Annotated in this window: 108 protein-coding genes, 1 pseudogene and 2 riboswitches (2 of these 111 cut by a window edge); of the genes and pseudogenes, 59 read left to right on the top strand and 50 right to left on the bottom strand. The window is 66.9% G+C overall.

The window, feature by feature from the left end:
• The 3 genes and pseudogenes from L1080_RS19385 to L1080_RS19375 form a co-directional block, all read left to right on the top strand.
• On the top strand, positions 1–424 hold the end of the coding sequence (locus L1080_RS19385; RefSeq protein ID WP_250777220.1) for a LuxR C-terminal-related transcriptional regulator. It extends 1,406 nt beyond the left edge of the window; the window shows 424 of its 1,830 coding nt (coding positions 1,407–1,830); the start codon falls outside the window, past its left edge; its stop codon occupies positions 422–424.
• Positions 425–509: 85 nt separating this feature from the next.
• Positions 510–746: pseudogene (locus L1080_RS19380) on the top strand (cytochrome C oxidase subunit IV family protein); the annotation flags it as partial.
• 369 nt (positions 747–1,115) lie between these two features.
• Positions 1,116–1,808: a VOC family protein gene (locus tag L1080_RS19375; protein WP_236603481.1), complete on the top strand. Its 693-nt coding sequence runs from the start codon at positions 1,116–1,118 to the stop codon at positions 1,806–1,808.
• A gap of 133 nt (positions 1,809–1,941) precedes the next feature.
• Here L1080_RS19375 and L1080_RS19370 read toward each other — a convergent pair whose 3' ends face one another.
• Positions 1,942–2,541 (bottom strand): TetR/AcrR family transcriptional regulator, encoded by a 600-nt coding sequence (locus L1080_RS19370; protein ID WP_250777211.1) that lies wholly within the window; start codon positions 2,539–2,541, stop codon positions 1,942–1,944.
• 191 nt (positions 2,542–2,732) lie between these two features.
• On the opposite strand from L1080_RS19370, the gene L1080_RS19365 reads away from it, so the two are divergent.
• The 10 genes from L1080_RS19365 to L1080_RS19320 all read left to right on the top strand — a co-directional run bounded on the left by L1080_RS19365 (position 2,733) and on the right by L1080_RS19320 (position 11,517).
• On the top strand, positions 2,733–3,950 hold the full coding sequence (locus L1080_RS19365) for an acetyl-CoA C-acetyltransferase (protein WP_250777210.1): 1,218 nt from the start codon (positions 2,733–2,735) through the stop codon (positions 3,948–3,950).
• Between the two features lie 11 nt (positions 3,951–3,961).
• Positions 3,962–4,720, top strand: coding sequence for an SDR family oxidoreductase (locus L1080_RS19360; RefSeq protein WP_250777209.1), 759 nt, complete (start codon positions 3,962–3,964; stop codon positions 4,718–4,720).
• Complete coding sequence (locus L1080_RS19355) at positions 4,713–5,384, top strand: HAD family hydrolase (RefSeq protein WP_250777208.1); 672 nt, start codon at positions 4,713–4,715, stop codon at positions 5,382–5,384. Before L1080_RS19360 ends, L1080_RS19355 begins: the two co-directional genes overlap by 8 nt.
• Positions 5,381–6,145 carry a 3-oxoacyl-ACP reductase FabG gene (gene fabG, locus L1080_RS19350; protein WP_159919755.1) on the top strand — a complete coding sequence of 255 codons (765 nt, stop codon included), beginning with the start codon at positions 5,381–5,383 and terminating at the stop codon, positions 6,143–6,145. Before L1080_RS19355 ends, fabG begins: the two co-directional genes overlap by 4 nt.
• Positions 6,142–6,594 carry a MaoC family dehydratase gene (locus tag L1080_RS19345; protein WP_159919757.1) on the top strand — a complete coding sequence of 151 codons (453 nt, stop codon included), beginning with the start codon at positions 6,142–6,144 and terminating at the stop codon, positions 6,592–6,594. The genes fabG and L1080_RS19345 overlap by 4 nt, the downstream gene beginning before the upstream one ends.
• The gene (locus tag L1080_RS19340) at positions 6,594–7,622 is read left to right on the top strand and encodes a phosphotransferase family protein (protein WP_250777207.1); all 1,029 of its coding nucleotides are present in this window, start codon (positions 6,594–6,596) and stop codon (positions 7,620–7,622) included. The genes L1080_RS19345 and L1080_RS19340 overlap by 1 nt, the downstream gene beginning before the upstream one ends.
• Positions 7,622–7,777, top strand: a complete 156-nt coding sequence (locus tag L1080_RS19335) for an acyl-CoA dehydrogenase (protein WP_159919761.1) — start codon at positions 7,622–7,624, stop codon at positions 7,775–7,777. Before L1080_RS19340 ends, L1080_RS19335 begins: the two co-directional genes overlap by 1 nt.
• Entirely contained in the window at positions 7,774–9,294 is a 1,521-nt protein-coding gene (locus tag L1080_RS19330; protein ID WP_250777206.1) for a Re/Si-specific NAD(P)(+) transhydrogenase subunit alpha, read from the top strand. The genes L1080_RS19335 and L1080_RS19330 overlap by 4 nt, the downstream gene beginning before the upstream one ends.
• Before the next feature lie 5 nt (positions 9,295–9,299).
• On the top strand, positions 9,300–10,718 hold the full coding sequence (pntB, locus tag L1080_RS19325) for a Re/Si-specific NAD(P)(+) transhydrogenase subunit beta (RefSeq protein WP_159919765.1): 1,419 nt from the start codon (positions 9,300–9,302) through the stop codon (positions 10,716–10,718).
• A gap of 145 nt (positions 10,719–10,863) precedes the next feature.
• A complete protein-coding gene (locus tag L1080_RS19320) occupies positions 10,864–11,517 on the top strand; it encodes a TetR family transcriptional regulator (RefSeq protein WP_159919768.1) in 654 nt (217 codons plus the stop codon).
• Between the two features lie 60 nt (positions 11,518–11,577).
• Here L1080_RS19320 and L1080_RS19315 read toward each other — a convergent pair whose 3' ends face one another.
• Complete coding sequence (locus tag L1080_RS19315; RefSeq protein ID WP_250777205.1) at positions 11,578–12,360, bottom strand: SDR family NAD(P)-dependent oxidoreductase; 783 nt, start codon at positions 12,358–12,360, stop codon at positions 11,578–11,580.
• A 144-nt stretch (positions 12,361–12,504) separates the two neighbouring features.
• On the opposite strand from L1080_RS19315, the gene L1080_RS19310 reads away from it, so the two are divergent.
• The gene (locus L1080_RS19310; protein WP_250777204.1) at positions 12,505–13,233 is read left to right on the top strand and encodes a VIT1/CCC1 transporter family protein; all 729 of its coding nucleotides are present in this window, start codon (positions 12,505–12,507) and stop codon (positions 13,231–13,233) included.
• A gap of 13 nt (positions 13,234–13,246) precedes the next feature.
• Here the strand turns inward: L1080_RS19310 and L1080_RS19305 are convergent, their stop codons facing one another.
• On the bottom strand, positions 13,247–14,128 hold the full coding sequence (locus L1080_RS19305) for a universal stress protein (protein ID WP_250777203.1): 882 nt from the start codon (positions 14,126–14,128) through the stop codon (positions 13,247–13,249).
• 262 nt (positions 14,129–14,390) lie between these two features.
• Between L1080_RS19305 and L1080_RS19300 the strand changes: the two genes are divergently transcribed.
• Positions 14,391–15,044, top strand: coding sequence for a transglycosylase family protein (locus tag L1080_RS19300; protein ID WP_250777202.1), 654 nt, complete (start codon positions 14,391–14,393; stop codon positions 15,042–15,044).
• A gap of 22 nt (positions 15,045–15,066) precedes the next feature.
• Here L1080_RS19300 and L1080_RS19295 read toward each other — a convergent pair whose 3' ends face one another.
• Positions 15,067–16,041, bottom strand: a complete 975-nt coding sequence (locus L1080_RS19295; protein WP_284708973.1) for a pseudouridine synthase — start codon at positions 16,039–16,041, stop codon at positions 15,067–15,069.
• Positions 16,042–16,175: 134 nt separating this feature from the next.
• Between L1080_RS19295 and L1080_RS19290 the strand changes: the two genes are divergently transcribed.
• Together L1080_RS19290 and L1080_RS19285 are read left to right on the top strand one after the other, a co-directional pair.
• Positions 16,176–18,158: a CocE/NonD family hydrolase gene (locus tag L1080_RS19290; RefSeq protein ID WP_250777218.1), complete on the top strand. Its 1,983-nt coding sequence runs from the start codon at positions 16,176–16,178 to the stop codon at positions 18,156–18,158.
• Between the two features lie 40 nt (positions 18,159–18,198).
• Entirely contained in the window at positions 18,199–19,077 is an 879-nt protein-coding gene (locus L1080_RS19285; protein ID WP_250777201.1) for an oxidoreductase, read from the top strand.
• A gap of 19 nt (positions 19,078–19,096) precedes the next feature.
• Here L1080_RS19285 and L1080_RS19280 read toward each other — a convergent pair whose 3' ends face one another.
• Positions 19,097–19,519, bottom strand: a complete 423-nt coding sequence (locus tag L1080_RS19280; protein WP_159919782.1) for an organic hydroperoxide resistance protein — start codon at positions 19,517–19,519, stop codon at positions 19,097–19,099.
• 4 nt (positions 19,520–19,523) lie between these two features.
• Positions 19,524–19,982: a MarR family winged helix-turn-helix transcriptional regulator gene (locus L1080_RS19275; RefSeq protein WP_159919784.1), complete on the bottom strand. Its 459-nt coding sequence runs from the start codon at positions 19,980–19,982 to the stop codon at positions 19,524–19,526.
• Positions 19,983–20,064: 82 nt separating this feature from the next.
• Positions 20,065–20,168: riboswitch (TPP riboswitch) on the top strand.
• Between the two features lie 48 nt (positions 20,169–20,216).
• Between L1080_RS19275 and L1080_RS19270 the strand changes: the two genes are divergently transcribed.
• The 3 genes from L1080_RS19270 to L1080_RS19260 all read left to right on the top strand — a co-directional run bounded on the left by L1080_RS19270 (position 20,217) and on the right by L1080_RS19260 (position 23,791).
• Positions 20,217–20,981, top strand: coding sequence for a 3-oxoacyl-ACP reductase (locus L1080_RS19270; RefSeq protein WP_201453513.1), 765 nt, complete (start codon positions 20,217–20,219; stop codon positions 20,979–20,981).
• On the top strand, positions 20,981–22,279 hold the full coding sequence (locus tag L1080_RS19265; protein WP_250777200.1) for an LLM class flavin-dependent oxidoreductase: 1,299 nt from the start codon (positions 20,981–20,983) through the stop codon (positions 22,277–22,279). The genes L1080_RS19270 and L1080_RS19265 overlap by 1 nt, the downstream gene beginning before the upstream one ends.
• 108 nt (positions 22,280–22,387) lie before the next feature.
• Positions 22,388–23,791 carry a CitMHS family transporter gene (locus L1080_RS19260; RefSeq protein WP_250777199.1) on the top strand — a complete coding sequence of 468 codons (1,404 nt, stop codon included), beginning with the start codon at positions 22,388–22,390 and terminating at the stop codon, positions 23,789–23,791.
• A gap of 11 nt (positions 23,792–23,802) precedes the next feature.
• Here L1080_RS19260 and L1080_RS19255 read toward each other — a convergent pair whose 3' ends face one another.
• The gene (locus tag L1080_RS19255) at positions 23,803–23,994 is read right to left on the bottom strand and encodes a hypothetical protein (RefSeq protein ID WP_159919791.1); all 192 of its coding nucleotides are present in this window, start codon (positions 23,992–23,994) and stop codon (positions 23,803–23,805) included.
• A 119-nt stretch (positions 23,995–24,113) separates the two neighbouring features.
• Between L1080_RS19255 and L1080_RS19250 the strand changes: the two genes are divergently transcribed.
• Both L1080_RS19250 and L1080_RS19245 read left to right on the top strand, forming a co-directional pair.
• Complete coding sequence (locus tag L1080_RS19250; RefSeq protein ID WP_250777198.1) at positions 24,114–25,727, top strand: FAD-dependent monooxygenase; 1,614 nt, start codon at positions 24,114–24,116, stop codon at positions 25,725–25,727.
• A gap of 172 nt (positions 25,728–25,899) precedes the next feature.
• On the top strand, positions 25,900–28,320 hold the full coding sequence (locus L1080_RS19245) for an ATP-dependent Clp protease ATP-binding subunit (RefSeq protein WP_250777197.1): 2,421 nt from the start codon (positions 25,900–25,902) through the stop codon (positions 28,318–28,320).
• Between the two features lie 266 nt (positions 28,321–28,586).
• On the opposite strand, the gene L1080_RS19240 is transcribed toward L1080_RS19245, so the two are convergent.
• A complete protein-coding gene (locus L1080_RS19240; protein ID WP_250777196.1) occupies positions 28,587–29,054 on the bottom strand; it encodes a DIP1984 family protein in 468 nt (155 codons plus the stop codon).
• 261 nt (positions 29,055–29,315) lie between these two features.
• Between L1080_RS19240 and L1080_RS19235 the strand changes: the two genes are divergently transcribed.
• A complete protein-coding gene (locus L1080_RS19235) occupies positions 29,316–30,101 on the top strand; it encodes an IclR family transcriptional regulator (RefSeq protein ID WP_250777195.1) in 786 nt (261 codons plus the stop codon).
• On the opposite strand, the gene L1080_RS19230 is transcribed toward L1080_RS19235, so the two are convergent.
• Genes L1080_RS19230 through L1080_RS19210 form a run of 5 tightly spaced genes read right to left on the bottom strand, consistent with a single transcriptional unit; the run spans position 30,067 to position 35,713 of the window.
• On the bottom strand, positions 30,067–31,059 hold the full coding sequence (locus L1080_RS19230) for a glycerate kinase (RefSeq protein ID WP_250777194.1): 993 nt from the start codon (positions 31,057–31,059) through the stop codon (positions 30,067–30,069). The genes L1080_RS19235 and L1080_RS19230 overlap by 35 nt on opposite strands.
• Positions 31,056–32,051: a 2-hydroxyacid dehydrogenase gene (locus L1080_RS19225; protein ID WP_159919801.1), complete on the bottom strand. Its 996-nt coding sequence runs from the start codon at positions 32,049–32,051 to the stop codon at positions 31,056–31,058. Before L1080_RS19225 ends, L1080_RS19230 begins: the two co-directional genes overlap by 4 nt.
• Positions 32,048–32,986, bottom strand: coding sequence for a hydroxymethylglutaryl-CoA lyase (locus L1080_RS19220; protein WP_250777193.1), 939 nt, complete (start codon positions 32,984–32,986; stop codon positions 32,048–32,050). The genes L1080_RS19225 and L1080_RS19220 overlap by 4 nt, the downstream gene beginning before the upstream one ends.
• Positions 32,983–34,236 (bottom strand): CaiB/BaiF CoA transferase family protein, encoded by a 1,254-nt coding sequence (locus tag L1080_RS19215; RefSeq protein ID WP_250777217.1) that lies wholly within the window; start codon positions 34,234–34,236, stop codon positions 32,983–32,985. Before L1080_RS19215 ends, L1080_RS19220 begins: the two co-directional genes overlap by 4 nt.
• A 25-nt stretch (positions 34,237–34,261) precedes the next feature.
• The gene (locus L1080_RS19210) at positions 34,262–35,713 is read right to left on the bottom strand and encodes a GntP family permease (protein ID WP_250777192.1); all 1,452 of its coding nucleotides are present in this window, start codon (positions 35,711–35,713) and stop codon (positions 34,262–34,264) included.
• Positions 35,714–36,071: 358 nt separating this feature from the next.
• Here L1080_RS19210 and L1080_RS19205 point away from each other — a divergent pair, with 358 nt between their 5' ends.
• Entirely contained in the window at positions 36,072–37,160 is a 1,089-nt protein-coding gene (locus tag L1080_RS19205) for a 3-deoxy-7-phosphoheptulonate synthase (RefSeq protein WP_159919809.1), read from the top strand.
• A gap of 4 nt (positions 37,161–37,164) precedes the next feature.
• Here the strand turns inward: L1080_RS19205 and L1080_RS19200 are convergent, their stop codons facing one another.
• Positions 37,165–37,812, bottom strand: coding sequence for an alpha-ketoglutarate-dependent dioxygenase AlkB (locus tag L1080_RS19200; RefSeq protein ID WP_250777191.1), 648 nt, complete (start codon positions 37,810–37,812; stop codon positions 37,165–37,167).
• 220 nt (positions 37,813–38,032) lie between these two features.
• Between L1080_RS19200 and L1080_RS19195 the strand changes: the two genes are divergently transcribed.
• Together L1080_RS19195 and L1080_RS19190 are read left to right on the top strand one after the other, a co-directional pair.
• Positions 38,033–38,680 carry a LysE family translocator gene (locus L1080_RS19195; protein ID WP_250777190.1) on the top strand — a complete coding sequence of 216 codons (648 nt, stop codon included), beginning with the start codon at positions 38,033–38,035 and terminating at the stop codon, positions 38,678–38,680.
• Between the two features lie 70 nt (positions 38,681–38,750).
• A complete protein-coding gene (locus L1080_RS19190; protein ID WP_109327342.1) occupies positions 38,751–39,176 on the top strand; it encodes a VOC family protein in 426 nt (141 codons plus the stop codon).
• Between the two features lie 46 nt (positions 39,177–39,222).
• Here L1080_RS19190 and L1080_RS19185 read toward each other — a convergent pair whose 3' ends face one another.
• Both L1080_RS19185 and L1080_RS19180 read right to left on the bottom strand, forming a co-directional pair.
• Positions 39,223–40,254 carry an AraC family transcriptional regulator gene (locus L1080_RS19185; protein ID WP_159919817.1) on the bottom strand — a complete coding sequence of 344 codons (1,032 nt, stop codon included), beginning with the start codon at positions 40,252–40,254 and terminating at the stop codon, positions 39,223–39,225.
• Entirely contained in the window at positions 40,251–41,438 is a 1,188-nt protein-coding gene (locus L1080_RS19180) for a pyridoxal phosphate-dependent aminotransferase (protein ID WP_250777216.1), read from the bottom strand. The genes L1080_RS19185 and L1080_RS19180 overlap by 4 nt, the downstream gene beginning before the upstream one ends.
• A gap of 144 nt (positions 41,439–41,582) precedes the next feature.
• On the opposite strand from L1080_RS19180, the gene L1080_RS19175 reads away from it, so the two are divergent.
• Entirely contained in the window at positions 41,583–42,185 is a 603-nt protein-coding gene (locus tag L1080_RS19175) for a carboxymuconolactone decarboxylase family protein (RefSeq protein WP_159919819.1), read from the top strand.
• On the opposite strand, the gene L1080_RS19170 is transcribed toward L1080_RS19175, so the two are convergent.
• A complete protein-coding gene (locus tag L1080_RS19170; protein WP_250777189.1) occupies positions 42,160–43,080 on the bottom strand; it encodes a sigma-70 family RNA polymerase sigma factor in 921 nt (306 codons plus the stop codon). The genes L1080_RS19175 and L1080_RS19170 overlap by 26 nt on opposite strands.
• Positions 43,081–43,360: 280 nt before the next feature.
• Between L1080_RS19170 and L1080_RS19165 the strand changes: the two genes are divergently transcribed.
• Genes L1080_RS19165 through L1080_RS19145 form a run of 5 tightly spaced genes read left to right on the top strand, consistent with a single transcriptional unit; the run spans position 43,361 to position 48,820 of the window.
• On the top strand, positions 43,361–44,431 hold the full coding sequence (locus L1080_RS19165; protein WP_159919823.1) for an ABC transporter substrate-binding protein: 1,071 nt from the start codon (positions 43,361–43,363) through the stop codon (positions 44,429–44,431).
• A 43-nt stretch (positions 44,432–44,474) separates the two neighbouring features.
• Positions 44,475–45,311, top strand: a complete 837-nt coding sequence (locus tag L1080_RS19160) for an ABC transporter ATP-binding protein (RefSeq protein ID WP_159919825.1) — start codon at positions 44,475–44,477, stop codon at positions 45,309–45,311.
• The gene (locus L1080_RS19155) at positions 45,304–46,197 is read left to right on the top strand and encodes an ABC transporter permease (protein ID WP_159919827.1); all 894 of its coding nucleotides are present in this window, start codon (positions 45,304–45,306) and stop codon (positions 46,195–46,197) included. The genes L1080_RS19160 and L1080_RS19155 overlap by 8 nt, the downstream gene beginning before the upstream one ends.
• A gap of 35 nt (positions 46,198–46,232) precedes the next feature.
• Positions 46,233–47,597 (top strand): LLM class flavin-dependent oxidoreductase, encoded by a 1,365-nt coding sequence (locus L1080_RS19150; RefSeq protein WP_250777188.1) that lies wholly within the window; start codon positions 46,233–46,235, stop codon positions 47,595–47,597.
• Positions 47,594–48,820 (top strand): MFS transporter, encoded by a 1,227-nt coding sequence (locus L1080_RS19145; protein WP_250777187.1) that lies wholly within the window; start codon positions 47,594–47,596, stop codon positions 48,818–48,820. The genes L1080_RS19150 and L1080_RS19145 overlap by 4 nt, the downstream gene beginning before the upstream one ends.
• Before the next feature lie 35 nt (positions 48,821–48,855).
• On the opposite strand, the gene L1080_RS19140 is transcribed toward L1080_RS19145, so the two are convergent.
• The 4 genes from L1080_RS19140 to L1080_RS19125 form a co-directional block, all read right to left on the bottom strand.
• Positions 48,856–51,306: an ABC transporter permease gene (locus tag L1080_RS19140; protein WP_250777186.1), complete on the bottom strand. Its 2,451-nt coding sequence runs from the start codon at positions 51,304–51,306 to the stop codon at positions 48,856–48,858.
• The gene (locus L1080_RS19135; protein WP_250777215.1) at positions 51,303–52,052 is read right to left on the bottom strand and encodes an ABC transporter ATP-binding protein; all 750 of its coding nucleotides are present in this window, start codon (positions 52,050–52,052) and stop codon (positions 51,303–51,305) included. Before L1080_RS19135 ends, L1080_RS19140 begins: the two co-directional genes overlap by 4 nt.
• A 139-nt stretch (positions 52,053–52,191) precedes the next feature.
• The gene (locus tag L1080_RS19130) at positions 52,192–52,884 is read right to left on the bottom strand and encodes a response regulator (RefSeq protein ID WP_213573388.1); all 693 of its coding nucleotides are present in this window, start codon (positions 52,882–52,884) and stop codon (positions 52,192–52,194) included.
• Between the two features lie 9 nt (positions 52,885–52,893).
• Complete coding sequence (locus tag L1080_RS19125) at positions 52,894–54,072, bottom strand: sensor histidine kinase (RefSeq protein WP_159919837.1); 1,179 nt, start codon at positions 54,070–54,072, stop codon at positions 52,894–52,896.
• An 88-nt stretch (positions 54,073–54,160) separates the two neighbouring features.
• Here L1080_RS19125 and L1080_RS19120 point away from each other — a divergent pair, with 88 nt between their 5' ends.
• Both L1080_RS19120 and L1080_RS19115 read left to right on the top strand, forming a co-directional pair.
• Positions 54,161–55,147, top strand: a complete 987-nt coding sequence (locus L1080_RS19120; protein WP_109327367.1) for an LLM class F420-dependent oxidoreductase — start codon at positions 54,161–54,163, stop codon at positions 55,145–55,147.
• A gap of 29 nt (positions 55,148–55,176) precedes the next feature.
• Positions 55,177–55,740, top strand: coding sequence for a GNAT family N-acetyltransferase (locus tag L1080_RS19115; RefSeq protein WP_250777185.1), 564 nt, complete (start codon positions 55,177–55,179; stop codon positions 55,738–55,740).
• A gap of 1 nt (position 55,741) precedes the next feature.
• Here the strand turns inward: L1080_RS19115 and L1080_RS19110 are convergent, their stop codons facing one another.
• Positions 55,742–56,410 carry a DUF3239 domain-containing protein gene (locus L1080_RS19110; RefSeq protein ID WP_250777184.1) on the bottom strand — a complete coding sequence of 223 codons (669 nt, stop codon included), beginning with the start codon at positions 56,408–56,410 and terminating at the stop codon, positions 55,742–55,744.
• 38 nt (positions 56,411–56,448) lie between these two features.
• Positions 56,449–58,128 (bottom strand): DNA repair helicase XPB, encoded by a 1,680-nt coding sequence (locus L1080_RS19105; RefSeq protein ID WP_250777183.1) that lies wholly within the window; start codon positions 58,126–58,128, stop codon positions 56,449–56,451.
• Positions 58,129–58,296: 168 nt separating this feature from the next.
• On the opposite strand from L1080_RS19105, the gene L1080_RS19100 reads away from it, so the two are divergent.
• The 3 genes from L1080_RS19100 (at position 58,297) to L1080_RS19090 (ending at position 61,333) form a co-directional block, all read left to right on the top strand.
• Positions 58,297–59,049: an LppU/SCO3897 family protein gene (locus tag L1080_RS19100; RefSeq protein ID WP_250777182.1), complete on the top strand. Its 753-nt coding sequence runs from the start codon at positions 58,297–58,299 to the stop codon at positions 59,047–59,049.
• A 65-nt stretch (positions 59,050–59,114) separates the two neighbouring features.
• Positions 59,115–59,774: a class I SAM-dependent methyltransferase gene (locus tag L1080_RS19095; protein ID WP_250777181.1), complete on the top strand. Its 660-nt coding sequence runs from the start codon at positions 59,115–59,117 to the stop codon at positions 59,772–59,774.
• A gap of 359 nt (positions 59,775–60,133) precedes the next feature.
• The gene (locus tag L1080_RS19090) at positions 60,134–61,333 is read left to right on the top strand and encodes a DDE-type integrase/transposase/recombinase (RefSeq protein WP_459031323.1); all 1,200 of its coding nucleotides are present in this window, start codon (positions 60,134–60,136) and stop codon (positions 61,331–61,333) included.
• 89 nt (positions 61,334–61,422) lie between these two features.
• Here L1080_RS19090 and L1080_RS19085 read toward each other — a convergent pair whose 3' ends face one another.
• Together L1080_RS19085 and L1080_RS19080 are read right to left on the bottom strand one after the other, a co-directional pair.
• Entirely contained in the window at positions 61,423–62,403 is a 981-nt protein-coding gene (locus tag L1080_RS19085; protein ID WP_250777854.1) for an alpha/beta hydrolase, read from the bottom strand.
• Between the two features lie 109 nt (positions 62,404–62,512).
• A complete protein-coding gene (locus L1080_RS19080; RefSeq protein ID WP_159919847.1) occupies positions 62,513–64,828 on the bottom strand; it encodes a helicase-associated domain-containing protein in 2,316 nt (771 codons plus the stop codon).
• A 60-nt stretch (positions 64,829–64,888) separates the two neighbouring features.
• On the opposite strand from L1080_RS19080, the gene L1080_RS19075 reads away from it, so the two are divergent.
• The gene (locus L1080_RS19075) at positions 64,889–65,077 is read left to right on the top strand and encodes a hypothetical protein (RefSeq protein ID WP_109327376.1); all 189 of its coding nucleotides are present in this window, start codon (positions 64,889–64,891) and stop codon (positions 65,075–65,077) included.
• A 66-nt stretch (positions 65,078–65,143) separates the two neighbouring features.
• Here the strand turns inward: L1080_RS19075 and L1080_RS19070 are convergent, their stop codons facing one another.
• From L1080_RS19070 to L1080_RS19060, 3 genes are all read right to left on the bottom strand, one after another.
• Entirely contained in the window at positions 65,144–65,725 is a 582-nt protein-coding gene (locus L1080_RS19070; RefSeq protein WP_159919849.1) for a resuscitation-promoting factor Rpf1 domain-containing protein, read from the bottom strand.
• 9 nt (positions 65,726–65,734) lie between these two features.
• Positions 65,735–65,949, bottom strand: a riboswitch (cyclic di-AMP (ydaO/yuaA leader).
• Positions 65,950–66,184: 235 nt separating this feature from the next.
• On the bottom strand, positions 66,185–66,562 hold the full coding sequence (locus tag L1080_RS19065) for a YccF domain-containing protein (protein ID WP_159919851.1): 378 nt from the start codon (positions 66,560–66,562) through the stop codon (positions 66,185–66,187).
• 52 nt (positions 66,563–66,614) lie between these two features.
• Entirely contained in the window at positions 66,615–66,854 is a 240-nt protein-coding gene (locus L1080_RS19060) for a hypothetical protein (protein ID WP_213573378.1), read from the bottom strand.
• Positions 66,855–66,997: 143 nt separating this feature from the next.
• Here L1080_RS19060 and L1080_RS19055 point away from each other — a divergent pair, with 143 nt between their 5' ends.
• On the top strand, positions 66,998–67,408 hold the full coding sequence (locus L1080_RS19055; RefSeq protein ID WP_250777863.1) for a cold-shock protein: 411 nt from the start codon (positions 66,998–67,000) through the stop codon (positions 67,406–67,408).
• A 70-nt stretch (positions 67,409–67,478) separates the two neighbouring features.
• Here the strand turns inward: L1080_RS19055 and L1080_RS19050 are convergent, their stop codons facing one another.
• From L1080_RS19050 to L1080_RS19040, 3 genes are all read right to left on the bottom strand, one after another.
• Complete coding sequence (locus tag L1080_RS19050; protein ID WP_250777860.1) at positions 67,479–67,964, bottom strand: DUF2771 domain-containing protein; 486 nt, start codon at positions 67,962–67,964, stop codon at positions 67,479–67,481.
• A 6-nt stretch (positions 67,965–67,970) separates the two neighbouring features.
• Positions 67,971–69,641 carry an MFS transporter gene (locus tag L1080_RS19045; RefSeq protein WP_159919855.1) on the bottom strand — a complete coding sequence of 557 codons (1,671 nt, stop codon included), beginning with the start codon at positions 69,639–69,641 and terminating at the stop codon, positions 67,971–67,973.
• Between the two features lie 70 nt (positions 69,642–69,711).
• Positions 69,712–70,518, bottom strand: a complete 807-nt coding sequence (locus L1080_RS19040) for a glutaminyl-peptide cyclotransferase (RefSeq protein WP_250777851.1) — start codon at positions 70,516–70,518, stop codon at positions 69,712–69,714.
• Positions 70,519–70,556: 38 nt separating this feature from the next.
• On the opposite strand from L1080_RS19040, the gene L1080_RS19035 reads away from it, so the two are divergent.
• From L1080_RS19035 to L1080_RS19025, 3 genes are all read left to right on the top strand, one after another.
• Positions 70,557–71,432: a DUF3027 domain-containing protein gene (locus L1080_RS19035; RefSeq protein WP_250777849.1), complete on the top strand. Its 876-nt coding sequence runs from the start codon at positions 70,557–70,559 to the stop codon at positions 71,430–71,432.
• 176 nt (positions 71,433–71,608) lie between these two features.
• Complete coding sequence (locus L1080_RS19030; protein WP_250777856.1) at positions 71,609–74,176, top strand: ATP-binding protein; 2,568 nt, start codon at positions 71,609–71,611, stop codon at positions 74,174–74,176.
• Positions 74,166–74,711, top strand: a complete 546-nt coding sequence (locus tag L1080_RS19025) for a phosphatase PAP2 family protein (RefSeq protein ID WP_250777846.1) — start codon at positions 74,166–74,168, stop codon at positions 74,709–74,711. The genes L1080_RS19030 and L1080_RS19025 overlap by 11 nt, the downstream gene beginning before the upstream one ends.
• Here L1080_RS19025 and L1080_RS19020 read toward each other — a convergent pair.
• A complete protein-coding gene (locus tag L1080_RS19020; protein WP_159919863.1) occupies positions 74,708–74,956 on the bottom strand; it encodes a DUF2530 domain-containing protein in 249 nt (82 codons plus the stop codon). The genes L1080_RS19025 and L1080_RS19020 overlap by 4 nt on opposite strands.
• Positions 74,957–75,033: 77 nt before the next feature.
• Between L1080_RS19020 and L1080_RS19015 the strand changes: the two genes are divergently transcribed.
• From L1080_RS19015 to L1080_RS19005, 3 genes are all read left to right on the top strand, one after another.
• Positions 75,034–76,488 (top strand): NCS2 family permease, encoded by a 1,455-nt coding sequence (locus L1080_RS19015; RefSeq protein WP_250777843.1) that lies wholly within the window; start codon positions 75,034–75,036, stop codon positions 76,486–76,488.
• A gap of 33 nt (positions 76,489–76,521) precedes the next feature.
• Entirely contained in the window at positions 76,522–76,953 is a 432-nt protein-coding gene (locus L1080_RS19010; RefSeq protein ID WP_250777840.1) for an Rv0880 family HTH-type transcriptional regulator, read from the top strand.
• Between the two features lie 95 nt (positions 76,954–77,048).
• On the top strand, positions 77,049–78,380 hold the full coding sequence (locus L1080_RS19005) for an MFS transporter (RefSeq protein WP_159926939.1): 1,332 nt from the start codon (positions 77,049–77,051) through the stop codon (positions 78,378–78,380).
• Positions 78,381–78,396: 16 nt separating this feature from the next.
• Here L1080_RS19005 and L1080_RS19000 read toward each other — a convergent pair whose 3' ends face one another.
• The 6 genes from L1080_RS19000 to L1080_RS18975 all read right to left on the bottom strand — a co-directional run bounded on the left by L1080_RS19000 (position 78,397) and on the right by L1080_RS18975 (position 85,164).
• Positions 78,397–79,251, bottom strand: coding sequence for an FAD binding domain-containing protein (locus L1080_RS19000; protein ID WP_250777837.1), 855 nt, complete (start codon positions 79,249–79,251; stop codon positions 78,397–78,399).
• A complete protein-coding gene (locus tag L1080_RS18995) occupies positions 79,248–81,623 on the bottom strand; it encodes a xanthine dehydrogenase family protein molybdopterin-binding subunit (RefSeq protein ID WP_250777834.1) in 2,376 nt (791 codons plus the stop codon). The genes L1080_RS19000 and L1080_RS18995 overlap by 4 nt, the downstream gene beginning before the upstream one ends.
• Positions 81,620–82,153: a (2Fe-2S)-binding protein gene (locus tag L1080_RS18990; RefSeq protein WP_250777831.1), complete on the bottom strand. Its 534-nt coding sequence runs from the start codon at positions 82,151–82,153 to the stop codon at positions 81,620–81,622. Before L1080_RS18990 ends, L1080_RS18995 begins: the two co-directional genes overlap by 4 nt.
• Positions 82,154–82,249: 96 nt before the next feature.
• Positions 82,250–83,365 (bottom strand): vWA domain-containing protein, encoded by a 1,116-nt coding sequence (locus L1080_RS18985; protein WP_459031331.1) that lies wholly within the window; start codon positions 83,363–83,365, stop codon positions 82,250–82,252.
• 5 nt (positions 83,366–83,370) lie between these two features.
• Complete coding sequence (locus tag L1080_RS18980) at positions 83,371–84,264, bottom strand: AAA family ATPase (RefSeq protein ID WP_250778000.1); 894 nt, start codon at positions 84,262–84,264, stop codon at positions 83,371–83,373.
• 60 nt (positions 84,265–84,324) lie between these two features.
• On the bottom strand, positions 84,325–85,164 hold the full coding sequence (locus L1080_RS18975) for an SDR family NAD(P)-dependent oxidoreductase (RefSeq protein ID WP_250777998.1): 840 nt from the start codon (positions 85,162–85,164) through the stop codon (positions 84,325–84,327).
• Positions 85,165–85,234: 70 nt separating this feature from the next.
• Here L1080_RS18975 and L1080_RS18970 point away from each other — a divergent pair, with 70 nt between their 5' ends.
• Together L1080_RS18970 and L1080_RS18965 are read left to right on the top strand one after the other, a co-directional pair.
• Complete coding sequence (locus L1080_RS18970; protein WP_159919879.1) at positions 85,235–86,041, top strand: TrmH family RNA methyltransferase; 807 nt, start codon at positions 85,235–85,237, stop codon at positions 86,039–86,041.
• Positions 86,038–86,331 carry a DUF2537 domain-containing protein gene (locus tag L1080_RS18965; RefSeq protein ID WP_374436249.1) on the top strand — a complete coding sequence of 98 codons (294 nt, stop codon included), beginning with the start codon at positions 86,038–86,040 and terminating at the stop codon, positions 86,329–86,331. The genes L1080_RS18970 and L1080_RS18965 overlap by 4 nt, the downstream gene beginning before the upstream one ends.
• A 4-nt stretch (positions 86,332–86,335) precedes the next feature.
• On the opposite strand, the gene L1080_RS18960 is transcribed toward L1080_RS18965, so the two are convergent.
• Positions 86,336–87,127, bottom strand: a complete 792-nt coding sequence (locus L1080_RS18960; protein WP_250777996.1) for a DUF6928 family protein — start codon at positions 87,125–87,127, stop codon at positions 86,336–86,338.
• A 72-nt stretch (positions 87,128–87,199) separates the two neighbouring features.
• Positions 87,200–88,057 carry a septation protein SepH gene (gene sepH / locus L1080_RS18955; RefSeq protein WP_159919883.1) on the bottom strand — a complete coding sequence of 286 codons (858 nt, stop codon included), beginning with the start codon at positions 88,055–88,057 and terminating at the stop codon, positions 87,200–87,202.
• A 267-nt stretch (positions 88,058–88,324) separates the two neighbouring features.
• On the opposite strand from sepH, the gene L1080_RS18950 reads away from it, so the two are divergent.
• Positions 88,325–88,810, top strand: a complete 486-nt coding sequence (locus L1080_RS18950) for a nucleoside deaminase (RefSeq protein ID WP_159926943.1) — start codon at positions 88,325–88,327, stop codon at positions 88,808–88,810.
• A 70-nt stretch (positions 88,811–88,880) separates the two neighbouring features.
• Here the strand turns inward: L1080_RS18950 and serC are convergent, their stop codons facing one another.
• Positions 88,881–90,002 carry a phosphoserine transaminase gene (serC, locus tag L1080_RS18945; protein WP_159919885.1) on the bottom strand — a complete coding sequence of 374 codons (1,122 nt, stop codon included), beginning with the start codon at positions 90,000–90,002 and terminating at the stop codon, positions 88,881–88,883.
• A gap of 41 nt (positions 90,003–90,043) precedes the next feature.
• Complete coding sequence (locus L1080_RS18940) at positions 90,044–91,174, bottom strand: citrate synthase 2 (RefSeq protein WP_109327424.1); 1,131 nt, start codon at positions 91,172–91,174, stop codon at positions 90,044–90,046.
• 296 nt (positions 91,175–91,470) lie between these two features.
• On the opposite strand from L1080_RS18940, the gene pdxH reads away from it, so the two are divergent.
• The 5 genes from pdxH to L1080_RS18915 all read left to right on the top strand — a co-directional run bounded on the left by pdxH (position 91,471) and on the right by L1080_RS18915 (position 96,552).
• A complete protein-coding gene (gene pdxH, locus L1080_RS18935) occupies positions 91,471–92,121 on the top strand; it encodes a pyridoxamine 5'-phosphate oxidase (RefSeq protein WP_250778002.1) in 651 nt (216 codons plus the stop codon).
• Positions 92,118–93,407, top strand: coding sequence for an MFS transporter (locus L1080_RS18930; protein ID WP_159926947.1), 1,290 nt, complete (start codon positions 92,118–92,120; stop codon positions 93,405–93,407). Before pdxH ends, L1080_RS18930 begins: the two co-directional genes overlap by 4 nt.
• A 41-nt stretch (positions 93,408–93,448) precedes the next feature.
• Complete coding sequence (locus L1080_RS18925; RefSeq protein WP_250777994.1) at positions 93,449–94,411, top strand: aldose 1-epimerase family protein; 963 nt, start codon at positions 93,449–93,451, stop codon at positions 94,409–94,411.
• Positions 94,412–94,849: 438 nt separating this feature from the next.
• A complete protein-coding gene (locus tag L1080_RS18920) occupies positions 94,850–96,145 on the top strand; it encodes a citrate synthase (RefSeq protein ID WP_109327430.1) in 1,296 nt (431 codons plus the stop codon).
• Positions 96,146–96,189: 44 nt separating this feature from the next.
• Positions 96,190–96,552 carry an FKBP-type peptidyl-prolyl cis-trans isomerase gene (locus L1080_RS18915; protein ID WP_109327431.1) on the top strand — a complete coding sequence of 121 codons (363 nt, stop codon included), beginning with the start codon at positions 96,190–96,192 and terminating at the stop codon, positions 96,550–96,552.
• Positions 96,553–96,580: 28 nt separating this feature from the next.
• Here L1080_RS18915 and L1080_RS18910 read toward each other — a convergent pair whose 3' ends face one another.
• Positions 96,581–97,948 (bottom strand): sensor histidine kinase, encoded by a 1,368-nt coding sequence (locus L1080_RS18910; protein ID WP_250777992.1) that lies wholly within the window; start codon positions 97,946–97,948, stop codon positions 96,581–96,583.
• Positions 97,945–98,661: a response regulator transcription factor gene (locus L1080_RS18905; RefSeq protein WP_250777990.1), complete on the bottom strand. Its 717-nt coding sequence runs from the start codon at positions 98,659–98,661 to the stop codon at positions 97,945–97,947. Before L1080_RS18905 ends, L1080_RS18910 begins: the two co-directional genes overlap by 4 nt.
• 71 nt (positions 98,662–98,732) lie before the next feature.
• Between L1080_RS18905 and L1080_RS18900 the strand changes: the two genes are divergently transcribed.
• Together L1080_RS18900 and L1080_RS18895 are read left to right on the top strand one after the other, a co-directional pair.
• The gene (locus L1080_RS18900) at positions 98,733–99,650 is read left to right on the top strand and encodes a mechanosensitive ion channel family protein (RefSeq protein ID WP_213573358.1); all 918 of its coding nucleotides are present in this window, start codon (positions 98,733–98,735) and stop codon (positions 99,648–99,650) included.
• A 29-nt stretch (positions 99,651–99,679) separates the two neighbouring features.
• The gene (locus L1080_RS18895) at positions 99,680–101,020 is read left to right on the top strand and encodes a cryptochrome/photolyase family protein (protein WP_159919893.1); all 1,341 of its coding nucleotides are present in this window, start codon (positions 99,680–99,682) and stop codon (positions 101,018–101,020) included.
• 78 nt (positions 101,021–101,098) lie between these two features.
• Here L1080_RS18895 and L1080_RS18890 read toward each other — a convergent pair whose 3' ends face one another.
• Entirely contained in the window at positions 101,099–102,298 is a 1,200-nt protein-coding gene (locus L1080_RS18890) for a DDE-type integrase/transposase/recombinase (protein ID WP_459031323.1), read from the bottom strand.
• 115 nt (positions 102,299–102,413) lie between these two features.
• Complete coding sequence (locus L1080_RS18885; RefSeq protein WP_250774812.1) at positions 102,414–103,637, bottom strand: MFS transporter; 1,224 nt, start codon at positions 103,635–103,637, stop codon at positions 102,414–102,416.
• 91 nt (positions 103,638–103,728) lie between these two features.
• Here L1080_RS18885 and L1080_RS18880 point away from each other — a divergent pair, with 91 nt between their 5' ends.
• Entirely contained in the window at positions 103,729–104,313 is a 585-nt protein-coding gene (locus L1080_RS18880; protein WP_159919897.1) for a TetR/AcrR family transcriptional regulator, read from the top strand.
• A gap of 21 nt (positions 104,314–104,334) precedes the next feature.
• Here L1080_RS18880 and L1080_RS18875 read toward each other — a convergent pair whose 3' ends face one another.
• From L1080_RS18875 to L1080_RS18860, 4 genes are all read right to left on the bottom strand, one after another.
• Positions 104,335–106,254: a propionyl-CoA synthetase gene (locus L1080_RS18875; protein WP_250774814.1), complete on the bottom strand. Its 1,920-nt coding sequence runs from the start codon at positions 106,252–106,254 to the stop codon at positions 104,335–104,337.
• Positions 106,255–106,339: 85 nt separating this feature from the next.
• Positions 106,340–106,507 carry a hypothetical protein gene (locus L1080_RS18870; protein ID WP_250774816.1) on the bottom strand — a complete coding sequence of 56 codons (168 nt, stop codon included), beginning with the start codon at positions 106,505–106,507 and terminating at the stop codon, positions 106,340–106,342.
• A 78-nt stretch (positions 106,508–106,585) separates the two neighbouring features.
• Positions 106,586–107,617, bottom strand: a complete 1,032-nt coding sequence (locus tag L1080_RS18865; protein ID WP_250775048.1) for an alpha/beta hydrolase — start codon at positions 107,615–107,617, stop codon at positions 106,586–106,588.
• A gap of 213 nt (positions 107,618–107,830) precedes the next feature.
• Positions 107,831–109,330, bottom strand: a complete 1,500-nt coding sequence (locus L1080_RS18860) for an acetyl-coenzyme A carboxylase carboxyl transferase subunits beta/alpha (protein ID WP_159919901.1) — start codon at positions 109,328–109,330, stop codon at positions 107,831–107,833.
• Positions 109,331–109,507: 177 nt separating this feature from the next.
• Here L1080_RS18860 and L1080_RS18855 point away from each other — a divergent pair, with 177 nt between their 5' ends.
• The 3 genes in view from L1080_RS18855 to L1080_RS18845 are tightly spaced (at most 10 nt apart) and all read left to right on the top strand, a layout consistent with a single transcriptional unit that may run on beyond the window.
• Positions 109,508–110,335 (top strand): FAD binding domain-containing protein, encoded by an 828-nt coding sequence (locus L1080_RS18855; RefSeq protein ID WP_159919903.1) that lies wholly within the window; start codon positions 109,508–109,510, stop codon positions 110,333–110,335.
• Positions 110,332–113,055 (top strand): molybdopterin-dependent oxidoreductase, encoded by a 2,724-nt coding sequence (locus L1080_RS18850; protein WP_250774819.1) that lies wholly within the window; start codon positions 110,332–110,334, stop codon positions 113,053–113,055. The genes L1080_RS18855 and L1080_RS18850 overlap by 4 nt, the downstream gene beginning before the upstream one ends.
• Before the next feature lie 10 nt (positions 113,056–113,065).
• Positions 113,066–113,258, top strand: partial view of an antibiotic biosynthesis monooxygenase gene (locus L1080_RS18845; RefSeq protein WP_250774821.1) — the 5' end (the start) only. 779 nt of this gene lie beyond the right edge of the window; the window shows 193 of its 972 coding nt (coding positions 1–193); the start codon lies at positions 113,066–113,068; its stop codon lies beyond the right edge, outside the window.

The raw sequence follows: 113,258 nt of genomic DNA, 5'->3' as shown, positions 1-113,258 counted from the left end.
CGGTGCGCCGTTATTCGGATCGATCCAACTCCAGGCTCGGCGCCGACAATTCGAGGCTACCGCAAGAAAGGCCATCGGCGACGACGCGTTCGACAGTGCCTTCAAGCGCGGACACGGCCTAGACGGAAACGCTGCGGTGGCATTCGCCTTGGGCGAACCCCTCCGCGAGCGGCAACGGGCCGGCGCAGGTCGCTCCGAAGCGGAGCCAGACCCCAGCGAGCTTACCCCGCGCCAGCGTGAGGTTGCCGAACTGGTGACGGACGGATTGACAAACGGTGAGATCGCCTCACGGCTCTTCATTTCGCCGCGTACCGCCGAAGGACATGTGGAAAATATCCTGACCAAGTTGGGCTTCACGTCCCGTGCGCAGATCGTGAACTGGGTGGCAGCACAGCGATTCGCATCGATCAACGACTCCCGCTAGCTGCTCGCGTGACCGCCCGCTGAATTGGCACCGGCATCGGGGGCGCGACGAGCGCACGCACTTAATACTGCAACGACAGTTTGTGATGTCGATGTTTGGAGTGGCTGGCGCGCGCTCCGGCCTGGCTGGCGCGGCGTCAGTTCGATCGGTGCCAGACATGCGGGCGACAGCAGTTTGGGCACTGTTGATGGCGGCTACCTGCGCCTCCACGTGGCTTCTGTCGAAGAATGCTCTCAGCCCAACCATCGCTGTCGTCGGCATTTTCCTGATCCCTGCCGTAAAAGTCCGGTTCGTGATGCTGGACTTCATGGAGCTGCGACATGCGCCGCTGCCGGTACGGATCGCGTTCGAGGGATGGATCGTGCTGGTGACGTGTCTGATCCTCGAGTTCTGGTTCGCCACCCCCGGCGATCACCGGCTGACAACGCATCCACCGTCTGTCCCACGGCTCGCGGCCGAGAGCGACGCCTCCTCGCCAACCGACTCCTTCGCAGCTTCTTCAGGCGCCTGCGAAGGAGTCGGTTCGCGCCGGAGACATGTTGCAGTGCTCCGGATTTCACGCCATCGGGCGCTGACGTGCCGATCCCGACGGGTTGAGCCCGCGGACCCCGGCCTCGTCGGGACCCGGTCGCGGCGGATGTGGGGACAACAAGCCCTTCCCGTGGTAGAGAGCGCTTGCTATAGTACGGTCATGACCACTTCCCCCCTGCCTCGAATCCGTCAAGCCGTACTTGTTGCACGTGACCGCGAATCTGCCGTCAAGGCGCTGCGGGCTCAGCTCCCACTCGGTGACCCGTTCAACGATCCCGAGGTCGAACAGTTCGGAGTCCGCAACGCAGTCATGCCGCTCGGTGACTCGTTCGTCGAGGTAATCGCGCCGTTCGAGGAGGGGACCGCGGCCGGCCGCCATCTCGATCGGCTCGGCGGTGACGGCGCCTACATGGTCATGTTCCAGGTCGACGACATCGCCGCCGCCCGCACACGAATCGACCAGCTCGGCTTGCGCACCGTCTACGACCTGGAACGCGACGGCGACACCGACATTCATCTCCATCCCGGCGACGTGCCGGGCGCGATCGTGGCGATCGACTCGATGAAGTTGCCGGAGTCGTGGCGCTGGGCCGGCCCGAAATGGATCGCAACGGCACCAGCCGAGCTCGGTCCGGGCCGCGTGACCGGAGCGACGGTGACCGCCCGCGAGCCCGCTGCGCTGGCGAAGACATGGGCAGCCGTCCTCGGCGTGGACGCCGATGGTGACCGGATCGCGCTCGACGGCGGCGAGCTCCGCTTCGTCCAGGGCGAGCGCGACGGGATCGCCGCCTTCCACATCGCCGGAGTAACTGCCGACACCTCGATCGGCGACTTCCGCTTCGTGTACGTGTGAACCCGGGCGCGGCCGGGCCGGCGGGACGGTAAATCGCGGCCGGCCCGGCCACGTCGGGTGCGTGGCACGAACGATCGGACTACCCGCGGCAACGCGGCCCGATGGCACAGCGGATCGGTCGGGAGCAGACCGGTCACGAGCGGGCGGCCACGATGTCGAGTGCCATGTCGGCATACTCCTTGCCGATCTGATCGGGCGTCCAGCGGCCGCCCTCACGATACCAGCGGGCGAGGTCGATGCCGAGGGAGAGCAGGGCGGTCGCGGCGAGCCGCGGGTCCCGAGGGTGAAACTCGCCGGCATCGACCCCGCGCGCGACAAGTGCGCGGATCTCGTCGTCGATCTCCCGCCGCAGTCGGCGGATCACCGCGAGGTGGTCTGGTGTCAACGCACCGATCTCGTAGTTGATGACCCGCGCTCCTACGTGGTCGCGGGCGTGGTGGGTGGCGAAGTCGTACACCACTCTGCGGAGTGCGTCGACAGGGTTGTCAGAGGCCGCGATGGCTCCCCGGATGAGCCGCAGGGTGTCGTCGTGTCCCTCCTTGGAGATCAGGTAGAGCAACTCCTCTTTCGACTTGTGGTGCACGTAGAGCGCCGCCGGGCTCATGCCGGCTGCCGAAGCGATGTCACGCGTCGTCGTTCCGTGAAAACCCTTCTCGGCGAACGCAGTGACCGCGGCCTCGAGCAGGCGGGCGCGCGACGTTTCGGCGCGGGAGAGGGCAGTCTGTTCGGTCATCGCGATTCCATTGTCTCTGTCGGCAGGGGCGTCGTCGAGGTGGGCATCGACGCGCAGGGGGCTTGGTGGCGCGGCTCACACAAATGCCGTCGGCTGCCTGGTTGACGGGCCGCCGTACCGTGCACCATAGTAGCGATTAAGCAAGCGCTTAGTCACTTACGCGCCAGTCGCTGAGAGAGGCCGCAACATCGATGCCCGAAGCCGTGATCGTCTCCGCCGTCCGCTCGCCGATCGGGCGGGCCGTCAAGGGCTCGTTGAAGGACATTCGTCCCGACGACCTCGCCGTGCAGATGGTCCGGGCCGCGCTGGCCAAGGTGCCCGAACTCGACCCGGCAGAAGTGGTCGACCTCGCTCTCGGGGTGGGCCAGCCGGCAGGGGAGTCGGGAAACAACCTGGGCCGTGCGGTCGCGGTCCTGAGCGGGCTGGATCACCTGCCGGGCGTCACCGTCAACCGCTACTGCTCGAGCAGCCTGCAGACCACACGAATGGCCTTCCACGCCATCAAGGCGGGCGAGGGTAATGCCTACATCTCGGCCGGCGTCGAGACGGTGAGCCGGTATCCCCATGGGTTCGCGGACAACCCTGAGGCGCAGAACGCTGCCTTCACCGCCGCTCAGGCCCGCACCGCCGAGCGCGCGGCCGCCGATGCCGAGAGGTGGCAGGACCCGCGGCACACGGGGCACCTGCCCGACCTGTACATCGCGATGGGACAAACGGCGGAGAACGTCGCGCAGGTCCTCGGCATGTCGCGCCAGGAGCAGGACGAGTTCGCCGTGCGCAGTCAGAATCTGGCCTGCCAACGCATCGAGGAGGGCTTCTGGGCCCGCGAGATCGCGCCGGTCACCATGCCCGACGGAACCGTCGTCTCCGCCGACGACGGTCCGCGGCCCGGCACGACCCTCGAGGGCGTCAGCGGGCTCGCGCCGGTCTTCCGCCCGGACGGCACGGTGACCGCGGGCAACGCATGTCCGCTCAACGACGGTGCCGCGGCGCTGATCGTCATGAGCGACACGAGAGCCGAGGAGTTGGGTCTCACGCCGCTGGCTCGGATCGTCTCGACGGCGGTCACCGGCCTCTCCCCGGAGATCATGGGCCTCGGGCCGGTGGGCGCAATCCCGGCTGCGCTGCGCAACGCGGGGCTGAGCCTGGCCGACATCGACCTGTTCGAAATCAACGAGGCGTTCGCGGTCCAGGCGCTCGGATCCGCGCAGCAGCTGGGTATCCCGCTGGAAAAGCTCAACGTCAACGGCGGCGCAATCGCCGTCGGCCACCCGTTCGGCATGACCGGAGCCCGCATCGCCACCACGCTCATCAACTCACTGCAGTGGCACGACAAGCGCTTCGGCGTCGAATCCATGTGTGTCGGTGGCGGTATGGGCATGGCCATGGTCATCGAACGTCTGAAGTAAGAGGAACTGACATGAACAAGCGTTTCGAGGGTAAGACCGCGATCGTCACCGGAGCGAGCCGCGGTATCGGGCTCGCCATCGCCGAGCGGCTGGTCGCCGACGGCGCCCGCGTCGTCATCACGGCGCGCAAGAAAGAGGCCCTGGACGAGGCCGTGACCCACCTCGGCGGTCCGGATGTCGCGCTCGCCGTCGCGGGCCGCGCCGACGACGCGGATCACCAGGGCGACGCGGTGCGGCAGGCGGTCGAGACCTTCGGGAGCATCGACTTCCTGGTCAACAACACCGGGATCAACCCCGTCTACGGTTCGCTCGTCGACCTAGACCTGGCGGCTGCTCGCAAGATCGTCGAGGTCAACTGCATCGCCGCGGTCTCCTGGGTCCAGCAGGTGCACAAGGCCTGGATGAAGGACAACGGCGGCGCGATCGTCAACGTGTCGTCGCTCTCCAGTATTCGCACGGCGCCCGGGATCGGGTTCTACGGCGCCAGCAAAGCCATGCTGAACTCGCTCACCGAATTGATGGCAGTCGAACTCGGGCCGGACATCCGGATCAACGGGGTCGCTCCGGCGGTGGTGAAGACGCGGTTCGCCACGAAGCTGTACGAGGGCCGCGAAGACGCGGTCACCGCGGCGTACCCCCTGAAGCGGCTCGGCGTACCAGAGGACATCGGCAGCGTCGTCTCCTTCCTGCTCTCCGACGATGCCGCATGGGTCACCGGACAAACCGTCGTCGTCGATGGCGGCGTCAGCCTCCAGAGCATGGGTGAGTGAGCCGGTGCGAGAAATCGATGCGGTCCTCTTCGACTACGGCGGCGTACTCACCGGTCCGGTGCGGGACTCGATCGCGGCGTGGCTAGCCGCGGATGGAATCGAGCCCGAGTCGTTCTCACGTACGTTGCGTGCCTGGATGTCCCGTGATGTCGAAGACGGTACGCCGGTCCATCGGCTGGAGACCGGTGCGCTCCCGGTCGCGGCTTTCGAGGCGTTGCTCGCGGCAGAGTTGCAGACCACCGACGGGCGCGTAGTCACGCCGGACGGGATGCTCAGCCGGCTCTTCGCCGGCATGCAGGCCGACTCGGCAATGTTCGAACTGGTCGAAGACCTGCGCGAAACCGGTCTCGAGGTCGGCCTTCTCTCCAACAGTTGGGGCAACACCTACCCACGCGCCCGAATCGACGAACTGTTCGATCCGGTCGTGATCTCCTGCGAGGTGGAACTCCGCAAACCCCACGCCGCCATCTACGAACTTGCCGTCGACAAACTCGGCGTACCCGCCGACCGGGTGCTCTTCATCGACGACGCCGAGCCCAACGTGATCGGTGCGCGGGCAGCCGGCCTCCAATCCATGCTGCACATCGACCACGCGTCGACGCGCGCCGCCCTGGCCGAACTGGTGCCAGGCCTCACACCCCACCCCACAGGAGTTCCCGCATGACCACACCCACCACGACCCGGACCGCCATCGTGACCGGAGCCGCCCGCGGCATCGGAGCCGGTGTCGCGAAGCGCCTCGCCGCAGACGGCCTCGCCGTTGCCGTCCTCGACCTCGACGAGACCGCCTGTAAATCCGTTGTGGCCGAGATCGAGACGGCGGGGGGCCGGGCACGTGCGGTCGGCGTCGACGTCGCCGACGAGGCGGCGGTGCAGGCCGCGGTCGAGCGGGTCGCCGCCGAGCTGGGCGAGCCGACCGTGCTGGTCAACAACGCCGGGATCCTCCGGGACAACCTGCTCTTCAAGATGACCACCACCGACTGGGACGCGGTGATGAACGTCCACCTGCGTGGCACTTTCCTCATGACCCGTGCCGTGCAGGGTTACATGACCAAGGCGAACTGGGGTCGCGTGGTCAACCTGTCGAGCACCTCCGCGCTCGGTAACCGGGGCCAGGCCAACTACGCCGCAGCGAAGGCCGGGATCCAGGGCTTCACCAAGACGGTGGCCCTCGAGCTCGGCAAGTTCGGCGTGACCGCGAACGCCATCGCGCCAGGATTCATCGAGACCGAGATGACCAAGGCCACCGCGGAGCGGATGGGCGTGCCGTTCGACGACTTCAGGGCCTTCTTGGTCAAGGAGATCCCGGTCGGGCGCGCCGGCCAGCCTGCCGACGTCGCGCACGCGGTCTCGTTCTTCGCCAGCGAGGGCGCTGGCTTCGTGTCCGGTCAGGTGCTCTACCTCGCGGGCGGGCCGAAGTCATGAGGGTCTTCGACGGCATCGCCGACCTCGAGAAGGCCGTGGGCACGCACCTCGGTCACTCCGAGTGGCACACGGTCAACCAGGACCAGATCGACGCCTTCGCGGCGGCGACGGGCGACCACCAATGGATCCACGTCGACCCGGCGAAGGCGGCCGAGGGGCCGTTCGGAACGACCGTCGCCCACGGCTTCCTGACACTCAGCCTGGTGCCGATGCTCACCTGGCAGGTGTACAAGGTCGAGGGCGTCAAGATGGGCGTCAACTACGGCGCCGACAAGCTCCGCTTCCCCTCGCCGGTGCCGGTCGGGTCGCGCGTCCGGGCGGGCGTGGAGCTGACCTCGGTCACGCCGAACAAGCTGGGCTACCAGGTCGCCACCCGGGTGACGATCGAACGGGACGGCGGCGACAAGCCGGCCTGCGTCGTCGACATGCTCGCGGTCGTGGTGCCGTGATGGCAACCGCACAAACGCCCCTCGGCCTCGATCTCGATGTCCTCGGCGCGTGGTTCGCGTCTGAAATCCCGGGCTCGGGCAGCGATCTGCGGGCGACCCTGATCGCCGGCGGAAGGTCCAATCTGACCTACATCGTGACCGACGGCCGGCAGGAATGGATCGTCCGTCGGCCACCGCTCGGTCACGTGCTCGCGACCGCCCACGACATGAACCGCGAGTACCGGGTCATGTCGGCGCTCCAGAACACCGGGGTGCCGGTCCCACGGACCTTCGCGTTGTGCACCGATCCTGCGGTGCTGGGCGCGGATTTCTATGTCATGGAGCGGTGCGCCGGTACGCCGTACCGGACCGCGTCCGAGCTCGAACTGCTCGGCACCGAGCGGACTCGCACGATTTCCGAACGCCTCGTGGACACGCTCGCCGCGCTGCACGCGGTCGAGCCGGCGTCGGTCGGGCTCGGTGACTTCGGGCGCCCGGAGGGGTTCCTCGGCCGCCAGGTCGCCCGCTGGAAGAAGCAGCTCGACGCGTCGCACACCCGTGACCTGCCCGCCGCCGACGAGCTGTATCGCAGACTCGCGGAGTCAGTGCCGACCGAGTCCGCTGCGGGCATCGTGCACGGCGACTTCCGGCTCGACAACGTCCTGGTCGACAACTCCGATCAGGTGGCCGCCGTCCTCGACTGGGAGATGGCCACGCTCGGTGACCCGCTGACAGATCTGGCGCTCATGCTCGTCTACTTCCGACTCGATGCAGACGCCGGCAGCGACTCGGCGGGCAATGTGTCGACTGCGCCCGGGTTCCTCGACGAGCGTGCGGTGATCGAGCGGTACTCACGCGGCAGTGACCGCGACCTCTCCGGGTTCGGCTTCTACCTCGGCCTCGCGGCCTTCAAGCTCGCCGCGATCATGGAGGGCATCAACTACCGCCACCTGCACGGCCAAACGGTCGGCGACGGCTTCGACCGCGTCGGCGAAGCGGTCCACCTGCTGCTCGACGCAGGCCTCAACGCACTGAAGGAGAACACCTGATGGGCTTCCAGGAGCTCGAGCACCGCTTGACGTGGGAACACCCGACGCACCTGTACCTGAAGGCGAAGGCCGACCAGGTCGCGTTCGGCACCGCAGGCGCACACCGCGCCGCGCTCGACGGCCTCGTCGACCTCACGGTGGGGGAGACGCGATGATTATCGGAGTGCTGAAGGAGGCGCGTGCCGGGGAGACTCGGGTCGCGGCAACGCCGACGACCGTCGCCGCGCTGCAGAAGCTCGGTTACCAGGTGGTGGTCGAGCCCGGCGCCGGCGAACCTGCCGGCTTCACCGACGGCGCGTACGCCGAGGCGGGCGCCGAGCTGAGGGATCCGCTCACGGCCGACGTGGTCATCGGGGTGAACCCACCGACGCTCGCGCAGCGGGACCGGTTGCAGCCGGGAGCCACGCTGATCGCGATGCTCAACCCGCGGCTCGACGACGGAATCGTCGCGGACCTGGCGCAGCGCCCGATCACGGCGCTGTCGATGGACGCCGTGCCGCGGATCTCACGCGCACAGTCGATGGACGTGCTGTCCTCGATGGCGAACGTCGCGGGTTACCGCGCCGTGGTGGAGGCCGCCCACGAGTTCGGCCGGATGTTCACCGGGCAGGTCACCGCGGCCGGCAAGATCCCGCCCGCGCGGGTCTTCGTTGTCGGAGCGGGCGTCGCCGGACTCGCCGCGATCGGTGCTGCGTCCGCCATGGGCGCGATCGTGCGTGCTTTCGACGTGCGCCCGGAGGTGGCCGAGCAGGTCGCGTCGATGGGCGCGGAGTTCGTCGAGATCGATTTCGAGGCCGAGGTCAGCGCCGACGGTTACGCCAAGGAGATGACCGCCGAGCAGGAGATCGCCACCGCGGCGATGTACGACGAGGAGGCGCGTGCGGCAGACATCGTCATCACCACCGCGCTGATCCCGGGTCGCCCCGCCCCGAAGCTGATCACCGAGGAGACCATCGCCGCCATGCGCAACGGCTCGGTGATCGTCGACATGGCTGCGGCCAACGGCGGCAACGCCGCGTTGACGAAGACCGATGAGCGCGTCGTCAGCGACAACGGCGTCCGAATCCTCGGCTACACCGATTTGGCAGGCCGGCTCGCCGCCCAGGCGTCACAGTTGTACGGCACCAACATCGTCAACCTGCTCAAGCTGCTCACGCCCGGTAAGGACGGGGAGCTCGTCCTCGACTTCGAGGACGTCGTGCAGCGTGGCATCACCGTCGTGCGGGACGGCGAGTCGACCTGGCCGCCACCGCCCGTGCAGGTCTCGGCCGCACCCCGCACGCCCGCCGCGGCAACTGTCCCCGCCGCCGAACCGAAGGAGCCGATGAGCCCGGGCAAGCGGCTCGGCGTCGTCGCGGCGGTGGCTGCGGTCCTGTTCCTGCTGATCGGCGTCGCACCCGCGCAGCTCCAGCTGAACCTGACCGTATTCGCGCTGGCGATCGTGATCGGCTACTACGTGATCGGGCACGTGCACCACGCGTTGCACACCCCGCTCATGTCGGTGACCAATGCAATCTCCGGGATCATCGTCGTCGGCGCCCTGCTGCAGATCGGCAAGGGCGACACCGCGATCACGGTGATCTCATTCGTAGCAGTCCTGTTGGCCTGCATCAACATCTTCGGTGGGTTCGCGGTTACGCGTCGCATGCTCGCCATGTTCTCCAGGAGCTGACCGGCATGGACATACCTTCTGCATCCGTGGCGGCCTTCCTCGTTGCCGCCCTCCTCTTCGTGCTCACGCTCGCGGGGCTCGCTCGGCACGAGTCCGCCAAGCTCGGCAACTATTTCGGCATCCTCGGCATGGCGGTCGCTCTGGTCGCGACCACCGCGCTGGCCTTCGACGGCGGTGTCGACAGCCTCGGTGCCGTCCTGCTCGTGGTCGCGGTCATCCTCGGCGCCACCATCGGCCTCACGTTGGCCCGCAGGGTCGAGATGACGGGCATGCCGGAGCTGATCGCGCTGTTGCACAGTTTCGTCGGCCTGGCCGCCGTGCTCGTCGGCTGGAACGGCTACCTGCACGTCGAGAACCATCCTGGCGGCCACGAGTCGGCGGTGCTCGATGCCGCCGGACTGCTCGGCATCCACAGTGCCGAAGTGTTCATCGGCGTGTTTATCGGCGCGGTCACCTTCACGGGCTCGATCGTCGCCTACCTCAAGCTCTCGGCGAGGATCAAGTCGGCGCCGCTGGTACTGCCGGGCAAGAATGTGATCAACCTCGGCGCGCTCGTGGTCTTCGCGGCCCTGACTGTGTGGTTCGTCATCGACCCGCAACTGTGGCTGTTGATCGTGATCACGATCCTCGCGCTCGCCCTGGGCTGGCACCTGGTCGCGTCCATCGGCGGCGGCGACATGCCGGTCGTCGTTTCGATGCTCAATAGCTACTCCGGTTGGGCCGCAGCGGCTTCCGGGTTCCTGCTCAACAACAACCTGTTGATCATCGTCGGCGCACTGGTCGGCTCCTCGGGTGCCTACCTGTCCTACATCATGTGCAAGGCGATGAACCGATCCTTCATTTCGGTGATCGCCGGCGGGTTCGGCGTGGTGGCCGGACCGGCGGACGACGTCGACTACGGCGAGCACCGTGAGATCCAGGCGGACGCCGTGGCGGAGCTGCTCGCCGGCGCGAAGTCGGTCGTGATCACCCCGGGCTACGGCATGGCGGTCGCGCAGGCGCAGTACCCGGTTGCCGATCTCACCGCGAAGTTGCGGGCGAAGGGGGTCGACGTGCGTTTCGGCATCCATCCGGTCGCGGGGCGCCTACCCGGCCATATGAACGTATTGCTGGCAGAGGCCAAGGTGCCCTACGACATCGTCCTGGAGATGGACGAGATCAACGACGACTTCTCCGACACCGACGTGGTTCTCGTCATCGGCGCGAACGACACCGTCAACCCGTCCGCGGCCGAGGATCCGGCGTCCCCGATCGCCGGGATGCCGGTGCTCGAGGTGTGGAACGCCAAGGACGTCATCGTGTTCAAGCGTTCGATGGCCGCCGGCTATGCCGGGGTGCAGAACCCCCTGTTCTTCCGCGACAACAGCCAGATGCTGTTCGGTGATGCGAAGCAGCGGGTCGACGATATCCTCAGTGTGCTGTGACCTTCGGGGAGTTGTAAACGCCGCCGAACCGTGAATGCGGGCCCCGCAATGGGCGCGTCTTGTTCGTGTCGTAGAGCGCGGCGGACAGCCGGGCTCCGGGCAGCCGCCACCGCCGACGCCACGGCTGACTCGCTAGGCTGACCCCATGAGCACTGCTGAAGAGCCGTTGACCGCGGGCCGCGACGGGCTGTTGTCGTTGCTGCGTCACGGACAACTCCCCTCACGGGCAGCGAAGGCACCGCAGCGGGAGCGTTATCAGCGCATCGTCGCGGCGGCCATGGAACTCGCGTCCGAGGGTGGCTACGACGCCGTGCAGATGCGGGCGATCGCAGATAGGGCCGGGGTCGCCCTCGGCACCGTGTATCGGTATTTCCCCTCGAAGAACCACATGCTCGTCATGGGTCTCCTCATGGTGTTCGAGGGAATGCGCGCCCGCTTCGAGGACGTCGTGATCCCCGGGGATACTCCCTCCGAGCGGATTCTGTTCGTTCTCCGCAAGAACACGGAAGTGCTGGAGAAGGACCGACCGCGATACGAGGCGCTGGTTCGGGCGTTCATGTTCGCCGACGCGTCGGCGTCGGCCGAGCTCGATGCCTTCGGCGCGCTGATGACGGAGATGTTCGCCAAAACCATCGGCGTCGAGAAGATCTCGGACGACCAGCTGAACGCAATACGCGTGATCGGTGACGTCTGGATGTCGAGCCTGGTGTCGTGGGTGGCCGGCCGCATTTCGGTCGACGAGGTCATGTCGCACCTCACTCTTGCTGTCCGCCTCGTGTTCCGGCGACTGGGCGGCTGAAGGTCGGGCTACTCCCGACAACGAAGTTCGCTGACGGATGTGCACGTCGGCGGCGGCCCCTTACGCCGTGTATCCACCGTCTACGTCGAGTTTCTGTCCGGTGATGAACCCCGCACGGTCACTCGCCAGGAAACACACGGCCTCGGCGATGTCCGTGGCCGTGCCGAAACGGCGCAGCGGGATGCGGCTCATGGCCACGTCGAGGGCGCGCTGGTCGAGATCGGCTGAAGAGATGAGGCGCTGCGCCATTCCGTCGGTGAGCATGCCCGGGCCGACGGAGTTGAAGCGGACCCCGAAGCGGCCCTCCTCGGCCGCGAACCCCTTGACCAGTTGCTCGACAGCACCTTTGGTGCCTGCCGAGAGGCCGTCGCGGACGGGGTAGCGGCTGGTGGCAGCGGTCGTGACCGCGACCACGGAACCTGCGGATTCCCGTAGGGCAGGGAGGGCGGCGCGGACGACGGTGAAGAACGCGACAGCTTCCTGTTCTAGATGGACGGCGTAATCCTTCGGCGTGATCTGCGACAGGTGGACCATCGGAATGTGCGGTCCCGCTGCGTGAATCAGGATGTCGAGCCCGCCGAAGTGCTCAACCGTCTGCCGAACGACCTCGGCGACGCGAAGTTCGTCGACGAGATCCGTGGAGAAGGCGGCGCAGGTGACACCGGTCTGCTCGAGTTCGGTCACCAGGTCGGCCGCGACATCGGCGTGGGATCGGTAAGTGATGGCCACGTGGTGCCCGTGGTCCGCGAGTCGCCGCGCCACGGCGGAACCGATGCCGCCTGTGCCGCCGGTGATCAGAGCGGACAGTCGCCGCGGGGGAACGCTGTTGCCGGGTGCCGCCATAGGGACTCCAATGATCGGGGACGAGCCACAACAACCTAGCAACTGCTTGGTCGCGCTGCGAACCGAGCGACCGCGCAGCGAACCGAGCGACAGCGCAGCCTTGCCTCGCTATCGGGCAACACCATGCGGGCCTAGCCTGAACCCATGTCCGCAGAACGCGCTGAGTCCTCGCATGCCGCCGTGGAACCGCACGGCCCCACCCTGGCCGGTCGCCTCAACTGGTTGCGTGCCGGGGTTCTCGGAGCGAACGACGGCATCGTGTCCACCGCCGGTCTTGTGGTCGGTGTCGCGGCGGCCACCACCGAGCGATCGGCGATCTTCACCGCAGGTTTCGCCGGTCTGGCGGCCGGCGCTGTGTCCATGGCTCTCGGCGAGTACGTGTCGGTGAGCACGCAGCGCGACACGGAACGGGCGTTGCTGTCGAAGGAACAACAGGAACTTTCCGAAACCCCGACTGCCGAATTCGAAGAGCTCGTGGCGATTTACGAGCGAAAAGGGTTGCGCGAGGACACTGCCCGCACGGTGGCCCGCGAACTCACCGAACACGATGCCTTTGCCGCGCACGTCGACGCCGAGTTGGGTCTCGATCCGGACGAACTGACCAATCCGTGGCAGGCGGCCGGGTCTTCGGCGCTGTCCTTCACTCTCGGTGCTGCCATTCCCTTACTGGCGATACTTCTCACGCCGGTGCACCTTCGCGTCCCTGTGACTTTTCTGGCCGTACTGTTCGCACTGGCCCTGACCGGGTCGGTGAGTGCCACTCTCGGCGGCGCTCGGCGGACCCGCGCCGTCCTGCGGGTGGCGCTCGGCGGCGCACTCGCCATGGGGGTGACCTATGGCATCGGTCAGTGGGTGGGGACCGGCATCACGTAGCGCCGGACGAGTCTCAGCTTCGACAGATCATGACCGGAGTGGTGGCGTGGTGGAGCAGGTTCTGGCTCGTCGAACCCATCAGCGCGCCGAGCAGCGGTCCACGGCCATGGCTGCCCACGACGATCAACTGGGCGTCGGTGGCGTGCTGGAGAATGACGTCCGCGGCGGCGCCCTGCTGAGCCACCTTCGTGACGGCGACGTCCGGGTACCGCTCCGACTCGCCGGCCAAGCCCTCCGACAGGACGGCGGCTTCCTCCTGTTTCACCGCCTCCCAGTCGACGAGCATGCCGGTGCCGCCCGCTCCGAATGTCGGCGAGCCCTGCCAGGTGTGGACCGCAACCAGGGGCGCGCCGAAAAAGGAGGCGAACTCGAATGCGTGCGACACCGCGTCGCGACTGAGTTCGCTTCCGTCGACTCCGACCACGACGGGACGACCGTCCGGCGCACTCGCCTCGCCGCGCAGCACGACGACCGGGCACTCCGCACGGTTGGCCACGTGCAGCGCGGTCGATCCGAGAAGGACCGACCGGAACGCCCCTGCTCCGGTCGAACCCAGCACGATGAGTCGGGCCCAGTCGGCGGCTTCGAGCAGGGCCGTGCCCGCCGGTCCGGGACTGATCGTCGTCTCGATCGTGAGATCCGGGTATTGCTGTCCCAGTAGCTTCTTCGCGGTGTCGACGATGGCCTCGCCGTCCTCTCTCAATTGGCTGAGAAACTGCGATTCCAGCATGATCGACGCCGGGCTGTACAGCGGGCCGTCCTGCGGCAGCGCGTGGACGAGTGACAGTGTGGCGCGCCATTTCGCTGCTACTGCGGCGCCCCACGTGGCGGCGGCCGTGGACGCGTCGGATCCGTCGAGGCCGACGACGACGGAATGGCTTGAAGAGGTGCTCACGTCTGGTTCCCTTCGTCGGGCTGTACTCGTCCGGTGTCCACAGTGCCTTATGTGCGTACTTTGCGGACCCACCTCCGGCAAGTAACGGACTCGTCACGACACGGCCACGGATCGGCGTCGAAAATCCGGAATTCCGAAGATTCACCTGTCACAACACAATAGTCGTACACCTGTACTTTACTTCTGCCTCAGAGGTATCGGGAGGAGGTCACGAAGGGGAGAAGCCGACCATGTCCGCGAGCGCGGAGAGGAAGGACTCAGCATGACCACATGCCACATCGAGAGGCGCACCCTGGGGTGGATTGCCACGATCGGCGCAGCCGTGACGGTTCCACTGGGCCTGAGCGCCGGTGTTGCGTCTGCCGCACCGCACAACTGGGACGCCGTCGCCGAATGCGAAAGCGGCGGCGACTGGACGATCGATACCGGAAACGGTTACTACGGGGGCCTGCAATTTCTGCCCGAGACCTGGAAATCCCATGGCGGAAAGGGCGACCCGTCGGAAGCGAGCCGAGCGGAACAGATCCGTATCGCCGAAAAGGTGCTCCAGAGCCAGGGGGTCGGCGCGTGGCCGGACTGCGGCCAATACCTGACAGACCCCGTCGAGGTGCCGCAAACGAACGAGCCGCCGGAAACGCCGGATGTGGGCGAGGTGCCGGAAGTGAGCGAGGTGCCCGAAGTGGCTCCGTCGTCGCCTGTGCCCGAAGCGGCTCCGTCGTCGCCTGTGCCCGAAGTGGCTCCCTCGTCGCCTGTGCCCGAAGTGGCTCCGTCGTCGCCCGGGGATCTCACTCCGGCCGAAAAAGCGGCCGCGGTGAAGGCGGCTGCCCAGGAGGCTCTGGACAGTGCGCGCCGCCTCGCCGAGCAGAACGGCTCCGGTCAGGTTCTGGAGCAGAGGGTGGCGGCCTCGCAGGAGTAGTTCGACGTCCCTTCGCTGAGTGTCAGTGCGCCGGAGGTGTGGACGTCGGCCATGTCAGGGTCCGCTCACTGACGAACCGGCGGCGTGCACCCGACAAGGGATCGGTGAATTCCACCGAGCGTGCGAGTAGGCGCAACGGAGTCGAATAGTCGTTCCCGGCAACGTCATAGAAGTCGGGGTAGAAATTGTCACCGAAAATCGGGATGCCGAGTGCGCTCATGTGCAACCGCAGCTGGTGCGTCTTGCCGGTGTGCGGGAGCAGTCGATAACGCGCGGCATTACCGCGGATTTCGAGCAGTTCGATGCGACTCTCGCTGTTCGCGGGCCCCTCCGTCTCGAAAGCCTTCAAGACGCCGCGTTGCTTGACGATGCGGCTGCGGACCGTTGCCGGCAGGGTCAACTCGGGGTCGTAGCGGGCAAGTGCCTCGTACTCCTTGCGCACTTCCCGTCGATCGAACAGCGATTGGTAGTCCCGCCGCACCTCGCGTCGGACGGTGAAGATCAGAACTCCTGCGGTGAGACGATCCAGCCGGTGCACGGGCGTCAGGTCGGGAAGTCCGAGACTCCTGCGCAACCGTACGAGTGCGGACTCGACGATGTACGCGCCCCGTGGTGTGCTGGCCAGGAAATGGGGCTTGTCGACGACGAGCAGATTCTCGTCGCGATGCAGGATCTCGATCTCGAACGGCACCCGCGATTCCACCGGAGGATCCCGGTAGAGATAGACGTCTCTCCGCGGGACGAACGCCGTCGACTCGGTGACGGGGTGCCCCCGCTCGTCGACCACCTCCCGCGCGGCCACCTTCTCGCGGAGCCGTGTTTCGTCGTGGGGAAAGCGGCCGACGAGGTACTCGAGGACGGTGGGCCACGGTCCGTCGTCGGGCGTCCTCAGCCGCGTCGGGTTGAGGCCGTCACGAACGGGAAGCGGGGCGTCGGGCACACCGTCGACGGTAATGCAGCTTGTCTGTAACTCGGCGTTGACCTGGCGCGAACCCATGGTTACTATCCGGTAAGTTTGTGACGCGGGCCACCCTGGCCGCTGAGGCGCGTCATCGGAAAGTTCACGGGGGTTCTTAGGTGATCGTGCGTCGCTGGGCGTTTCGACCAGGTGTATTGGCAGTCGCGGTAGCAATGTCCATAGGGCTCGCTGTAGCGCCCACGGCGTCCGCTGACCCGACCGGAGGTCCCGCAGCCGCACAGTGGCTGGCTGCCGTCGATGCACCGCCGGCCTACCCGGTCGTCGCCATCGACTGGGACGTGCCCATCACGATGAGCGACGGGACGGTGCTGAAGGCGAACGTCTACCGGCCTGCCGACGCGGCAGGCATTCCGGTCGACACGAAGATGCCCTCGGTGCTCAATGTCACGCCTTATACCAAGTTGATCGGCAACGTCGTCGACTCGGTGCTCGCGGTCCCGGGGCTCGAAGACACCGTTGTCGACCTGGTGAATTCCTACAACCTCGCCGGGACGCCGTTCGACGGCATCACCGAGGCCGCGAAGGTTCTGTCAGGCGGCGGCATGCGCGTTTTCGGTGTCAACCGTGACCTCGTGCAGAACGGGTACACGCAGGTGGTCGTGGATGCGCGGGGCACCGGCTTCTCGCAAGGCGAATGGCAGGCACTCGGCCCGGTCGAGCAGCGCGATTCCGTCGAGGTGATCGATTGGATCAGCAAGCAGAGCTGGTCTGACGGCAGAGTCGGGATGGGCGGCGTGTCCTACTCGGGCATCAACTCCCTGCAGGCCGCGGGTCATCAGCCGCCTGCCCTGAAGGCGATCTTCCCCACCGAACCCGGAAACGATCTGCTCCGCGACATCGTCGGGACCGGCGCCGGACTGGGTGTCGGTTTCATGCCCCTCTGGCTCTCGCTGGTGAACGGTCTCAAGTTCGTTCCGGACGTGCAGGCGCTCGCGCAGGGCCGCTTCGACCAGACCTGGCTTCAGGATCGGCTTCGGGATCCCCTGACGCTGTTCCCGGCTCTCCTCGAGGCCATGACAGCGCCCACCGTGAACGACCTGGATCCCGGCACGCTGCGGGTAGCGCAGGATGGAGAGTTCTACGAGGAGCGCAAAGCCCTGGTGGACAACATCGAGGTGCCGACGATGCTCTACGGCGCGTGGCACGACATCTTCGCCAACAGCGAGCCTCGGGTCTACAACGAGATCCTCCTGCCGGCGGGCGAGAAGCAGCTGATCATGAGCGACGCCTACCACATCAACTTCGGCGGTGGGTTCGGGGAGCCGGGGGCCCCGCCGCGCCTCGACGTTCTCGAACGCGCTTGGTATGACAAGTGGTTGAAGGGTATCGACAACGGAATCGACGGCTACGGCCCGGTCACGCTGTATCAGCAGGGCAACGGATGGACCACTACCGATTCGTTCCCCCGGGCCGGCGTCGACTACCAGCGGATGTATCTGTCGAACGCGCCGAGCGGCACGGCGGGGCATGCTGCGCACGACGGCAGCCTCGTCGCGGCGCAGCCCGCCGATTCCGCGAATCTGACGGTGGCGCCGGGCCTACGGGCGCTGTGCTCGCGTGACGGCGCCCAGGGGACGGCCGGGGCGGCCGTGATCTTCGGATCTGCCTGCACCAAGGACTCCCGTTTCAACGAGGTTGAAGGCCTCACATTCACCAGCGCTCCCGTCACCCGGCCCACCGAGTTGTCGGGGCCCGTCAACCTGCATCTCGAGACGGTGCTCGACGCCACCGACGGTTTCTGGGCGGTCACACTCAACGACGTCGCCCCCGACGGTACGTCGACGACCTTGACCAATGGGGCGCTCACTGCGTCGATGCGTGCGGTGGACGATGCGCAGAGCACGAAGTCTCCCAACGGCGACTACACCGAACCGCATCACTACCTGACAGTGGCGGCGCGCCAGCCCCTCGTTCCCGGGGAGGTCACACCCGTGGACATCAACTTCGTGCCCACCGACGCCGTCCTGGCGCCCGGACACCGGTTGCGTGTCGACGTGTACGCGAGCAGCTTTCCGCGTTATCTGCCGCTCGGACCGATGCTCGCGGACAGCCAGTTGAAGCCGCAGCATGTCCGGTTGTCGCCGGACAGGCCGAGTTTCGTCAACCTCCCGCTGGTCGGAGCAACGGCGTGGTGACGGGTGTTGGCCGCGTCCCGACTTCCGTAGGGTTGCTCTCATGACCAAGTGGACAGCAGCGGACATCGCGGATCAGCAGGGCCGGACGTTCGTCGTCACGGGCGCCAACAGTGGATTGGGGGAGGTGGCTGCGCGCGCACTCGCCAAGGCGGGCGCTCACGTCGTCCTCGCCTGCCGCGACACCACGAAAGGCGACGCGGTCGCGCGCACCATCGGTGACAACGCCGAGGTCCGCCGACTCGACCTCGCCGATCTGGCCTCGGTGCGGGACTTCGCCGCGGGCATCGATTCGGTCGACGTGCTGGTGAACAACGCCGGAGTGATGGCGGTTCCCCGGCGTAAGACCGTCGACGGCTTCGAAATGCAGATCGGCACAAACCATCTCGGCCACTTCGCGCTCACCGGACTGCTCCTCGCCAAGATCACCGACCGAATTGTCACGATGTCGAGCACCGCGCACAAGATGGGATCCGTGGACCTCGACGATCTCAACTGGGAAAACCGCAAGTACAACCGGTGGAGCGCGTACGGACAGTCGAAACTCGCGAATCTTCTGTTCACCTACGAGCTACAGCGCAGACTCGCCGCGGCGGGGTCATCGGTCAAGGCTGTGGCCGCGCATCCCGGTTACGCATCGACCAATCTGCAGGCCCACACCGAGTCGGTACAGGACAAGCTGATGACCGTCGGTAACCGAATCTTCGCGCAGTCAGCGGAGATGGGTGCGCTGCCCATGCTGTACGCGGCCGCCGTTCCCGATGTGGCGGGCGGTAGTTACCTCGGGCCGGACGGGCTGTTCGAGCAGCGTGGCCACCCGAAGGTAGTCGGTTCCAATGAGAAGTCGCGGGACGAGAAGACCGCGGGTGCCTTGTGGTCGTTGTCCGAGAACCTGACGGGCGTCGAATACACCTTCGCGTGACCGACGCCCGCCGGTAGGTTCAGTCCTCGGTGACGTCCAGGGTGACCTCGACGTTTCCCCGAGTTGCGTTGGAATACGGGCAGACCTGGTGCGCCTTCTCGGTCAATTCGAGGGCCTCGTCCCGCGAGAGGTGGGGCAGGGACACTTCGAGGGTCACGGCGAGACCGAAACCGCCGCCGTTTGCCGAGCCGATTCCGACGCGCGCACCGACCGCCGAGTCGGTGACATCGGCCTTGGCCTGGCGGGCGACCATCTGCAGTGCCGAGTGGAAGCACGCGGCGTAGCCGGCGGCGAACAACTGCTCCGGGTTCGTGCCGTTGCCCGAACCGCCCATCTCGACGGGGATGGCAAGGTCGAGATCGAGTCGGCCGTCCGAGGTGCGGGCGTGGCCGTTGCGGCCTTCTCCGGTGGCGAGGGCTTCGGCGGTGTAGAGAATCTGCACGGGATTACTTCCTTTTCAGGGGATCGGTTGCGGTGTACTGGTGTAGCGATTCGGTGAGACGACTCAAGGTGTCGCGGAGGGCGACGAGCTCGTCGACGTCCATACCCGTGGAGCCGGCCAGTGCGGCCGGAATGCCCACGGCGGAATGCCGCAGCTGGGTCCCGGCCTCGGTGAGGTGGATACCGACCCGCCGCTCGTCGGCCGAGTCGCGACGACGCTCGACCAACCCGAGCGATTCGAGTCTCTTGAGTAGCGGTGACAGGGTGCCGGTATCGAGATCCAGGGCGTCGCAGATGTCGCGCACGCCGCGGCCGTCCCGCTCCCACAGCACCAACAGAACCAGGTACTGCGGGTACGTCACACCCAACTTCTCGAGCAGCGACCGGTAGGTGGCCGTCATGGCCCGCGATGCCGAGTAAAGGGCAAAGCACAACTGGCGGTCGAGGGTGAGAGGGTCGGTCACCCCAGAATGGTTGCACACAACTTAATTGTGCGCAACAAAGACGGGTGCGGCTTTCTCTTTTCGCGACTGCGCTTAGACTGTCGCCAGTGACACGGGGTGCTGCCCGGCGAGAGCTGGGCGGCTGAGAACACACCCGTCGAACCTGAACTAGGTAGTGCTAGCGAAGGGATGTCGCGCCGACCGCTGATGCGTGCGGTCGTCCGGCGTTCCTCGCGGCCGGACGAAAGGTGCGCAATGCAGATCGACAAGCAGATCGTTCTCGTGACCGGGGGTGGACGCGGCCTCGGTTCCGCCATCGTGCGCTCGTTCGCCGAGCAGGGCGCACGGGTGGTGGTGAACTACCGTCGTAGCCGAGACGCGGCCGAGGACCTCGCGGCGGAGGCGGGCGACGGGCAGGCCATCGCGCTTCAGGCCGATGTCACGGACCGCGAACAGGTCGACGCCCTGTTCGGCGCGGCGGCAGACCACTTCGGCTCACCGGTCACCACCGTGATCAACAACGCCCTCGCCGATTTCTCCTTCAACGGTGACGCCCGCGACAAGGCCGACGCCATCTCGTGGGACGCCTTCGACGCGCAGCTGCAAGGGAGTGTCAAGGCGACTCTGAACACCACGCAAGCCGCACTACCGGGCATGCGCTCAATCGGCTTCGGCCGCATCGTCACCATCGGAACCAACTTGTTCCAGAACCCCGTGGTTCCCTACCACGATTACACGGCGGCCAAGGCTGCAGCACTGTCACTGACCCGCACGCTCGCCGCCGATCTCGGTCCCGACGGCATCACGGTGAACATGGTGTCGGGCGGGCTGCTGCGCACCACGGACGCGAGCGCCGCCACTCCGGACGAGGTGTTCGACCTCATCGCGGCGAGTACGCCCCTGCAACGCGTCACCACTCCGGAAGAATTCGCCGACGCGGTGCTGTTCTTCGCCTCTCCGTGGTCGCGTTCGGTGACCGGCCAGAATCTCGTCGTCGACGGGGGATTGGTCAAAGACTGATGGCAGCACGTAAGCAACTGCACCTCAACGCATTTCTTTTCGCCTGCGGACACCACGGGGCCGCCTGGCGGCACCCGGCGTCGCAGGTGGAACGGCTCACCGACATCGCCTACTACGAAGAGTTGGCGCAGACCGCAGAACGTGGCTGCTTCGACGCCGTCTTCTTCGCCGACGGACACTCGGTGCGAGACCCCGCCGCCGGCGGACTGTGGTTTCTCGAACCGCTGACGGCGTTGTCGGCGATGGCCCGAGCGACGGAGCGAATCGGGCTGGTCACCACCGTGTCCAGCACCTTCTACACGCCCTTCCACGCCGCCCGGATGCTTGCATCGCTCGACCACATCAGTGGCGGCCGGGCCGGGTGGAACGTCGTGACCTCCATGTTCGACGCGGAGGCCCGTAACCATGGACTCGAGGAAATGCCGCCGCACGACGAGCGGTACTCGCGCGCCGCCGAGTTCGTCGACGTGGCACTCGCGCTCTGGGATTCGTGGGATGCCGACGCGCTGGCACCCGACCGGGGCGGGATGTTCGCCGACCCGGCGAAGGTCGCCCCGATTCATCACCGCGGCAAGCATTTTCTGGTGGACGGCCCGCTGAACGTGCCGCGGTCGCCGCAGGGGCGTCCCGTCCTCTTCCAGGCCGGTGCCTCCGAGCAGGGTCGGGACCTGGCGGCCCGCTGCGCCGAGGGGATCTATGCCGTGGCCTACGACCTCGAATCCGCGCAGAGTTACTATCGAGACGTCAAGCGGCGCATCCGTACTGCGGGCCGCTACGCCGACGCCGTGACCGTGATGCCGGGTCTCGTCACCTACGTCGGATCGACCACAGAAGAGGCACACAGGAAGAAGGCCGAACTCGACGCCCTGCTGCCGGTCGAACAGTCGATCGCGCAACTGTCCCTGTTCACGCATCAGGATTGCAGTGAGTGGGAACTGGACGCGCCCGTCCCCGATCTGCCGCCACTCTCCGAGTTCACCGGACCGCAGGGCCGCTACGACACCATCCTGCGGATCATCGAGAAGGATCGGCCCACGGTCCGCGCGCTGCTGGGAACACTGGCCGCCGGTGGTGGGCACTGCACGATGATCGGCACGCCGGAGTCGATCGCCGACGACATCGAACGGTGGTTCCACGGAGGTGGCGCCGACGGCTTCAACCTGATGCCGCCGATCTATCCGGACGCTCTCACCGACTTCGTCGACGAGGTCGTTCCCGTACTGCAGAAGCGCGGACTGTTCCGGACCGAGTACGAGACGGCGACGTTGAGGGAACATCTGTCTTCGCCACCACAATGAACACAACCTTCTCTACGTCCGTAACAGTGACTGTGAGCGCCCGCTCGATCAACACTTGCTGTTGTCGCGATCACAGTGCGACTTTTCAGGTGCGGACGAGGAGTGGCAATGCTGGTAGCACTCGGCTTTCTGATGGTGGCCGTGTTCATGTTCTTGATCATGTCCAAACGGGCCACCCCAGTGGTCGGGCTGATTGCCGTCCCGGTCGCATTCGGTATCGCGGCCGGGGCCGGTCTGGGTATCGGCGACATGATCACCGACGGGATCAAAGCGCTGGCGCCCACTGCGGCACTGCTGTTCTTCGCGATCATCTTCTTCGGGATCATGATCGACGTCGGGCTCTTCGACCCACTCGTGAAGGTGATTCTCAGGCTCGTCCGCAACGATCCCATGCGGCTCGTCGTCGGCACGGCAGTCCTGGCCATGGTGGTGTCGCTGGACGGTGACGGGTCGACGACCTTCATCATCGTCACCTCGGCACTGCTCCCGCTCTACCTGAAATTGAAGGTGAGCCCCGTCGTCCTCACCGTCGTCGCCGGGCTTTCGAACGGCGCGATGAACATCATCCCGTGGGGTGGGCCGACCGTCCGAGCTGCTGCGGCCCTCGGGATCTCTCCGTCCGACGTCTTCGTGCCGATGATTCCTTCGCTCGTTGCCGGACTCGTCATCGTGCTGCTCTTCGCCGTGCAGCTCGGCTACTCCGAACGGCGACGCATCGGCACCCTGGTTCTCACATCCGAGCGTCTACTCGTCGGCGCGGGATCCGGTCGGACTCGGCTTGGTTCCGGCGGCGCTGACGGTGGCAGCGGCAACGCAACCGGTGGTTCCGGAGATTCCGGGTCGGACGACGGGCTCGACGGCTTCGTCGACGGACTGGACCCCGAGCGGCCGACGCTGCGACCGAAGCTGTTGTGGTTCAACGCTGCTCTGAGCGTGGGTCTGCTGGCCGTGCTCGTGATGGACGTCCTGCCCATCCCGGTGCTCTTCATGGTGGCGGCATCGATCGCCTTGATGGCGAACTTCCCGCGCGTCAAGGAGCAGCAGGAAGCCATCACCCGGCACTCGTCGAGCATCGTCTCGGTGGTGGCGATGGTGTTCGCCGCAGCCGTGCTCACGGGAGTCTTCCAGGGCACGGGCATGGTCGAGGCAATGGCGCAGTGGTTGCTCGAGATCATCCCGGCATCCCTCGGACCGCACCTCGCCGTCATCACGGGTGTCCTGAGCCTGCCCTTCACGTTCTTCATGAGCAACGACGCCTTCTACTTCGGTGTGATGCCCGTGCTCGCCGAAACCGCGTCCACCTACGGCATCGAGCCCGTCGAGATGGCCCGCGCTTCGATCACCGGACAGACCTTCCACATGCAGAGCCCGTTGGTCCCGGCCATCCTGCTGCTCGTCACCCTGGCAGGCGTGTCCCTGGCCGACCACCACAGGAAGGTGCTGTGGCGGGCCGCGCTGGTGTCGCTGACCATGCTGGTGGTCGGTGTTCTCGCCGGTCAGATCCCGATGTAGTCCTCGCGGCGTCAGTCGTCCGTGTCGGTGGCGGGCCCCTCTGGGGTCGCGCCACCTTCGCCGCTCCAGTCCGCACCCGAACCCTTGTCGTCCTCCGCGGGATCGGACATCACGTCTTTGTGGGCACCCGATTTGCCACTCTCCGTACTCGTCGTCGCCGGGCCGGGTGTGTTCTCGTGCTGCTCGGTGTCCTTGTGCGTCATGTCCGACGGTTACCCACACGGCTGCACGTTCAAAAATCGGGAGCTCGTCTGCCTCCAATTTCCTCGGCGGCCAGGCATACTGATCGAAACTCGATCCCTCCTGGTGAGGCGGTGTCTTCGTGGTGGATCCCGAGGTATTGGTGGTCGGAGCGGGTCCGGTAGGACTGACTGCGGCGATCGAACTGCGCAGGCGCGGCATCTCCTGCCGCATCATCGATCCGCTCCACGAGCCGCCGCAGTACGCCAAGGCGGTGGGGATCCAACCCCGGACCCTCGAAGTGTTCGAAGGTATGGGCGTGCTCGGGCGAGTACTCGACGCGGGGGTTCCATTCCGTGGGCAGATCCTCTACGTCGACGGAGTCGAGGTCGGGCGAATGGAATTGGCCTTGCCCGCGGATGTGCCGTTCGGGTTCATCGGACTGCCCCAGTACGAGACCGAACGCGTACTCACCGAACACCTGGCTTCCCTGGGCACCAGGGTCGAGCGCGGAATCGGCCTGGTCTCGTTCGAACAGGACGAGGGCGGAGTGGTCGCCACGGTGAGCGGGGACGGCGGCGGGACCATCCGGTCGCAGTACCTCGCCGGATGCGACGGCGCGCACAGTGTGGTGCGCAAGGGTCTCGGTCTCACGTTCGAGGGCGGCGCCTTCGCCGAGCAGTACATGCTCGGTGACGTCGAAGTGGACTGGTCGTTGCCGCGTGGCTACAACATTCGTTCGGTCCGTCGCACGGAGGACGGACCCGACGATGTCCTCGTGTGCATTCCCTTGCCCGGTCGTCGTCGGTACCGGATGTCGATGCTGGTGCCCGCGGAACTGTCGAACACCGGCACGTCGGCCGGCGACAACATCCGGCACGGATTCGAGTCGGGCCCCACGCCGCAACTCGGGCACATTCAGGCCGTACTCGACAGGCTGGCTCCCGAACCGGCCCGGGCATCGAACCTTCGGTGGTCCTCCGTCTTCCGCATCAGCCACCGCATCGTCGACTCCTACGGACGTGGACGCGTGTTCGTTGCCGGCGACGCCGCCCATATCCACCCGCCCACCGGGGCGCAGGGCATGAACACCGGGATCCAGGACGCCCACAACCTGGCATGGAAGCTTGCGCTCGCCGTGTCCGGAGTCGCGGCACCCGACTTGATGGACAGCTACGACCTCGAGCGGCGGCCGGTCGGCGAGGAGGTCGTGGGTCGCACCATCCGCAGCGCGCGGGAAGGGATCGGCGCGGGTGCTTCGGACCCCGAACTGGTCATGCGCCGCGAAGCGCAGCTGCTCATCGACTACTCCGACAGCCCTATCGTGTCCCGGACCGAGGGCGCGACCACGCTGCGGCCCGGTGAGCGAGCGCCCGACGCGCGTGGGTTGACCCGCGCCGCCGTCGCGTTCCCGATCCGGCTGTTCGGGTTACTGGGACGCGACCGGCACACATTGCTGCTGTACGCCGACGACTCGGTCGACGCGCGGGGTCTGGCCGTGCTGGAGGCTGCTGCGGCGTCGGCCGGAACCGCGGCCCACGGCCTGCTCGACACCTATCTGATCGCGACTCCGGGTGCCGAGGTCGGTGAAACGATTCTTCCGCTCGTGCGGGACGAGGCCGGCGAATTCGCCGCGGCCTATGGCGCCGAGGGTTGCGCGGCGTACGTCGTCCGTCCGGACGGCTATCTGGGCTTCCGGATGGCGCCCGTCTCGATTGAGGGTCTCGCCGAACACCTGAAGTCGACTTTCCGCTGACACCGCCGGGAAGAGCGGGTCGCTGTCCAGTGTTGTAGGAAGTTCCGTGCGCCGGGCAGCCGTCCCTGTATATGACGGCCATCACAATGAAACGCCCCCCGCTGCGGGAATTGATCGGAGCACTGGCACGTTAGTTGAGTGAGTAACGCTCAACTTCTTAGGAGGCTTCGGAATGCCAGCATTCTTCGGGCCGGAGGGCCCTGGTCGCATCGACATCAGCCGTCTCATGAGCCGCTCCACCCAGGAACTCATGGCAGCGGCCGCGCGGTTCGCCGCCGGTCGCGGTGACTCCGACCTCGATGCACTGCACGTTCTGCGCGTCATGGCTGAACAAGATCCGGCCAAGACGCTGATGCAGCGAGCGGGCGCCGACGTGTCAGCCGTGTCGGACGCCGTGGAACTGCGTCTTCCGCAGGGCCGGAACTCGTCCGGATTCGCCGTGCCGTCGCTGAGCGGTGCGCTCAAGACCGCGCTGCTCGAGGCGCATCAGCTCGCCCGCGCTCTCGGGTCGACGTACATCGATCCCGAGCACCTGTTCCTCGCGCTCGCCGCAGATCAGGACCATGCCGCAGGCCGCCTGCTCGCCTCGGAGGGTGTCACCCCGGAACGTCTACAGACCGCCATCCAAGGCGGGTCGGCCGAGCAGGCGCCGGACTCCGACACTCCCACCCTCGACAAGTACGGTTTCGATCTCACCGAACGTGCCCGCAGCGGCGGCGTCGACCCGGTGATCGGCCGGGCCCACGAGATCGAACAGACCATCGAGATCCTGTCACGGCGGACCAAGAACAACCCCGTCCTCGTCGGTGAGGCCGGCGTCGGCAAGACGGCGATCGTCGAGGGCCTGGCTCAGCGGATCGTCGACGGCGACGTACCCGACCGTCTGACCGGTAAGCGCATCGTGCAACTCGACCTGTCGAGCATGGTGTCGGGAACCCGATACCGCGGCGACTTCGAGGAACGCCTCACCAAGGTGATCGACGAGATCGTCGCCCACAAGGACGAGTTGATCGTCTTCATCGACGAGGTTCACACCATTGCCGGCGCCGGTGGCGGAGCCGAGGGTGCGATGGATGCCGGAAACATCCTCAAGCCGAAGCTCGCCCGTGGTGAACTGCACATCGTCGGTGCCACCACCCTCGACGAGTACCGCAAGCACATCGAGAAGGATCCGGCGCTCGAACGCCGATTCCAGCCGGTCACGGTGGCGGAGCCGAGCATCGAGGACGCAGTGGCCATTCTGTCGGGTCTCCGCGACCGATACGAAGAGCACCACGGCGTGCGCTACACCGACGACGCCATCACCGCCGCCGTCGAGCTCTCCGCCCGGTACATCGGTGACCGCTTCCTGCCCGACAAGGCGATCGACCTGATCGACCAGGCCGGGGCCCGGCTGCGGCTGCGCATGCCGAGCGTCGACGTGGAGGCTCTGCGGAAGCAGGTGGAGGAGTTGGAACAGGCCAAGAATCAGGCCGTCGCCGACGAGCAGTACGAGAAGGCGTCGGGACTGCGTGACCAGATCACGAAGCTGCAGGCCCGCATCGGTGGCAAGGCCGACGCGTCGGACATCACACCGGACGTGACCGCCGAGCAGATCGCCGAGGTCGTGTCGCGGTCGACGGGTATTCCCGCGAGCCAGATGACCCAGGAGGAGAAGGAACGCCTCCGCCGGCTCGAAGACGAACTGCACCGGCGGGTCATCGGGCAAGACGATGCCGTGCGGGCCATCGCCCGGGCGGTGCGTCGGAGCCGGACCGGTATGAACGATCCCGACCGCCCCGTCGGCAGCTTCCTGTTCCTCGGCCCGACCGGTGTCGGCAAGACCGAACTGGCGAAAGCATTAGCGGCCACCCTGTTCGGTGACGAGAACAAGATGCTGCGACTCGACATGAGCGAGTTCGGTGAACGGCACACAGTCAGTCGCCTGGTGGGTGCCCCTCCCGGCTACGTCGGCTACGGGGAGGCAGGACAGCTCACCGAGCAGGTTCGGCGCAACCCGTACTCGGTGATCCTCCTCGACGAGATCGAGAAGGCGCACCCCGACGTGTTCAACACACTGCTGCAGGTGCTCGACGACGGGCGGTTGACCGACGGTCAGGGCCGGACGGTGGATTTCAAGAACACCGTTCTGATCATGACCAGCAACCTGGGGTCCGACATCATCTCCAGCAAGTCGGGCGGACTGGGCTTCACCACCGGTGACGCCGAGGCGTCGGAGAAGCCGCTGCGAGACCGGGTGATGGGCCGGCTGCGCGAGTCGATGCGGCCGGAATTCCTCAACCGGATCGACGAGATCGTGATCTTCCGCAAGCTGGACACCGAACAGCTGCACCGGATCACCGACCTACTGTTGGACGACAGCCGGAAGCGGCTCGAGGCCAAGGGTATCGAGATCTCGTTCAGCGACGCCGCGGTGGACTGGATTGCCGAACACGGACACCAGCCCGAGTTCGGGGCACGCCCCCTGCGCCGGTCGATCCAGCGTGCGGTCGACGACCGGATCGCGGACCTGCTGCTCGACGACATTCTGGTCGAGGGTGGCAGCGTGACGGTCGGTGTCAACGACGACGAGCTGGATCTGGTCGTCGGCTGAGCCGGTGTGAGTGGCACAGTATGCTTCGGCGTACTGTGCCACTCACGTGTGTGCTGGGAGCCCCTTACCCGCCCTCGCCGTCTTGGATCGGCACCTGGTGATGAAGCTGTGCGTCGTGCGCAGTCACCTGTGCGATGTGCTGGGCTGCATTGTGTTCCGGGTGTATGCCCGGGGTGCGCTGCCTACCACGCAGGAGAAGTGGCCGGATTGCCGCCGACCGCGGTGTGTGCCCGCCTCCGAAACGGTTACCTACTGCCCAGCAATATTCAGTCGAGCAGGTCGACCTCCCAGTTCGCTTGCTGCACTCGAAGATCGACTTCTCGGATCTGCCGCGCCAAATCGTCGGCAGTACGCCGCAGATCCCGGACCGGCAACGCCGCGACGAAGACGAGCTCCGAGCGTAATTGTCGGCCGTACCGGTCCTGCTCACGACCGGAGGCGGCATCCGCGGCGGCGGACACCACCCGGTGCCGGATGCGCAGCATGTCCCGGCGGGCCAGGGCGTCCGTGATGCTCTCATCGCCAAGGGGCGCAGACGTATTGGTTCGATTGATTCTTCGGACGAGGATCTCCAGGCGGTCCAGGACCTCCTCGAGTTCGTCGAGTAGCGCCGCGGCGTCCTCCGCGGGCGACTCGCCCTCTTGGTGTCGCGCATTCGTGAGGATGCGCGATTTCAGGTGCTCCACCCGACGAGTCAGATCGCCGCGTTCCGCCAGTGCCGCTGCTAGTTTCATCTCTACCTCCCCACCCTGTTCGATTGAATGTTCCCCTCGTCTGCGCGAGTGTGCGCCAACGATTTCGAGCGTCGACGGACACGCAGGGTGGAGGGGTCACGACATCGGAGGGGCGCCGATCGAAGCGTGGGGAGCGGATCTCGGTGGGCGCTCATGCGCCTTTCGTCGAGTCGCGATTCAGCATTCTCAACAACTACCACATCTCTGCGCTCGGCGCGAGCATCAATGTCCTCGGTGGGCGATGGCGACTATCGTTGAGGCATGCGAGCGGAAGACGGCGAATTGACCTCCAAGCACCAACCGTTGCTGGTCTTGAGCAAGATCACGGAGATCCTCGATGCGTTCAGCCTGTCGCGTCCGTCGATGACGCTGGGCGAGATCCAGCAGGCGACGGGTCTGCCGACCTCGACAGTCCAGCGGCTCGTCAGCAACCTGGTGGCGCAGGAATTCCTCGACCGGTCCGGCGACCAGATCCGGATCGGCGTGAAGATGGCGTTCTGGGCTGCGACGGCCACCAAGGGACTCGACGTGCTTGCTGTCGTCACGCCGGTGCTGAAGGAGATCCGCGACGCCACCGGCGAGACCGCCAGCTTCTTCCGGGTCGAGCAGGGCTACCGCGTGTGCGTGGCCATCGCGGAGACCGAGCACGCGCTGCGCCGGAACATGTACGTCGGAAAGATCGTCCCCTTGCCCGCGGGTTCGGCGGGCCGGGTGTTGCTCGCCTGGAACCCGGAACTCACCGAACAGGTCCTCGCCGGCCCCATCGAGCCGATGACCGAGGGCACCGTCACCGACACCGTGGTGCTGCGTGAACTGATTCACCAGGCCCGGGCCGACGGGTACGCCATCACCGCCGGGGAGCGGGAAGACAGCGCGTCGGGATTGGCTGCGCCGGTGTTCGATTCGTCCGCCGACGTGATCGGTGCCCTCGCGATCAGCGGGCCGACGCTCCGGATGCCGCGCGAACAGTGCGAGAAGTGGGTGGATCTGCTCGTCGGCAGCGCCGAGAAGGTCACCCGGACGCTGGGTGGCCGCTACCCGACATGAGCTGGGCCGCAATCGCGCGGCCGGCTTCGTGCATGGCCACGGTGTCCGTGGCGACGAAAACGCCAGCGAACCGGGACCCGTAGTCGCCGAGATCGTCGCCCACGGAGCCGACGACGGCGTACACCGGGGTGGTGCCCGCGCGGGCGAGGATCGCGGAGATGATCTTGCCCGCTTTCGTCTGTCCGTCGAGCCTGCCCTCGCCGACCACGATCGCCGACGCGTCCGCAGCGAGGGCGTCGAAGCCGGTCACATCGAGGATGTACTCGGCGCCGGAGCGGAGTTCGGCGTCGTACCGTGCCCACATGCCGCCGGAGAACCCGCCTGCCGCGCCGGTGCCGTCGACTTCGGACGGGTCGCGGGGCAGAGCCCGCGCCTTCGCCTCGAGTCGCCGCGTGAGCAGTTGCACAGCTTCCGCGTCGGCACCCTTCTGCGGTCCGAACACCCTGGCGGCGTCGACGAACCGGGTGGTGACGTCGGTCAGCACGGTGACGGAAGCGCCCCGGAGCCCGCCGCCTGCCTCGATGGCGGCGATGGCGCCGGTGCCCCCGTCCGTGGTGGCGGAACCGCCGGCCGCGACGACGATGTGCCGGGCACCGCGCCGGGCTGCGTCGGCGACGAGCATCCCGGTGCCGTAGGTGGTGGCGGTGATCGGGTCGCGGGGACCGTCGTGCGGCGTGGTGATCCCGGAGGCTGCGGCGATCTCGATGACCGCCGTCCCGTTTTCGGACAGTCCGTACGTCGGCCGGCACGGACTGCCCCAGGGGTTGCGGGCGCGGGCGACGACCGGGTGCAGTCCGAGGGGGACCGCGAGGACGTCGAGGGTGCCTTCGCCGCCGTCGGCGACCGGCAGCCGGATCGCGGTACTTCCGGACGACTCGACCCCGCCTGCGACGGCGTCGGCGACCTCGCCTGCGGTGTAGGTGCCCTTGAAACTGTCGGGGGCGATCAGAACCGTCATGGGTTCCACGCTTCCGGGTTGACCGGATGTGGGGGGATTCGGTTCTGCGCCATGGCCACAGCGTTCTCCGCGCACAGCCTCGCCATCTCGGCGCGCACCGACACCGTGGCACTGCCGAGGTGGGGGAGCAGCACCGTGTTCGACTGTTCCGCGAGTCCCGGGGCGAGCGCGGGTTCGTCCTCGTAGACGTCCAGCCCGGCGCCGGCGATCTCCCCGGATTTCAGGGCGGCGACGAGGGCGGCTTCGTCGACGACGGGACCGCGGGCCGTGTTGATCAGGATCGCGGAGGGTTTCATCGCCGTCAGCACGCCCGCATCGACCAGGTGGCGGGTCTGCGCGTTGAGGGGCACGTGCAGCGACAGGTAGTCGCTGGTGGCGACGAGGGTGTCCCAGTCGGTGTGGGTGACGAGTCCGGCGAACTCCCCAAGTTCGTCGTCCGTCACCGGCCGGTCGCCGGGAGGCCGGGGGCAGAACTGCACCTGCATCCCGAAGGCCAGTGCCCGTTTCGCGGTCGCCCGCGCGATCCGCCCGAACCCGGCGAGACCAAGCGTGCGCCCCGAAACGTCCTGGCCGAGCAGTAGGTTCGGCTCCCATCCGGTGAACTTTCCGGCGCGGACGAACGTGTCGGCCTCCACGGCACGGCGGGCGGTGGCCATGATCAGCAGCATCGCGACGTCGGCGGTGGCGTCGGTGAGCACCCCCGGTGTGTTGCCGACGAGGATCGAGTTCGCGGTGGCCGCCCCGATGTCGACGTTGTTGAACCCGACCGCGTAGTTGGAGATCCCGCGAATCTTCGCGGCGGCCAGGAGGTCGGCGTCGAAGGAGTCGCGCAGCTGGGACACCACCACGTCGTAGTCCCCCGACACGCACGCGTCCCGTAGTTGCGCGGCGTCGGGCAACGCGTCGGGGACGTGGACGCTGCCCGCGGCGCGCAGCAGCGTGAGACCGGGTTCGGGAATCGGGGTGGTGACGTAGAACCGGGCGCCGCTCATCGGCCGCCGCCGATGACCCACTCGAACGCGTTGGCGTTGGAGCGTGCGCCCTGAGCGGCCTTGGACCGATTGGCCTCACCGAGTTCCGCGAGCGTCTTCTCGGACAGTTCCACCAGCGACCCGAAAACGCTGGGGTTCAGCCAGTCCGGGCGGGTGGCGAACAGCAGGTCCTCGCTGGCGGTGTTGCCGCTGGCACCGGGCGCGAAGGGGCAGCCACCGAGTCCGCCGAGCGCGCCGTCGACGGTCATCGCGCCGGCCGCAACCGCGGCGAGGCTGTTCGCGACCCCCAGACCCCAGGTGTCGTGGCCGTGGAAGACGATGCCACGCTGCGGGGTTTCCAGCCGGACCCGGGAGACGAGCGAGTACACCTCGGCGGGGACGGCCTGGCCGAGGGTGTCGCAGACGACGACGTCGACGGCGCCATGGGCGCGCGGGTCATTGGCGATGTCGATCACCCGCTGCTCGGGCACCCGGCCCTCGAACGGGCAGGTGAACGACGTCGCAATGCACAGTTGGATGCTGCCGCCGACCTGCTGGGCGAGTTCGATCGCCGCCGGCATCGCGGCGAGGCTGTCCTCGGTCGAACGTCCGATGTTCGCCTGGTTGTGGGAATCGGAGGCGGAGAAGCAGTACTGGAAATGGCGTGCACCGGCCGCGGCGGCCTTCTCCACGTGCCGGGGCGTCGCCACCCACACCCAGCAGTGGTCCAGTTCCTCCGGGGTCAGTTCGGAGATCACCTCGACGGTATTCGCCATCGGCGGGACGAGGTCGGGACGGGCCATCGACCCGATCTCGAGCGCGGGCACGCCGAGGTCGAGGAGCCGGCGGGCGATCTCGAGCTTCCGGGCGGTGGGCAGCATCTTTCCCGTCAACTGCAACCCGTCGCGCAGGGTGACGTCGCGGAGCAGGGTGCGTGATTCGAAGGACTGCGTCATGAGAGGCCACCTACTGTGTCGTTGACGAGGGAGTCGATCTGTTCCGGGGTCTTGCCGAGCAATGTTTCCAGGACCTCCCGGGTGTGCTCGCCGAGGTCCGGTCCGACGTTACGGATGGGCAGCGACGTGCCGCCGATCACCGGGACGATGCCGGGGAAACCGACCTGCTTCGGCTCGGCCTCACCGGTGTCGACAGTGAATTGCTGAATCATGTTGCGGGCGGCGTACTGCTCGTCGCTGCAGATATCGGCGGCGGTGTTGATCGGACCCGACGGCACCCCGGCGGTGTCGAGGATCTTCAGCGCCTCGTCGCGGGAATACTGCGCGGTCCATTCGCCGATCGCTGCGTCGAGTTCGTCGCGTCGCTCCCAGCGGCCCGCGTTGGTCTGTAGACCCGAGTCGGCGCCGAGGTCGGGGCGGCCGATCGTGTCCATGTAGCGCTGGAAGATGGCGTCACCATTGCCCGCGATGATGATGCTGTTGCCGTCGTTGCAGAGGTACGCGTTCGACGGGGCGATGCCTTCCATCCGTCCACCGACACGTTCGCGTTTGACGCCGTACGCGAGGTAGTCGGGGATCAGCGACTCCATCATCGACAGGATCGATTCGTTGAGCGCGACGTCGATGATCCGATGCGGCAGGGACGGGCCCGGCGTTCCGGCGACTTTCGCAGCCTCCCGCTGGAACAGGGCCATCACCGCCCCGAACGCCGCGTAGAGGCCGGCGATCGAGTCGCCGATCGACACCCCTACCCGCACCGGTGGCCGGTCCGGGTCGCCGACGAGTTCACGGAATCCGCCCGCGGCCTCCGCGACCGCGGCGAACCCCGGCCGCTGCGACATCGGCCCGGTCTGCCCGAACGCCGAGATGCGGGTGATCACCAGGTCCGGGTTGGCCGCGTTCAACGCCTCCGGTCCGATGCCCCACTTCTCGAGGGTGCCGGGCCGGAAGTTCTCCAGCAGGATGTCGCACTTGGCGGCGAGGTCGAGGACGAGCTGCCTGCCTTCCTCGGTGCGCAGGTCCAGCACGATCGACTTCTTGTTGCGGTTGATCGTGCGGTACAGCATCGAGGTGTCGCCGGAGTAGAGGCGCCAGTTGCGCAGTTCGTCACCGGTTTTCGGACGCTCCACTTTGATGACCTCGGCCCCGAAGTCGGCGAGCATGCGTCCCGCGGTCGGGGCGGCGATGTAGTTACCCAGCTCGAGTACTCGTACGCCGTCGAGGGGGCGGATCGTGTTTTCAGACATGATGTTCCTTCAGGGGTGCGAGGGGCGGTCAGAAGAACAGGCTCATCGGAAGGATGAGCAGGATGGCGACCACCGACGCCACCGATACTCCTACGGAGCACGTCTTCAGAGTGCCACGTGTGGTCTGCCCCATGAGGGATTGCAGAAGCCAGAAGGTGTTGCTTGTGACGTGCACGGCGAACAGTGAACCGGCACCGGCCGCCAGCGCGATCAGGACGGGATCGAGGCCGATGATCGGTGCGACGGGGGCGAGGACGCCGGCGGCGGTAATCGCGGAGATCGTCACCGAGCCGACCGCGATGTGCAGGGCAGCGGCCATCACCCACACCATGAGCAGCGGGGCGGCGTGGTTGGCGGCGAAGTACTGACCGAGAATGTCCCCGAGTCCGACGGCCGCGATAGTGGCGGCGAGCGAGCCACCGACTCCGGTGAGAATTAGGATCTGGCCGCTTTCGCTGAAGCCACTGGCGATTGCCTTCTGCACGCGATGCTGGCCGATGGTGAGCCGTCCGATGAAACTGGTGCCGATCAGACCGATCAACAAAGCGATGAGCGGTTCGGACACGAAGTCGATAACCGGATTGCTGACTTCGGTGATATCCAGAATGGCGCCGGTCGCGATGAGTAGAAGTGACACGAGCAGCGGAGCGAGCAGGACGATGAGCCGGCCCTCGTGCCGGGTCACGACATCTTTGTCCGTGGTCGGGCGCAGGCTGGTGCTGGTCCGCTCGGCCTGGGCGACGCTGCGACCGGGCACGGGCTGCGGGCTCGAGGCACCCACGCCGCCATCGGGAGTCGCGTCCTCTTCCTCGTCGTCCACCACCGTCTGATGGAAGTGCTCCTCGTCCTTCTCCGGGTTCCACCAACCGTGGGTGAACAGGAACGACATGATCGCCACCGAGATCGCCACCGTCGGGATCACCAGGATCAACCCGAAGATCAGCATCTTGCCGAGCGGCACACCGAGAAGTCCGGCGAGCGCCAGCGCGCCCACACCCGGGACCATGAACACGATCCCGCACTCGAGCCCGATCGCCAGCGCAGTGGCCATCCGCGCGGTGCCCATCCGGCCGATCTTCGGGGCGAGGTTACGTGCGAGCGGTGCGGAGATGACCAGCAGGACGTCGAGAAAGATGGACTGCAGCAGAGTCGCGATGGTCAGCGACAGCGCGTAGGGCATCCGCTTGGGACCGAAGACCCGCAGCAGCGTCCCCACCAGACGTTGGATCGCACCCATTTCCCGCAGCATGGCGCCCATCAGGACGCCGAAGGAGATAAGCAACCCCACTTCGGCCATGATGTCGCCGAAACCGGTGGCGATCGTCTCCACCGTCTTTACCGTTCCGAGCCCGGAAGTAAGGCCGAGATAGGCGGATCCCACGACCAGCGACACCACCGGGTTGAACTTGAAACGCACGATCATCAGCACCACGGCCGACACGGCGATCGCAGTGTTGATCAGGATTGCGAGGTCTGACATTGACGCGTCCTAACGAGGAGGCGGGTAGTGACTACAGTCACAAGGTCACTCATATTATGAACACAGACTCACGATATAAGCAACGGGCCTCCGGCCCGTGCGCCTTTCTGGTCGTTCCGGCAACCAGAAAGGCGCACGAGGCCGGAGGCCCTTAGGGGTGGGTGTGGCGCCGATCGGGGGCGGCCGCTACTGTGGGCGCCATGCAGCGCGTGTATTTCTGGTTTAGCAGGCCGGCCCCGGGTGGGTCGGTCGGCGTAACCACGCGCTGATCACTTCCACCCCAGAGCCGGATTACAGACCGGCTCGCGGGATTCTTCACAGTCTTCGAGGGTCGGCCTGAGAACAGGAACCCCACCCCATGACTGTCACTCTCGACACCGCGTCCCATGCTGATCGCCTCGACGACCAGCGCACAGTGAGCATCAGCCCCCTGGTGGCCCCCTCTGTCGTGCGCCGTGAATTCGCGCCCGACGATGTCGCGGCTGCGACTGTGCGTAGCGGCCGCGCCGACACGGTGAACGTGCTGAACGGCGACGACGACCGCCTACTCGTCGTGGTCGGCCCGTGCTCGGTGCACGATCCGGCGGCTGCAATGGACTACGCCCGCCGACTCGCCGCGAAGGCGGAGGAACTGCGGGACGATCTGCACATCGTCATGCGTGTCTACTTCGAGAAGCCGCGCACGACCCTGGGATGGAAGGGCCTGCTCAACGACCCGCATCTGGACGGCACCTTCGACATCGACACCGGTCTGCGGATGGGGCGGAAGCTACTGCTCGACGTGTCCTCGCTCGGGCTTCCCGTCGGATGCGAATTCCTCGACCCGATCATGCCCCAGTACATTGCCGACCTGGTCACCTACGGCGCAATCGGTGCGCGCACCGCCGCCAGCCAGGTGCATCGACAGCTCTGCAGCGCGCTGTCGATGCCGGTAGGTATCAAGAACTCCACGGAGGGTGACGTGCAGGTGGCGGTCGACGGGACAAGGGCCGCGGCGGCGAGTCATGTGTTCCCCGGCACGGATCTGGACGGTCAGGCCGCTCTGATCCGAACGATGGGCAACCCCGACTGCCATGTGATCTTGCGTGGCGGAACCGACGGACCCAACTACGACTCGGAGACGGTGTCCGACACACTCGCCCGGCTGCGGAAGTCGGGACTGTCCGAGCGGGTCGTGATCGATGCGAGCCACGGCAACAGCAGCAAGAATCACGAGAAGCAGGTGGAGGTGGTCGGCGACATCGCCGCGCGGCTCGAGGCGGGCGAACGCGGCGTCGTCGGCGTCATGATCGAGAGCTTCATCGAGGCCGGCCGTCAGGACCTCACCCTGGGCCGCGCCGAGGACCTCACCTACGGGCAGTCCATCACCGACGCCTGCATCGACTGGGACACCACCGCCGCGCAGCTCGACCGGTTGGCGCAGGCGGTCGCGGCCCGGCGGGGGTGAGCAATCATCGGACTCCTCGCATGCGGAACTGGACGCTGATGCGTGGACCCACCGGGCGGCTGCTCTTCGGTACGCAATGCTCCCAGGTGCGTTGGCAGGATCCCCCCATCACCAGTAGGTCGCCGTGCCCGAGCGAGTACCGGATCGACTGCCCTCCACCGCGCGGCCGCAGCAACAACGGTCGCGCGGTGCCGAGGGAGAGGATGGCCACCAACGTGTCCTCGGTGCGGCTACGGCCGGTGTCGTCGCCGTGCCAGGCCACGCTGTCGGAGCCACCCCTGTAGAAGCAGAGACCCGAGGTCACGAACTTTTCTCCCAGTTCAGGCAGGTAATGCGTGCTCAACGCCTCGCGCGCCGCGACCAGGAGTGGATCGGGAAGCGGCTCGTTCTCCCCGTAGAAGCGGACGAGGCGCGGAACGTCGACCACGCGGTCGTACATCTGCCTGCGCTCTGCCCGCCACGGAACGGTGTCGACGAGCTCGGTGAACAGCTCGTTGGAGCCCGTCATCCAGCCGGGGCGCACGTCGACCCAGGCGCCGGCAGTGAGGGTTCGGCGAGTGACCGTCGATCCGAGTTCGCCCAGTTCGACACCGCCCGACGCGTCGTCGAACAGCGAAGCTTGGAGCGCGTACCGCGCGTCCGCGGAAGTCATGCGGTCATACTACCTCGATATTCGAACAAACGTTCCCATCATTTTCGGGCGTAGTGATCACCGCTCAGACGCACCCGATTTCTGTAGCTGCACTACTTTTCGGGCCGTAAAAGAAGTGCGGCTGCGAAGGGGTGCGTCTCGGTAGAAAGAGCGCGGCACCGGTCCACCGAGGCCGGACTGGACCGTGACGGCGAGGGACGCTGGTGGGATCGTCACGACCATGATCGATTCGACGGCAATACTCGGGGTGGGGGCGATCGCGCTCGGATTGGTACTGACGCCGGGACCCAACATGCTGTACCTGGTCTCGCGCAGCATCACTCAGGGCCGAGGAGCAGGTTTGATATCGCTGGGCGGAGTCGCGATCGGATTTCTGGTGTATCTGGCAGCGACGACGCTGGGGATTTCGGCGGTATTCTCTGCGGTTCCGCAGGCATACACGGCAGTGAAACTGGCAGGTGCATGTTACCTCGGCTGGCTGGCGTGGCAGGCGCTCCGGCCGGACTCGGGTACACCGTTCGCCCCGACGCAGACACTGCCGCGCGATTCGCCGGCCCGCCTGTTCACGATGGGACTCACTACGAACTTGCTCAATCCCAAGATCGCGGTGATGTACCTGGCGTTGATTCCGCAGTTCGTCGACCCCGACTCCGGACCGGTGTGGTCGCAAAGTCTGCTGCTGGGAAGTGTCCAGATTGTCGTCGCTGTGGTCGTCAATGCCGCAATCGTCTGCCTTGCAGCGTCTGTCGCCGGCTTCCTGCAGGGACGGCCGCGGTGGATCCGCGCTCAGAAACTCATGATGGGCAGTGTGCTGGGCGGGCTCGCGGTACATCTTGCGTTCGATCGGGGTCGCCCCACGGTGGTCTGACGTCCGTCGTACAACTCCCGCGGCGTCGTACTCGCTTCAACCTGTCGGTACCTCGCTATACCGTCGGAACATGGGATACGAATTTCAGGTCACCGTCGATTCGGAAAACCCGCACAGCCTCGCGAAGTGGTGGGCGCAGACGCTCGGTTGGGAGGTGGAGCCGAGCAACGAGGAATTCATCCGCGGACTGGTGCAGGCCGGTCACGCGAAAGAATCCGACACCATGATCTTCGAAGGTGTTCTCGTCTGGCGGGAGGGTGCCGCCATTCGGGATCCGGCGCATTCGGAGCGGCCACGGGTGCTGTTCCAACTCGTTCCCGAGTCGAAGACCGTGAAGAACCGCCTGCATCTCGACCTGCGGGTGGGCGACGGGCGAGAAGACCTCGCCAGGGAACTGGAGGAATCCGGCGCGAAGGTGCTCCACCGGGGACGGCAGGGTCCGAACGAGTGGATCACCATGGCCGATCCGGAGGGCAACGAGTTCTGCCTCGCCTGACCGAGCAGGCCGGGGACGCAGTGGGCCGAAAACGCAGTGGCCGAGGTTAGCGGTACGCGCTGGGAGTGGTGCCGGTCCACCGCTTGAAGGCGCGCCGGAATGCGCTGGGCTCGGAGAATCCCAGGCGTGCGGACAGATCGTCGACCGTCTCACCGCGTCGCAGACCCGCGACTGCGGCGTCGCGCAGAACCTCCTCGCGGAGCTGATTGAGCGAGGTGCCGTCCTGCCGGAGTAGGCGCCGTAGGTGGGGCACGCTGATCGACAGCATCTCCGCGATTTCCTCGGCGGTGGACGTGCGGCCCTTCATGCCCAATTCCAGCACCCGCCGCACCTGGGATGACGCCGTGCTGTCGTAGTCGCGCTCGGACATCAGCAACGTCGGCGATTCGCGGAGGTACTCCTCGAGCGTGTCCTCGGTCTGGATGATCGGCAGCCGCAGCACTGCATTGTCGAATTCGATTGCGGGAATTGCGCAGTCGAACGTGACGGGGACACCGAAGATGTGGTCGTAGTTTTCGGCGAGGCGTGGAAGCGGTGCGGGGTACGGCATGTCGACGGCGAGCAACCGGACGCGCTTACCCACCAACCACGCTGCGAACCGGTGCAGGAGAATGAGGAGGAAGTCGGTGGTGACGCGCGCCGCCTCGAGCGACAACTGTGCATCCTCGGCCGACTGGACCTTCGCGCCGGGACGGATATCGAGCGTCATGCGCGTTCCGCCGTGGTTGCCGGGGACGATGTGGAGAGCGGGAAGTGAGGGCAACGCCCGGAGAATGTCTGCCATCCGCTCGAGCGCGGCAGAGAGGTCGGCGGTGTGGATCAACGCCAGACACACCAGCCGAAAGGTGCCGCGCGGCACCGGAGCCGGTCCGAGACCGAACAGTTCGTCGCCCGTGATCTGCCAGACCGCTTGCGTGAACGCGGTGACCTGGGTCGGTGTGAGCCTGGCCAATGGGTCCTGCAGCGATGCCGCCGTGATCCCTGCGACGGATAATGCGGGGGAGAGGTCGACGCCACTGCGAGCCGACAGTTCCAGTGATCGCCGGACGAAGTCGGCGGGGATGGTGCGAGCAGTCACGAGCCAGGCTTTCCGAGAGCCCGCAATCGCCGTGCGGCCTCGGCGAGCACGTGGTCCTGTTTGCAAAAGGCGAAGCGAACTAACGGCTTCCACTGCTCGGGGTGGTCGGTGAACACGCTGACCGGCACACCGGCGACACCGATCCGCGCCGGAAGATCGCGACAGAACTCGATACCGTCGTGCTCGCCGATCCCCGTGATGTCGGCGCAGAGGTAGTACGTGCCCCCGCCGGAACGGACTTCGAGGCCGGCCGCCACGAGAGCGTCGTAAAGAACGTCCCTCTTCGTTTGCAAGCTGTCGCGTAGTTGTGTCACCCACTGCTGTTCGTGCGTCAGCGCGTGAGCCACTGCCGGCTGGAACGGGCCGCCGCCCACGAACGACATGTACTGCTTCGCGGTGCGCACGGCGTCGATCAGTTCGGCGGGTCCGCATGCCCAACCGATCTTCCAACCGGTCACGTTGAACGTCTTGGCGGCACTCGACACGCTGACCGTGCGTTCGTACATCCCGGGGAGGGTGGCGACGGCGGTATGGGTCCGGCCGTCGAAGACCAGGTGTTCGTAGACCTCGTCACTGAGGACCAGCAGGTCGTGCTCGCAGGCCAGGCGAGCGATGGCCTCGAGTTCTTCGCGGGTGAACACCGTGCCGGTGGGATTGTGCGGTGTGTTGAGCACCAGCATCCGGGTCTTGCTCGTGACTGCATCGCGGAGTCCGTCGAGGTCGACGGCGAAGCTTTCGCCCGCGGGAACGAGGGGCACGGTGCGGCGCACCGCGCCCGCCAGTGCGACGGAGGCCGCATAGGAGTCGTAGTACGGCTCGATCAACACCACCTCCTCGCCGGGCTCCACGAGACCGAGAATTGCCGCGCTGATCGCTTCCGTCGCGCCAACGGTGATCAGCACCTCGGAGTCCGGGTCGTGGTCGAGGCCGTAGCGAGCCAGCCGGTCGGCGGCCACCGCACGCCGCAACACGGGCATTCCGGGCCCGGGCGGGTACTGGTTGAGGCCGTCGGCGATGGCCGCTCGCGCGGTGTCGAGCATCGACGACGGCCCATCAGTGTCGGGGAAACCCTGACCGAGGTTGATGGCGTCGTGTTCCACCGCGAGTGCGGTCATCTCGGCGAAGATGGTTGACGCGAACGGCTGCAGGCGCGAGACGGTTCGATTACGCGGCGTAGCCGACAGGCGATTGCGCGGCGTTTCGGGCATTACTGCAGCGTAGTCGGTGTGCCACAGAACCTCGCACACGGCCGTGTCACGTTCTGCGGGGCTGTCTCGTCTTCTCTGTAGACGGCGCGCGAAGGGCGCCCGGTGACGATGGAGGACACAATGCCCCGCATTCCCGCAGTGGCCCCGGCGGACGCGAGCCCGCTGGTCAAGGTTGCGTACAAATTCGCTGCCCGCAAGTTCGACGAGGTCCCGGAGCCGTTCGCCGTGCTCGCCCACCACCGCAAACTGTTCGTCGCCTCGGCCCGCCACGAGATGGCAGTGCAGAAGGCGTCGACAGTTCTTCCGGCCAGTGTCCGGGAGCTGGCGGTGTACCGCGTCGCCTGGACGATCGGCTGCTCATGGTGCGTGGACTTCGGGACGATGCTGCAACGCCTGGACGGGCTGGACACGGCGAGGCTCGAAGACATCGGCAACTACGCCGACTCCCCGGCGTACAGCGAGGACGAACGTGCGGCCATCGCCTATGCCGACGCGATGACTGCGACGCCCACGACGGTCACGGACGAACAGGTGGCCGACCTCGAACGCCGTTTCGGCAGGGACGGTGTCGTCGAACTGTCGTATCAGATCGGGATCGAAAACATGCGGGCTCGGATGTATTCGGCACTGGGCATCACCGAACAGGGTTTCAGCACCGATTCGTGTCGGGTGCCGTGGGCCTCGAACGACGGCCAGGTCACGAAGGGTGGTCCGGGAGTCTGATCCCGACGAGCTTCTCTGGATTCGCGATGTCGTAGGCGGCGTAGACGAGTCCGTTCCGGACGGTGAACCCACCCACTCGCGGAGGCGAGCTGCGGTGGGTCTCGCCGCCGGCGATCCCGGCGCTGAAGAAGCCGAGCTGACCGTTGACCAGGACCGGCTGCATGGTGGTGAAGGCGGCGGCGCCGTACTTTCGGATGAGGCCGAGATAGAAGCGAGCGAACTTGTCCGCTCCCCGGATGACGTTGACGGCGGTACTGGTCGTGCCGTTGGCGTCGCCGATGACGAGGGCGTCGGGGTGCAGTGCCGACACCACCGCATCGATGTCGCCGGAGGCGAGGGCTCCGAGAAGTCGCTGCACCGCGCGGGAATGCTCCTCGTCCGGGACCGCGGGAGTGGTTGCTGCCGCGGCCTTACGGGCGCGGGACGCGAGCTGCCGCGCCGCCGGGATCGCGATCCCCAACAGGTCTGCCACCTCGTCGAAAGGCACCCCGAACCCGTCGTGGAGCACGAAGGCGACGCGTTGCTGCGGAGTGAGCGTGTCGAGCACGATCAACGCCGCCAGCCGGTTGTCTTCCTCCTGTACGACCGCTTCGAGCGGATCCGGCTCCGCAGACGGTCCCAGCCCGGTGACGATGGGTTCCGGAAGCCACTGCCCGACATACTGTTCCCGCCGCACTGCGGCCGATCGCAGCCGATCGAGGCAGATTCTGCCGACCACGGTGGTCAGCCAGCTCCGGAGGTCCCGTATGCCGGTGGCATTCTCTTCGTCGAGTCGCAGCCACGACTCCTGCACGGCATCCTCGGCGTCGCTGACACTGCCGGTCAGCCGATAGGCCACCGACAACAGATGCCGCCGGTGGCCCTCGAATTCGTCTACCAGCGTCGCTGACGGCATGCCGACATCGTACGTCCGATCCAGACATAAAATCCGTGGTGCGCGTAACCGTTGACCCTGGTGGGGGCACCGGACGTACTGTGGGACAACCACACGACGTCAGGGAGTTCTGCCATGTTCCAGTGTTGTAGCTGTCGCAGCTGACCTGGCTTTTCTGCACCCCTTCTCTTCGCAGGCACTGCTCGATCCCGCGGGACCGTCCCGGTCTCCGGTCGAACGGTGCGCATCACCCGACCCGCCACCCTTTCCGTGTGCGGGCATCACCCTGAGGAAGATCCCGATGATTCGTCCACGTCTGGCGCGGACTCTGGCCGCCGCGGCCGCCCTGCTCACCTTCGCCGGCCTCACCGTCGCCTGCTCGAGCGACAAGACCGTCACGACCGCCGACGGTAAGACCGTCCTGCGCTACGAGGGAACCACCGGCCAGGTCTCCTTCTCGGAATTGGCGGCCGACCTGGGCTACTACCAGAAGGTCGAGCTGAACTGGATCGGCGACACCACCAGTGGGCCCCAGAGCATCCAGAACGCCGCAACGGGACAGACCGATTTCGGTGGGGCGTTCAACGGGGCGGTACTGAAGCTGGCCGCCGCGGATTCACCCGTCACCTCGGTCATCGGCTACTACGGCTCCGACAAGGAAACGTTCAACGGGTACTACGTGCTCGAGGACAGCCCGATTCGCACCGCCCGAGATCTCATCGGCAAGAAAGTCGGGATGAATACCCTCGGCGCGCACCACGAGTTCCTGGTCCGTGAATGGCTGGCGCGAGAAGGGCTCACTCCGGACGAGATCAAGCAGGTGGAGCTCACCGTCGTACCCCCGGTGAACACCGAACAGGCACTGCGACAGGGACAGATCGATGTCGGCACACTCGGGAGCGTGTTCCGCGACAAGGCCGTGGAGAAGGGCGGTATCCGCGCGCTGTTCACCGACGAGTCCATCTTCGGTTCGTTCACGTACGGCTCGCTGCTGTTCCGCAACGACTTCATCGCAAAGAACCAGGAGGCAGTGGCCGACTTCGTGCAGGGCACGGCCCGGGCGATCCGCTGGACACAGACCACGCCCCGCGATCAGGTGATCGCGAAGTACAAGGAGATCATCACCGAGCGCGGACGCAACGAGAACACCGACCTCGTCGACTACTGGAGGTCCCCCGGTGTCGCCGGCCCCGGTGGAGTGATCACCGACAAGGAAATCCAGACCTGGATCGACTGGCTCGTGCGCAATGGAGAACTCGAGGACGGCAAGCTCACGCCGGCCGATGTGTACACGAACGAGTACAACCCCTACGCCAACGGCACGTATCCGGCGGACAGCGGTCCGGACGGGCAGGCCCTGGCCACGAAATGACAGTACCGAGCAGAACTGACGGAGAAGTATCGGAAGGACAGACATGAGCACGACCGCTTCGGACCGAGGTCAGGTCACACCCCCCAAACTCCGCCTCGAACACGTCACCAAACAATTCGACGTGCGCGGGACGAAGGACAAGTTCACCGCGATCGAAGACATCGACATCGATCTCGCCGCCGGTGAGTTCCTCGTCCTCGTCGGACCCAGCGGTTGCGGAAAGTCGACGCTGCTTGACCTTCTCGGAGGTTTGAGCACACCGACCTCGGGCCGCATTCTCCTCGACGGAAAGCCGGTGACGGGGCCGGGACTCGACCGAGGCATCGTTTTCCAGCAGTACGCGCTTCTCCCATGGCGCACTGCGCGGCACAACATCGAGTTCGGGTTGGAAGCCAAGGGGCTGCCCAAGAAGGAGCGCCGAAGCCTCGCCGAGCACTACCTCGAGTTGGTGGGCTTGCACGGCTTCGGTGACCGGTATCCGCACGAACTGTCCGGTGGGATGAAGCAGCGTGTCGCAATTGCCCGCAGCCTGGCCTTCGATCCCGAAGTGCTGCTGATGGACGAGCCGTTCGCCGCGCTCGACGCGCAGACCCGCGAATCACTCCAGGACGAACTGCTGCGCATCTGGAAGGCAACGGGAAAAACCATCCTGTTCATCACCCACGGCATCGACGAGGCCATCTATCTCGGGCAGCGGGTTGCGGTGCTGACCTCGCGACCCGGGCGGGTGAAGACGTTCGTCGACATCGACATCGACCGCAGCGGTGAGGACGTCCGATCCAACGAGCAGTTCCGGCAGTACCGGCACAAGATCTGGACGTTGTTGCACGGTGAAGTGGAGCGAGCACAGGTAATCGAGAAGGAGGAGGCTCATGTCTAGCGCACTTGCCACACCGACAGACCTCGACGAGGCGCCTGTCGTCGCCGATCCACTGCAGACCCCGGCAACGTCACCCGCACCGGAGGTCGGGCCGGCGACACCAGGCGCCGCGAAGCGCGCCGGCGCGGTCGTGGGACCCGTCGCCTGGCGAATCCTCAAGCCTTCGATCGCGATCGTCGCGTTTCTCTCGCTGTGGGAGTTCGCGCCCCGAATCGGATTGGTGGACGAGGTGTTTCTGCCACCGTTCAGTACGGTGGTCGAAGCCTTTCTCGACCTGGCCGCCAGCGGTGAACTGGGGCAGCACGTGTCGGCGAGTCTTTCGCGGGCCCTGATCGGCTTCTTCGTGGCAGTCGCGATCGCGATCCCACTGGGTATCGCGATCGCCTGGTACCGCCCGGTGTCGGACTTCCTGAACCCCATTCTCGAGCTCTTCCGTAACACGGCCGCGCTGGCCCTGCTACCCGTCTTCATCCTGATCCTCGGCATCGGTGAGGAGTCGAAGATCGCGCTGGTGATCTACGCGTGCACGTTCCCCATTCTCCTCAACACGATTTCCGGTGTGCGTACCGTCGATCCGCTGTTGATCAAATCGGCTTCGTCGCTGGGATTGTCGTCGGTGCGCCTGTTCCAGAAGGTGGTGCTGCCCGCCGCTGTTCCCACCATCTTCACCGGTATCCGCATGGCGGCGGCGTCCTCCATTCTCGTCCTGATCGCCGCTGAAATGGTGGGCGCCAAGGCCGGGCTCGGCTATCTGATCACCGCCTCCCAGTTCAACTTCCAGATCCCCAACATGTACGCGGGCATCGTCGCGATCTCTGTTCTCGGGCTGTCCCTCAACGCGATTCTCGTGTTGATCGAACGCAGGTTGTCGCGCTGGCGGGTCTGAACGGCCTGCTGCTCATCTCGTAGAAAAGAAACTCGATGTCACAAGGTTCCCAGCACTTCCATCTCAATGCCTTTCTCATGGGCGTGGGTCACCACGAGGCGGCGTGGCGGCATCCACGCACGGACGCCCACCGGGTTCTGGACGTGAAGCACTTCCAGGAACTCGGGAGGATCGCGGAACGCGGCAAACTCGACTCCGTGTTCTTCGCCGACACCCTGGCAATCGGTCCGCGGCTCGAGCACAACACGCAGGCGATCTTCGAACCCGTCACGCTGCTGTCGGCCATCGCCGTCGCCACCGAACACGTGGGACTGATCGCTACGGCGTCGACGAGTTACGGCGACCCCTACAGCTTGGCGCGGAAGTTCACCTCTCTCGACCACATCAGCGGTGGCCGGGCGGGGTGGAACATCGTGACGTCGGCGGGCGCGGACGAGGCGGCGAACTTCGGCGTCGACGGAATCCCGGCGCACAGCGGAAGGTACGAGCGTGCAGCGGAATTCGTCGACGTGGCACTTGCGCTGTGGGACAGCTGGGAAGACGATGCCGTGGTACTCGACCCGGACACCGGCCTGTTCGCCGACCCGGCAAAGGTCCACACGATCGACCACGATGGACCGCGCTTCCAGGTCAAGGGGCCGCTGAACTCCCCACGATCGGCGCAGGGGCGTCCACTGCTGGTACAAGCCGGTTCTTCGGAGAGCGGTAAAGAGTTCGCCGCCCGGCACGCAGAGGCGGTCTTCACTGCGCAACGCACCCTCGCGCAAGGGCAGGAGTTCTACCGGGACCTGAAGGCGCGGGTGGTGAAGTACGGCCGCAATGCCGGCGATCTGAAGGTGCTGCCCGGTATCGTCCCATTCATCGCAGACACCCAGGAGGAGGCGGAGGCGCTCGAACGGTCCTTCACCGACCTGATTTCTCCCGCGTACTCGCTGCGTCAGCTGTCCACGATGCTCGGCGTCGACCTCACCGAGCATTCGCTCGACGCCCCGCTCCCACCCTTGCCGCCGCTCAACGAGATTCAGGGGAACAAGAGTCGGTACCAGCTGGTGAAGGATCTTGCCGAAGACGGCTCGCTCACCGTGCGGCAACTGATCGGACTCCTCGGCGGCGGGCGTGGACACCGCACGTTCGCCGGAACCCCCGAGCAGGTGGCGGACGAGTTGCAGATCTGGTTCGAACAGGGTGCGGCGGACGGCTTCAACATCATGCCGCCGTACTTGCCGGGAGGTCTCGACGACTTCGTCGATCGGGTGGTTCCCATTCTCCAGGACCGGGGACTGTTTCGCACCGAGTACACCTCGACGACCTTGCGCGGTCACTATGGACTGGGCGAGGTCGGCAACCGGTTCGCACCCGGTGACGCGCTGGGCGGTGCCGTCGGCGAAGCGAGCGCATGAGCGGTCCGACCGGCCTCAAACCCTTTGTCACCACGGTCTTCGTCCCAGCCGCAATCTTCGGGATCGGCCAGGGCGCCGCGGCGCCGGTCATGGCCCTCACCGCACGCGATCTCGGTGCGTCGGTGGCGGTGTCGGGGCTGATCGTGGCGGTCGTCGGGCTCGGAGCCGTGCTCGGTGACCTGCCGGCCGGGCGGATCGTAGCCAGGTTCGGCGAGCGGCGGTCGATCATCGGGGGCAGCTCGGTCGGCGCCCTCGGCGTCCTGATCTGCTTGTTCGCGCCGACGCCGGGAGTGCTGGGTCTCGGCGCCCTGCTGACCGGGCTCGCCAACGCAGTATGGGGCCTGGCCCGGCAGAGCTACCTGGCCGAGGCCGTGCCGCTCGGGCTGAGGGCGCGTGCCATGTCGTCGTTTGCGGCGATGTGGCGGCTCGGCTTCTTCGTCGGCCCGCTTCTCGGTGCCGCCGTGATCCTCGTCGTCGGCACGCGCGGCGGATTCGTCGTCCAGCTTGTCGGTGTCGTGTTGTCGGGGTGGCTGATGTCCCGCGTCCCCGATCCACCGAGCCGCACGGACGGCCCGGCGAAGTCGCATGCCACGCTGCCCTCCATTCTGCGGGGGCACCGAAAGCTGTTGTCCACCCTCGGCGCCGGCTCGCTGCTGATGGGTGCGGGGCGAGCGTCTCGGGAAGCGGTGCTGCCGCTGTGGGCCGCCCACCTCGGACTCGACGCCGCCCAGGTGAGCCTGGTGTTCGGTGCCGGAGCGGCCGTCGACCTATTGTGTTCGTATCCGGCCGGCCACTTCATGGACCGGTACGGCCGGCGATTCATCGCCGTACCCTCCCTGCTGGTGATCGGGGTGTCGTACCTGGCGTTGCCGTTCTCACACGATCTGGTGTCGATCGGTGCGGTCGCCGTCCTCATGGGCATCGGCAACGGGCTCGGCAATGGCGTCATCATGACACTGGGAGCCGACATCGCCCCACCCGCGATCCGCGCCGAATTCCTCGCCGCCTGGCGACTGACCCACGACACCGGTATGTTCGCCGGGCCGTTGGGGGTGGGTGCGCTGGCCGCGGTGGTCCCGCTCGGGTTCGCCGTCGGTGCGATCGGCGGGGCTGCGCTGCTCGGTGCGGGCCTGCTGTTCCGCTTCATTCCCGTCTATTCGCCGTGGCCGCCTCGACCGAGCCTCGATCCGGGTTCCGTCGCCCTCGAGGAACAAAGGACCTAGGACTCGGCCGGGCTCGGTGAGGCGGCTCCGGGGAGCTAACCGGCCATGGCCGATACCGGCGAGATCGCCCCTGCACGCCTGGCGGGAAGCAGTGCCGCAATCACCCCGCAGACCCCGCCGATCAACACGATGGCGAAGAGCTGCACCCATGGGATTCCGCTGAGCACCACATCGTCGTAACCGAAAACAGAGGCAGTTCCGGCGCTTCCGAAGATGAGACCGAACACGACGCCCATTCCGGACGCCACACCGGCCACCAGGAGGGCTTCCCAGATCAACATTGCGCGTACTCCTTTTCTCGTCAGGCCGAGTGCTCGAAGCAGTCCGGATTCACGACGCCGTTCGAGGACGGACAGTGCCATCGTGTTACCGACGCCGATCAATGCGATCAGGACGGCTACCGACAGCAGGCCCGCGACCACCATGAGCATGGTGTCGAGCACCGAATCGATAGCCCCGCGCATCGCGATCATGCCTTGGACTTCGCTTCCGGGCGCCAGCTCACGGGCAAGTTCCGTCACGTGGTCGGTCGCGGCCAGCGACTGCTCGTCGGAGTTGCCCTCCGACAGACGAATCCAGTACGCGTCGATCACGGGGGATGATGCCGACACCGCCATATCGGTGTGGTCGAGGAGGGCCGGCTGACCGTCCCGGCCCTCCACCACCGTGACTGTGACGTCGCCGCGATCACCTCGGACCGTCGCCGTGTCTCCAGGGCTCAGACCGTTGTCCCGCAGTCCGGCGGGAGAGAGCACCAGCCGTCCCGGTGAGGGAAGGGTGATCGGGGTGCGCAGCACGGACTGCGCGGCACTGCCCGACACCCCGAAGGCCTCCAGTTCGCCACGTCCATCGATGACCAGGTCGGCACGCTCGAGCGCCGAAACCCCCGACACGCCCGTTGTTGCCGTGATCCGCGGGCCCAACTCCGGTGGTAGTCCTCGATTTCCTGTGCTGCTGACCATCACGTCCACCGGAAACTGCTCGTCCATCGCGGCGGGGGCCGACGATTTCACTGTCGCGATTCCCACCACCAAGGTGCTGGTCAGCGCCACACCGATCAACAGAGCAGTGACTGTAGCGGCGGTCCGGCGCGGATTCCGGCCTGCGTTGCCCGCGGCGAGTTCGCCGACCGGACCTGCCAGCCGTGCCAGAACGATGCCCGTCCGGCTGATCAGCGCCGGCACCATCGTAGTGCTCAGTGCCGCGATGCCGAGGAACGAGAGCAATCCTCCCACAGTGGCTGCCGGAACTTGCTGTGCGAGGACGCCTACCACGGTCATCGCGATTCCGGCGGCGAGCATCACGAGGCCGAGAACGCTGCGGCCGAGTGATATTCGCGCACTCTCCGGCTTGGCCTCCATCGGTTGCAGCGCTGCGAGTGGTGACAGTCTGGTCGCCGCCCGTCCGGGGGCAGACGCTGCCACCATGGTCATCACGATCCCCACTGCCACACCGAGCGCGACCGCCAGCGGATCGACATGCAACACCGACAACGGGATCGGTGCATCCGCGGCTGTGGCCACCCGTCCGACCACCCAGGCCAACGCGATCCCGACGCCGGCGCCGAGAACGGACGCGATGATCCCTACTGCGGCCGCCTCCGTCCGGATACTGCGGCGCACCTGTGATGCGGTTGCACCGACACAGCGCAGGAGCGCAAGCTCCTGGGTCCGCGCCGCGAGCAACACTGCGAAGGTATTGGCGATCACGAGCGCCGCGACAACGACCGCGATGGCGCCGAAGGACAGGAGGATGGTACTCAGTACCTCGGCCTGGCCGAGATACTGTCCTGCAGCGTCTTTGGTGGCTGCGGCTCCGGTGACCACGGTCGAGTCGGCGGGCAGGGCCTCGCGGATACGGGTGGCCAGCTCCTGCTGTGACAGGGACCCGTCACCGGCAATGCGTACCTCGTGGGTGGCGGCGTCACCGGCCCACTGAATCAACTGGGCAGGTGTCGCGAAGACCGTGGTGCCGCGCATTCGCTGCGCAGTTCCGGAGAGGTCGACCAGCCCGACGACGCGCACACTGGTGGTCACACCGTCGCTCGCGTCGAGTGCGGTCACCGTGATCTCCGAGCCGACAGGGATTCCGGCGTCCTTACTCACCAGCGCCTCGCCGAGTCCCCTGGGCAGTTCTCCGTCGGAGACCTGCTGCCACCGCAACACACTGTCGTCCGCGATCGACACGGCGTCACCGTAGGACTTTCCGTCGATCGCGGAATCGACACGGACGGAGGCGCTCACGTCATCGGTCGTCGCGGCGACGCCGGGGATCCGGGCGAGGTCGGCCGCCCTGGCGCCCGGCCCGGAAGCGACCGCGTCGGTGCCCCGATATTGCACAGCGAGCGAGTTGTCGATTCCGGCGCCGACGGTGGAGTTCAAGGTCAGCGTCGCCACGATGTACCCGACGGCGATGACCACCGCGAGAATCGACGCCACGTACCGGCCCGCGTGCGCCCGGGCCTGCGCCAAAGCCAGCTCCCTCATCGCCGCACCGCCGCGAGGTCGTTCGCGCCGAGTGCGCGCATCGACGCGATCACGGAATCTACGGTCGGCCGGAGAATGTCACCGGCGATCAGACCGTCTGCGATGAGAACTACCCGGTCCGCATACGACGCGGCCACCGGGTCGTGCGTCACCATCACCACCGTCTGCGACGTCTCGCGAACGCACGTTCGCAGGAGCCCGAGAACCTCTGTACCGGAGTGTGAATCGAGGTTTCCGGTCGGCTCGTCGGCGAAGACGACGTCGGGCTGCGGAAGCAGAGCGCGCGCCACAGCCACCCGCTGTTGTTGCCCGCCCGACAACTCGTGGGGGAGATGATCGAGCCGGTGGGTGAGCCCGAGCTTGGCGACCACTTCCGCCATCCACTGTGGCGACGGGGTGCTGCCCGCCAGGCGCATCGGCAACATCATGTTGGCTCGTGCGCTCAGAACCGGTAGAAGGTTGAACGCTTGGAACACGAATCCGATCCGCTCGCGCCGCAGTTCGGTCAGCTCCCCGTCGCCCAACCCGGTCACCTCGGTGTCGCCGAGAAACACGCGGCCGGCCGACACCGTGTCCAGTCCGGCCAGGCAGTGCATCAGTGTCGACTTGCCGGAACCCGACGGACCCATGATGGCGGTGAATTCGCCTCGTGCGAAATCGACGTCCACCCCGCCCAGCGCCTGCACCGCTGTCTCACCCGTGCCGTATACCTTCGTTACTCCGCTCGCGCGGACCGCGGCCTGCATCGTCGTCCCCACCTCCGTGTTGGTCCTTGTCGTCACGGAATCGACGTTATTGCAGGTGAAGCGGTGTGCGCGTCGGAGCGCGGAGCCATCTTTCGGCGGCGGCCGTCATCCCCCGGTAGGACGACGTGGGCCCCCAGCGTCAGTCCTCGGTACCGAGAAGGTCCGAGCGGCGCACCAAACCGACCTGGAACGCGAACACCACCGCTTGCACCCTGTCTCGTGAGTGCGTTTTCGACAGGACGCGTCCCACATGCGTTTTCACCGTGGTCTCCGATATGTGGAGCTGCGCCGCGATCTCCGTATTGGACAGCCCATACGCCATGGCCTCGAGGACTTCCACCTCACGGGGTGTGAGTTCCTCGGGAAGCTGTGCGCGGTCCATCGAATCCTCGAGTAACGGCCCCACATGCTGTAGTAAGCGGCGAGTGGCCCGTGCCTCGATCACGGCGTCGCCCCGGTGCACCGTCCGGATACCGTCGAGCAACTGTTCCGGTGGAACGTCCTTGAGGAGAAAGCCACTCGCACCCGCCCGGATCGCGGACAGGACATACTCGTCGTTGTCGAACGTGGTGAGTACCACCACTTTCGGCGCATCTTCTGCGGCCAGCAGCTGGCGGGTGGTTTCGATGCCGTCCATGCGCGGCATCTGCACATCCATCAAAACGACATCGACGCGACGTGCCGCGAGTTCGGTGAGCGCCTGCCGCCCGTCCGACGCCTCGACTACCACAGACAGGTCCGGCTGCGAATCGATGACCATCCGGAATCCGGCGCGGACCAGTTGCTGGTCGTCGATCAGCGCAACATCGATGCGGCCGCCGTGTTCGTCCATGCACTCACCCTAGGTGTTTCCGTGAGGGAGGACGGCGCGGACCCGATAGCCGCCACCAGGTTTGGGACCAGCCGTCACCCGGCCGCCGTGAAGTCGTGCGCGCTCCGTCATCCCGATCAAGCCCTGCCCACCTGCGGATGGTTCGATGAGCGCCGCCGAAACGCCCCGGCCGTCGTCCACGACAGTCACAACCAGATCGTGCTCGGTCCAGCGCATTTCGACGTCGGCGTGCGCCCCCGGCCCGGCGTGCTTGAGCACGTTGGTCAGCGACTCCTGCACGATCCGGTACGCGGTAAGACTCGTTCCCGGTGGCAGTTTCCGCGGGTTACCTTCGATCTGCAGGTGCACGTCCACCCCACTTCTGCGAAGGTCTGCGACGAGCGACTCGATATCCGACGCACCGGGGATCATGGCGAAGTCCCGGGGTCGGTCCTCCCGCAACACAGACAGCAGGGCCCGCATATCCGTCAGCGCTTGCCTGCCTGTGGCGGCGATCGTCTCCAGCGCAGCGAGTGCCGCTGCGGGATCCTGGGCGGCCCCGTACCGCCCACCGTCGGCCTGAGCGATGACCACGGTCAGCGAGTGGGCGACGATATCGTGCATCTCCCGGGCAATCCGCGTGCGCTCGGTGATGGTGGCGATCTCGGCTTCCTGTTCCCGTTCGAGTTCGAGGAGCCGAGCTCGCTCCGCCAGCCCGTCGAGTTCCTTCATCCGAACCCGGCGCAGGTCACCGAAGGCCCACACCGCGAGGACGAAGACGACGAAGGCGAGGGAGTTGTACACGAGTATCTCGGACGACTTGCTGTCGGAGAAGTACTTCACCGTCGCGCCCACAGCCCCGACCATGGCGAGACCGAGCGCAGTGAAACTACTCCACCGCGGACCGTAGGCGGCGAAAGCGTAGAGCGCGATGGGGACCGCGACTACGGACAGCAGGAGGGTGTGTGCGATCACGACAAGGTGCAGCACGGAGAACGCGGCGATGACGAAACCCGACACCACCGTGTGCGAACGACGCCAGGCCAGCGGCACCGTCATCCCCAAGGAAACGACCACCGCGGTCACGCTCGCCTCCGCCGCGGTGAGGAGACTGAGAACGGTGACGACGCCGGCAACGCACACGTCGATTCCGCGACTGTGTTTCGCGCTCCATCGGTACCACTGTTCGGTGGAAGGAAAGCGGGCCATGCTGTGACGGTAGCGCCTGTTCAAACGATCGGGCCGCGGGTGGCGCCGCACCCTGCAGGACTACCTGGACTGTGGGTACATTCTTCTCATGCGCTTCGGATTGTTCGTTCCTCAAGGCTGGCGCCTCGACCTCGTCGGTATCGATCCTTCCGAGCAGTGGGCGGTGATGCGCGACTTCTCGTTGCGTGCCGACCGCGGCTCCTGGGATTCGCTCTGGGTGTACGACCACTTCCACACCGTTCCGGCGCCCACCGAGGAGGCAACCCACGAGGCGTGGACCCTGATGTCCGCTCTTGCTGCCGTCACCTCGCGGGTGCGGCTCGGCCAGATGTGCACCGCGGTCAGCTACCGCAATCCCGCGTATCTGGCCAAGGTGGCCGCCACCACCGATCTCATCTCCGGTGGGCGAGTGGAGATGGGCATCGGAGGCGGCTGGTACGAGCACGAGTGGAGGGCCTACGGATACGGATTCCCCTCGCCCGGTGAGCGTCTCGGTCGCCTCGAAGAAGGCGTTCAGATTCTGCGCCAGGCCTGGATCAACGGCAGCGCGACCCTTGCAGGCACGCACTACCAGGTGGACGGGGCGATCGTGCGGCCACTTCCTCTCCAAGAGGGCGGCATTCCCCTGTGGATTGCCGGTGGCGGCGAAAAGGTGACCCTGAAGATCGCGGCGAAGTACGCGCAGTACACCAACTTCGACGGCACTCCCGAAGGTTTCGCCCACAAGTCCGAGATCCTCCGCAGGCACTGTGAGGACGTCGGAACCGACTTCGATGCCATCGTCCGGTCGGCCAACTACAACGTCGCAATCGGAACCACCGAGGCCGAGGTCGAGCAACGACTGGCCACGCTGGTCGAGCGCGTCACCCCCTATGTCGGCGCCGAGGCGGCGGAGGGAACTCTCGGCGCCTTCCGCGGAATGCCGGGCGTGGGTACCCCGGATCAGATCATCGAGAAGCTGTCCGCTCTGAAGGCGCAGGGCATGACCTACGGCATCTTCTACTTTCCCGAAGCCGCGTACGACACGTCCGGTATCGAGCTGTTCGAGAAGGAAGTGCTCCCGGCGCTGCGCTGATCGCCGGCTCGCAGGCCTACAGTGGCGGCATGTTCGTCGTCACCCTGAACACCGGCACCGTATGGCTGAGCCCGCCGGTCGTCAGCGACATCGACGCGATCTGTGCCGCCTGTAGCGACTCCGCGATCGCCGAGTGGACCACCATGCCCTCGCCCTATGCACGATCGGACGCCGAGCACTTCGTGCGGCGGACCGTCCCCTCCGGATGGGCGGATCGCAGCCCGGTCTGGGCAATACGCGAGCGCGCCGCCGGACCGGCGGTGGGGATGATCGGACTACTCGCGCGCGACAACTCGTCGGCCGAAATCGGATACTGGCTCGCCGCCGGTGCCCGCTCTCGAGGTCTCATGGCAACCGCGGTGGAGGTGGTGTGCGACTTTGCGTTTCGGCCGGATGGGATGGGTCTCGAACGCATCGAGTGGCGTGCCTTCGTCGGCAACCACGACTCCGCGGCGGTGGCCCGCAAACTGGGATTCCGGTTCGAGGGAGTGCAGCGCCGCGGGCTGCTCCAACGTGGAGTCCGGCGGGATTCGTGGATGGCAGCGCTGCTGGCGGACGACCCGCGCACGCCGGCAGACGGCTGGCCCGGCTAGTTCAGCGCAGGCTCTCGGGAAGCTCATGCTCGGACACGGCCACTCGCTGATCGGGACTCGTGCGCACGTGTTCCGACTCGGGGATCTTGCTCTCCAGGAAGTCCCACTCCGCCTGATCGATGGCTTCGGCTGCGCGGGCGCGCACCGAGGAGTCGCGCGTCCCCCAGGCGATGGGCATCGGACTGACCATCTCCCAGGTGTCGGCGGCACTGTGCGTATTGCGGTCGCTCAGAAGCGCGACGGACGGCACCCTGTCGCCGACGTTCTGCTTCTGATGTGCACGGATCGGAACGTTCCGGGTGACCAGCACGTACGACGGCCGCCCTGCCGCAGGCTTCGCCGCGTCGATCAGCGACAGCAGCGTGAGCGCACGCGGGTGCACCTCCGAGATCACGGCCGGGACCAGTGGGCTCTTCGCATACAGGTCTTCGATGCTGCCCACCTTCTTGGGCACCCAGAACGCCACCCATACCGACGTGAGAGCGACGAGCGCCACCACGACGCCGAGGATGATCGACCACGGATGCCCGAGCAGGATCAGCCCCACGGCCGCGGCCGCGAACAGCAGGGCAACGATGACCGCGGACACCTGGAGGCGTCGCATATCGGCGAACGTCTGATTCACAGACTTCGCGTAGGCCCGATCGACGGTGAACTCGAAATGTCGCACGGCACCAGCTTAGAGTCCCAGGCTCCGCGGCGGCGGAGTCACCCGATGGCGGGCCCGAGGAGGTCGTCGGCGTCGGTGATCCGGTACGCATAGCCCTGCTCCGCCAGAAAGCGCTGCCGGTGTGCGGCGTACTCGGCGTCGAGGGTGTCGCGGGCGACGACGGAGTAGAAGTGCGCTTGGCCGCCGTCCTGCTTGGGGCGCAGCAGCCGTCCGAGCCGCTGGGCTTCCTCCTGCCGCGAACCGAACGTGCCCGAAACCTGTACCGCGACGGACGCTTCCGGAAGATCGATCGAGAAGTTGGCGACCTTGCTCACCACCAACGTCTGGATGTCACCTGCCCGGAAGCTGTCGAAGAGTTCCTCACGTTCCTTGTTCTTGGTGGAGCCCTTGATGACAGGTGCGTTCAACGCCTCGCCCAGCTCGTCGAGTTGGTCGAGGTAGGCGCCGATGATGAGCGTGGGTGCATCGGTATGCCGCTCGAGGATCGATTTGACCACTGCGATTTTCGTGTGTGCTGTGGAACACAGCTTGTACCGCTCGTCGGGTTCGGCGACTGCGTAGGCCATGCGCTCGGCATCGGTCAACGTGACCCGCACCTCGACGCAGTCGGCGGGAGCGATCCAGCCCTGGGCCTCGATGTCCTTCCACGGTGCGTCGTACCGCTTGGGGCCGATCAGCGAGAAGACGTCACCCTCGCGACCGTCCTCACGCACCAACGTGGCGGTGAGGCCGAGGCGGCGACGGGACTGCAGGTCGGCGGTCATCCGGAACACCGGGGCCGGAAGAAGGTGGACCTCGTCGTAGATCACGAGGCCCCAGTCGCGGGAGTCGAACAGTTCGAGGTGCTTGTACTCGCCCTTGGTCCGGCGGGTGATCACCTGGTACGTGGCGATGGTGACCGGCCGAATCTCCTTGCGCTCACCGGAATATTCGCCGATTTCCTCCTCGGTGAGGGAGGTGCGGGCGATGAGCTCCCGCTTCCACTGGCGTCCCGCGACGGTGTTCGTGACGAGGATCAACGTGGTGGCTTTCGCCTTGGCCATGGCGGCGGCACCGACCATGGTCTTGCCTGCGCCACAGGGAAGGACGACGACACCGGAACCGCCCGCCCAGAAGGAGTCGGCTGCCATTTCCTGATAGTCGCGCAAATGCCAATGGCCGTCCGCCGATCCGGGCGACGTGCCGTCGTAGTCGAGGTCGATCTGGTGGGCTTCACCGTCGACATATCCGGCGAGGTCTTCGGCCGGCCAGCCCACCTTGAGGAGGAGCTGCTTGAGTCGTCCGCGCTCACTCGGGTGGACTACCACGGTGTCGTCGTCGACACGGGCGCCGAGCATCGGGGCAATCTTCTTGTGCCGGGTCACCTCGGTGAGCACGGCGCGGTCCAGACTGACGAGGGTCAACCCGTGCGCAGGGTTCTTCACCAGCTGCAATCGGCCGTACCGTGCCATGGTGTCGACGATGTCGACCAGCAGAGGCTGCGGCACGGCATAGCGGGAGAAGTTGACGAGGGCGTCGACCACCTGTTCGGCGTCGTGCCCGGCCGCTCGCGCATTCCACAGGGCCAGGGGAGTGATGCGGTAGGTGTGGACGTGTTCCGGCGCACGCTCGAGTTCGGCGAACGGCGCGATCGCCTGCCGGGCGTCGTGCGCGCGTTCGTGATCAACCTCCAACAGCAACGTCTTGTCGGATTGGACGATCAACGGTCCGTCGGTCACGGAAGCCTCCTTGTCACGCCGGATTCTGGCCAGCCTGTCCATTGTCCTGGTATGGGCGTCGGCGCGCCACGTCGCCACCTCTCACCTGGCTCGATACCAGCACATTCTGGGCGGTGGCCGCCTAAATTGAGAGGTGAGCCGGTGGTTCCCCCAGAGACGAGGCCTGAGATGACCCAGCCCCCCGACCCCTCACGTCCCGATCCGAACACCCCCGGCCAGCCGCCGAACAACCCGCAGCAGCCGTACCAGCAGAATCAGCCCTACCAGCAGGGCCAGTACCCGCAGCAGCCTTACCAGCAGGGCCAGTACGGTCCGCCGCCGGGACAGCAGGGCCAGTACGGTCCGCCGCCGGGACAGTACGGGCAGTACCCGCCCGGCGGTCAGTATCCGCCTCCGAAGAAGTCGCGCAAGGGCCTGTTCATCACCCTCGCTGTGGTCGCCGTGGTGCTCCTCGCCGCTGTCGCCGCAGTCGGCCTGTTCGCAGTGCGTAGTGCCGACCAGAACAGCCTCGACGTCGGAGATTGCGTCTTCTTCGAATCCGCCTCGACCACGGCCGCCGAGACCGAGCACGAAAAGCGGGACTGCTCCGACGACGACGCCACGTACGAGGTGGCCACCAAGCAGGACGGTGACGTCCAGTGCGGTGACGACTACTTCTCCTACACGCTGGTGGGGGAGGACGACACCGTCGAAAGCACACTGTGCCTGATCCCGAATATGGTGAAGGATTCGTGCTACCTCCTCGAGGACGACGGCAGAATCGTTCCGGGTGTCTGTTCCCAACCCGACACCGTCACCGTGGTCGAACGGGTCGACGGCCAGGACGACGAATCCCTGTGCAACCAGTTCGACGCCGCATTTCCCATCGCCTTCTCGGAACCGCAACGCACCTACTGCATCGAGGTGAACTTGACCGGTTAGCGACTCATAATCAGGGCCGTGCCGATGTGCTGTGGCGGGGAAAGCGCGGGCGTACCGTCGATGTCATGACCGACGACCAGGTTGCGCCGTGGGATGACATCTACCGCGGCGATGCGGAGAATTTTTCGGGACCGGTGCCGTGGAACATCGGTGAGCCGCAACCCGAACTCGCCGGACTGATCGCCGAGGGCAAGTTCCGCAGCGACGTATTGGACGCGGGCTGCGGACATGCCGAGACTTCCCTCCACTTGGCGGCGCAGGGGTACACGGTGGTCGGTCTGGACCTGTCGCCGACGGCCATTGGCGTGGCTCGGGCAGCCGCGGCGGACCGTGGACTGACGACGGCCACCTTTCAGGTGGCGGACATCAGTTCTTTCACAGGCTTCGACGGACGGTTCGCCACGATCGTCGACAGCACCCTGTTCCATTCGCTGCCCGTGGACCGTCGCCGCGACTACCTGCACGCCGTCGCCCGAGCGGCGGCACCCGGTGCGCAGTACTACATCCTGGTGTTCGCGAAGGGTGCCTTCCCCGAGGGGCAAGGACCGAATCCGGTGACCGAGGAAGAGTTACGCGAGGCCGTCGCGGAGTACTGGAGCATCGACGACGTTCGCCCCGCCTTCATTCACGCGCTGCTCGGACCGGAGGAGGCCGCGAACTGGGAGCGCGACGACAAGGGCCGGGCCATGCTGCCTGCGTGGCTACTGTCGGCTCACCGCGATTGATGGGGTGGGGCGACACCGCGCGAGTCGTGCGGCGCAGCCAAGCGCAGCCCCTGCCAGCGATCTATATCAGCTGGCAGGGGCGCTACACGGACAACCTGCTACGTGATGACGAGCGGCGCATGAGAAATTTTGGCGAGCACGGGCATGGAAGTCCAGAGATTGTGATCCACGCCATGGCACAAATTTCAACCACTTTGAATGCCGGGTCGCGACTAGCACTTTCAGCCCTGTGAGTACTTGTTACCCGCCCGCGGTTTGTTGAGTCTGGGGACATGTGAGACAGATGATGTCCACCCAGATGTGAGACACGCTGCTGTCGATTGAGGTATGAGGCACCTGACTGGTCGTGGACTTGGTTCATGACCGGAACGGAAGCCGTCATGGAACTGCTACACGCCCTGCTGGTGGTCTCGCAGACCACCGGCGCCGACATGTTCGACGGGAACTTCGCCCGCTGGTGCACCGACCACGGGATCTCCCGCGCCACCGCCTACCGGCACAAGAAACGGATCGAGGAGGACGGCCGGTGGACCGCCCGGTCCCGCCGGCCCACCTCCTGCCCACACGCCACCGCGTGGGAGGTGGAGGCCGAGATCGTGCGGCTTCGCCTCAACCTGCCCCATCACGAGCGCGGCGCCGACACCATCGCCTACCACCTGAACGCGGTCGCCGAGAAACAACACTGGTCCGAGCAGGGCTGGACCATCCCGTCCCGGGCCACGATCAACAAGATCCTCACCCGCTACCACCTGGTCGTCCCCGAGCCGAAGAAACGCCCGAAATCGTCCTACCGCCGGTTCTGCTACCGCAAACCCCGCGACTGCTATCAGATCGACGCCACCGAAGTTCGGTTGGCGACCGGAGCCAAGGCCACCGTCTTCGAGGTCCTCGACGACTGCACCCGCACCCTGGTCGCCACCCGGGTCGCGGACGCCGAGACCGCCGCCGGGGCGATCGCGGCGATCATCGCCGCGTTCACCGACTTCGGGGTTCCGGCACTGGTACTCGCCGACAACGGCAGCGCGTTCACCTCCCGCCGCACCAAGGGCGGCACCTCGGGCTTCACCCGGGTCGTGAAGCGGGCCGGTGCGCGGCTGATCCACTCCACCCCATACCACCCACAGACCTGCGGGAAGGTCGAACGCCACCACCGCACCTTCAAGCAATGGTTGGCCACTCACCCCACCCAACCGACCACTCTGATCGAACTGCAGCAGCTCTGCGACACCTACCAGCGGTTCTACAACACCGACCGCCCGCACAGTGCGGTCAAGATGCCGCCACTGCAGGCCTGGCAGAACGCGCCACTCCTCGGTGGGCCACAAGCACTTCCGATCCAACACGACGCCACCGTGCACGCCCTGATCGTCTCCTCCGCCGGCACCGTGTGCATCGACTCCCACACCCGACTGAGCGTCGGCCGGCGCAGAGCCGGGCAGACCATCACCCTGCTCCACGACGACGACCACGTCACCGCCTACACCGCCGACGGCAACGTGATCGGACACCTACACCTCGACCACACCAAGCGCTACCAAGGACAACTCCAACCCGCCTAAAATCTGTCTCGCATCTACGTAGACACCCGTGTCTCATATCAACGTAGACAGCACAACCCGCCCGCGGTTAACAAGTACTCACAGGGGGATCAGGCGCCGATCGACGCCTTCATCATCGGGAGCATGGCCCAGAGCTGATCCTGCCAGTAACCCCAGGTGTGGGTTCCGGAGGCGGGGAAGTCGTAGTGCGCGGGAATTCCCAGAGTGTCGAGCCGTACCTGGAAGGCGCGGTTCTGGGCGAGGGCGATCGCTTCGAGGCCCATCGCGGTGCTGGTGTTGAACACGCCGATGGCGGAGTCCGGCCGGTCGTACGCACCCGGCAGCCCGCTCCCCGCGGAGATCCACATCGGCAGCCCGCGGAGCAGGGGGGCGACGACGAAGGGGTCGTTGCGGAGCCAGGCCGGATCCCACGGCGGCCCCCACATGGAGTCGGAGTTGTAGCCGCCGGAGTCGAGCATCGACACCCGAATGGCTTCGCGCATGCCCGGTGCCGACAGGTTGAGATATCCGGACATCGAACCGGCGAACGTGAACTGGTCGCGGTGATATGCGGCCAGGATGAGGGCTGCGTTGCCGCCCATCGACAAGCCGGCCACGGCGTTGCTCGTCCGACTGATGCCGTACACGTTCGCGAGGAAGTCGGGCAGGTTCTGGGTCAGGAACGACTCCCACTTGTAGGTGTAGGGCTGTCCGTTGGTATTGCTCGGGGCGTACCAGTCCGAGTAGAAGCTGGACATCCCGCCGACGGGCTCGACCACGTTGATTCCGTGATCCGACAGCCACGCGGCGTTGGTCTCGTGCTCCCAGCCGCTGACGTCGTTGGGTGCGCGGAGGCCGTCGAGCAGGTACAGCGCCTTGTTGCTGCCGTTGTTCGCCAGCCATATCCGTACCTTGATCTGCCCGACACCTCCCGGGGCGGCAACCCAGTGTTCACGCAGCCGGTCATACGGATTCGCCGCAGCAGTTCCGCCTCCGGCCAGTACGAATGCCAACGGCAGAATGACCACGGCGACCATCAGACGTACGACTGCGCGCAGCATCGTCCGCCGGCCCGTTCCGGTAACACTCATGTTCCAGCCTCCTGGTAGTCGTCCCCGGCCAGGTACATACCCGTAACACGTTATTGCCCGGAAACCCTGAGTCCAGGTGTTTGCGCACAATCGTTATCCGAGGCGCCGTTCAGTCGACTCGTGCGACGGAGGTGATTCGGTGCAACGTGAAGCGACGGACACTGCCACTCGCCGGGTCGAAAGCGTCGAGTTGACCACCGCCGACGCTCACGGGGTCGACGATGCGGTGCGTCGCGACGCCCTGCGCGTCGACGTAGCCGATGGACACGCTGCTCTTCTCGCGGGCGGCAGTGCTGAGCAGTGCGACGGTGGCGGCACTGCTGGCTCGAGACCCGTCGGCGCGGATGCTGCCGCGGCCGTGAGCCGATGCGGCCAGATCACCCGCACGCAGGGTGCGGACCACTGCGTCGAGCTGCGCGTCGGTGGCGACGGCCGGTGCTCGAGACCCGGGGGCCTTGCGACGGGTCAGCACCCGCGCGCCCCGCGGACGAAGGTCGACCAGCGCTCCCGAAGAATCCTCACCCGCGGGCGCGAACCCGGCGGCGCGCAGTTCGTTCAGTACCTCCCGCAGCGGGGCCTGCGACACCGCCACCGTCGGCGCCAGCGCGCGGAGCGCCAATGACGCGGCCACGGGTGACGCCAGCACCTCGGCGAGCAGGGCGGGATCCTCACAGCGGACGAAGGACGAGGCGACTCCGGCCCGCAGCCGTCCGTGCCGCCGGGCAACGTCGTCGATCAGGTACGACAACGACTGCGGCACGGGGGTGCGCGACCGGGTCGTGAAGAGGCTGTGCAGCTCGGCGGCAGTCATTCCGGCGTCGAGTGCCCTGCGCACGCTGTCTTCGCTGATCCGGTACATGGACGCGGCACCGGCCGACTCGATGTCCGCGACCAGGGCGATCTGCTCGAGCAGGTCGGGCGTGAGCGGTCCCGGAGCGACGACGGTGAGGTCGGCCTGCACGAGAACGTGGTCGACGGGCTCGGGGAGTGAGGCATGCATCTCTGCCTCGGCGTCACCGCCGTGAATGAGCGCACGACCGGCAGAGCTGAGGGCGCCGCGCGCGACCAGACCGAGAGTCGCGGCCTCGTCGAGGGTCCGCTCCACCGCATGGACGCGCAGTCGGGCACCCCACCGCGGGCGACGCCACGCGAGCAGTCGGCTCAATTCCGCGGGCGCTGCGGACTGACCGCTCCCGAGTTCGGCGAGAAGCCCGAGGATCGTCTGCCGGTCGCGGGGTGCGGACGGCGCCCGCACCTCCTCCGACAAGGCGGCAACCGGTTTGTCGTTGGAATCGCGCATACCGATGAACCACGCCATGCGCGGCAGCTCGAGCCATCCGGCGGCCAATGCGTGCCATCGCCGGGCGATCGGCGCGTTCAGCCAGTTGTCGACGGCGGCCGTCGGCGCCCAGTAGCTGTCCCCACTGTCCGAGGGCGGAGCCGGATCAGGCGCGCCGCTCGCGATCAACCCGGCCGCCGCGAGAAGCTCGACCAGCAGACTCAGCCGGTTCTCGTCGATCCCGGACACCTTCGCGATGCGCCGTAGCTCCCGGACACCCAGACCGCCGGCCCGCAGGGCGGGCGCGGGCGCCTCTCCGAGCACCTTGACGACGTCCTCGCAGTGGCGGACCAATTCGAGGGCCTCACCCGCCGCTGCGGCATTGATGTCGGCTGGTTTGTACTTACGGCCCGTCACGGCGGGCGGCGTCAGGGAGGTGGGGTCGAAAGCGGCTTCACCGCGCAGGACCTGACGCACCTGGAACGGCAGCTCCACCGTCTCTTCGTCGACCCAGCGCAGGAGTCCGGCGGCGAGAAGGCGCTGCACGGGCCGATCGGCAGGCGTTCCCGGGGCCGCGTCCCGCGTCCGACCGACGGACGTTGAGCGGGCGAGCGTCTCGAGGATGTCGCGTTCGACCGTCACCAGCTGTGCCAGAGCAGCGGTGATGCCGGCCTCATCGAGCGTCTCCGTGGGCTCGGCGATACGTCCGACACGCCACGGAATGGTCGCGACGACGGCGGGAACGATGCGGAGATTGTCGGCATCGCCCCACACCAGTGCCAGCGACCGCAGGGTGTCGAGGGTGGCGTCGACCGTCTTCTTGGTCACCCTCGTCCCCACTGCGCCCAGGAGTGTGGCGCGGGAGACAGGCATCTCGTCCGCCTTGTCGAGGGCGAGTAGTTCGAGGATGCCGAACTCGAGTGAGGTGAGATTGTCGGCGGCACGGGCCACCGACGCCCGCTGTTCGGCGCGTCCGGCGAGAACGACGATCGTGGCAGGCGGGGGGACCGCCAAGTCGGGGCGCGCACGAAGCAGCGCGATCAGGTGGGCGTCGCTGCGCGCTGCCAGCCAGTCGGCGAGACTTGCGCCGCCGGCGGTGCTCGTAGCGGCGCCGGGGGTCGTGACGGTGTCGTCGGTGTCGGTCATCGACTATCAGATTAGAGACCTGGGCTGTACGTCGCCGACCGCTCCTGTCAAAATGTCCCCGTGGCTAACAATTCTAAGAAGCAGTATGTGGATCCAGGGTGGCCCGAAACCGCCGATGGAGATCACGCCGTGACCGAACTGTCGTCGAGCCGGGCGGGCGGTCTGTCCCCGTTCGGCGAGGACACCGAGTTCCCGCTGCCGGCGGAGTCGTTGCCGTACGCGCATCCGCACACGGTGATCAACCGCTAGTACAACGGCAGAAGAGAGGCCCTGCACCGGAATGGTGCAGGGCCCCTCGTCGCTGTGCCGAAGGACTTACTGCGGAAGCAGGGCCCGGTTGGCGTCGATGAGCTGCAGGATCTGGGGATCGATCTGGATACCCTGAGCCTTGACGGCCTCGATGGCCGAGTCGATGGCGTCCGCAGCCTCCGGAGCCGCATTGGTGCTCGGAACGCCGCTGGTGAGGTCGGGGAGCGCCGGGGCCTCCGGGACGTCGGGCACGGTGGCCGGCGCGTTGCGCTGGGTGGGGGCGCTGCTCAGGCCGAGGCTCGAGGAGCAGGACGGCCATGCGCCCCATCCCTGCGAGTCGAGAACGCGCTCGGCAACGACGATCTGCTCTTCGCGTGAAGCCTGGTTGGCGGTGGCGGCGTACTGGCTGCCGCCGTGTGCGTTCCACGTGCTGGGCGAGAACTGCAGGCCGCCCTGGTAGCCGTTTCCGGTGTTGATGCCCCAGTTTCCGCCGGACTCACACTGCGCGAGGCGGTCCCAGTCGGAATCGGGGGCTGCGTTGGCGGTGCCCGAGAAGGCTGCTCCGGCGACGCCCATGATGGCGCCGGTGACGGCGACCTTGGCGACGGTACGGCCGGTGGTGGTGGGCTTGCGATGACGTCCGCTCATAGTGGGTCGAGATCCTCTCCACACGCGCCTGCGAGGTCAGCTGTCGGGTTCGGGCTGAGAGGTCGCCCGGCCTCACCCCTCCTGGCTTGGAGAGGGTCTGGCTTCACCCCAAGGTCCGACTGTGCGTGGCACATTCGGACCGGTGTCCGCCTGGGAACTCGTGTTCCCTGGAGGACTTTGGGTCCCCCGTCCTCGTCCCTGGAATGCTTCGTCGGGACTCCGGTACCCGCGGGACGAGGCTTGGCGCGGCGGGCCGGATGTGGCCGATGTTTGCTCGACCGCTGACGACGGTAACGGTCCGAGGCCTCAGTGTCACCATTTGATAACGCCGCGTGTCCGTGCCTGATGCAGCCCACTATTCGGGGCCTCGCGGACTCTTCCCAGCTAGTAGCGGCGAGACGTGCCTATCGCCGACCCGTTGCTCTTCTGTTACCGGGCCGTTATGTGAGTAACGTCACATCAGCGTGGAGCGTCGACTATGTCCTTGCCGAGAGGCATGAGCGAGATCGGAATCATCTTGATGTTCGCGACGGCGAGGGGGATGCCGATGATGGTGATCGCCATGGCAACCGCGGTGACGATGTGGGCGATCGCCAGCCACAGACCGGCGATGATGAACCAGATGACGTTGCCGATCAGCGACGCCACCCCGGCCGTCGGTTTGTCGACGACCGTCTTCCCGAACGGCCACAGCGCGTAGACGCCGACGCGGAAGGAGGCGATCCCGAACGGAATGGTGATGATCAGAATGCAGCAGAGAATTCCGGCGACGAAGTAGCCCAGGGCGAGCCAGAGCCCACCGAAGATCAGCCAGATGATGTTGAGCAGAAGTCTCATGATCGTCCCGTCGTAGTGAGGGTCTGGATGTCGTCGCCGAGCGTGTGCACGATCAGCGTGTTCGTCGGCCCTGTCTCAGCGCCGCCACGATCCCGAGGAGGAACCCGATCGGGCACGCGAGCGCGATGAGATACAGGACGAGGCCGGGATCGCTGTCCGAGACCACCGGGGTGAGGAAGATCGCCACGATCGCGAGGAACCCGACCGCGAACAAGGCAAGCGCTACCCGCAACAGACCATCGTGGGTGCGAGGGGTCCCGGGCGTGCTCGGGGGAGTCGATTCTGGGGGCACACCAGCAACGATAATGCCTGGAAACCCGAATGCCGGAGGCAGTGTGTGCAAGGTAGACTGTGGATACTGCGCGTCCCGCACCAAAGGTGGGGCGCGTTGTTTTGCATACCAATTGCACTTCAAGTGATGAGCGGGTGAACGCGGTGCCGACCGGCAAGGTGAAGTGGTACGACGTCGAAAAGGGCTTCGGCTTTCTGTCGCAGGAAGAGGGGGAGGACGTCTATGTGCGTTCGTCCGCCCTGCCCGAAGGCGTCGAGGGCCTCAAGGCCGGCCAGCGCGTCGAGTTCGGCATGGCCGCCGGGCGGCGCGGTCCTCAGGCGTTGAGCTTGAAAGTGCTCGACCCGGCGCCGTCGCTGCGCCAGAACGCCGGGCGCAAGGAACCTTCCGTGAAGAAGCACACCCCCGACGAATTGCACGGCATGGTCGAGGACATGATCACGCTTCTCGAGGCGAAGGTGCAGCCCGACCTGCGCCGGGGCAAATACCCCGACCGCAAGACGGCTCAGCGCATCTCCGAGGTGGTCCGCGCCGTCGCCCGGGAACTCGACAGCTGACAGAACGCTTTCCGAAAAAGGAACCCCGCACCACGACACGGTGCGGGGTTTCTTTTCGCTTGCTGTCGAATCAGGCCGTCTTGATCGACCAGGCGGCCCGCGCTTGCGTCAGCCCCTGCTCGTCGATGACGGCGGAGGGCAACTGGATCTCGACTCCGGCCAGCTGTAATTCTTCCGTCGACGGCACGGTCACTGCACGGGTCTCACCCGCGCGGTGCGCCCTCTCCTGCACGACGACTTGCCCCGACGGGTCCTGATAGACGACGACCATGCGCCACGGTGCGTCGACGATCTCCTGGGGCAGCGACAACTGCAGCGCGGATCCGGGGGGCACGTTCAGCTCGGCAAGCCGGCCCGTCTCGCAGTTCTCGAGATACAGATTGCAGAACGCCAGTGGCGCCACCTGCTCCGCGTGGCCGTGCGCGAAGGCGGTGATCTCGGGCAGGCGGGGATCGGAGTCCCGAATGAGCGCGTACAGAACCCCGACGAAGGCCACGGCCGCAACCACCAGTCCCACGGTGATCAGTGCCAGGGTCCTCTTGGTTCGCGCCTGCATACTCACTTACGTCACATTTCCCGTCGATCGGTCGGCCCTGTGGGTCGAGATTGGCTGAGTTACTTCCTGTTCGGCGAGGTCGGGCCGTTTTCCGCCGAGGCCTGGCAGCAGCGTGCTGCCCCGGTAGGTGAGGACCGTCTGCACGAGTCCGACGGTCATGACCGCCGACACCACGGTGAATCCGATCCAATACTCGGTGGGGAGCAGGACGCCCAGCGCACCGCCCACCACCCAGCTGAGCTGCAGCACCGTCTCCGAACGACCGAATCCCGAGGCGATCGATTCTTCCGGCAGATCGTGTTGCAACGATGCGTCCAGCGACACCTTGGCCAGGGCGCTCGCCGCCGACCCGACGAGGGTGGCAACGGCTGCGGTCAGGAGGTTGTCGGTGACGGCAGCGATCACGGCCACCACCCAGACGGCGCCCGTGCAGCGCAGAACGATCAGGGCCGGACGACCGAGTTTGAGGCGGGCGCCGGCGGCGTTGCCGGTGAAGTTCCCGATGCCGGCAGCTGCCCCGACCAAGCCCAGCATCGCGGCCTGGATCAGCGGTTCGTGGTCGGTCCGGGACTTCGCCACGAACGCGATGTACAGGGTGAGGAACCCGGTGAGCACGCGGATCGTGCTGTTGCCCCACAGTCCGGTGATGACCGCCCGTCCCAGCGGCTGCCTGCGCTTGCCCGACTTGGGCCCGGCGTCCGCCTCCGGCATCACGCGGGTGCGGTCGATGACCTCGGTGCGCCGGTCGTCACCGTGATAGGTGAGGGTGGCCGGGACCTCGCCTTCGGTCACCTCCACCCACGACGGGATACGCATGCTCAGGTAGGCACCGAGGACGGTGATCACCGCGGCCAGCCACAACGTCGCCATGGACGACCCGGTGGCCAGTGCGAGAGCGCCCGCGAGAGCGCCCGCGCCGATGGTTCCGCCGAGGAGACCGAACACGGTGAGCCGGGAGTTGACCCGGACGAGGTCGATCTCGGGCGGTAGTACTCGTGGTGTGACAGCGCTCTTGAGGACCGAGAACGACTTACTGAGCACCATCATCCCGAGTGCGGCGGGATAGAGCACCCAGCTGTCGAAGTTGAAGACCAGGATGATCGCGAGCGCGGTACGCAGTCCGAACGACGACGCGAGGGCGATGCGCCGACCGTGCTGAAGACGGTCGAGCATCGGGCCGATCAGTGGGGCGATGACCGCGAACGGGGCGATGGTGATCAGAAGGTACAGCGCGACCTTGGTCTTGTCCTCGCCCGTCGCCGCGGAAAAGAACAGGGTGTTCGCGAGCGCGACGGCGATGGCCGCATCGGTCGCGTTGTTGGTCATCACCGCATAGGTGAGCGCGGTGAGTCCCGATTTGTCCGCCCCGTCAGCTTTCGCTGCCCGGTGGAAAGTGGCGATCGTCCTGTTGGTCAGCTCGCGACTGCGCATGGCGGCTACCCGGGTGACCGTGAGCTTGCGCGGCATCGGCGGCGCCTTGGGTGCGTTCGCCCGGTCCTCCTCCGACCGGGATCGCTGCCCACCGCCCACCGGATGCAGGGGCGGCAACGGCGTACGTCGTCCTCCGGAGCGGGCAGCCGGAGGATAATTGTCGTAGCCGGGATGAGCGGTGGGCCCGGAATTGCCGTGGGGCGCCCGACTGCTGTCGGAGTCGAAGGGTTCGCGCGGTCCGGTCACTCCCCAATTCTGTCCTAGTCGGCGGACATCCGACCACAGCAACCCCGGGCAAGCTGGTGGGACCGGCCTGTCAGGGAACGAATCGGACCTCGAACATGCGCGGCCAGTATTTTCCGGTGAGGAGGAAACGGTCGGTTCCGGGAATCTGGGCGACGCCGTTGAGGACGTCGACGTCCCGCGGCCCGGGCGGCAAGGCGTCGCGTAGTGCGCTTGCGTCTATCGCCGCGATCACGCCGCCGTCGGCGGGGTCGATACGGACGAGGGTGTCGGTGGTCCACACATTGGCGTAGATGGTGCCGTCGTCCGCGCACTCGAGTTCGTTGAGGTGAGTGACGGCAACTCCGTCCCGGCGCGCCTGGACGGTGCGCTGCGCTTCGAACGTTCGGGGGTCGCGGAAGGTGAGGGTCGACGAGCCGTCACTGGTTACGAGGCTGTCGGCAAGCGCGCAGATGCCCCAGCCCTCGGCGTCCAGTGCGACCCGACGCTGCTCGCTCAGGGTCTCCCGGTCCCGAGCGATGGCCACACCGTCACGCCAGGTCAGCTGCCACACCGTGTCGTCGACGACGGTGATGCCCTCACCGAACAGTGGGGGAGGGAGCTCGGCCCGAGCGCGGACGGTCCCGCTGCCCAGGTTCGTCGCACGAACCCACGACTCGCCGCTTCGACCTGTCCCCTCGAAGAGATCGTCGCCGGCGATCTCGAGCCCCTGAGTGAAGGCATTCGGGTCGTGATCGAGGGTGCGCAGTATCTCCACACGCAGCTCGGCGTCGGGGGCGTCGGCCGCTGTGGGGGCCTGCGCGGAGCAGGAGGTCACCATCATCGCGACCCCGAGGAGGGGCGCCGCGAGTGCGGGGACGAGGTGCCTTCCGCCGGTCATCGGACCAGCATGACAGCCCAGGTGGGCATCCACTTGCGGTGGTGCGGCAAACTGGTGGTGTGAGTGTTGCTTCTTCCGACGAGCGCGCAGTGTCGCGCCCCGTACTGACCGACGCCGTCGAGCTCGCCCGAACCGCGCTGGCCGAACTGCAGGACGGGGGAATCGGCGAGTACCTGGGTGTCACCACCGAGGACGAGTGCGCCGCGACTCACCGTTTCGTTGCCGACCTTCCGGGCTACCGGGGCTGGCAGTGGGCGGTGGTGGTGGCTGCTGATCCCGCGGCGGATCACGCCACCGTCAGCGAGATCGCCCTCCTGCCCGGACCCGATGCCCTCGTCGCCCCCGACTGGATTCCCTGGGATCAACGCATTCGGCCGGGTGATCTGTCGGCCGGTGACTTGCTGGCACCCCCGGCCGGCGACCCCCGGCTCGTTCCCGGCTACGTCGCCAACGGCGACCCCGAGGTCGACGACGCTGCCCTCGAAATCGGGCTCGGCCGCAAACAGGTGATGAGCCTCGAGGGCCGTCTCGACGCCGCGCAACGCTGGCACGACGGCGAGTACGGTCCGGATTCCGAGATGGCCAGGGCGGCCCCGTCCACGTGCTCCCTGTGCGGGTTCTATCTGCCGCTCGCCGGGTCGTTGCATCGAGCGTTCGGCGTGTGCGGCAATGAGTTGGCGGCGGACGGGCACGTCGTCGACGCCGAATACGGATGCGGGGCCCATTCGGACACCTCGCTGCCGTCGGGTGCCGGTTCGCCGCAGTTCGACGCCTACGACGACGGCGCAGTCGAGATGGTCGAGGGTCCGACCGGAACCGAGGCCGGGAACGCCGACACCGACACGGAGACAGTGACGGCCGAGGCGACCGCGGCCGGGAACTCCGACGTGGAGGATTCCGCATCGACCAGCTAGCCGATCCTTTCGGCACGGGTGCCCTTCGGGACTCGACGCTGCACGCGTGGCGCACCTCACCCACCCGGTTGAGGGAAGACGCCGCCGCGGAGTCCGATCTCGTCCATGCCGGCTACCGCGACAGGTTGCTGACCGAGCTGGCGCAGAACGCCGCCGACGCGGCGGCGCGCGCGGGCGTGCCCGGTGAGCTCTGGGTGCGTCTCGACGGGCGCGTGCTGAGCGTCGCCAATACGGGTGCGCCGCTGGACGAGTCCGGGGTGCAGGCTCTCGTCGCCCTCCGCGCGTCGAACAAGTCAGCGGGCACGGTCGGCCGTTACGGGGTCGGTTTCACCGCGGTGTTGTCGGTGAGCGACGAGGTGGAGTTGCGCTCGACGTCCGGTTCGGTCGCCTTCTCCTCGCGGCGCACGCGATCTGCGCTCGCGGAGTTCGACGGCGCCGATCCGGGTGCCGATGTTCCGGCGCTGCGCCTCGCGTGGCCCACCGACCACCGTCCCGCCGCGGGGGCGACGTCCGAGGTCGTCTTGACCCTGCGCGACACCGTCGACGCGACTGCGTTGCTGGCCCACATGGCCCGTGAGGCGCCGGACCTGCTGCTCGAGCTTCCCTCCCTGGCCTCGATCACCGTGGGGGGCAGGGAGTTTCGAAGACGAGAGCACCCGCTGGCATCCGGGCTGACCGACATCGCCATCGGCGACGACCACTGGTGGCAATTCGAATCCGGGCGGGCCCGGTGGCTGGTCCGCGTGGTCGACGGCGTCGTGCGCCCCTCTGCCGACGACGTTCTGCGCGCCCCCACTCGCTCGGACGAGGAACTGTCGATCCCGGCAATGTTGATAGCGGACATTGCGATGCAGCCCGATCGGCGGCGGGTGCTGCCCGGCGTATCGCTTGCCGAGGTGACGGTCGGTTACGCCGACTTCGTGGCGGCGTTGCCCCCGAAACAACGACTGGCGCTGGTCCCCTTGCCGGGTTTCGCTCGCAGCGAGGTCGATTCGTCTCTGCGAGAACAGCTCCTGACCGAACTGCGGGAGAGACCGTGGCTTCCCACAGTCGGCGGTAAGGACAGGGCGCCCAACCGGGCATCGGTCGTACCCGGACTCAGTGACGAACTCGCCGAACTCCTCGCCGACATCGTGGACGGCCTGGTAGTGCCGGAACTGTCGGGCCCGCGCTGGGCGCCCGCTCTGGCCGCCGTCGACACCCACAGGATCGGACTCGCCCGCATCGCCGAACTGCTCAGCGGGATCGACCGCGAGCCGACGTGGTGGGCTCGCCTGTACGCGGCGCTCGAACCTCTGGCCGTCGACGCACTCGCGGCCGAGGAATTGGCCTCCATTCCCGTGCCGCTGTCGGACGGCCGCACGGTGACCGGGCCGCGAACGGTATTGCTGGGTCACGACATCGGAGACGTTCTCGGTGTCGACTGGACGCGGCTGGTCCACCCCGAGGCGGCGCACCCGCTGCTGTCGAGGCTCGGCGCCAAGACCGCGACCGCCGTCGACCTGCTGTCCGACCCGGCGCTGCGGGCCGAGATCGAGGACCTCGAAGACGACGACGTGGTGGCGGCAGAGGAATTGTCCACCGTGGTGCTCGCGCTCGCCGCACACGCCGAGCCCGGTGCCCTGCCGTCATGGGTGGGCGAACTCCTTCTGCCCGACATCGACGGCGAGTTGCGCGGCGCCGACGAATTGCTCCTACCCGGTGCACCTCTCGCGGCGGTTCTGGTGGACGACTCGCCGTTCGCGTCGGTGAACCCGGCTTTCGCCGAGCGGGTGGGCGAGACGGCATTACGTGCCGTCGGTGTGGGCTGGGGCTTCACCGTGCTGCGCGCAGAACTGCCCACCGGGCCCGATCACGACCTCGACGACGAGAACCGCTGGTGGGACACACTCGACGACGATCCCGAGACGATCGACGCCGTCCGTGACCTCGACCTCGTGGACCAGGACCGCTGGGCGACGGCTCTGACCATGCTTGCGACGGATCAGTCGACCCGCCCACTGCTCGCGGACCGCGGCGGCTACACGGCGTGGTGGCTACGGCACAACGCCGAACTGGACGGCCAGGTCCTGGGATTGCTCCGCGAACCGGGAGACGACACGTTCACCGGCCTACTGGACGCCGTCGATCATCCGGAATCGGGCGTGTTCGCCGCGGCGCTCGCCTCACCCGCCGTCGATTCTCCCGAACTGGCGCAGCTACTCCTCGATCGTCTCGCCGACTCCCGGCGGCAGCCATCCCCGGCGGTGATCGTGCGCACGCACACCCTGCTGGGCGCGGCCGCTGCTGCGGGGGTCCTCGACCTCGACGAACTACACCTGCCGGACCAGGTGCGCGCCGTCACCGGCGCGGTAATCGACGCCGGCGTGGCGCTGGTGCTCGACAAGCCGTGGTTGTCCGCCGCAGTCCCGCACGACCGCCTGGTCGCCGGGGCCCTCGACACCGGTGAGGCACTGGCCGACCTGCTCGATGTCGCCACAGCCTCCGCGGCGGTGCGGAGCGTCGTGACCAGTACCGGCCGCCCGGTGTCGTGGGAACTCGAACCGACGGCAGTGCTCGCCCACGTCAGCATCGGCCGGCCCCTGCCCCACGGCAAGGTCGTGGTTCATCCGCAGCTCACCGTATCGCTCACCGGTGCCCTCGACGCCGAAGTGACCGTTCCGTGGTGGGTGGACGAAGACGGCACCACACACGTCTCCGAGTCCTGGGCTGCAGCCACCTGGGGTGTGCCCGATGCCCGTTGACAGCAGCGTCCTGAACGGGGTGATCGAGGACCGGCCGCTGTGGCTGGTCGACGTCGTCACGGCGATCACGAACAGCGGGGGAACCGTCGCCGCGTGGATCATCTCGGTCGTACTCACCGTCACTCTGCTGCGGCAGGACCGCCGACGGGACGCCCTGCTCGTCGGCGGCGCGATGCTGTCCGGCTGGGCGGTGATGAGCGGCCTGAAACAACTGTTCCGGCGCGACCGACCACCGCTCCCCGAACGGCTGGTAGACATCTCGACCTACTCGTTCCCGTCCGGCCACGCCATGATGACCGCCATCCTGGCCTGTGTCGTCGGTACCGTGGTCGTTCGCCTCGTCGTGCTTCCTCATGTCCGCGCGGCAGCGCTGACCCTGCTCGGGCTCTACACGCTGATGGTCGGGCTGTCGCGGGTCTACCTCGCGGCGCACTGGATCACCGACGTCCTCGCCGGCTGGGTCTTCGGGGCACTGTGGGCGGCCTTCTGGATTTTGCTGACCCGCTCACCCGCCCGCACCAGCACCCGCCCCTAGAGCAGACCCTGCTGTGCCCCCCGACTGCCGCGCCTCGCCGCCCGCCGCTGCAGCGCGAACAATCCGTAGCCGAGGAATCCGACGACGACGCCCGCGATACACGTCGGCAACGCATCCGCCCACCGGTCGCCCGTGACGATCACCACGACCATCGCCACAACCCACGCAAGCGTGCCCAGGATCAGTGCAGGTCGCGGGTCGGCGAGGCGCCGGGTGAGGGGCTGTCGGTCTGCGGACTCGTTCACCGAAAGAACGCTACCCTCGTCGCCGTGCCCTAATCTCCAGTAGCGACGCGCGACTTCTGGCGATGGGGATTGAGAACATGGGTGCAGCTCCGAAACTGCTCGACAACTACTTCAAGATCACCGAACGTGGTTCGACGGTGGGCACGGAAGTTCGCGGCGGTGTGGTCAGCTTCGTCGCGATGGCGTACATCGTGGTCCTCAACCCGTTGATTCTCGGCAGTTTCTCCGCGGACGACGCCGTTGCCAAGACGGACGTCCTCGGGAACATCCTCCCCGTCAACCAAGTGGCCGCGGTCACCGCCCTCGTGGCCGGGCTGATGAGCATCGTCTTCGGCATCGTGGCCAACTATCCCTTCGCGATCGCGGCGGGCCTCGGTATCAACAGCCTCCTCGCCGTCACCATCGCGCCGCAGGTCACCTGGCCGGAGGCGATGGGCCTGGTGGTGATCGACGGAATCATCATCGTCGTCTTGGCGCTCACAGGTTTCCGGACCGCGGTGTTCAACGCCATTCCGCCCGAACTGAAATCCGCGATCGCCGCCGGCATCGGGATGTTCATCGCGTTCATCGGCCTCGTGGACGCCGGATTCGTGCGACGCATTCCCGACGCCGCCGGAACGACGGTCCCCGTGGGACTCGGCATCAACGGATCTATCTCTTCCTGGCCCACAGTGACCTTCGTGTTCGGTGTCCTGCTCATGGGCGTACTGGTAGTCCGTAAGGTGCGCGGTGGATTGCTGATCGGCATCGTCGTCACCACCGTGCTCGCGGCGATCATCGAGGCGGTCGCCGGAGTGGGCCCGTCGCTCGGAGTGAACCCGAACGGTTGGAACCTCAGTGTGCCCGCGGCTCCCGATGTCGTCGCGGAACTCCCGGACCTGAGCCTCGTCGGCGACGTCAGCCTCTTCGGCGCCTTCGTCCGCATCGGCGTGCTGGCCGCGAGCCTCCTCGTGTTCACTCTCGTGCTCGCCAACTTCTTCGACGCCATGGGCACCATGACCGGACTCGGCAAGGAAGCCGGTCTCACCGACCAGGAGGGCAACCTGCCCAACATCGGGCGGGCGCTCGTCGTGGAGGGAACCGGTGCCATCGTCGGAGGTGGCGCATCCGCTTCGTCCAACACGGTGTTCGTGGAGTCCGCATCCGGTATCGCCGAGGGCGCGCGCACCGGCCTGGCGAATGTCGTGACGGGACTGCTCTTCCTGGCCGCGATGTTCCTCACCCCGCTGTACTCGGTGGTGCCGATCGAGGCGGCCGCACCAGCCCTGGTTGTGGTGGGCGCCATGATGATCGGCCAGGTCCGCGACATCGACTTCTCGAAGTTCTCGATCGCGTTGCCCGCATTCCTCACCATCGTCGTGATGCCGTTCACCTACTCGATCGCCAACGGCATCGGTGTCGGCTTCATATCCTGGGTGGTCCTGAACGCTGCGAGTGGCGGTGTCAAGAAGATTCACCCGTTGATGTGGGTGGTGGCACTGCTGTTCGTGGCGTACTTCGCGGTGGGCCCGATCACCGACGCAGTAACGTAAACGACGGCCCATCGGTCCCGTATTGTCATTCCCGTGACCACGGATACGCGCGCACTCGCCAGCGACCTCTCTTTGGCCGTCGTGCGCCTCACGCGTCATCTGCGTGGGCGGCGCGTCGACGCCCAGGTGTCGCTCACCCAGTTGTCTGCGCTGGCCACCCTTGCCCGCGACGGAGCCATGACGCCGGGCAATCTCGCCGCCCGTGAGAAGGTTCAGCCGCCGTCGATGACCCGGGTCATCGCCTCGCTCGTCGATCTCGGACTGGTCGAGCGTGCAGCGCATCCCACCGACGGCCGCCAGATCATCGTCACCCTCTCCGATGCCGGTCACGCGTTGATCGCCGACGAGACGCACGCCCGTGAAGCCTGGATGAACGAGCGGCTGTCCGGACTCGAAGAGGACCAGTTGAAAACGCTCCGCGACGCGGTCGGCATCATCACGGCCATCGTCGCCGACTCCGAGTAGCCGCACCGGAGCGCAGGCGCTTCGGCCGTCGGGAGCAAGATGGAACGGTGCCACCCGAACCTGACGCCGCCTCACCCGCCCGGCAGAAGACCGGAATGTTCGCCGCCCTGCATACCCGCAACTACCGGTTGTGGGCCTCGGGGCAGATCGTTTCCCTCGTCGGGACGTGGATGCAACGGGTGGCGCAGGACTGGCTCGTCCTGACCCTGTCGGACGGCAACGCCCTCGCGGTGGGCATCGTGATGGCACTGCAGTTCGGGCCGACCCTGTTCCTGTCCGTGTGGGGTGGCGTGCTCGCCGACCGCTACGACAAGCGGCGAATCCTGATCACCACTCAGGTGGCGATGGCGTTGTGCGGCCTGGTGCTCGGCCTGCTCGACGTGGGTGGGGTGGTCGTGCTGTGGCACGTGTACCTCATCGCCTTCGTGCTGGGTTGCGCCTCCGCGATCGATGCACCGGTCCGTCAATCGTTCACCATCGAAATGGTCGGCAGGGATTTCCTTCCCAATGCCATCGCGCTGAACTCGATGACCTTCAACACCGCACGCATCATCGGCCCGGCGGTGTCCGGGGTGCTCATCACCCTCATCGGCACGGGCTGGGTGTTCCTCCTCAACGCAGCCACGTTCACCGGGGTGCTGGTCGCGCTGGTGATGATGAATACGCGGGAACTGTTCACCGCGCCGCCCGCGGAACGCGGTAAAGGGCAGGTGCGGGCGGGCTTTCGGTATGTGTGGGGCCGCGCCGATCTGCGCGTGCTCATGATCGCCGTGTTCCTGGTGTCGACGTTCGGGCTGAACTTTGCCCTCAGCCTGGCTGTGCTCGCCCGCAACACCTTCGGGCAAGGCGCGGACGCCTACGGGCTGCTGTCCACCACCCTGGCCGTCGGCACGCTCGCGGGCGCCACGATCGCCGCGAAGCGCCGGACACCGCCGCGATTGCGTACGTTCCTCGGTGCCGCGGCAGCGTTCGGCGCGTTCGAGATTCTCGTCGGACTCATGCCCACCTACCTCCTCGTGGCCGTCATGCTGGTGCCCACGGGGGCGCTCACCCTCACGTTCACCACGGCGGCGATGAACATTCTGCAGATGTCGGTGCCGTCGGAGATGCGGGGCCGGGTGATGGGTATCTATATGCTCTGCTTCCTGGGCGGCACTCCGCTGGGCAGTCCGGTCCTCGGCTGGCTCGCCGACGTCCTCGACCCGCGTGCGCCCCTCGTGATCGGCGGTGTCATCTCATTGGTCAGCGGCCTCGGCGCTGCCCTGTATCTGATGCGGCACCAACGAGTGCGACTGAAAGTACGCAGACCGGATGCGGGCCGCTACCTTCCGGTGTTCGAGCTACACAACGTCGTCGACCCGCACCCGGTCGTGGTGTGCGACGCCACCGAGCAGGCGGTGGAGGCCGGCCGCGACTCGCGGCCCTGACGGCTGCCGCGCCCGTTCAGACGCCGACCGCCGTCGCCACGGCCCGCCGGGTCAGCACTCTCGCGAGGTGGCTGCGGTAGTCGGCGTCGGCGTTACCGTCGGTGACCGGGTCGGTGCCCTCGGCCGCGTGCTCGGCGGCCGCCCGGATCAACTCCGGATCGGAGGCCTTGCCGACGAGCGCGCCCTCGACGCCGCGAGCCCGCACCGGCACGGCCCCCATGTTGGTCAGCGCCACCCGGGCCTGGCGGATCGTGCCGCCGTCGACCTGAATCGTCGCGGCCACCGCCACGATCGACCACGCCTCCGCGACGGTGTTGAACTTCTCGTACCGCGCCTCCCAGCCGGTATGCTTCGGAATCCGCACATCCGCGAGGATCTCGTCCGGGTGCAGTGCCGTCGTGTAGTAGCCCTCGAAGAAGTCGGCGACCGGAATGCTCCGCTTGCCCGCGGTACCGACCGCGGTCAGGGTGGCGTCGAGTGCCAGTGCCGGAGCGCACAGGTCACCCGCCGGATCGGCATGCGCCAGAGCGCCACCCAGCGTGCCGCGGTGCCGGATCTGCGGATCGGCAACAGTGCGGGTCGCTTCGACGAGCAGCAGCGCGTGCTCCTGGACGAGCGGGTCACGGATCATGTCGTAATACGTGGTCATCGCGCCGATCACGATGCTGTCGCCGTCCTCGCGCACACCGCGCAACTCGCCGATCCGGCCGAGATCGACGAGAGTGCTCGGCGAGGACAAGCGCAGCCGCAGCACCGGCAGCAGGCTCTGGCCGCCCGCGAGTATCTTGGCGTCGTCCCCGGCCTCGGCGAGCGCGGCCACCGCCTCGTCGACCGTGGTCGGGGCTACGTAGTCGAAGGTCGACGGAATCATCGGGCACCTCCCTGAGCGGACCGGATGGCGTTCCAGACCCGCATCGGTGTACAGGGCATCGCGATGTCACGCACCCCGAACTGGCGGACGGCGTCGAGGACGGCATTCACGACGGCCGGGGTGGATGCAATCGTTCCCGCCTCACCGACCCCCTTGACGCCGAGCGGATTACCGGTGGCGGGAGTCTCGGTGCGGCCCGTGGTGAACTTCGGCAGATCCGCCGCGGACGGCACGTGGTATTCGGCGAAGGAACCCGACAGCAGAGTGCCGGACTCGTCGTACACCGCCTCCTCGTACAGGGCCTGCGCGATGCCTTGGACAAGTCCGCCGTGCACCTGACCCTCGACGATCAGCGGGTTGACCACGTGCCCGATGTCGTCGACGCACACATAGGACCGGATGCCGACCTTCCCGGTCTCGGTGTCCACCTCCACCGCGCACAGATGCGTGCCGTGCGGGAACGAGAAGTTCTCCGGGTCGTACGTGGCCTCGGAGTCCAGGTTCGGCTCCACCCCGTCGGGCAGATCGTGCGCGGCGAACACGGCGAGCGCGACGTCGGCGATGCCGACCGCCTTCTCGGTGCCCTTCACCCGGAATCGGCCCTCGGCGAATTCGAGATCGTCCTCGGCGCACTCCATCAGGTGCGCCGCGATGGGCCGGGCCTTCGCGATCACCTTCTCGGCGGCCTTCACCACCGCGATCGCCCCGACGGCCAGCGACCGTGAACCGTACGTGTCCATGCCACGCGGCGACGTCTGGGTGTCGCCGTGTAGCACCTCGACGTCCTCGAACGGAACCCCGAGCTGATCCGCGACCACCTGGCTCCACGCGGTCTCGTGTCCCTGGCCGTGCGCCGACGAACCAGTGACCACCTCGACCTTGCCGGTGGGCAGCATCCGGATCGCCGCGTGTTCCCACCCGCCGGCCCCGTAGGCCAGGGCGCCGAGGGTACGCGACGGCGCCAGACCGCACATCTCGGTAAACGTGGACACCCCGATGCCGAGTTGCACCGGGTCCTTTCGCTCGCGTCGCTCCGCCTGTTCGCGCCGGAGACCGTCGTAGTCGAACAACTCCCGCGCGCGCTCGGTGGCGGCCTCGTAGTTGCCGGAGTCGTAGGTCAGGCCCGCGACGGTGTCGAACGGGAACTCCTCGTGGGTAATCCAGTTCTTCGCCCGCAGTTCCAGCGGATCCATCGACAACTCGGTCGCGAGCTCATCCATCATCCGCTCGATCGCGAACGTCGCCTCCGGCCGCCCCGCGCCGCGATAGGCGTCGGTGGGCACCTTGTTGGTGAACACGTTGGTGCACGTGAAGTGATACGCCGGGAACTTGTAGATGCCGTTGAACATGAACGCGCCCAGGATCGGCACCCCCGAGGTGACCAGGCGCAGATACGCGCCCATGTCGGCGAGCAGTTCCACCTTCATTCCGGTGACGGTGCCGTCGCGGCGGGCGGCCAGTGTCAATTTCTGGATCTGGTCGCGCCCGTGATGCGCCGCGACCATCGATTCGCTACGCGACTCGGTGTACTTGACGGGCTTGCCGAGTCGTCGCGCGACGAGCAGCGCGATGACCTCCTCCGGCGTCACCTGAAGTTTGCCGCCGAAACCGCCGCCGACATCCGGGGCGACGACGCGCAGTTTGTGCTCCGGTATGTCGAGCGTCATCGCCAGCATCAGCCGCAGGATGTGGGGGATCTGTGTGGCCGACCACATGGTGATCTGAGCGCCGGTCGGGTCGACCACCACCGAGCGGGGTTCCATGAACGCCGGGATCAGCCGCTGCTGCCGGAACGTGCGCTCGACGAGAACCTCGGCGTCGCGGATGGCCTGCTCGACGTCGCCGCCCGTGCCTGCCTCCGCAGAGTCGAAGGTCCAGGTGGCGCTGACGTTCGTCCCGAGATCCGGGTGCACGAGGTCGGTGCCGTCGGCGGCCGCGGCCGCGAGATCCAGCACGACCGGCAGTTCGTCGTACTCGACGTCGATCGCCTCGAGTGCGTCGTGCGCCTCGTACGCGCTGCGCGCCACCACAACCGCGACGGCCTCGCCGGCGAAGTTCACCCTGTCGACCACGAGGGACGGGGCGGGCGGTGACTTCATGTCCGGTGTGATCGGCCAGGCACACGGCAGGCTGCCCTGCTCGGCGGCGAAATCGGCGCCGGTCAGGACCGCGACGACACCGGGCATCTCGCGGGCGGCGGTGGCGTCGACACCGGTGATGCGGGCGTGCGCGAACGGGCTGCGCAGAATCGCCAGGTGCTGCATACCCGGCAGCACGAGATTGTCGGTCCAGCGGGTGCGTCCCGTGACCAGATGCTCGTCTTCCTTGCGCTTGCGGGCCTTCCCGATTTCCGGTTCGGCGGTGGCGGTCATCGCACACCTCCCTGCGCGGTGTCGGTCTTCGGTGCATCCGCCGTCGCCGGTGTTTCGGTGGTGCTGCCGCCGCGCAACCGCTGCGCCGCATCCTGCACCGCGCTGACGATGTTCTGGTATCCGGTGCAGCGGCACAGGTTGCCTTCCAACCCCAGCCGCACGGTCCGCTCGTCCGGGTCGGGTTCCTCGGCGAGCAGGTCGAGGGTCTGCATGATCATGCCGGGCGTGCAGTAGCCGCACTGCAGGGCGTGGTTGTCGCCGAACGCCTGCTGCACCGGGTGCAGGGTCCCGTTCCGGGACAGTCCCTCGATGGTGAGGACGTCGGCGCCGTCGGCCTGCACGGCGAGCACCGAGCAGGACTTGACGCTGTGACCGTTCAGGTGAACGGTGCACGCCCCGCAGTTGCCGGTGTCGCAGCCGATGACGGTGCCGACCTTGCCGAGCCGGTCCCGTAGGTAGTGGACGAGGAGTAGTCGTGGTTCCACCTCGTCCGTGTATTTCGTTCCGTCGACGGTGACAGTGATGCGCATCGCGCCTCCAAAGCCGGGAGCCTCAGGTGATACGTCCTACTCTGCGCCGATGAAGCGCGAACAACACCCGAAATCGTGGAACCCGTTCCGGATCGGTCACGTTCGGCGCGCGACCTCGAGCAGTTCCTGCAGTGTCGCGAGACTGTGCCCGGCGAGCAGACGATCGACGTACGGCAGCGCGGCCGCGATTCCCGACTGCACCGGCTCGTAACCGTCCGCGCCTGCGTGCGGATTCACCCACAGCACGGTGCGGGCCAGCCGGCGCAACTGTGCCATCTGCTCCGCGAGCAGCGTGGGGTCCCCGCGCTCCCAGCCGTCGGAGAAAATCACTACGACGGCGCCGCGGGCCACGCCCCGCCTGCCCCAGCGGTCCAGGAACGCGCGCAGCGTCTCACCGAGACGGGTGCCGCCCGCCCAGTCGGGCACGGCCCGGCCTGCCGCGGCGAGCGCCACTTCCGGGTCGCGGACCCGGAGCGCCCGGGACAGCCGGGTCAGGCGGGTGCCCAGCGAGAACACCTCGGTGCCGCCCGGGTTGCCGCGGGCGACGACGTGCGCGAAACGCAGCAGTGCGTCGGCGTACGGGCTCATCGATCCAGACACGTCGATGAGCAGCACCATCCGGCGTGGCCGGGTGGCTTTGCGGTGGAGGCTCGGCCGCACCGGTTCGCCGCCCGCCGCGAGCATGCCCCGTACGGTGCGCCGCGGGTCCACCGTCCCCCGGCGGGCCGGGCGCATCCGGATGGCCGGGCGGGTCGGGGGCCGCGGGCGCAGGGCGGCGATCAACTCGGCGAGGTGCGCGCGTTCGGCCGCGGTGAGGTCGGCGATGTCGCGGTGGCGCAATACCTCGGTGTCATCCGCGGCGACCCGCAGTTGCGGCGCGTCGCCACCGGTGTCGCCGCCGTCCGTCGTGGTCAGGGCGGCGGTTCGGGCCCGGCGAGGCAGTTCCCCGGACCGGGGCACACGGGCGGGAACGGTACCGCCGAACCAGGCTGCGAACGCCGAGTCGTACCGGGGGATGTCGTCGGGACCGCGGCACAGTGTCGCGCGACCTGCCCAGTACACCTGTTCGGGGTTGCCCACTTCCACCTCGCGGAGCGCCCGGGTGAACGCGGAGACGGCGTCCGACGCGACCGGCAGTCCCGCGGCTGCGAGGGCGTGGGCGAACCCGGCCAACCCCACCAGAGGATCGCCGGCGCCCTGTGCTGCGGGCATGCTTCTCACCCGGCCAGGAGCCGGTCCAGTCCGGCACGGGCGACCCGTTCGAGGTCCTCGCGGTACTTGAGGACGGCACCGAGCGTCGCGGCGGCTGTTTCCGCGTCCAGCACGTCCCGGTCGAGTTCGCGCAACGCGCGCGCCCAGTCCAGTGCCTCGGCCACCCCCGGCGGCTTGAGGAGTTCCATTTCCCGCAAGGAGTGGACGGCGTGGGCGACCTGCGCGGCGAGGTCAGGGCCGATACCGGGGATGCGGCGCCGCAGGATCGCGACCTCCCGGGCCAGGTCGGGGTGCTCGAGCCAGTGGTACAGGCAGCGGCGTTTGAGGGCGTCGTGCACTTCGCGGGTGCGGTTGGAGGTGAGCACCACCAGCGGCGGTGTCGCCGCCCGCACCTCGCCGAGTTCTGGGATGGTGACCGCGTTCTCGTCCAATACCTGCAACAGGAACGCCTCGAACTCGTCGTCGGCGCGGTCGATCTCGTCGACGAGCAGCACGCAGGGGGCTTCGGTGAGCGCCCGCAGCAAGGGGCGGGCCAGCAGGAACCGCTCGGTGTACAGCGAGCGTTCGACGGTGTCGGCCTCGAGCAGGCCGTTGCTCGCCGCCTCGAGCGTCCGCAGGTGCAGCAGCTGCCGCGGGAAGTCCCAGTCGTAGAGCGCCTGCGCGGCGTCGATGCCCTCATGGCACTGCAGGCGGATCAGCGGCAGGTCGAACGCCTCCGACAATGCGGTCGCGAGCGACGTCTTGCCGGTGCCGGGTTCACCCTCGCAGAACAGCGGCCGTCCCATACGTATGGCGAGGAACGCGGCCATCGCGACGCCGTCGTCGGCGAGATAGCCCGTGGCGTCGAGCGCCCGCGCCAGTTCCGCAGGCGAACCGACCGTCGGTGTGGAATCCCTCACTTACGCGAGCCTAGGTGAGTGCCCGCCCCCGGACACGCGACTCGGAGGAGCTTGCCGCCGTCAAGCGTCCGGCTCCACCCTGCCGCGGTCCTCGCTCAACCGTCGGAACATCGCGGTGGCGCCGAACCGCGCGGCCACCCGTTCGACCAGTCCCGGCGCGATCTGCCCCAGAGCGAGCAGCGGGCGGATCGGGGCACCGCTCTCGACGATCTCGGGCCGGTCACGCTGGATTGCCCGGATCACGGCGGCGGCGACCTTGTCGGTGGTGGTCTCGCCCGTGATCCGGCCGGCCCTGATGCCGCGTTCCGTCATGCGTTGGTACATGCCGTCGCCGGCGATGAATCCGGGGCACACGACGGAAAAGCCGACGGGCGAGCCCGCGTACTCCGCCCGCAGCGACTGGGTGAGACCGATCAGGCCCGCCTTCGTCGTGGCGTACGGCGCGCAGTACGCCGGACCGATCTTCGCTGCCAGCGAAGAGATGAGCACCACGTGTCCCCAACCGCGGTCGAGCATCCCGGGAACCACTCGGCGTGTGAGAAGCAGTGGTGCGGTGAGATTGACGTCGACCATTGCGGTGAGCTCGCCGGGGTCGAGTCGGGTGAAGGCCGAGACGTTCTCCACACCGGCGTTGTTCACCAGTAAGTCGAGGGGACCGACTGCCGCCTCGGTGCGTTCGATGAGCGAATCGAGCTGTTCCAGTCGGTTGAGGTCCCCGGGCACGGCCTCGGCGCGCACACCGAGAGCACGCAGTTCACCGACGACTTGCGCGAGTCGATCCTCGCGCCGGCCGGACACCGCGACGGTGACGCCTTCACACGCCAGCGCCCGTGCGATGACGCGGCCGAGGCCGCCGGAGGCACCCGTCACCAGAGCCGTGCGTCCGCGCAGTTGCTTCATCCCTTCGAGCTTTCGCGTTCGGTGGTGGGGAGTCAACGGGGTGACTCTGCACATACGGCACGATGGACCAGTGGTTTCCGTCATCGACATAGCAGATCCGGCCGATTCGCGGCTGGACAACTTCCGCGATCTCAACTCCTCGGATCGCCGCCCGGATCTTCCCGAAGGTAAGGGCCTGGTGATTGCGGAAGGCGTGCTGGTGGCTCAGCGCCTGCTTGCCTCTCGTTTCGACCCGATCGCGCTTCTGGGCGTCGATCGCCGGCTCGGGGAACTCGCGGACGACCTGGCTCAGGTGGACGTCCCGTTCTACCGAACGACGGCGGATGTCATGGCGGAGGTCGTGGGATTCCATCTCAACCGCGGCGTACTGGCCGCGGCACGTCGGCCGGTGCCGCTCGACTTGCCGGAGGTGCTCGACAACGCGCGAACGGTCGCTGTCCTCGAGGGAGTGAACGATCACGAGAACCTCGGTTCCATGTTCCGCAACGCTGCCGGGCTGGGAGTGGACGCCGTCGTCTTCGGCAAGGGTTGCGCGGACCCGCTCTACCGCCGGGCGGTGCGAGTGTCCATGGGTCACGTTCTGCGCGTTCCGTTCGCACACGTGTCGGCCTGGCCCCGCGACCTCGACGCGTTGCGCGAGCGCGGGTTCCAATTGATCTCGCTGACGCCGAACCCCGAAGCGATCACCTTGGCCGAGGCCATGACGGGGGAGAAGGTCGCCGTCCTGCTCGGCGCGGAAGGCCCAGGCCTCACCGAACATGCCATGCGCGCCACCGACGTCCGTGCCCGCATCCCGATGGCCCCGGGGACGGATTCGCTGAACGTGGCCACCGCCGCCGCGATGGCGTTCTACGAACGCGTCCGGACGGGTCGGTGACGGTGCCGCCTGCACCACGGCCGGTGTCCGGCGCCGGGGCCCCGTGGTTCACGGGGTTACTCGTCACCGGATTCACGGCGGTCGTCGTGGCGACCGCGGTCATCGCCTTCGGCACCCAATTGGCCCGCATCAACGCGGTGCTCGCGGTCTTCCTGGAGCTGGTGGTGGTGGCGGGTGTCGCCCCGACTGCGTGGCGGTTCCGCCGGACACCGGTGTGGCGCTGGGTGGTATACGGAATGGGCGTAGGAGTTTTCGTGGGATGGGTCGCGGCTCTCGCGGGCGCCGGCTGACCGTTCAGAAACCGAAATACCTGCGCAGGCGTCCTGGCTTGCGGGTGGCCGAGGGTGGTTCGACGGCAACGGGGGCCGGTTCCGGCGCCGGTGCTGATACCGGTTCCGGCTCCGGCGTTTCCGGCTGCTCCTCCACGTCCGTGGGCCCTTCGCCGGGGCGGTGCACGCTGAAGGCGAGTACCGGGAGGGACTTCGGGTCGAGCTCGGAGTCCTCTCGGGGTCCGGTGTAGCGGAATCCCAGCCAGTTCCGGTTGGCGCCTTCGGCGAACTGTTGTGGGTGGAACGGCAGCGACTGCGGATCGGGAAGAACCCCCGGCGGATACCGCAGCGGGAACTCGCCCGCCCAGTAAGGTCTTTCCCACACCAGGGGTAGGCCGAGGTCTTCATGGATGTGCACCGGTGTCGCACTGAAGGATCGGGCCATCTTGCCGTTCTCCCACATTGCGAACGAACCCCACGCGAGGCCGGGCTTGGACGCCACATAGTAGATTCGCTCGAATTCCGAGACCGGCAACCAGCTTTCAGGCAGTGTCGACGGGCGGGGAATCGTCAGATCAGCACTGCACACGACGGTGACACCGGGGTAGCAACCGATATACACGGTGCCGTCCTGGTCGACGGCGGACGCCTCGGACAGCGACGCCGAACCGGTCGGCGTGGCCACCAGATCGGGATAGAGCCGGCTGGCGAGTGCCTGGGCGGCATCAGGATCGGATTGTGGGTGTCCACGTAGGACGGTGACCGGATCGGGGGTGTCGACGTACCAGATCGTTGATACCTTCGCCCCCACGGTCATCCCTCTCTTTCGGTGCTTACCTGAAAGAGTACGACCACGACCGTGTTCCCGGCCTGTTCACCGCGCCGGTGATCAGCGTCCGCTGCTGCGAACGCCGAGCAAAACGTCGTCCCACGACGGAAGCGACGGCTTCCCGCGCTTGTCCCTGTTGGAGGTCTGGTGCGGAGCGACCTTCGGTGCGGTCTGCTCGGGCTCGGTGTCTTCGTCGATCGGCTCGGGCACGTCGGTTTCGGCTTCGACGATGCGCTCCGGCTCCGCCGCAGGCGATGGGGACTCCGCCGGGTAGTCGACGAACTCGAGTTGCTCGGGCTCGTCGGATGCCACGGGAGCCAATCCGCGCAGTGGACGGCCGAAGTCGGGATCGATCAGGTCGAACGCGGTGTCGTCGAGCGCGACGATGGTGCCGCCGTGGGCATCCGGCTGGTACCGCCAGTGCGCGGCGTTGGTGGTGCGGCCCGCCTGCCACTGCAGCTGGGCGACCCAGTGGTTGTCCTCGTCACGCCAGGCGTCCCACGTGGCGTCGTCGATGTTGTGTCCGCGCGCCCGGAAAGCCTGGGTGACGATCTCGGCCAGCGTCGGAACGGCAGGGCCGTTGTCGCGTACCGGATGTCCACCCTGCGCCATCTCGGCGGCACGGGAGCGTTCGAGTAGAACCGGGTAGGCGAAGCGTTCCACCTTCGACAGCGGAATACCGGCCTCGTCAGCCACCTGCTCTACGGAAGCGCCGGCGCGAATGCGGGCCTGGATCTCACGGGGTCTGAGCTGACTGTCCATTTCGATCTCAATCTGGCCGAGTCGAGCGATGTCCCCGCGGGATGCTGCGCGGAGCTTGTCATCGGCGGGAAGCCGGAATTTTTCGCCGGTAGCAGCATCAGCGCACACGACGTGCGAACCATCTGGCTCGAGACCGATCACTCGAAGCTCTCGCACGTTGACCTCCTTATCGCGCCGGCTCGCGACGATGTACCGCGCCAACTGTAATTCATTCGTGACAGCCGATGCGGGAGGACACGCGCGGCCGTGGTCGCGGCACAGAGGATCATGTCCGCGTTAGGCTTCGACGTTTCGGAGTCGCGATTCATCCCGGACACCGTCCATCACTCCGTCGGGATCGGCTCCCAGGACGTGGTCGTGGCGCGCATACTGATCGGCAGAGCCCGGGAACGGGAAGTCGGAACAGAAGTGGACACACCGACGATGAGCCATACCGATGTCGACGACACCGACCTCGCCCATCTGCGGCGCACAATCGAACTGGCCGACGAGACCGGAGACGCGGGCAACAGACCCTTCGGTGCGGTGGCCGTCGGCTCCGATGGACACGTCATCAGCGAGGGCGCCAATTCCGTCGCCACGTCCGGCGACGTCACCGAGCACGCCGAACTCGATGCGATCACCACGGCCTGCGCCGAGGGGCGGACAGAGCAGCTCGTCGGCGCCACCATGTACGCCAGCGGTGAGCCTTGCCCGATGTGCAGCGCCGCGATGGTCTTGGCAGGGATCAGACGGGTCGTCTTCGCCGCGTCGTCCGACGACTTCGGCCGAATCCTCCCGGACGGGCCGCGGTTCGGCCTGCGGTGCTCCGACGTGGTGGAGTCCACCGACGTCGAGATCGAGGTCAGCGGCCCTCACCTCGGGGACGAGGCTCTCGCTCCGTTCCACCGATTCCTCGCCACCGACTGAAACCGCCACCGACTGAAAACGACGTCAGCCCCCGGCAGCACATGCCGGGGGCTGACGTCGATTCAGTTCACTAGCCGAGCTGAGAGACGACCCAGTCGACGCACTTGGTGAGCTGCGTGACGTCCTCGGGGTCGACGGCCGGGAACATGCCGACGCGGAGCTGGTTACGGCCGAGCTTGCGGTACGGCTCGGTGTCGACCACACCGTTGGCGCGCAGGATCTTCGCCACCTGGGCGGCGTCGATCTTGTCGTCGAAGTCGATGGTGCCGACCACCTGCGAGCGGTGCGCGGGATCGCTGACGAACGGGGTGGTGTACTCGGTCGCCTCGGCCCACTGGTAGAGACGCGAGGACGAATCCGCGGTGCGCGAGGTGGCCCAGTCGAGGCCGCCCTGCTTGTTCAGCCACTCGATCTGGTTGGCCAGCAGCAGGAGTGTCGCCACGGCCGGCGTGTTGTACGTCTGATCCTTCGAGCTGTTGTCCACGGCGATGGGCAGCGAGAGAAATTCGGGGGTCCAGCGACCCGAGTCCTTGATCTCCGCCACCCGTTCGAGGGCCTTCGGGCTCATCAGCGCGATCCACAACCCACCGTCGGCCGCGAAGTTCTTCTGCGGCGCGAAGTAGTAGACGTCGGCATCGGAGACATCGACCGGCAGTCCGCCGGCACCGGAGGTGGCGTCGATGGCGATGAGGGCGTTCTCCGACCCGGCGGGACGGGACACGGGGATTGCGACACCGGTGGAGGTTTCGTTGTGTGCCCAGCCGATGAGGTCGACGGACGGGTCGGACACCGGCTCGGGGGCGCTGCCCGGCTCGGCCGACACGACGATCGGATCACCGATGAACGGGTTGTTCTTCGCGACCGACGCGAACTTGGAGCTGAACTCGCCGTTCGTCAGGTGCAGCGACTTCTCCCGGATGAGGCCGAACGCCGCGGCATCCCAGAACGCGGTGGTGCCGCCGTTGCCGAGAACCACCTCGTATCCCTCGGGCAGGGAGAACAGGTCGGCGAGCCCGGAACGCACGCTGGCGACGACGTCCTTGACGGGCTTCTGGCGGTGGCTGGTGCCGAACACCGAGGAGCCCACCTCCACCAGCGACTGAAGCTGTTCGGGGCGAACCTTGGAGGGTCCGCAGCCGAAACGTCCGTCGGCGGGCAGGAGGTCTGCGGGGATGATCGGTGTGGAGGTCATCGCTACTTTCTGTTCCTTACTGATATTTCCGGTGAGGGTGTTCAGCTGGTGTGGGCGATCTGGTCCCAGCCCTCGACGGACTCGGGGGTGCGGGGTGCGGGGCCGGTGTAGATGGCGGCGGGGCGGACGAGCTTGCCCAGACGTTTCTGTTCGAGGATGTGGGCGCACCAGCCGGCGGTGCGGCCGCAGGTGAACATCGCGGGCATCATGTGCGCGGGAACCTCGGCGAAGTCGAGGATGACCGCGGCCCAGAACTCGACGTTGGTTTCGATGGCCCGGTCGGGGCGGCGCTCGCGGAGTTCGGCGAGGGCGGCCTGCTCGAGGGCGGCGGCCGCTTCGTAGCGGGGGGCGTTCAGCCGCTTCGCGGTGGCGCGCAGCACGCGGGCGCGGGGGTCTTCGGCGCGGTAGACGCGGTGACCGAAGCCCATCAGCTTGTCCTTGCGGTCGAGGATGCCCTTGACCAGGGCGCGGGCGTCACCGGACTTCTCGGTGTCCTCGATCATCGGCAGGACGCGGGCGGGGGCGCCGCCGTGCAGCGGGCCGGACATCGCACCGATCGCCCCGGAGAGGGAGGCGGCGACGTCGGCGCCGGTGGAGGCGATGACGCGGGCGGTGAAGGTGGACGCATTCATGCCGTGTTCGGCGGCGGAGACCCAGTAGGCGTCGATCGCTTCGACGTGGGCGGGGTCGGGCTCGCCCTTCCAGCGGACCATGAATCGTTCGGTGACGGTCTTGGCCTCGTCGATCCGCTTCTGCGGGACGGCGGGCTGGTAGATGCCGCGGGCGGACTGGGCGACGTAGGACAGGGCCATCACGGAGGCGCGGGCGAGTTGTTCGCGGGCGGTGTCGTCGTCGATGTCGAGGAGGGGCTGGTATCCCCAGATCGGGGCGAGCATCGCGAGGCCGGCCTGGACGTCGACGCGGACGTCGCCGGTGTGCACGGGCAGGGGGAAGGGTTCGGCCGGGGGCAGGCCGGGGCCGAAGCGTCCGTCGACGAGCAGTGCCCAGACGTTGCCGAAGGTGACGTGCTTGCCGACGAGGTCTTCGATGTCGACGCCGCGGTAGCGCAGGGCGCCGCCGTCCTTGTCGGGTTCAGCGATATCGCTGGTGAAGGCGACCACGCCCTCCAGACCGCTGACGAAATCCTCCGGTATTGCCGCGCTCGCTGACATAGCTCGTGGACTCTCCTCGTTCGAGTGCCCCCGGTCAGAGCGGCACTGCCTCGGCGTTTCGACAACTGCGCTGATCGTGCATGCGGGATGGGCAGGCACTCGTTCGTCCGCGCAATCGGCCTCCCACCCTCCTGGTGTCGCGCGGTGGAGGCGACGGTTCAGCAAAGGCGGGTTCGGTCCCCAAAACTTTAGCCGGTGTCACCGGAAGGGCAGTCAGTGCATACCCGGGAGTAGCGTTCTCCGCTGTGTCATCAGATGCAGAACAGCCGGGTCCGGCGAACAACGACCTCGCGACGATGCGCGTCGGTTACGGACATCAGGGCATCGCCGGACGGTCCGAAGAGTCCGATCTGGACGCCGAGCAGCTGAAAGACGGCTGGCTGCCGTTGATGCGTCGCTGGCTCGAGGACGCCGTGGAGGCGGGAATTCCCGAGCCCAATGCGATGACGCTGGGCACCGTCGACGAACACGGCCACCCCTGCACGCGCACCGTTCTCTGCAAGGGCCTGAGCCCGGCCGGAGTGCTGTTCTTCACCAACTACGAGTCGGACAAGGGGAGGCAGCTCGCCGCCGTTCCGTACGCGTCGGTGACCTTCACCTGGGTGCCGATCGCCAAGCAGATCACCGTTCGCGGTCCCGCCGAACGGGTCAGCGCCGAGGTCACCGACGAGTACTGGCACAGCAGGCCGCGGGGGTCGCGGCTCGGTGCGTGGGCGTCGGAGCAGTCGCGGCCGATCGGCTCGCGGGCCGAACTCGATGCTGCGCTCTTGCACGTCGCCGAACGCTTCGGTGTCGACGTCGACGTCCCGGTCCGGCCGAACTGGGGTGGGATCCTCATCCGCCCCGAGGTGGTCGAATTCTGGCAGGGCCGGGCCAACCGGATGCACAACCGAATCCGGACTTCGAGGCACGGAGACCGGTGGAGCGTCGAACGGCTGCAGCCATGACCGGACAGGTGACCCGGGATCGTCGGCCCCGAAGGTTCCTCGCAGATACGACCCCACTCGAGAACAAGGACTACCGGCGCCTGTGGACTGCCGGGATCGTCACCGTCATCGGGGGCCAGCTCAGCGTGGTCGCGGTTCCCCAGCAGGTCTACGAGATCACGCGCAGCTCCGCGTACGTGGGCCTCACGGGAGCGTTCGCCCTGGTACCGCTGATCGTCTTCGGCTTGTGGGGCGGCGCCCTCGCCGACGTGATGGATCGGCGCACCCTGCTGACGATCACCACGGTGGGACTCGGGGTGACCTCGGTTCTCTTCTGGGTACAGGCGGCGCTCGGCCTGAACAACGTGTGGCTGGTACTGGGACTCCTTGCTTTGCAACAGGCGTTCTTCGCCGTCAATCAGCCCACCCGCAGCGCGATCATCCCGCGGCTGATACCGATGGGGCAGCTGGCGGCGGCCAACTCGCTGAACATGACGGTGATGCAGTTCGGCGCGATTGCCGGACCCCTGCTCGCCGGGGTCATGATTCCTGCCGTCGGCCTGTCGACGCTGTATCTCGTCGATTCGATAGCACTGCTGGCCACCCTGTGGGCGGTACTCCGGCTGCCCGCCATCCCACCGGTGGGGGAGTCGCGGCGCGCGGGATTCCGGGAAGTGTTCGACGGCTTCGCCTACCTGGCCACCCAGAAGGTGCTGCTCGCGTCGTTCGTGGTCGACATCATTGCCATGGTCTTCGGGATGCCCCGGGCGCTGTTCCCGCAGATCGCCCACGACACCTTCGGTGACCCTGCAGGCGGCGGTGTCGCCCTCGGTCTACTGTTCGCGGCGATGTCCGTGGGGGCGGTCGCCGGTGGTGTGTTCTCCGGCTGGTTGCCGCGGGTGCGCCGACAGGGACTCGCCGTGATCGTGTGCATCGTGCTGTGGGGGCTGGCGATGCTGGGCTTCGGTCTCGTGGTGGGGATTGCGTCCCCGGGCTCGAGTCCGGTCCTGTTGTGGGCGGCTCTCGCCTTCCTCGCGTTCGGTGGTGCCGTCGACATGGTGTCCGCGGCGTTCCGCAGCACGATGCTCCAGCAGGTGGCCACCGACGAGATGCGCGGACGGTTGCAGGGTGTGTTCATCGTCGTCGTCGCCGGCGGGCCCCGCATCGGTGACGTCCTGCACGGCGCTGCCGCCGCTGCAGTCGGAACGAGCGTCGCCGCGGCCGGTGGTGGCGTCCTCGTCGTCGTCGGTGTGGTAATCGCCGCAGTGGCATTCCCGGCGCTGGTGCGATACAAGGTCGCCCGTTAGGTTCCTGTGCCCTGTCACAGATTTCGGGCACACTGTGGTGCATGGGTGAACCGCAGTCGTCGGAATCGAAGAGGTCCACAGCGGGCGGAGTGGAGATCCGAGGAGGCGGCTACCGGGCCGAGATCGCAGTCACGGGGGCTGGGCTGCGACGCCTCGAATGGCACGGCCCGGACGGTCCGCGGGCGCTGACCGAAACGTGGGAACTCGGGTCCAGACCGCCGTTGTCCGCGGGGTTGATCCTCGCCCCGTGGCCCAACCGGATCCGTGACGGTCATTTCGTCTTCGACGGTATCGAACACCAGCTCGAGATCACGGATACGGAGTTCGGCAACGCCAGTCACGGCTTCGTCCGTCGCCGGGACTGGCGTGTCGTCAGCCGCGCCGAGAACCGTGTGGAGATGTCGATCGATGTGGGACTTCACAAGGGCTGGCCGTATCCGCTGCGGGTGACCGTCGAATATGCTCTCGACGCTTCGGGCCTGACGGTCACACACACCGCCACCAATACCGGGGCAATTCCGGCGCCGTTCGGCTTGGGAATGCACTCGTACGTCCGCGTCGGCGACGTTCCCCTCGACGAATGCACGCTCCGCCTGTCCGCAGGCACCCGGTTGCCGCTCGACGACCGCCGGTTGCCGAACGGTGGTTCGCAGGCTGTTGCCGGCAGCGACTACGACTTCACCAGTCCCCGCCCCCTCGCCGGGGTGTCGCTCGACACGCCGTTCAGCGCGTTGGACGTCGACCCGGACGGTAGGTCCCGGCACGAACTGCGTGCCCCGGACGGCACCGGAACCATGTTGTGGGCTAGCCGCGAGTTCGGCTGGCTGCAGGCTTTCATCGCCGATCCGGCGGACGGCAAGCCCTATCCGGGCCGCGGACGGGCGCTGGCCCTCGAACCGATGACCTGTCCACCGGATTCGTTCAACTCCGGCATCGACCAGTTGGTGCTCGCTCCCGGGCAGCATTGGTCCGGCAGGTGGGGCATGACCGCAGTGGGTTCCTGACGGTCCGGTCCGCGGCGACATATGTCCACAGAGTGAGACGGTGTAACACCGGCGGTGCATCGCTCGATAAGTTCCGCGGGGGTTCTTCTGTTGCCGTGTCCGGGTTCGGTCGAGGGCAGTATTACTACGGCAGGTCCCCTCACCGCTTTCCTGGCGTGATTGTGCGTTTGCGCATCGTCGACGCCATCGATGCAGGTAACGCCGCCTCTTCTCGCTCCGGCGGCCACCGGCCGTTCATCTCGGCAGCTCGCACCGCACGAAATGTCTCATCCTCGCGGCGGTACTCCGCTCGTCGCCACCATCGTCTCGCCGCATTCGGCGGCGGGGGCGGGTTGCGGCCTTTCCGTGGACCCTCCTGCAGCGTGCGGGCTGGAGTGGGACTAGTTTCTACCTGAATGAAGTTGTTACTCATTGGTTTGAGCTTGAGAGGGATGCTTCGTGCCTGACAATGACACAAAGCCCACGCTTACCTACCCTGGTGGTGAGCACACGATGTCCATTGCCAGGGCAACCGAGGGCAATGACGGTATCGAACTGGGCAAGCTGCTGGCCAGCACCGGGTACACCACCCTGGACCCGGGTTTCGTCAATACCGCCTCCACCAGCTCCGCGATCACCTATATCGACGGTGAGCACGGGATTCTCCGCTACCGCGGTTACCCGATTGAGCAGCTGGCCGGAAAGTCGACGTTCATCGAGGTCAGCTACCTGCTGATCTACGGCGAGCTGCCGACCGCAACGCAGCTCGAGTCGTTCACCGACCGGATTCGCCGGCACACGTTGCTGCACGAAGACCTCAAGAGGTTCTTCGACGGGTTCCCCCGCAACGCGCACCCGATGCCTGTTCTCTCCAGTGCTGTGAACGCGCTCTCGGCCTACTACCAGGACTCCCTGGATCCGGCCGATCCCGAGCAGGTCGAACTGTCGACCATCCGCCTTCTGGCGAAGCTGCCCACCATCGCGGCATATGCGTACAAGAAGTCCGTCGGACAGCCGTTCCTGTACCCGGACAACTCGCTGAACCTTGTCGAGAACTTCCTTCGGATGACGTTCGGCTTCCCCGCGGAGCCGTACGAGATCGACCCGGAGATCGCCAAGGCACTCGACATGCTGCTCATCCTGCACGCCGACCACGAGCAGAACTGCTCGACGTCGACGGTGCGCCTCGTCGGATCGTCGGACGCGAACCTCTTCACCTCCATCTCCGGCGGCATCAACGCACTCTGGGGCCCGCTGCACGGCGGCGCAAACCAGGCGGTCCTCGAGATGCTCGACGAGATCAAGGCCAGCGGCAGCAACGCAGGCGATTTCGTCCGCAAGGTCAAGAACAAGGAAGACGGCGTGAAGCTCATGGGCTTCGGGCACCGCGTCTACCGCAATTACGATCCGCGCGCGGCCATCGTGAAGCAGACCGCGCACACCATCCTCGACAAACTCGGTGGCGACGACGAACTGCTCGACATCGCGATGGCACTGGAAGAGGCGGCGCTCACCGACGACTACTTCGTCGAGCGCAAGCTCTACCCCAACGTCGACTTCTACACCGGCCTCATCTACCGCGCCATGGGCTTCCCCACGCGCATGTTCACCGTCTTGTTCGCCATGGGCCGGTTGCCCGGGTGGATTGCACACTGGCGGGAGATGCACGAGGATCCCGCTACGAAGATCGGCCGTCCGCGCCAGATCTACACCGGCTACACCGAGCGCGACTACAAGGACGTCACAAGCCGCTGATCTGCGACCTGTGCCGAACAGACAGCCCTCACCGAGGAGGACACATGACTAAGCCCGAGATCGAGTTCCAGGAGGGACCCGCCCCGACCGACCTGGTCATCAAGGATCTGGTGGTCGGCGAAGGCGCCGAGGCCGTTCCGGGGGGCACCGTCGACGTGCACTATGTCGGCGTCGAGTTCGAGTCCGGCGAGGAGTTCGACTCTTCGTGGAGTCGCGGGGAGTCCATCCAGTTCCCGCTGCGCGGTCTCATCAAAGGCTGGCAGGACGGCATCCCCGGCATGAAGGTCGGCGGACGTCGTCAGCTCACCATCCCGCCGGAGCTGGCCTACGGCCCGGCCGGCGCCGGACACCAGCTGTCCGGCAAGACCCTGGTGTTCGTGATCGATCTGCTGGACGCCAAGGAATAGTTTTCGGCTTCACGTCACAAGTCCCGCTTCACCTCGGTGAGGCGGGACTTGTCGCATTCTGCGCCGGAAGGTGCGGCATCGGATGTGCGTCGGCCGAGTGCAGCTCCACGACCAACCGGGCGCCACCGAGCGGGCTGTCCTCGAAGTGCGCCCGCCCGCCGTGCAGCGCTGCCTGTTGAGCAACGAGCGCGAGGCCGAGTCCCGATCCGCTGCTGGTGGCGTTGGTGCCCCGGTGGAAGCGCTCGAACACCTGAGTCCGCTCGGCGTCCGGTACGCCGGAACCGTTGTCGTCGACGGTGATGACGGTGGCGTCGTCCACGGCTCTCAGCGTGATCCGCACCGCAGTCGCACCCCCGTGCCGGACGGCGTTGGTGATCGCATTGTCCAGTGTCAGCCGCAGTCCGCCGGGCATCCCGCGGACCGTCAGCGGAACGGCGTCGACGGTGACCTGCAGTCCGGGATGGTGCCGCATCGCATCGTCGGCCGCCAGATCGCAGATGTCGACGAGGTCGCAGTCGACGAAGTCCTGGTCGGTGGACAATTCTCCGCGGGCCAGCCGCTCCAGATCCGAGAGGGTCGATTCCACCCGGCCCTGTGCGCGAATCAGATCGCGAAAAATTTCGTTCTGCTGCGCGGACGTCAGCTGATGCGTGGTCAGCACCTCGAGGTCGGTGCGCATCGCGGTGAGCGGCGTGCGCAGTTCGTGGGCGGACACGGCGGCGAAGTCACGCGCGGTGGCCAGGGCGGCGGTGGTCGCGTCCTGCGCCTCGGCGACATCGCGCAACATCGACTCCGCCGCGGAGGCCAGTTCGTCTGCCTCGCGAACCCCTGAGGACGCGGGCGTCAACTCGGGGTCGCGGCGCACGATGCGGCCGGTGAGGTCGACCAGGGGTCGAACCGCCCGGCCACCGAACAGCCAGCCGAGGCCACTGGCTGCGGCCACGGCCAGGACACCCACGAGGGCCACCTGGCGCTGCTGTTCGGTGGTGACGTCCTGGGCCTCCGAGTACGGGACGGCGAGTGAGATCCGGGTCCCCAGGAAGGGCGTCGTCGCCGTGAATGCCCGATACTTCGTGCCGTTGACGTCGACGGACTGCCACCCCGGTTCGAGCGGTGGCAGCCGGGTGGGGGTACTCACCAGAACGGTGTCGCCGCCCGCGGACCGGATGGTGATCGCGAAGGCGCCCTTGTCGCCCAGCGCGCCGAGGAACAGTCCCGCTGTCGCCGCGTTGGGAACCAGCACGTCGGACGCCGTTTCGAGCCGGCGATCGAGTTGGGACAAGTTGTTCCTGTTGATCGCGAGCGCCACCAGGATGCCCAACGCCACGACGATGATGGTCGCCCCGAGCGCGGTGGCCGCCGCGACACGGGTCCGGAGGGAGAACGAGCGCTTCACGACGGTTCCCGCAACACGAACCCGACGCCACGCACGGTGTGCAGGATGCGCGGTTGGCCCTCGGTTTCGAACTTGCGCCGCAGATACCCGACGAAAACGTCCACGACATTGGTGTCGGCCACGAAGTCGTATCCCCACACCAGTTCCAGTAGTCGTTCGCGGCTCAGGACGATGCCGACATTGCGGGCGAGGACCTCGAGCAGTTCGAACTCCCGCTTGGTCAGGGTTATTTCGTGGCCTGCGAGGAAGACTCGGCGCGCCGAGACGAACATCTCGAGAGCCCCGACGCGGATCGGCGGAGCCGCGGGGGCATCGGCTGCGGGGGGCGTGGTCGCACCGCGCCGCCGGAGCATTGCCCGGATCCGGGCGATCAACTCCGCCAGGACAAATGGTTTGACCAGGTAGTCGTCCGCTCCCGACTCCAGCCCGGAGATGCGGTCGTCGACGGTGTCGCGGGCACTGAGTACACAGATCGGGATGTCGTTGTTCATTGCGCGGAGCGCGGTCACGACACCGGTTCCGTCGATGACGGGCATGTTCATGTCGAGAACCATCGCGTCCGGGCGTCGCTCGCTGACCACACGGAGGGCGTCGGCTCCGTCGACTGCGGTGAGAACGGTGAATCCGGACAGGCGCAGACCACGTTCGAGCGAAGTCCGCACGTCCTCGTCGTCGTCGACGACGAGAACACTGGCTGAGTCGGTGGCGGTCACTCCTGCATTGTGCCGTGAGGAGGGGGTGGATGGCGGTGGTCCGGTCGTGTCCGTCCGTACACTCGGGTGCGATGTTTTCTTCGCTACTGGCATTCGAACTGACCGAAACCAACCGTGACTGGTTGATTCGCCGCCCTGCCGAGATCGCGATCTACGTCGTTCTCGCGCTGGCCCTGCGGTTCACCCTGCACCGGCTCATCGACCGGATGACCCGGCAGCGGACTGCCACCGACAAACCGGCGATGCTTCGCCCTCTGCGTGAGCGAGCGCCGAGAGGCATCAAGGAAGCCATGGCGAACGAACGCCGAGCGCAGCGTGCCACGACGATCGGCTCGGTACTCAAATCCGCTGTGTCGATCGTCGTCCTCATCTGGGGTGTGTTGCAGATCCTGGGGATTCTGGGGGTGAACGTCGCCCCGTTCATCGCGTCCGCCGGTGTGATCGGTCTCGCACTGGGATTCGGTGCGCAGAACCTCGTCCGCGACTTTCTGTCGGGCATGTTCATGCTGCTCGAGGATCAGTACGGCGTGGGCGACGTGGTCGATCTCGGTGAGGCCGTGGGAACCGTGGAGACGGTGGGCTTGCGGGTCACCACGATCCGCGACGTCAACGGCACGCTGTGGTATTGCCGCAACGGTGAAATCGTCCGGGTCGGCAACATGAGTCAGGGGTACGCGGTGGCGGTGGTGGATCTGCCGATCGCGCATGCGGCCAACGTTCAGCGGGCATGTGAGGTGGCCCTCGACGCCATCCTGGAGGCGTCGCGAAGTGACGCGATCGAGGCCGACGTGCTCGAAACGCCCGAGATGCTGGGTGTCAATGCCGTGACCGCCGAATCGGTGACGTTGCGCATCACCGCCCGCACCAAGCCGGGACGGCAGTGGGCGGTGCAGCGCACGTTCGCGCGGGCGGCTCTCGCGGCGTTCGAGAAGTACGACATCGATGCGCCGTACCTGTCGATCGTGTCCGCGGCCCGCATGGACGCCTGACGGCGTTGCATTTCAGTACCGTGGCAGGCATGGACACGGCACTGGTCTGGTTCCGGCGCGACCTCAGGCTCGGCGATCTTCCGACTCTGCACACCGTCGCCGAGGCGGGGGCTCGCGCGCTCGGCCTGTTCGTGCTCGACGACAAGCTGCTCCACCCCGCGGGCGGCCCGCGCCGGGATTTTCTCTACCGCAGCCTGACTGCGCTCGACGACCAACTCGAGGGGCGGCTGCTGGTAGTGCACGGCAATCCTGCCGACGTGGTCCCAGCGGTTGCCGAGGCGGTGTCGGCGGGTGAGGTTCACGTGAGCGCCGACTTCGGTCCCTACGGCCGCGAGCGGGATGCTGCGGTTGCCGAGCGGATCGAACTGGTGCCCACCGGATCGCCCTATGCCGTGGCGCCGGGGAGGGTCACCAAGGCGGACGGCGAACCGTATCGCGTGTTCACGCCGTACTTCAGGCAATGGCTCGACCACGGGTGGCGTGCGCCGATCGACACCGGTGCCGCGACGGTCGACTGGATCGAACCGGATGACGTCCCCGTCCGGCGGGCAGCAATTCCCCAGCCGGAGTCCGAGGGCGTGGCCGCGGGCGAGTCCGAGGCTTTGCGAAGGTGGGCGGAGTTCCTGGAGGACGAACTCGACTCCTACGACGACGCCCGCAACCGTCCCGACCTCGACGCGACGAGCCGCATGTCGGTGTACCTGAAGTACGGCAACATCCATCCCCGCACCATGCTCCGCGATCTTTCACGCCGCCGTGGTAAGGGGGTCGAAGCGTACCGGCGTCAGTTGGCCTGGCGAGATTTCTACGCCGACATCCTTTTTCAACGCCCAGACAGTGCGCGCGGCAATTACGACCGCAAGTTCGACCCGATCCGACTCGACTCCGGTCCCGACGCCGACGAGGCGTTCGCCGCGTGGTGCGAGGGAAGAACCGGGTTCCCGATCGTCGATGCGGGAATGCGTCAGCTCCGAGCCGAGGCGTGGATGCACAACCGGGTGCGGATGATCGTCGCGTCCTTTCTGGTGAAAGACCTGCACCTGCCGTGGTGGCGTGGGGCGCGCTACTTCATGGACCGCCTGGTCGACGGCGATCTCGCCAACAATCAGCACGGCTGGCAGTGGACGGCGGGAACGGGCACCGATCCCTCCCCGTACTTCCGGGTGTTCAACCCGATCACCCAGGGTGAGAAGTTCGACCCCGACGGCTCGTATGTGCGCAAGTGGGTGCCGGAGCTTCGCGGCATCCCGGGCCGCGCCGTCCATTCGCTGAAAGCCCTTCGGCCCGAGGGCTATCCGGAGCCCATCGTCGACCACGGCCTCGCGCGGCAGGAGTCCCTCGCCCGCTACGGCGAAATCAAGGCCCCGTGAGTACTTGTTAACAGTGGGCGGTTTGTGCTGTCTACGTTGATATGAGACACGGGTGTCTACGTAGATGCGAGACAGATTTTAGGCGGGTTGGAGTTGTCCTTGGTAGCGCTTGGTGTGGTCGAGGTGTAGGTGTCCGATCACGTTGCCGTCGGCGGTGTAGGCGGTGACGTGGTCGTCGTCGTGGAGCAGGGTGATGGTCTGCCCGGCTCTGCGCCGGCCGACGCTCAGTCGGGTGTGGGAGTCGATGCACACGGTGCCGGCGGAGGAGACGATCAGGGCGTGCACGGTGGCGTCGTGTTGGATCGGAAGTGCTTGTGGCCCACCGAGGAGTGGCGCGTTCTGCCAGGCCTGCAGTGGCGGCATCTTGACCGCACTGTGCGGGCGGTCGGTGTTGTAGAACCGCTGGTAGGTGTCGCAGAGCTGCTGCAGTTCGATCAGAGTGGTCGGTTGGGTGGGGTGAGTGGCCAACCATTGCTTGAAGGTGCGGTGGTGGCGTTCGACCTTCCCGCAGGTCTGTGGGTGGTATGGGGTGGAGTGGATCAGCCGCGCACCGGCCCGCTTCACGACCCGGGTGAAGCCCGAGGTGCCGCCCTTGGTGCGGCGGGAGGTGAACGCGCTGCCGTTGTCGGCGAGTACCAGTGCCGGAACCCCGAAGTCGGTGAACGCGGCGATGATCGCCGCGATCGCCCCGGCGGCGGTCTCGGCGTCCGCGACCCGGGTGGCGACCAGGGTGCGGGTGCAGTCGTCGAGGACCTCGAAGACGGTGGCCTTGGCTCCGGTCGCCAACCGAACTTCGGTGGCGTCGATCTGATAGCAGTCGCGGGGTTTGCGGTAGCAGAACCGGCGGTAGGACGATTTCGGGCGTTTCTTCGGCTCGGGGACGACCAGGTGGTAGCGGGTGAGGATCTTGTTGATCGTGGCCCGGGACGGGATGGTCCAGCCCTGCTCGGACCAGTGTTGTTTCTCGGCGACCGCGTTCAGGTGGTAGGCGATGGTGTCGGCGCCGCGCTCGTGATGGGGCAGGTTGAGGCGAAGCCGCACGATCTCGGCCTCCACCTCCCACGCGGTGGCGTGTGGGCAGGAGGTGGGCCGGCGGGACCGGGCGGTCCACCGGCCGTCCTCCTCGATCCGTTTCTTGTGCCGGTAGGCGGTGGCGCGGGAGATCCCGTGGTCGGTGCACCAGCGGGCGAAGTTCCCGTCGAACATGTCGGCGCCGGTGGTCTGCGAGACCACCAGCAGGGCGTGTAGCAGTTCCATGACGGCTTCCGTTCCGGTCATGAACCAAGTCCACGACCAGTCAGGTGCCTCATACCTCAATCGACAGCAGCGTGTCTCACATCTGGGTGGACATCATCTGTCTCACATGTCCCCAGACTCAACAAACAGTGGGCGGTTAAGAAGTACTCACAGGCGCTGGGCGCACAAGGAGCCCGAGGAAGGCGGCCCCGGCGAGCAGGATGACGAGTCCGCCGTAGAGGCGGGTGGTGTCGACCAATCCGACCTCGCCGACCAGGTAGCCGGCGAGGAGCGCCGGGACACTGTTGGCCAGGTAGGCGATCACGTAGATGGTCGAGAGCAGGCCCGCCCGCTCGTGCGGCGCGGCCAGAGGCATCACGGTATGGATTGTGCCCTGGAAGCCGGCACCGAAGCCGACGCCCGCGATGGCTGTTCCTGCCAGTACGATTGCCGCCGAGGATGTTTCGGCGCCGACGAGTGTGACGGCCACACCGGCGATCAGTGCAGAGGTGCCGACGAGCAGCACTCGCCGCGCCGCCACGTTGCGTAGTACGAAGACGGCAATCGCCCCGGTTCCCGTCAGGGTCGCCACCATGATCGCGCCGATCAACGAGGTGTGGACGTCCAAGGCACTGCGGGCGAGTGAGGGGCCGAGCGACAGGTAGAAACCGCCGAGTGCCCATACGGCGATCAGGCACGGCCCGGTGAGGACGAGCATGCCGAGAGCGGGGGACGGTACCGCGAGCGTCGGGCGCATCGAGGCCAGCGCGCCCTGCTGCCGCACGGCCGTTTCCGGTGCTGCCCAGATACCCAGGAGCTCGAGGACGAAGAGCGCGAGGAAGACGAGGAACACGGTGCTGGTCGGACGCGGAAGGTGCTCGCTGATCAGACTCGATCCGATGGCGCCGACCGCGAGACCCACCGTAGGCGCGATGCTGTTGACGGTGGAACCGCGGCCGGGTCTGCGTTCGAGGTCGATGAGGGTCGATCCGAGCGCGCTGATCGCGGCGCCGGTCGCGAAACCCTGCACGACCCGGGCTGCCAGGAGAAGCCCGAGGCTCTCGGCTGAGGCGAACATGGCCATCGCGACCGCCTCGAAGGCCAGCGCGGTGACGAGGACGGGGCGTCGGCCGATGTAGTCCGAGAGAGAACCGACGGTGAGCAGGGCCAAGAGCAGACTTACGGCATAGATCCCGAAGACGAGGGTGGATTGCAGGGACGAGAAGCCCCAGTGGCTCTGGTAGAGCTCGTAGAGGGGCGTCGGTGCCGCAGACGCTCCGAGCAGGGTGGCGATGACCACGGCGACGAGAGTGAACGCTGCACCGCGGCCGAGTGTGGGTCGCGACTTCGGTGGAGCATCGAGTGCGGCAAGGGTCGTCATGCGGTACTCCCAGCTTTAAAGCAAAGCGTTTGCTTTATGAACCTACGCCGCCGTTGTTCTTAATGCAAAGATTTCGCGTTAGTATGGGCTCATGAGCCCGGTCACAGGTCCACGCCCCGGTGGGCGCAGCGCCCGCATCCAGCAAGCGGTGCATGCGTCCACGCGCAAGCTGCTCGCCGAGCGCGAGCGAGCGGACATCACCGTCCCGATGATCGCGGCCGACGCCGGCGTCACCCCGTCCACCATCTACCGGCGCTGGGGCGACATCACCGAGGTGTTCGCCGACGTGGCGATCGAGAGGCTGCGGCCCGAGACACCCCCGCGGGAGACGGGCAGTGTGCGCGGTGACCTCGTGGCGTGGGCTCAGGAGTATCTGGAGGAGATGTCCTCGCCGGTGGGCCGGTCCGCGCTGCGCGACATCGTGATGAGTGGTGACATGGGCCGCCCCGACAACGGCACCAACCAGTACAAGTGCGCGGCATTCTGCCGGAGTCAGATCACCGCCATTTTGCAACGGGACGCACAGTTTTCAGGGGCGCCGGGTGCCGCCGAGGGCGTGATCGACCACGTCGTCGCGCCGATCGTCTATCGCATACTGTTCGATCAGGATCCGCTCGCGGAGGACCGCATCGAGGCACTCGTCGACTCGGCCCTCGATGCGGTCGTTCACGCCTGACGCGCGCGTTACCTGGAGACGTCAGTCCCGCAGCTGCTTCTCGAGCGCCTCGAGCACGGCGACATCCTCGATGGTGGAGGGCACGGTATAGGGCTCGTGGTCGGCGATCTGACGCATCGTCTTACGCAGTATCTTGCCCGAGCGCGTCTTCGGCAGGGCTCCCACGACGGTGACGTCGCGGAACGTTGCGACCGCGCCGATCTGCTCGCGCACCATTGCAACCAAATCGGCGCGCAACGTTTCCGGGTCGATCTCGACACCGGCCTTGAGGACCACATAGCCGCTGGGCCGCTGTCCCTTCAGCTCGTCGCGGATCCCGACCACCGCGCACTCGGCCACGGCCGGATGCCCCGCGACCACGGCTTCCATGCTGCCGGTCGACAGCCGGTGGCCGGCCACATTGATGACGTCGTCGCTGCGGCCGAGGACGAAGACGTACCCGTCCTCGTCGATGTATCCGGAGTCGCCGGTGAGGTAGTAGCCGTCGAAGGTTGCGAGGTAGGACTTCACGAAGCGGTCCGGGTCGCGCCACAGTCCGGTCAGGGTTCCGGGCGGGAGGGGAAGCCCGATCACGATATTGCCTTCGGTGCCTGCCGGAACGACGTGCCCCTCACTGTCGACCACCTCGACGCGATAACCCGGCACGGGCACGGTGGGGGAGCCGGCTTTGACGGGCATGGGTTCGAGCCCGCGCAGATTGGCGCAGATGGCCCAGCCCGTTTCCGTCTGCCACCAGTGGTCGACTACCGGGAGGTCGAGAACCCGGGTGGCCCACGCATAGGTGTCGGGGTCGAGGCGCTCGCCGGCGGCGAACAGCGTCTTCAACGACGAAATATCGTACTTGGCAATCTCTTTCGCTTCGGGGTCAGCCTTGCGGACTGCCCGGATCGCGGTCGGGGCGGTGAACAGTGCGGCTACCCCGTGGTCGGAGATCACCCGCCAGAACGCCCCGGCGTCGGGAGTGCCCACCGGTTTGCCCTCGTAGAGCACCGAGGTGGCACCGGCCAGCAAGGGGCCGTAGACGATGTACGAGTGACCGACCACCCACCCCACGTCGGAGGCAGTCCACCACACATCACCCGGGCCGATGTCGTAGACGTTGGTCATCGACCAGGTCAGGGCCACCGCATGTCCACCGTTGTCCCGCACCACGCCCTTCGGCTTACCCGTGGTTCCGGACGTGTAGAGGATGTACAGCGGATCCGTGGCAGCGACGGGAACCGGCTGAGCGGGCGAGGCATCGGCGGCGAGGGCGTCCCAGTCGAACCAGGAGGCTCCGTCGTCGCGGTAGTCGGCGGCCGATCCCGGTACCTGCTCGCGACTCTTGACGATCACCGTATGCGGTGGAGTGCTCGACAATTCGAGCGCCTTCGCCACCATCGGCAGGTATTCGACGGTGCGCCCCGGCTCGAGACCGCCCGATGCCGTGACCAGGACCACCGGTCCGGCGTCGTCGATCCGTGTTGCCAGCTCCTTGGCGGCGAAACCTCCGAACACCACCGAGTGGACGGCGCCGATGCGTGCGCAGGCGAGCATCGCGACGGCGGCCTCGGGAATCATCGGCATGTAGACGATCACCCGGTCGCCGGCCACCACGCCCTGCCCGGCGAGGACGCCGGCGAACCGTGACACTTCGTCGAGCAGCTGTGCGTACGTGTATGTGCGGGAGGCCTCGGGTGCCATTGCCGAGTCGTAGATCAGGGCGTCCTGGTCACCTCGCCCATCCCGCACGTGCCGGTCGAGAGCGTTGAAGCAGGTGTTCAGCCGCGCGTCCGGGAACCAGCGATACATCGGGGCGGACGAATCGTCGAGGGCGCGCGTCGGTTCGTCGACCCACTCGACTGCCGTTGCGGCCGCCAGCCAGAACTCCTCGGGACGTTCGACGCTCTCGCGGTAGACGTCTGCGTACGTACGTCCGGCGCTCGCTGTCGGGGAGCTCATCGATGTTCGTCCTCTCGCCGTTCACCTTGTGACGTGAAACACCCTATGCGATGGCGGGTGGACGTCGATGGACGGCGCGGCGGGGTCAATCCATACCGCGCCAGCCCAGGACATCGGGGTCGTCGTCGGCTGGAGGTTCGGGATCCCGCCATTCTTCCGCGCGCGTGGGCTTGTTGCCGCGGATCATTCCTTCTGTCTCGTGCTTCATTTCGTCGTCCTGCCGAGGTCCGTGCTTGGCGCTCGCGCGTTCCATGTGCTCGTCCTTCCTCTCGGTCCGCGCCGGGTACCCGACGGGGCGAGAGGCGAAACGGGAGACCCGCCGGATCCGGCGCTAGATGCCGAGCGAGGACGCGATCATCGGCCAGGAATTGTGCAGGTCGTCCTGCCAGTAGCCCCACGAGTGGGTGCCGGTGGGATGGAAGTCGAACGTGGCGGGGATTCCCAGTGAGTTCAGCCGGTCGGCCAGCCGATAGGTGCACTGGTTGGTCCCCGCTTCGATGATTCCGCCGACGATCACCTGGTTGGCCAGGACTCCTACGTCCCCGTTGACGTCCGGACCGTTCAGTGTGTCGTGGTGGCCGGGCAGGCCGGTACCGTTGCTGATGTAGAGGTCGATGCCCCGCAGCTTTTCGGCGTTGACGACGGGATCGTTGGCCACCCAGTCCGGATCGCCCGGGGGTCCCCACATGTTCTCGACGTCTCCGCCGCGGGCGCTGACGACGAAGGTGACGTAATCTCGGCCGGGCTGGATGCTCGTCTCGGCGCACCCGCTGTAGGAGCCGACCGCCCGATACAGCGAGGGGGCGTGCTGGGCGAGACTCAGCACCGATGTGCCCGACATCGACAGTCCTGCAATGGCATTCTCACCGGTCGTTCCCAGTGTCGCATCGACGATCGGGGGAAGTTCCTCGGTGAGGAAGGTGGTCCATTTGTTGAGGCCGAGGGCGGGATCTGGCTTCTGCCAGTCGGTGTAGTAACTGAACGCGCCGCCGACGGGGGTGACGACATTGACGTTCTTGTCGGCGAAGAAGCTGACCACGTCAGTCTTGGCCTTCCAGGTTGCCGAGTCCTGCCCGCCACCGGCGCCGTTGAGTAGGTACAAGGTAGGGCGGGGCACGCTGGCGTCTGCGGGACGAATCACCTCGAGGAGAATCACTTTCTCCATCGCCGCCGAGTAGACATACATGTTCAGTTGACGGCCGTCGATCTCCTCGATGCGGTCGAGAACAGATCCGTCCGCCGAGGCCGGCTTGTCGGTGGGAAGAGTTCGCCATTCGTCGGCCGACGCCACGGCCACCTGACCGAACAGACTCGACGCGGCGACGACGGCGACGATCAGGAGCGCCCGACAGTGTCCGATCATCGGGTGCGCCCGACGGTGTCCGATCATCGGGTGCGCCCGACAGTGTCCGATCATCGGGAGCGCCCGACGGTGTCCGATCGCGCTCATGGCCGCTCCTCGTGCTCGACTGCACTGCCCGACTACCGTTGGATCCTGATTCCCTCTCACGGTAACGGGGAAACATTCCTCTCGGCGGCCGAAACGGAAGACCCGATCTTCGGTGGCAACGGAAAGCTAGCCGTTCGGCAGGCCGAGGTTCCGGTAGCGGGCCAGCCGCGCCGCGAATCGCTCGGCGTCGGGCGCAGCGGTGAGCGTGCGCAGTTCACGGGAAATGGCCTCGCCGACCCGCTTCGAGAAGTCGACGGGTTCGTCGGCGGCGTCGGGTCGCTCGGGAATGATCGCGTCGATGACGCCGTCGCGCAACAGGTCGAGGGAACGGATGCCCTGTGCGGCCGCCATCTCGGGGGCGTGCGTGGTGTCGCGGTGGACGATGGCACTGGCACCTTCCGGAGGCAGCGGCGCCAGCCAGCCGTTCTGTGCGGCGAGGACGCGGTCCGCGGGAAGGAACGCCAGCGCCCCGCCGCCGGTGCCCTGTCCCAGCAGAACCGAGACGGTCGGAGTCTTCAGCGTCACCAGATCGGAGATGCAGCGCGCAATTTCCGGGGCCAGTCCGCGTTCCTCCGCCTCCTTCGACAGCGCCGCGCCGAGGGTGTCGATGACGAGGACCAGTGGTATCTGCAACTCCTCCGCGAGACGCATGCCCCGACGGGCCTCGCGCAGGGCCGCCGGTCCCATGGTGTTGAGCGCCGACTGTCCGGCGCGGTCCTGGCCCAGGAGAACACAGGGGGCACCGCGGAACCGCGCCAGCGACAACAACACAGTGCCTTCGGTTTCCCCCTGCCCCGTTCCGCTGAGCGGGACCTGCTCCGTGGCCGCGTGCCGGAGGAGGTGACGGATACCGGGACGGTCGGCGCGCCGCGAGAGCATCACCGATTGCCAGGCAGGGACGTCGGGAATCTCGACGTCCGGGATCTCGGCGGTGACCGTCGGTGTGGCAGGAGGGTCGATCAGCACGCGCAGGGCGCGATGCACCAGGAGCCGTAGCCGACTGGCAGGGACCACGCCGTCGATGACACCGTTGCGGTACAGGTTTTCCGACGTCTGCACCCCGTCGGGGAACTTCTCGCCGTAGAGCGCCGCGTAGACGCGGGGACCGAGGAACCCGACCAGCGCACCGGGTTCGGCCACGGTGATGTGCCCGAGCGAACCCCAGGACGCGAAAACTCCGCCGGTGGTGGGATTGCGCAGATACACCAGATACGGCAGGTGCGCCGCCTTGTGGGTCGCCACGGCCGCGGCGATCTTGACCATCTGCACGAAGGCGACGGTGCCCTCCTGCATCCGCGTGCCCCCGGACGTGGGGGAGGCGAGCAGGGGCAGCCCCTCGCGGGTGGCGCGCTCGATGGCGCTGACGATGCGTTCGGCCGCCGCCACCCCGATCGAACCCGCGAGGAACGCGAACTCGCAGGCGATCACAGCTACCCGGCGACCACGAACCGTGCCGACTCCGGTGAGCACCGATTCGTCGACGCCCGACTTCTCGGTGGCCTTCATCAGGTCCGTTCCGTACTTGTCGTCGGGCCGCACGTCCACCGGGGTGGTGTCCCAGGAGACGTAACTGCCCTGATCCAACACCAATTCGAGGACGTCGTGGGCGGAGATCTTGGCGGCCATGGCCCTGAGAGTAGCGGTACGTCCGCAGGGAGCGATGCCTGCTACGGCGGGTGACGGCAGTCCATTCGGCGGGAACAGCGCAAACAGCGCCGACACACCGTGGCCTGTGTCTAGAGTCGAAGACGTCGATGCAGGTTGGGCATGAGAACGACAACTTCCCCCGAGGGGAGCAGTCCCATGGATCTCCACACTGTCACGGACGTCGTTCGACGACCATCCGACAGGCCGGGGGAGGCGTGGCGTGACGGCGACGCCTGGCTGGCCGGGGGCACGTGGTTGTTCTCCGTCCCGCAGCCCGACGTCCGCCGCCTCGTCGACATCACCACTCTCGGCTGGGACGCGCTGGTGGCCGGTGACGCCGGCCTGGAGATCGGTGCCACGTGCACGATCCGGGAGCTTTATGCGCTGGAGCCGTCGGGCGACTGGCTCGCCGGCCCGTTGCTGGCCACGAGTTGCGAGGCGTTTCTGGCGTCGTTCAAGGTATGGAATTCGGCGACAGTCGGCGGCAACATCTGCATGTCACTGCCTGCCGGCCCGATGATCACGCTGACCGTCGCGCTGGAGGCGACCTACACGCTCTGGAATGCCGACGGATCCGAACGCACCGTCGACGCCGCCGACTTCGTGACGGGAGATCACCGGAACATTCTCGCGCCGGGTGACATCCTGCGGCGCATCGACATTCCGGTGAGTGCCTTGCGTAAGCGTCACACCCACCGTCGTTTCACCCTCACGCAGTTGGGTCGTTCCACGATCTTCCTGATCGCCACGCAGTCACCCGGAACCGACGACATGCTTCTCACCCTGACTGCGGGCACCACCCGTCCGGTGCGCCTGTCGTTCGACTCCATGCCCGACGCCGACGCGCTGCGCCGCAGCATCGACGACCTACCCGCCGATGTGTGGTTCGACGATCCGAACGGCACTCCCGACCACCGCCGTCACCTGGCGAAACACTTCGCCGAAGAGATTCGCAGTGAACTGGCACCGGGAGAACTGTCATGACGTACACCGTGAACGGCAAGACGTTCGACGAACAACCCGAGCCGGGCCAGTGCCTGCGCACCTTCGTGCGCGCACTGGGCCATCACGGTGTGAAGAAGGGATGCGACGCGGGCGATTGCGGCGCGTGCACGGTATGGCTCGACGGCGTCCCTGTGCACAGCTGCATCACCCCTGCATTCCGGGCCGACGGCCACGAGGTGACCACCATCGAGGGGCTGGGCTCACCCGCAAACCTGCACCCGGTGCAGCGCTGCTTCCGCGATGCGCCGGGCTTCCAGTGCGGTTTCTGCACTGCCGGCATGATCATGACCTCGGCGACGTTCACGGACGCGCAGAAGGCGGATCTGCCTCGCGCGCTGAAAGGTAACCTCTGCCGTTGCACCGGGTACCGGGCGATCGAGGACGCGATCAACGGTGTCACCGAGATCGAGGAAGCGCTGCCGGGCAAGGCCGTCGGCACCAGTGTAGGGGCGCCCGCAGCCACCGACGTGGTGACGGGCCGCGCCGAGTTCACCATGGACACCGAGATCGAGGGCATGCTGCAACTGAAGGTGCTGCACTCCCCGCACGCCCATGCGCGCATCGTCTCCGTCGACAAGACCGCGGCGCTCGCCGTTCCCGGGGTGCTGCGGGTCTACACGTGGCAGGACGTGCCCCGGAAGAGGTTCACCACGGCAATCCACACCGATCACCTCGTCGACCCCGACGACACCTACATCCTCGACGACACCGTGCGGTTCGCCGGGCAGCGGGTGGTCGCGGTACTCGCCGACACCGTCGCCGCCGCCGAGGAGGGATGCCGGAAGGTGGTGGTCGAATACGACGTGCTGCCTGCGGTGTTCGATCCCGAGGAAGCGATGGCGGACGGGGCGCCTCGGCTGCACGGCTCGGACGACCCCTTCGTACGGGATCCCGACCACAACATCCTCCTCGAACTCCACGGGAACATCGGTGACCTCGAGGCGGGGCTGGCCGAGGCCGACGTAATCCACGAGGGCACCTACTTCTCCCCGCGCGTACAGCACGCGCATCTCGAGACGCACGGGTCGATCGCGTGGATGGCGGACGGCCGGCTGCACGTGCGCACCAGCTCGCAGTCGCCGTCCATCGCCAAGGTCAAGCTGGCCCATCTCTTCGACCTGCGTCCCGATCAGCTGCGTGTGTTCTGCAAGCGTGTCGGTGGCGGTTTCGGTGGCAAGCAGGAGGTGATCACCGAGGACCTGGTGGCGCTCGCCGCCCTCGACACCGGGCGTCCGGTCTGTTTCGAGTACACCCGGGAGGAGGAGTTCACGACGGCATCGCCACGGCACCCGATGACGTTGACGATCACCTTGGGAGCGCGGGCCGACGGCACGCTCACCGCGTTCGGGGTGCGCAACGTGTCGAACACGGGGGCCTACGGCAATCACGGGGGCGAGACCCTGTTCGCGGCCGGAGCCGCAATCTCGATGTACCGGTGCCGCAACAAGAAGTTCGACGCGTACTCCGTCTACACGAACACGGTGCCGAGTGGTGCGCTGCGCGGGTACGGCATGACTCAGCCGGCGTTCGCGGTGGAGTCCGCGATGCACGAACTCGCGGTCGCCCTCGACATCGATCCGCTGGAACTGCGCAGACGCAACATCGTGCGCCCCGGGGATTCTCTCGTGGCTATCGACGACCGGCCGGACGACGTCGCCTTCACCGAGGACGGCCTCGGCCAGTGCATCGACCTCGTCGACGCTGCCCTCTCACGCGGTGCGGACGGAAAGGCGCTCGGTAGCCACTGGCTGATCGGCACGGGTACCGCCAGTTCGGTGCACGAGACCGCCCCGCCCACGGAGCACATCTCGGAGGCGTGGCTGACCCTCGGCGATGACTGTGTCTACGAATTGGCAATCGGCACGGTTGAATTCGGGGAGGGAACGTCCACCGCGCACGTGCAGATCGCCGCCAACCAGCTCGGCACCACACCTGCGCGGGTGCGGCTCGTGCAGTCCGACACCGACCGGACGGGTTTCGACACAGGAGCGTTCGCGAGTGCGGGCCTGTTCGTCGCCGGCAACGCCGTGCTGCGGGCATCCGACGCCCTGCGCGACCGCATCCTGGCCTTCGCGGCCGCACATACCCGGGCCGATCTGTCCGAGTGCTCGATGGACGACGACGGCGTCGTCTGTGGTGGCGTCCGGGTTTCGCTCGGCGAACTCCTCGATGCGGCACACCGACGCGGCATCCGCTTCACCGCGGCGCGTAAGGCGTACGGCTCGCCGCGCAGCGTGGTGTCGAATACCCACGGCTTCCGTATCGCCGTTCACCGGATCACGGGCGAGGTCCGCATCCTCTACAGCGTTCATGCCACCGACGCCGGCGTCGTTATCAACCCGGCCCAGGTGCGCGGCCAGATCGAGGGCGGCGTGGCCCAGGGCATCGGGTTCGCGCTGACCGAGAACTACCACGTCGACCACACCGGCACGATGATCAACCCGAGCCTGCGGAACTACCGCATCCCCACGTACGCCGACGTCCCGCGCACGGAGGTGTTGCTGGTCGACTCGACGGATTCTGTCGGCCCGATGCGGTCCAAAGGCATGGCGGAGTGCTGTATCAACCCGGTGGCGCCGGCGTTGGCCAATGCCCTGCACAACGCGACCGGTGTGCGCTACCGGGAGTTGCCACTGACACCCGAGCGCATCTACCGACGGCTCGGGGAGTCGACGAGCGTTGTGACGGCGCAGGCGTAGGGCGGCGGCGATGCGCGCGGAACGGATCGACAGCGGCGCCGCGACGGTGATCATCGGTCAGAAGGTCCGCGCCGGTTGCGAGCAGGCCTTCGAGACGTGGCAAGAGGACATGAATGCCGCCGCCTCGGATTACGCAGGGTTCCTGGGCGCCGAGATCACCGCACCGACCGACGTGCAACCCGACTGGGTGGTTGTCTACCGCT

It is taken from the genome of Rhodococcus sp. MSC1_016 (assembly GCF_023667485.2).
Lineage (GTDB): Bacteria > Actinomycetota > Actinomycetes > Mycobacteriales > Mycobacteriaceae > Rhodococcus_F > Rhodococcus_F oxybenzonivorans.
Note: the sequence above shows the minus strand (reverse complement) of the source record. Positions and strands in the feature narration are given on the sequence as shown.

Excerpts from the sequence above, each read along its gene's own strand:
- L1080_RS19375 (WP_236603481.1), top strand. The coding sequence starts at position 1,116 with ATGACCACTTCCCCCCTGCCTCGAATCCGTCAAGCCGTACTTGTTGCA.
- L1080_RS19370 (WP_250777211.1), bottom strand. The coding sequence starts at position 2,541 with ATGACCGAACAGACTGCCCTCTCCCGCGCCGAAACGTCGCGCGCCCGC.
- L1080_RS19365 (WP_250777210.1), top strand. The coding sequence starts at position 2,733 with ATGCCCGAAGCCGTGATCGTCTCCGCCGTCCGCTCGCCGATCGGGCGG.
- L1080_RS19360 (WP_250777209.1), top strand. The coding sequence starts at position 3,962 with ATGAACAAGCGTTTCGAGGGTAAGACCGCGATCGTCACCGGAGCGAGC.
- fabG (WP_159919755.1), top strand. The coding sequence starts at position 5,381 with ATGACCACACCCACCACGACCCGGACCGCCATCGTGACCGGAGCCGCC.
- L1080_RS19345 (WP_159919757.1), top strand. The coding sequence starts at position 6,142 with ATGAGGGTCTTCGACGGCATCGCCGACCTCGAGAAGGCCGTGGGCACG.
- L1080_RS19340 (WP_250777207.1), top strand. The coding sequence starts at position 6,594 with ATGGCAACCGCACAAACGCCCCTCGGCCTCGATCTCGATGTCCTCGGC.
- L1080_RS19335 (WP_159919761.1), top strand. The coding sequence starts at position 7,622 with ATGGGCTTCCAGGAGCTCGAGCACCGCTTGACGTGGGAACACCCGACG.
- L1080_RS19330 (WP_250777206.1), top strand. The coding sequence starts at position 7,774 with ATGATTATCGGAGTGCTGAAGGAGGCGCGTGCCGGGGAGACTCGGGTC.
- pntB (WP_159919765.1), top strand. The coding sequence starts at position 9,300 with ATGGACATACCTTCTGCATCCGTGGCGGCCTTCCTCGTTGCCGCCCTC.
- L1080_RS19320 (WP_159919768.1), top strand. The coding sequence starts at position 10,864 with ATGAGCACTGCTGAAGAGCCGTTGACCGCGGGCCGCGACGGGCTGTTG.
- L1080_RS19315 (WP_250777205.1), bottom strand. The coding sequence starts at position 12,360 with ATGGCGGCACCCGGCAACAGCGTTCCCCCGCGGCGACTGTCCGCTCTG.
- L1080_RS19310 (WP_250777204.1), top strand. The coding sequence starts at position 12,505 with ATGTCCGCAGAACGCGCTGAGTCCTCGCATGCCGCCGTGGAACCGCAC.
- L1080_RS19300 (WP_250777202.1), top strand. The coding sequence starts at position 14,391 with ATGACCACATGCCACATCGAGAGGCGCACCCTGGGGTGGATTGCCACG.
- L1080_RS19295 (WP_284708973.1), bottom strand. The coding sequence starts at position 16,041 with ATGGGTTCGCGCCAGGTCAACGCCGAGTTACAGACAAGCTGCATTACC.
- L1080_RS19290 (WP_250777218.1), top strand. The coding sequence starts at position 16,176 with ATGTCCATAGGGCTCGCTGTAGCGCCCACGGCGTCCGCTGACCCGACC.
- L1080_RS19285 (WP_250777201.1), top strand. The coding sequence starts at position 18,199 with ATGACCAAGTGGACAGCAGCGGACATCGCGGATCAGCAGGGCCGGACG.
- L1080_RS19270 (WP_201453513.1), top strand. The coding sequence starts at position 20,217 with ATGCAGATCGACAAGCAGATCGTTCTCGTGACCGGGGGTGGACGCGGC.
- L1080_RS19265 (WP_250777200.1), top strand. The coding sequence starts at position 20,981 with ATGGCAGCACGTAAGCAACTGCACCTCAACGCATTTCTTTTCGCCTGC.
- L1080_RS19260 (WP_250777199.1), top strand. The coding sequence starts at position 22,388 with ATGCTGGTAGCACTCGGCTTTCTGATGGTGGCCGTGTTCATGTTCTTG.
- L1080_RS19255 (WP_159919791.1), bottom strand. The coding sequence starts at position 23,994 with ATGACGCACAAGGACACCGAGCAGCACGAGAACACACCCGGCCCGGCG.
- L1080_RS19245 (WP_250777197.1), top strand. The coding sequence starts at position 25,900 with ATGCCAGCATTCTTCGGGCCGGAGGGCCCTGGTCGCATCGACATCAGC.
- L1080_RS19240 (WP_250777196.1), bottom strand. The coding sequence starts at position 29,054 with ATGAAACTAGCAGCGGCACTGGCGGAACGCGGCGATCTGACTCGTCGG.
- L1080_RS19235 (WP_250777195.1), top strand. The coding sequence starts at position 29,316 with ATGCGAGCGGAAGACGGCGAATTGACCTCCAAGCACCAACCGTTGCTG.
- L1080_RS19230 (WP_250777194.1), bottom strand. The coding sequence starts at position 31,059 with ATGACGGTTCTGATCGCCCCCGACAGTTTCAAGGGCACCTACACCGCA.
- L1080_RS19225 (WP_159919801.1), bottom strand. The coding sequence starts at position 32,051 with ATGAGCGGCGCCCGGTTCTACGTCACCACCCCGATTCCCGAACCCGGT.
- L1080_RS19220 (WP_250777193.1), bottom strand. The coding sequence starts at position 32,986 with ATGACGCAGTCCTTCGAATCACGCACCCTGCTCCGCGACGTCACCCTG.
- L1080_RS19210 (WP_250777192.1), bottom strand. The coding sequence starts at position 35,713 with ATGTCAGACCTCGCAATCCTGATCAACACTGCGATCGCCGTGTCGGCC.
- L1080_RS19205 (WP_159919809.1), top strand. The coding sequence starts at position 36,072 with ATGACTGTCACTCTCGACACCGCGTCCCATGCTGATCGCCTCGACGAC.
- L1080_RS19200 (WP_250777191.1), bottom strand. The coding sequence starts at position 37,812 with ATGACTTCCGCGGACGCGCGGTACGCGCTCCAAGCTTCGCTGTTCGAC.
- L1080_RS19195 (WP_250777190.1), top strand. The coding sequence starts at position 38,033 with ATGATCGATTCGACGGCAATACTCGGGGTGGGGGCGATCGCGCTCGGA.
- L1080_RS19190 (WP_109327342.1), top strand. The coding sequence starts at position 38,751 with ATGGGATACGAATTTCAGGTCACCGTCGATTCGGAAAACCCGCACAGC.
- L1080_RS19175 (WP_159919819.1), top strand. The coding sequence starts at position 41,583 with ATGCCCCGCATTCCCGCAGTGGCCCCGGCGGACGCGAGCCCGCTGGTC.
- L1080_RS19170 (WP_250777189.1), bottom strand. The coding sequence starts at position 43,080 with ATGCCGTCAGCGACGCTGGTAGACGAATTCGAGGGCCACCGGCGGCAT.
- L1080_RS19165 (WP_159919823.1), top strand. The coding sequence starts at position 43,361 with ATGATTCGTCCACGTCTGGCGCGGACTCTGGCCGCCGCGGCCGCCCTG.
- L1080_RS19160 (WP_159919825.1), top strand. The coding sequence starts at position 44,475 with ATGAGCACGACCGCTTCGGACCGAGGTCAGGTCACACCCCCCAAACTC.
- L1080_RS19155 (WP_159919827.1), top strand. The coding sequence starts at position 45,304 with ATGTCTAGCGCACTTGCCACACCGACAGACCTCGACGAGGCGCCTGTC.
- L1080_RS19150 (WP_250777188.1), top strand. The coding sequence starts at position 46,233 with ATGTCACAAGGTTCCCAGCACTTCCATCTCAATGCCTTTCTCATGGGC.
- L1080_RS19145 (WP_250777187.1), top strand. The coding sequence starts at position 47,594 with ATGAGCGGTCCGACCGGCCTCAAACCCTTTGTCACCACGGTCTTCGTC.
- L1080_RS19140 (WP_250777186.1), bottom strand. The coding sequence starts at position 51,306 with ATGAGGGAGCTGGCTTTGGCGCAGGCCCGGGCGCACGCGGGCCGGTAC.
- L1080_RS19135 (WP_250777215.1), bottom strand. The coding sequence starts at position 52,052 with ATGCAGGCCGCGGTCCGCGCGAGCGGAGTAACGAAGGTATACGGCACG.
- L1080_RS19130 (WP_213573388.1), bottom strand. The coding sequence starts at position 52,884 with ATGGACGAACACGGCGGCCGCATCGATGTTGCGCTGATCGACGACCAG.
- L1080_RS19125 (WP_159919837.1), bottom strand. The coding sequence starts at position 54,072 with ATGGCCCGCTTTCCTTCCACCGAACAGTGGTACCGATGGAGCGCGAAA.
- L1080_RS19120 (WP_109327367.1), top strand. The coding sequence starts at position 54,161 with ATGCGCTTCGGATTGTTCGTTCCTCAAGGCTGGCGCCTCGACCTCGTC.
- L1080_RS19115 (WP_250777185.1), top strand. The coding sequence starts at position 55,177 with ATGTTCGTCGTCACCCTGAACACCGGCACCGTATGGCTGAGCCCGCCG.
- L1080_RS19100 (WP_250777182.1), top strand. The coding sequence starts at position 58,297 with ATGACCCAGCCCCCCGACCCCTCACGTCCCGATCCGAACACCCCCGGC.
- L1080_RS19095 (WP_250777181.1), top strand. The coding sequence starts at position 59,115 with ATGACCGACGACCAGGTTGCGCCGTGGGATGACATCTACCGCGGCGAT.
- L1080_RS19090 (WP_459031323.1), top strand. The coding sequence starts at position 60,134 with ATGACCGGAACGGAAGCCGTCATGGAACTGCTACACGCCCTGCTGGTG.
- L1080_RS19085 (WP_250777854.1), bottom strand. The coding sequence starts at position 62,403 with ATGAGTGTTACCGGAACGGGCCGGCGGACGATGCTGCGCGCAGTCGTA.
- L1080_RS19080 (WP_159919847.1), bottom strand. The coding sequence starts at position 64,828 with ATGACCGACACCGACGACACCGTCACGACCCCCGGCGCCGCTACGAGC.
- L1080_RS19070 (WP_159919849.1), bottom strand. The coding sequence starts at position 65,725 with ATGAGCGGACGTCATCGCAAGCCCACCACCACCGGCCGTACCGTCGCC.
- L1080_RS19065 (WP_159919851.1), bottom strand. The coding sequence starts at position 66,562 with ATGAGACTTCTGCTCAACATCATCTGGCTGATCTTCGGTGGGCTCTGG.
- L1080_RS19050 (WP_250777860.1), bottom strand. The coding sequence starts at position 67,964 with ATGCAGGCGCGAACCAAGAGGACCCTGGCACTGATCACCGTGGGACTG.
- L1080_RS19040 (WP_250777851.1), bottom strand. The coding sequence starts at position 70,518 with ATGACCGGCGGAAGGCACCTCGTCCCCGCACTCGCGGCGCCCCTCCTC.
- L1080_RS19025 (WP_250777846.1), top strand. The coding sequence starts at position 74,166 with ATGCCCGTTGACAGCAGCGTCCTGAACGGGGTGATCGAGGACCGGCCG.
- L1080_RS19015 (WP_250777843.1), top strand. The coding sequence starts at position 75,034 with ATGGGTGCAGCTCCGAAACTGCTCGACAACTACTTCAAGATCACCGAA.
- L1080_RS19005 (WP_159926939.1), top strand. The coding sequence starts at position 77,049 with ATGTTCGCCGCCCTGCATACCCGCAACTACCGGTTGTGGGCCTCGGGG.
- L1080_RS19000 (WP_250777837.1), bottom strand. The coding sequence starts at position 79,251 with ATGATTCCGTCGACCTTCGACTACGTAGCCCCGACCACGGTCGACGAG.
- L1080_RS18995 (WP_250777834.1), bottom strand. The coding sequence starts at position 81,623 with ATGACCGCCACCGCCGAACCGGAAATCGGGAAGGCCCGCAAGCGCAAG.
- L1080_RS18990 (WP_250777831.1), bottom strand. The coding sequence starts at position 82,153 with ATGCGCATCACTGTCACCGTCGACGGAACGAAATACACGGACGAGGTG.
- L1080_RS18985 (WP_459031331.1), bottom strand. The coding sequence starts at position 83,365 with ATGCCCGCAGCACAGGGCGCCGGCGATCCTCTGGTGGGGTTGGCCGGG.
- L1080_RS18975 (WP_250777998.1), bottom strand. The coding sequence starts at position 85,164 with ATGAAGCAACTGCGCGGACGCACGGCTCTGGTGACGGGTGCCTCCGGC.
- L1080_RS18960 (WP_250777996.1), bottom strand. The coding sequence starts at position 87,127 with ATGACCGTGGGGGCGAAGGTATCAACGATCTGGTACGTCGACACCCCC.
- L1080_RS18950 (WP_159926943.1), top strand. The coding sequence starts at position 88,325 with ATGAGCCATACCGATGTCGACGACACCGACCTCGCCCATCTGCGGCGC.
- serC (WP_159919885.1), bottom strand. The coding sequence starts at position 90,002 with ATGACCTCCACACCGATCATCCCCGCAGACCTCCTGCCCGCCGACGGA.
- L1080_RS18940 (WP_109327424.1), bottom strand. The coding sequence starts at position 91,174 with ATGTCAGCGAGCGCGGCAATACCGGAGGATTTCGTCAGCGGTCTGGAG.
- pdxH (WP_250778002.1), top strand. The coding sequence starts at position 91,471 with ATGCGCGTCGGTTACGGACATCAGGGCATCGCCGGACGGTCCGAAGAG.
- L1080_RS18930 (WP_159926947.1), top strand. The coding sequence starts at position 92,118 with ATGACCGGACAGGTGACCCGGGATCGTCGGCCCCGAAGGTTCCTCGCA.
- L1080_RS18925 (WP_250777994.1), top strand. The coding sequence starts at position 93,449 with ATGGGTGAACCGCAGTCGTCGGAATCGAAGAGGTCCACAGCGGGCGGA.
- L1080_RS18915 (WP_109327431.1), top strand. The coding sequence starts at position 96,190 with ATGACTAAGCCCGAGATCGAGTTCCAGGAGGGACCCGCCCCGACCGAC.
- L1080_RS18900 (WP_213573358.1), top strand. The coding sequence starts at position 98,733 with ATGTTTTCTTCGCTACTGGCATTCGAACTGACCGAAACCAACCGTGAC.
- L1080_RS18895 (WP_159919893.1), top strand. The coding sequence starts at position 99,680 with ATGGACACGGCACTGGTCTGGTTCCGGCGCGACCTCAGGCTCGGCGAT.
- L1080_RS18890 (WP_459031323.1), bottom strand. The coding sequence starts at position 102,298 with ATGACCGGAACGGAAGCCGTCATGGAACTGCTACACGCCCTGCTGGTG.
- L1080_RS18885 (WP_250774812.1), bottom strand. The coding sequence starts at position 103,637 with ATGACGACCCTTGCCGCACTCGATGCTCCACCGAAGTCGCGACCCACA.
- L1080_RS18880 (WP_159919897.1), top strand. The coding sequence starts at position 103,729 with ATGAGCCCGGTCACAGGTCCACGCCCCGGTGGGCGCAGCGCCCGCATC.
- L1080_RS18875 (WP_250774814.1), bottom strand. The coding sequence starts at position 106,254 with ATGAGCTCCCCGACAGCGAGCGCCGGACGTACGTACGCAGACGTCTAC.
- L1080_RS18870 (WP_250774816.1), bottom strand. The coding sequence starts at position 106,507 with ATGGAACGCGCGAGCGCCAAGCACGGACCTCGGCAGGACGACGAAATG.
- L1080_RS18865 (WP_250775048.1), bottom strand. The coding sequence starts at position 107,617 with ATGATCGGACACTGTCGGGCGCTCCTGATCGTCGCCGTCGTCGCCGCG.
- L1080_RS18860 (WP_159919901.1), bottom strand. The coding sequence starts at position 109,330 with ATGGCCGCCAAGATCTCCGCCCACGACGTCCTCGAATTGGTGTTGGAT.
- L1080_RS18855 (WP_159919903.1), top strand. The coding sequence starts at position 109,508 with ATGGATCTCCACACTGTCACGGACGTCGTTCGACGACCATCCGACAGG.
- L1080_RS18850 (WP_250774819.1), top strand. The coding sequence starts at position 110,332 with ATGACGTACACCGTGAACGGCAAGACGTTCGACGAACAACCCGAGCCG.